Origin of the sequence: Pararhizobium mangrovi, from assembly GCF_006516965.1 — a bacterium.
Lineage (GTDB): Bacteria > Pseudomonadota > Alphaproteobacteria > Rhizobiales > Rhizobiaceae > Pararhizobium_B > Pararhizobium_B mangrovi.
Window position 1 is genome coordinate 113,059 of sequence record NZ_VHLH01000004.1, and the last position, 112,669, is coordinate 225,727.

Annotated in this window: 106 protein-coding genes, 1 tRNA gene and 1 pseudogene (1 of these 108 cut by a window edge); 48 read left to right on the top strand and 60 right to left on the bottom strand. The window is 64.9% G+C overall.

What is annotated here, in order from left to right:
- The first annotated feature begins 51 nt into the window (after positions 1-51).
- A complete protein-coding gene (locus tag FJU11_RS03475) occupies positions 52-684 on the top strand; it encodes a TetR family transcriptional regulator C-terminal domain-containing protein (RefSeq protein ID WP_141165634.1) in 633 nt (210 codons plus the stop codon).
- Between the two features lie 10 nt (positions 685-694).
- Here FJU11_RS03475 and FJU11_RS03480 read toward each other — a convergent pair whose 3' ends face one another.
- Entirely contained in the window at positions 695-1,408 is a 714-nt protein-coding gene (locus tag FJU11_RS03480; RefSeq protein WP_141165635.1) for a glutathione S-transferase, read from the bottom strand.
- A gap of 155 nt (positions 1,409-1,563) precedes the next feature.
- Here FJU11_RS03480 and FJU11_RS03485 point away from each other — a divergent pair, with 155 nt between their 5' ends.
- The 3 genes from FJU11_RS03485 (at position 1,564) to rirA (ending at position 3,692) form a co-directional block, all read left to right on the top strand.
- Positions 1,564-2,673 (top strand): histidine kinase dimerization/phosphoacceptor domain -containing protein, encoded by a 1,110-nt coding sequence (locus FJU11_RS03485; protein WP_235890796.1) that lies wholly within the window; start codon positions 1,564-1,566, stop codon positions 2,671-2,673.
- A 14-nt stretch (positions 2,674-2,687) separates the two neighbouring features.
- Positions 2,688-3,110 carry a response regulator gene (locus tag FJU11_RS03490; RefSeq protein WP_181408025.1) on the top strand — a complete coding sequence of 141 codons (423 nt, stop codon included), beginning with the start codon at positions 2,688-2,690 and terminating at the stop codon, positions 3,108-3,110.
- 114 nt (positions 3,111-3,224) lie between these two features.
- A complete protein-coding gene (gene rirA, locus FJU11_RS03495; protein ID WP_141165637.1) occupies positions 3,225-3,692 on the top strand; it encodes an iron-responsive transcriptional regulator RirA in 468 nt (155 codons plus the stop codon).
- Between the two features lie 128 nt (positions 3,693-3,820).
- On the opposite strand, the gene FJU11_RS03500 is transcribed toward rirA, so the two are convergent.
- The 5 genes from FJU11_RS03500 to FJU11_RS03520 all read right to left on the bottom strand — a co-directional run bounded on the left by FJU11_RS03500 (position 3,821) and on the right by FJU11_RS03520 (position 8,036).
- Positions 3,821-4,141 carry an ArsR/SmtB family transcription factor gene (locus FJU11_RS03500; RefSeq protein WP_141165742.1) on the bottom strand — a complete coding sequence of 107 codons (321 nt, stop codon included), beginning with the start codon at positions 4,139-4,141 and terminating at the stop codon, positions 3,821-3,823.
- Positions 4,142-4,298: 157 nt separating this feature from the next.
- A complete protein-coding gene (locus FJU11_RS03505; RefSeq protein ID WP_141165638.1) occupies positions 4,299-5,048 on the bottom strand; it encodes a HugZ family pyridoxamine 5'-phosphate oxidase in 750 nt (249 codons plus the stop codon).
- Between the two features lie 11 nt (positions 5,049-5,059).
- On the bottom strand, positions 5,060-6,118 hold the full coding sequence (gene choV, locus FJU11_RS03510; RefSeq protein ID WP_141165639.1) for a choline ABC transporter ATP-binding protein: 1,059 nt from the start codon (positions 6,116-6,118) through the stop codon (positions 5,060-5,062).
- Positions 6,115-6,957 carry a choline ABC transporter permease subunit gene (gene choW, locus FJU11_RS03515; protein ID WP_141165640.1) on the bottom strand — a complete coding sequence of 281 codons (843 nt, stop codon included), beginning with the start codon at positions 6,955-6,957 and terminating at the stop codon, positions 6,115-6,117. Before choW ends, choV begins: the two co-directional genes overlap by 4 nt.
- 137 nt (positions 6,958-7,094) lie before the next feature.
- Positions 7,095-8,036 carry a choline ABC transporter substrate-binding protein gene (locus tag FJU11_RS03520; protein WP_141165641.1) on the bottom strand — a complete coding sequence of 314 codons (942 nt, stop codon included), beginning with the start codon at positions 8,034-8,036 and terminating at the stop codon, positions 7,095-7,097.
- Between the two features lie 121 nt (positions 8,037-8,157).
- Here FJU11_RS03520 and betI point away from each other — a divergent pair, with 121 nt between their 5' ends.
- The 5 genes from betI to FJU11_RS03545 all read left to right on the top strand — a co-directional run bounded on the left by betI (position 8,158) and on the right by FJU11_RS03545 (position 15,242).
- Positions 8,158-8,760: a choline-binding transcriptional repressor BetI gene (gene betI / locus FJU11_RS03525; protein ID WP_141165642.1), complete on the top strand. Its 603-nt coding sequence runs from the start codon at positions 8,158-8,160 to the stop codon at positions 8,758-8,760.
- A gap of 108 nt (positions 8,761-8,868) precedes the next feature.
- Positions 8,869-9,270 carry a c-type cytochrome gene (locus FJU11_RS03530; protein WP_141165643.1) on the top strand — a complete coding sequence of 134 codons (402 nt, stop codon included), beginning with the start codon at positions 8,869-8,871 and terminating at the stop codon, positions 9,268-9,270.
- 78 nt (positions 9,271-9,348) lie between these two features.
- Positions 9,349-10,353, top strand: a complete 1,005-nt coding sequence (locus tag FJU11_RS03535; protein WP_141165644.1) for a hypothetical protein — start codon at positions 9,349-9,351, stop codon at positions 10,351-10,353.
- Positions 10,354-10,463: 110 nt separating this feature from the next.
- On the top strand, positions 10,464-13,583 hold the full coding sequence (gene putA / locus FJU11_RS03540) for a bifunctional proline dehydrogenase/L-glutamate gamma-semialdehyde dehydrogenase PutA (RefSeq protein ID WP_141165645.1): 3,120 nt from the start codon (positions 10,464-10,466) through the stop codon (positions 13,581-13,583).
- Positions 13,584-13,784: 201 nt separating this feature from the next.
- The gene (locus tag FJU11_RS03545) at positions 13,785-15,242 is read left to right on the top strand and encodes an alkaline phosphatase D family protein (protein WP_141165646.1); all 1,458 of its coding nucleotides are present in this window, start codon (positions 13,785-13,787) and stop codon (positions 15,240-15,242) included.
- 21 nt (positions 15,243-15,263) lie between these two features.
- Here the strand turns inward: FJU11_RS03545 and FJU11_RS03550 are convergent, their stop codons facing one another.
- Positions 15,264-16,256, bottom strand: a complete 993-nt coding sequence (locus FJU11_RS03550) for an extensin-like domain-containing protein (RefSeq protein ID WP_181408026.1) — start codon at positions 16,254-16,256, stop codon at positions 15,264-15,266.
- A gap of 263 nt (positions 16,257-16,519) precedes the next feature.
- Between FJU11_RS03550 and FJU11_RS03555 the strand changes: the two genes are divergently transcribed.
- Together FJU11_RS03555 and FJU11_RS03560 are read left to right on the top strand one after the other, a co-directional pair.
- On the top strand, positions 16,520-18,688 hold the full coding sequence (locus FJU11_RS03555; protein WP_235890797.1) for an anthranilate synthase: 2,169 nt from the start codon (positions 16,520-16,522) through the stop codon (positions 18,686-18,688).
- A 34-nt stretch (positions 18,689-18,722) separates the two neighbouring features.
- Positions 18,723-19,652, top strand: coding sequence for a cation diffusion facilitator family transporter (locus FJU11_RS03560; protein ID WP_235890798.1), 930 nt, complete (start codon positions 18,723-18,725; stop codon positions 19,650-19,652).
- Positions 19,653-19,715: 63 nt separating this feature from the next.
- On the opposite strand, the gene FJU11_RS03565 is transcribed toward FJU11_RS03560, so the two are convergent.
- The 3 genes from FJU11_RS03565 to FJU11_RS03575 are packed head-to-tail and all read right to left on the bottom strand — an operon-like array spanning position 19,716 to position 21,444.
- Positions 19,716-20,423: a retropepsin-like aspartic protease family protein gene (locus FJU11_RS03565; RefSeq protein WP_141165649.1), complete on the bottom strand. Its 708-nt coding sequence runs from the start codon at positions 20,421-20,423 to the stop codon at positions 19,716-19,718.
- 6 nt (positions 20,424-20,429) lie between these two features.
- Positions 20,430-20,672: a DUF1289 domain-containing protein gene (locus FJU11_RS03570; protein WP_141165650.1), complete on the bottom strand. Its 243-nt coding sequence runs from the start codon at positions 20,670-20,672 to the stop codon at positions 20,430-20,432.
- A 7-nt stretch (positions 20,673-20,679) separates the two neighbouring features.
- A complete protein-coding gene (locus FJU11_RS03575; protein WP_141165651.1) occupies positions 20,680-21,444 on the bottom strand; it encodes an adenosylcobinamide-GDP ribazoletransferase in 765 nt (254 codons plus the stop codon).
- 148 nt (positions 21,445-21,592) lie between these two features.
- On the opposite strand from FJU11_RS03575, the gene cobT reads away from it, so the two are divergent.
- The gene (gene cobT, locus FJU11_RS03580; protein WP_141165652.1) at positions 21,593-22,609 is read left to right on the top strand and encodes a nicotinate-nucleotide--dimethylbenzimidazole phosphoribosyltransferase; all 1,017 of its coding nucleotides are present in this window, start codon (positions 21,593-21,595) and stop codon (positions 22,607-22,609) included.
- A gap of 48 nt (positions 22,610-22,657) precedes the next feature.
- Here cobT and FJU11_RS03585 read toward each other — a convergent pair whose 3' ends face one another.
- Positions 22,658-23,686 carry an aldo/keto reductase gene (locus FJU11_RS03585; protein ID WP_210242832.1) on the bottom strand — a complete coding sequence of 343 codons (1,029 nt, stop codon included), beginning with the start codon at positions 23,684-23,686 and terminating at the stop codon, positions 22,658-22,660.
- Positions 23,687-24,034: 348 nt separating this feature from the next.
- On the opposite strand from FJU11_RS03585, the gene FJU11_RS03590 reads away from it, so the two are divergent.
- The 6 genes from FJU11_RS03590 to cobM all read left to right on the top strand — a co-directional run bounded on the left by FJU11_RS03590 (position 24,035) and on the right by cobM (position 30,612).
- On the top strand, positions 24,035-25,165 hold the full coding sequence (locus FJU11_RS03590) for a sirohydrochlorin chelatase (protein ID WP_141165745.1): 1,131 nt from the start codon (positions 24,035-24,037) through the stop codon (positions 25,163-25,165).
- The gene (locus tag FJU11_RS03595; RefSeq protein ID WP_141165653.1) at positions 25,162-25,794 is read left to right on the top strand and encodes a precorrin-8X methylmutase; all 633 of its coding nucleotides are present in this window, start codon (positions 25,162-25,164) and stop codon (positions 25,792-25,794) included. Before FJU11_RS03590 ends, FJU11_RS03595 begins: the two co-directional genes overlap by 4 nt.
- A complete protein-coding gene (cbiE, locus tag FJU11_RS03600) occupies positions 25,791-26,996 on the top strand; it encodes a precorrin-6y C5,15-methyltransferase (decarboxylating) subunit CbiE (RefSeq protein ID WP_141165654.1) in 1,206 nt (401 codons plus the stop codon). Before FJU11_RS03595 ends, cbiE begins: the two co-directional genes overlap by 4 nt.
- Positions 26,997-27,114: 118 nt before the next feature.
- A complete protein-coding gene (gene cobI, locus FJU11_RS03605) occupies positions 27,115-27,861 on the top strand; it encodes a precorrin-2 C(20)-methyltransferase (RefSeq protein ID WP_141165655.1) in 747 nt (248 codons plus the stop codon).
- Positions 27,858-29,711 carry a precorrin-3B C(17)-methyltransferase gene (gene cobJ, locus FJU11_RS03610; protein ID WP_141165656.1) on the top strand — a complete coding sequence of 618 codons (1,854 nt, stop codon included), beginning with the start codon at positions 27,858-27,860 and terminating at the stop codon, positions 29,709-29,711. The genes cobI and cobJ overlap by 4 nt, the downstream gene beginning before the upstream one ends.
- A 121-nt stretch (positions 29,712-29,832) precedes the next feature.
- Entirely contained in the window at positions 29,833-30,612 is a 780-nt protein-coding gene (gene cobM, locus FJU11_RS03615) for a precorrin-4 C(11)-methyltransferase (RefSeq protein WP_141165657.1), read from the top strand.
- A 7-nt stretch (positions 30,613-30,619) separates the two neighbouring features.
- Here the strand turns inward: cobM and FJU11_RS03620 are convergent, their stop codons facing one another.
- Positions 30,620-31,354 carry a cobalt-precorrin-6A reductase gene (locus FJU11_RS03620; RefSeq protein ID WP_141165658.1) on the bottom strand — a complete coding sequence of 245 codons (735 nt, stop codon included), beginning with the start codon at positions 31,352-31,354 and terminating at the stop codon, positions 30,620-30,622.
- 1 nt (position 31,355) lies between these two features.
- Entirely contained in the window at positions 31,356-32,471 is a 1,116-nt protein-coding gene (locus tag FJU11_RS03625; protein WP_141165659.1) for a cobalt-precorrin-5B (C(1))-methyltransferase, read from the bottom strand.
- Between the two features lie 80 nt (positions 32,472-32,551).
- Between FJU11_RS03625 and cobA the strand changes: the two genes are divergently transcribed.
- The 4 genes from cobA to cbiB are packed head-to-tail and all read left to right on the top strand — an operon-like array spanning position 32,552 to position 36,705.
- Complete coding sequence (gene cobA, locus FJU11_RS03630; protein ID WP_141165660.1) at positions 32,552-33,397, top strand: uroporphyrinogen-III C-methyltransferase; 846 nt, start codon at positions 32,552-32,554, stop codon at positions 33,395-33,397.
- The gene (locus tag FJU11_RS03635) at positions 33,394-34,707 is read left to right on the top strand and encodes a cobyrinate a,c-diamide synthase (RefSeq protein ID WP_141165661.1); all 1,314 of its coding nucleotides are present in this window, start codon (positions 33,394-33,396) and stop codon (positions 34,705-34,707) included. Before cobA ends, FJU11_RS03635 begins: the two co-directional genes overlap by 4 nt.
- Entirely contained in the window at positions 34,700-35,719 is a 1,020-nt protein-coding gene (gene cobD / locus FJU11_RS03640; protein ID WP_141165662.1) for a threonine-phosphate decarboxylase CobD, read from the top strand. The genes FJU11_RS03635 and cobD overlap by 8 nt, the downstream gene beginning before the upstream one ends.
- On the top strand, positions 35,719-36,705 hold the full coding sequence (gene cbiB, locus FJU11_RS03645) for an adenosylcobinamide-phosphate synthase CbiB (RefSeq protein WP_141165746.1): 987 nt from the start codon (positions 35,719-35,721) through the stop codon (positions 36,703-36,705). The genes cobD and cbiB overlap by 1 nt, the downstream gene beginning before the upstream one ends.
- Positions 36,706-36,727: 22 nt before the next feature.
- Here cbiB and FJU11_RS03650 read toward each other — a convergent pair whose 3' ends face one another.
- The 7 genes from FJU11_RS03650 to FJU11_RS03680 form a co-directional block, all read right to left on the bottom strand.
- Positions 36,728-37,522 carry an SDR family NAD(P)-dependent oxidoreductase gene (locus FJU11_RS03650; protein ID WP_141165663.1) on the bottom strand — a complete coding sequence of 265 codons (795 nt, stop codon included), beginning with the start codon at positions 37,520-37,522 and terminating at the stop codon, positions 36,728-36,730.
- Positions 37,523-37,578: 56 nt separating this feature from the next.
- On the bottom strand, positions 37,579-38,559 hold the full coding sequence (locus FJU11_RS03655) for a lipid A biosynthesis lauroyl acyltransferase (RefSeq protein ID WP_141165664.1): 981 nt from the start codon (positions 38,557-38,559) through the stop codon (positions 37,579-37,581).
- Between the two features lie 9 nt (positions 38,560-38,568).
- Positions 38,569-39,597, bottom strand: a complete 1,029-nt coding sequence (locus tag FJU11_RS03660; protein WP_141165665.1) for a zinc-binding dehydrogenase — start codon at positions 39,595-39,597, stop codon at positions 38,569-38,571.
- 152 nt (positions 39,598-39,749) lie between these two features.
- A complete protein-coding gene (locus tag FJU11_RS03665) occupies positions 39,750-41,036 on the bottom strand; it encodes a beta-ketoacyl-ACP synthase (RefSeq protein WP_141165666.1) in 1,287 nt (428 codons plus the stop codon).
- Entirely contained in the window at positions 41,033-42,244 is a 1,212-nt protein-coding gene (locus FJU11_RS03670; RefSeq protein WP_141165667.1) for a beta-ketoacyl-ACP synthase, read from the bottom strand. The genes FJU11_RS03665 and FJU11_RS03670 overlap by 4 nt, the downstream gene beginning before the upstream one ends.
- Positions 42,241-42,735 (bottom strand): 3-hydroxyacyl-ACP dehydratase FabZ family protein, encoded by a 495-nt coding sequence (locus FJU11_RS03675; protein ID WP_141165668.1) that lies wholly within the window; start codon positions 42,733-42,735, stop codon positions 42,241-42,243. The genes FJU11_RS03670 and FJU11_RS03675 overlap by 4 nt, the downstream gene beginning before the upstream one ends.
- Positions 42,736-42,769: 34 nt before the next feature.
- Positions 42,770-43,054, bottom strand: a complete 285-nt coding sequence (locus FJU11_RS03680; RefSeq protein WP_141165669.1) for an acyl carrier protein — start codon at positions 43,052-43,054, stop codon at positions 42,770-42,772.
- A 153-nt stretch (positions 43,055-43,207) separates the two neighbouring features.
- Between FJU11_RS03680 and FJU11_RS03685 the strand changes: the two genes are divergently transcribed.
- Together FJU11_RS03685 and gndA are read left to right on the top strand one after the other, a co-directional pair.
- Entirely contained in the window at positions 43,208-43,834 is a 627-nt protein-coding gene (locus FJU11_RS03685) for a GNAT family N-acetyltransferase (protein ID WP_181408027.1), read from the top strand.
- Between the two features lie 203 nt (positions 43,835-44,037).
- Complete coding sequence (gene gndA, locus FJU11_RS03690) at positions 44,038-45,465, top strand: NADP-dependent phosphogluconate dehydrogenase (RefSeq protein WP_141165671.1); 1,428 nt, start codon at positions 44,038-44,040, stop codon at positions 45,463-45,465.
- Between the two features lie 16 nt (positions 45,466-45,481).
- On the opposite strand, the gene FJU11_RS03695 is transcribed toward gndA, so the two are convergent.
- Entirely contained in the window at positions 45,482-46,306 is an 825-nt protein-coding gene (locus tag FJU11_RS03695; protein WP_141165672.1) for an HpcH/HpaI aldolase/citrate lyase family protein, read from the bottom strand.
- A gap of 172 nt (positions 46,307-46,478) precedes the next feature.
- On the opposite strand from FJU11_RS03695, the gene FJU11_RS03700 reads away from it, so the two are divergent.
- A complete protein-coding gene (locus FJU11_RS03700; RefSeq protein ID WP_181408028.1) occupies positions 46,479-47,612 on the top strand; it encodes a DUF2336 domain-containing protein in 1,134 nt (377 codons plus the stop codon).
- Between the two features lie 31 nt (positions 47,613-47,643).
- Here FJU11_RS03700 and parE read toward each other — a convergent pair whose 3' ends face one another.
- From parE to FJU11_RS03720, 4 genes are all read right to left on the bottom strand, one after another.
- Positions 47,644-49,689: a DNA topoisomerase IV subunit B gene (gene parE, locus FJU11_RS03705; RefSeq protein ID WP_141165674.1), complete on the bottom strand. Its 2,046-nt coding sequence runs from the start codon at positions 49,687-49,689 to the stop codon at positions 47,644-47,646.
- Between the two features lie 148 nt (positions 49,690-49,837).
- Complete coding sequence (locus FJU11_RS03710) at positions 49,838-50,215, bottom strand: PH domain-containing protein (RefSeq protein ID WP_141165675.1); 378 nt, start codon at positions 50,213-50,215, stop codon at positions 49,838-49,840.
- 75 nt (positions 50,216-50,290) lie between these two features.
- The gene (glnA, locus tag FJU11_RS03715; protein WP_141165676.1) at positions 50,291-51,700 is read right to left on the bottom strand and encodes a type I glutamate--ammonia ligase; all 1,410 of its coding nucleotides are present in this window, start codon (positions 51,698-51,700) and stop codon (positions 50,291-50,293) included.
- A gap of 57 nt (positions 51,701-51,757) precedes the next feature.
- A complete protein-coding gene (locus tag FJU11_RS03720) occupies positions 51,758-52,096 on the bottom strand; it encodes a P-II family nitrogen regulator (protein ID WP_141165747.1) in 339 nt (112 codons plus the stop codon).
- Positions 52,097-52,410: 314 nt separating this feature from the next.
- On the opposite strand from FJU11_RS03720, the gene FJU11_RS03725 reads away from it, so the two are divergent.
- Positions 52,411-53,937 carry an NAD(P)H-hydrate dehydratase gene (locus FJU11_RS03725; protein ID WP_141165677.1) on the top strand — a complete coding sequence of 509 codons (1,527 nt, stop codon included), beginning with the start codon at positions 52,411-52,413 and terminating at the stop codon, positions 53,935-53,937.
- On the opposite strand, the gene FJU11_RS03730 is transcribed toward FJU11_RS03725, so the two are convergent.
- Positions 53,934-54,740: a DUF72 domain-containing protein gene (locus FJU11_RS03730; protein WP_141165678.1), complete on the bottom strand. Its 807-nt coding sequence runs from the start codon at positions 54,738-54,740 to the stop codon at positions 53,934-53,936. The genes FJU11_RS03725 and FJU11_RS03730 overlap by 4 nt on opposite strands.
- 140 nt (positions 54,741-54,880) lie before the next feature.
- On the opposite strand from FJU11_RS03730, the gene FJU11_RS03735 reads away from it, so the two are divergent.
- Complete coding sequence (locus FJU11_RS03735; RefSeq protein ID WP_210242834.1) at positions 54,881-56,011, top strand: transporter substrate-binding domain-containing protein; 1,131 nt, start codon at positions 54,881-54,883, stop codon at positions 56,009-56,011.
- 301 nt (positions 56,012-56,312) lie between these two features.
- On the opposite strand, the gene uvrA is transcribed toward FJU11_RS03735, so the two are convergent.
- Positions 56,313-59,234: an excinuclease ABC subunit UvrA gene (uvrA, locus tag FJU11_RS03740; protein WP_141165679.1), complete on the bottom strand. Its 2,922-nt coding sequence runs from the start codon at positions 59,232-59,234 to the stop codon at positions 56,313-56,315.
- Positions 59,235-59,532: 298 nt separating this feature from the next.
- Between uvrA and FJU11_RS03745 the strand changes: the two genes are divergently transcribed.
- The gene (locus tag FJU11_RS03745; protein WP_141165680.1) at positions 59,533-60,018 is read left to right on the top strand and encodes a single-stranded DNA-binding protein; all 486 of its coding nucleotides are present in this window, start codon (positions 59,533-59,535) and stop codon (positions 60,016-60,018) included.
- 141 nt (positions 60,019-60,159) lie between these two features.
- Entirely contained in the window at positions 60,160-60,606 is a 447-nt protein-coding gene (locus FJU11_RS03750; protein WP_141165681.1) for a DUF4168 domain-containing protein, read from the top strand.
- A gap of 148 nt (positions 60,607-60,754) precedes the next feature.
- Here the strand turns inward: FJU11_RS03750 and FJU11_RS03755 are convergent, their stop codons facing one another.
- Positions 60,755-61,384, bottom strand: coding sequence for a MarC family protein (locus FJU11_RS03755; RefSeq protein ID WP_141165682.1), 630 nt, complete (start codon positions 61,382-61,384; stop codon positions 60,755-60,757).
- A gap of 322 nt (positions 61,385-61,706) precedes the next feature.
- Between FJU11_RS03755 and gyrA the strand changes: the two genes are divergently transcribed.
- Complete coding sequence (gene gyrA / locus FJU11_RS03760) at positions 61,707-64,529, top strand: DNA gyrase subunit A (RefSeq protein WP_141165683.1); 2,823 nt, start codon at positions 61,707-61,709, stop codon at positions 64,527-64,529.
- 76 nt (positions 64,530-64,605) lie between these two features.
- Here gyrA and FJU11_RS18235 read toward each other — a convergent pair whose 3' ends face one another.
- A complete protein-coding gene (locus tag FJU11_RS18235) occupies positions 64,606-64,758 on the bottom strand; it encodes a hypothetical protein (protein WP_181408029.1) in 153 nt (50 codons plus the stop codon).
- A 60-nt stretch (positions 64,759-64,818) separates the two neighbouring features.
- A complete protein-coding gene (locus tag FJU11_RS18240; protein ID WP_181408030.1) occupies positions 64,819-64,962 on the bottom strand; it encodes a hypothetical protein in 144 nt (47 codons plus the stop codon).
- Between the two features lie 126 nt (positions 64,963-65,088).
- Here FJU11_RS18240 and coaD point away from each other — a divergent pair, with 126 nt between their 5' ends.
- The 5 genes from coaD (at position 65,089) to tgt (ending at position 69,052) form a co-directional block, all read left to right on the top strand.
- A complete protein-coding gene (gene coaD, locus FJU11_RS03765; RefSeq protein ID WP_141165684.1) occupies positions 65,089-65,592 on the top strand; it encodes a pantetheine-phosphate adenylyltransferase in 504 nt (167 codons plus the stop codon).
- 44 nt (positions 65,593-65,636) lie between these two features.
- Positions 65,637-66,236, top strand: coding sequence for a peptidylprolyl isomerase (locus tag FJU11_RS03770; protein WP_407946654.1), 600 nt, complete (start codon positions 65,637-65,639; stop codon positions 66,234-66,236).
- A gap of 21 nt (positions 66,237-66,257) precedes the next feature.
- A complete protein-coding gene (locus FJU11_RS03775; RefSeq protein WP_141165685.1) occupies positions 66,258-66,734 on the top strand; it encodes a peptidylprolyl isomerase in 477 nt (158 codons plus the stop codon).
- 105 nt (positions 66,735-66,839) lie between these two features.
- Positions 66,840-67,916 (top strand): tRNA preQ1(34) S-adenosylmethionine ribosyltransferase-isomerase QueA, encoded by a 1,077-nt coding sequence (gene queA, locus FJU11_RS03780; protein ID WP_141165686.1) that lies wholly within the window; start codon positions 66,840-66,842, stop codon positions 67,914-67,916.
- Positions 67,913-69,052, top strand: coding sequence for a tRNA guanosine(34) transglycosylase Tgt (gene tgt, locus FJU11_RS03785; RefSeq protein ID WP_141165687.1), 1,140 nt, complete (start codon positions 67,913-67,915; stop codon positions 69,050-69,052). The genes queA and tgt overlap by 4 nt, the downstream gene beginning before the upstream one ends.
- 9 nt (positions 69,053-69,061) lie before the next feature.
- On the opposite strand, the gene FJU11_RS03790 is transcribed toward tgt, so the two are convergent.
- The gene (locus FJU11_RS03790) at positions 69,062-69,472 is read right to left on the bottom strand and encodes a DUF4864 domain-containing protein (RefSeq protein WP_407946658.1); all 411 of its coding nucleotides are present in this window, start codon (positions 69,470-69,472) and stop codon (positions 69,062-69,064) included.
- Between the two features lie 167 nt (positions 69,473-69,639).
- On the opposite strand from FJU11_RS03790, the gene FJU11_RS03795 reads away from it, so the two are divergent.
- The gene (locus FJU11_RS03795) at positions 69,640-70,977 is read left to right on the top strand and encodes a mechanosensitive ion channel family protein (protein WP_141165689.1); all 1,338 of its coding nucleotides are present in this window, start codon (positions 69,640-69,642) and stop codon (positions 70,975-70,977) included.
- A gap of 79 nt (positions 70,978-71,056) precedes the next feature.
- Here the strand turns inward: FJU11_RS03795 and FJU11_RS03800 are convergent, their stop codons facing one another.
- The 4 genes from FJU11_RS03800 to FJU11_RS03815 all read right to left on the bottom strand — a co-directional run bounded on the left by FJU11_RS03800 (position 71,057) and on the right by FJU11_RS03815 (position 72,813).
- Complete coding sequence (locus FJU11_RS03800) at positions 71,057-71,389, bottom strand: VanZ family protein (RefSeq protein ID WP_141165690.1); 333 nt, start codon at positions 71,387-71,389, stop codon at positions 71,057-71,059.
- Between the two features lie 256 nt (positions 71,390-71,645).
- Positions 71,646-71,996 (bottom strand): DUF2513 domain-containing protein, encoded by a 351-nt coding sequence (locus tag FJU11_RS03805; RefSeq protein WP_141165691.1) that lies wholly within the window; start codon positions 71,994-71,996, stop codon positions 71,646-71,648.
- 239 nt (positions 71,997-72,235) lie between these two features.
- Positions 72,236-72,325 (bottom strand) — tRNA-Ser (locus FJU11_RS03810).
- A 179-nt stretch (positions 72,326-72,504) separates the two neighbouring features.
- Positions 72,505-72,813 carry a hypothetical protein gene (locus tag FJU11_RS03815; protein WP_141165692.1) on the bottom strand — a complete coding sequence of 103 codons (309 nt, stop codon included), beginning with the start codon at positions 72,811-72,813 and terminating at the stop codon, positions 72,505-72,507.
- 179 nt (positions 72,814-72,992) lie between these two features.
- Here FJU11_RS03815 and FJU11_RS18725 point away from each other — a divergent pair, with 179 nt between their 5' ends.
- The 7 genes from FJU11_RS18725 (at position 72,993) to FJU11_RS03850 (ending at position 80,504) form a co-directional block, all read left to right on the top strand.
- Positions 72,993-74,000 (top strand): septal ring lytic transglycosylase RlpA family protein, encoded by a 1,008-nt coding sequence (locus FJU11_RS18725; RefSeq protein WP_181408031.1) that lies wholly within the window; start codon positions 72,993-72,995, stop codon positions 73,998-74,000.
- Positions 74,001-74,097: 97 nt separating this feature from the next.
- Complete coding sequence (locus FJU11_RS03825; protein ID WP_407946655.1) at positions 74,098-75,264, top strand: D-alanyl-D-alanine carboxypeptidase family protein; 1,167 nt, start codon at positions 74,098-74,100, stop codon at positions 75,262-75,264.
- Positions 75,265-75,428: 164 nt separating this feature from the next.
- Positions 75,429-76,172, top strand: coding sequence for a dTMP kinase (gene tmk, locus FJU11_RS03830; RefSeq protein WP_141165695.1), 744 nt, complete (start codon positions 75,429-75,431; stop codon positions 76,170-76,172).
- The gene (locus FJU11_RS03835) at positions 76,169-77,221 is read left to right on the top strand and encodes a DNA polymerase III subunit delta' (protein ID WP_141165696.1); all 1,053 of its coding nucleotides are present in this window, start codon (positions 76,169-76,171) and stop codon (positions 77,219-77,221) included. The genes tmk and FJU11_RS03835 overlap by 4 nt, the downstream gene beginning before the upstream one ends.
- Positions 77,222-77,335: 114 nt before the next feature.
- Positions 77,336-78,895 carry a methionine--tRNA ligase gene (gene metG / locus FJU11_RS03840; RefSeq protein WP_141165697.1) on the top strand — a complete coding sequence of 520 codons (1,560 nt, stop codon included), beginning with the start codon at positions 77,336-77,338 and terminating at the stop codon, positions 78,893-78,895.
- 8 nt (positions 78,896-78,903) lie between these two features.
- Positions 78,904-79,689, top strand: a complete 786-nt coding sequence (locus tag FJU11_RS03845) for a TatD family hydrolase (RefSeq protein WP_141165698.1) — start codon at positions 78,904-78,906, stop codon at positions 79,687-79,689.
- Entirely contained in the window at positions 79,686-80,504 is an 819-nt protein-coding gene (locus FJU11_RS03850) for an MBL fold metallo-hydrolase (protein WP_141165699.1), read from the top strand. Before FJU11_RS03845 ends, FJU11_RS03850 begins: the two co-directional genes overlap by 4 nt.
- Before the next feature lie 338 nt (positions 80,505-80,842).
- On the opposite strand, the gene FJU11_RS03855 is transcribed toward FJU11_RS03850, so the two are convergent.
- Genes FJU11_RS03855 through cysG form a run of 4 tightly spaced genes read right to left on the bottom strand, consistent with a single transcriptional unit; the run spans position 80,843 to position 84,835 of the window.
- The gene (locus FJU11_RS03855; RefSeq protein WP_141165700.1) at positions 80,843-81,343 is read right to left on the bottom strand and encodes a DUF934 domain-containing protein; all 501 of its coding nucleotides are present in this window, start codon (positions 81,341-81,343) and stop codon (positions 80,843-80,845) included.
- Positions 81,344-81,361: 18 nt separating this feature from the next.
- Positions 81,362-83,032, bottom strand: coding sequence for a nitrite/sulfite reductase (locus tag FJU11_RS03860; protein ID WP_141165701.1), 1,671 nt, complete (start codon positions 83,030-83,032; stop codon positions 81,362-81,364).
- A 35-nt stretch (positions 83,033-83,067) separates the two neighbouring features.
- Positions 83,068-83,376 carry a DUF2849 domain-containing protein gene (locus FJU11_RS03865; RefSeq protein ID WP_141165702.1) on the bottom strand — a complete coding sequence of 103 codons (309 nt, stop codon included), beginning with the start codon at positions 83,374-83,376 and terminating at the stop codon, positions 83,068-83,070.
- A gap of 13 nt (positions 83,377-83,389) precedes the next feature.
- Positions 83,390-84,835 carry a siroheme synthase CysG gene (gene cysG / locus FJU11_RS03870; protein WP_141165703.1) on the bottom strand — a complete coding sequence of 482 codons (1,446 nt, stop codon included), beginning with the start codon at positions 84,833-84,835 and terminating at the stop codon, positions 83,390-83,392.
- Between the two features lie 193 nt (positions 84,836-85,028).
- Here cysG and FJU11_RS03875 point away from each other — a divergent pair, with 193 nt between their 5' ends.
- Together FJU11_RS03875 and mazG are read left to right on the top strand one after the other, a co-directional pair.
- The gene (locus FJU11_RS03875; protein WP_141165704.1) at positions 85,029-85,631 is read left to right on the top strand and encodes a nucleoside deaminase; all 603 of its coding nucleotides are present in this window, start codon (positions 85,029-85,031) and stop codon (positions 85,629-85,631) included.
- A gap of 44 nt (positions 85,632-85,675) precedes the next feature.
- The gene (mazG, locus tag FJU11_RS03880; RefSeq protein WP_141165705.1) at positions 85,676-86,509 is read left to right on the top strand and encodes a nucleoside triphosphate pyrophosphohydrolase; all 834 of its coding nucleotides are present in this window, start codon (positions 85,676-85,678) and stop codon (positions 86,507-86,509) included.
- Positions 86,510-86,528: 19 nt separating this feature from the next.
- Here mazG and hflX read toward each other — a convergent pair whose 3' ends face one another.
- From hflX to FJU11_RS03905, 5 genes are all read right to left on the bottom strand, one after another.
- On the bottom strand, positions 86,529-87,782 hold the full coding sequence (gene hflX, locus FJU11_RS03885) for a GTPase HflX (RefSeq protein ID WP_141165706.1): 1,254 nt from the start codon (positions 87,780-87,782) through the stop codon (positions 86,529-86,531).
- 108 nt (positions 87,783-87,890) lie between these two features.
- A complete protein-coding gene (hfq, locus tag FJU11_RS03890; protein ID WP_141165707.1) occupies positions 87,891-88,145 on the bottom strand; it encodes an RNA chaperone Hfq in 255 nt (84 codons plus the stop codon).
- A gap of 329 nt (positions 88,146-88,474) precedes the next feature.
- Positions 88,475-89,851, bottom strand: coding sequence for a Trk system potassium transporter TrkA (trkA, locus tag FJU11_RS03895; protein ID WP_141165708.1), 1,377 nt, complete (start codon positions 89,849-89,851; stop codon positions 88,475-88,477).
- 54 nt (positions 89,852-89,905) lie between these two features.
- Positions 89,906-91,276, bottom strand: a complete 1,371-nt coding sequence (gene ntrX / locus FJU11_RS03900; protein ID WP_141165709.1) for a nitrogen assimilation response regulator NtrX — start codon at positions 91,274-91,276, stop codon at positions 89,906-89,908.
- A complete protein-coding gene (locus tag FJU11_RS03905) occupies positions 91,266-93,524 on the bottom strand; it encodes a sensor histidine kinase NtrY-like (RefSeq protein WP_141165710.1) in 2,259 nt (752 codons plus the stop codon). Before FJU11_RS03905 ends, ntrX begins: the two co-directional genes overlap by 11 nt.
- 214 nt (positions 93,525-93,738) lie before the next feature.
- On the opposite strand from FJU11_RS03905, the gene FJU11_RS03910 reads away from it, so the two are divergent.
- On the top strand, positions 93,739-94,815 hold the full coding sequence (locus FJU11_RS03910) for a catalase family protein (RefSeq protein WP_141165711.1): 1,077 nt from the start codon (positions 93,739-93,741) through the stop codon (positions 94,813-94,815).
- A gap of 37 nt (positions 94,816-94,852) precedes the next feature.
- Here FJU11_RS03910 and ntrC read toward each other — a convergent pair whose 3' ends face one another.
- The 3 genes from ntrC to dusB are packed head-to-tail and all read right to left on the bottom strand — an operon-like array spanning position 94,853 to position 98,426.
- Positions 94,853-96,307, bottom strand: coding sequence for a nitrogen regulation protein NR(I) (gene ntrC / locus FJU11_RS03915; protein WP_141165712.1), 1,455 nt, complete (start codon positions 96,305-96,307; stop codon positions 94,853-94,855).
- Positions 96,304-97,458 (bottom strand): two-component system sensor histidine kinase NtrB, encoded by a 1,155-nt coding sequence (locus FJU11_RS03920; RefSeq protein ID WP_141165713.1) that lies wholly within the window; start codon positions 97,456-97,458, stop codon positions 96,304-96,306. Before FJU11_RS03920 ends, ntrC begins: the two co-directional genes overlap by 4 nt.
- Positions 97,455-98,426, bottom strand: a complete 972-nt coding sequence (gene dusB / locus FJU11_RS03925) for a tRNA dihydrouridine synthase DusB (protein ID WP_141165714.1) — start codon at positions 98,424-98,426, stop codon at positions 97,455-97,457. Before dusB ends, FJU11_RS03920 begins: the two co-directional genes overlap by 4 nt.
- Positions 98,427-98,634: 208 nt before the next feature.
- Between dusB and FJU11_RS03930 the strand changes: the two genes are divergently transcribed.
- Positions 98,635-99,831 (top strand): bifunctional 2-C-methyl-D-erythritol 4-phosphate cytidylyltransferase/2-C-methyl-D-erythritol 2,4-cyclodiphosphate synthase, encoded by a 1,197-nt coding sequence (locus tag FJU11_RS03930; RefSeq protein WP_141165715.1) that lies wholly within the window; start codon positions 98,635-98,637, stop codon positions 99,829-99,831.
- The gene (locus tag FJU11_RS03935) at positions 99,828-100,334 is read left to right on the top strand and encodes a CinA family protein (protein WP_141165716.1); all 507 of its coding nucleotides are present in this window, start codon (positions 99,828-99,830) and stop codon (positions 100,332-100,334) included. Before FJU11_RS03930 ends, FJU11_RS03935 begins: the two co-directional genes overlap by 4 nt.
- Here FJU11_RS03935 and FJU11_RS03940 read toward each other — a convergent pair.
- The 13 genes and pseudogenes from FJU11_RS03940 to FJU11_RS04000 all read right to left on the bottom strand — a co-directional run.
- The gene (locus FJU11_RS03940) at positions 100,313-100,774 is read right to left on the bottom strand and encodes a type II toxin-antitoxin system RatA family toxin (RefSeq protein ID WP_141165717.1); all 462 of its coding nucleotides are present in this window, start codon (positions 100,772-100,774) and stop codon (positions 100,313-100,315) included. The genes FJU11_RS03935 and FJU11_RS03940 overlap by 22 nt on opposite strands.
- A 7-nt stretch (positions 100,775-100,781) precedes the next feature.
- Positions 100,782-101,750, bottom strand: coding sequence for a lipoyl synthase (gene lipA / locus FJU11_RS03945; RefSeq protein WP_141165718.1), 969 nt, complete (start codon positions 101,748-101,750; stop codon positions 100,782-100,784).
- 115 nt (positions 101,751-101,865) lie between these two features.
- On the bottom strand, positions 101,866-102,117 hold the full coding sequence (locus FJU11_RS03950; protein ID WP_141165719.1) for a GlsB/YeaQ/YmgE family stress response membrane protein: 252 nt from the start codon (positions 102,115-102,117) through the stop codon (positions 101,866-101,868).
- Between the two features lie 103 nt (positions 102,118-102,220).
- Positions 102,221-103,666, bottom strand: a complete 1,446-nt coding sequence (lpdA, locus tag FJU11_RS03955; RefSeq protein WP_141165720.1) for a dihydrolipoyl dehydrogenase — start codon at positions 103,664-103,666, stop codon at positions 102,221-102,223.
- A 146-nt stretch (positions 103,667-103,812) separates the two neighbouring features.
- Positions 103,813-104,451: an SGNH/GDSL hydrolase family protein gene (locus FJU11_RS03960; protein WP_141165721.1), complete on the bottom strand. Its 639-nt coding sequence runs from the start codon at positions 104,449-104,451 to the stop codon at positions 103,813-103,815.
- 10 nt (positions 104,452-104,461) lie between these two features.
- Positions 104,462-105,874 carry a pyruvate dehydrogenase complex dihydrolipoamide acetyltransferase gene (locus FJU11_RS03965; RefSeq protein WP_141165722.1) on the bottom strand — a complete coding sequence of 471 codons (1,413 nt, stop codon included), beginning with the start codon at positions 105,872-105,874 and terminating at the stop codon, positions 104,462-104,464.
- Between the two features lie 13 nt (positions 105,875-105,887).
- On the bottom strand, positions 105,888-107,303 hold the full coding sequence (locus tag FJU11_RS03970) for a pyruvate dehydrogenase complex E1 component subunit beta (RefSeq protein ID WP_141165723.1): 1,416 nt from the start codon (positions 107,301-107,303) through the stop codon (positions 105,888-105,890).
- 21 nt (positions 107,304-107,324) lie between these two features.
- A complete protein-coding gene (gene pdhA, locus FJU11_RS03975; RefSeq protein WP_141165724.1) occupies positions 107,325-108,374 on the bottom strand; it encodes a pyruvate dehydrogenase (acetyl-transferring) E1 component subunit alpha in 1,050 nt (349 codons plus the stop codon).
- A gap of 136 nt (positions 108,375-108,510) precedes the next feature.
- Positions 108,511-108,834 (bottom strand): FtsB family cell division protein, encoded by a 324-nt coding sequence (locus tag FJU11_RS03980; protein WP_141165725.1) that lies wholly within the window; start codon positions 108,832-108,834, stop codon positions 108,511-108,513.
- A 106-nt stretch (positions 108,835-108,940) separates the two neighbouring features.
- Complete coding sequence (gene eno / locus FJU11_RS03985) at positions 108,941-110,215, bottom strand: phosphopyruvate hydratase (RefSeq protein ID WP_141165726.1); 1,275 nt, start codon at positions 110,213-110,215, stop codon at positions 108,941-108,943.
- 93 nt (positions 110,216-110,308) lie between these two features.
- Positions 110,309-111,154 carry a 3-deoxy-8-phosphooctulonate synthase gene (kdsA, locus tag FJU11_RS03990; RefSeq protein ID WP_141165727.1) on the bottom strand — a complete coding sequence of 282 codons (846 nt, stop codon included), beginning with the start codon at positions 111,152-111,154 and terminating at the stop codon, positions 110,309-110,311.
- Positions 111,151-112,048: pseudogene (locus tag FJU11_RS03995) on the bottom strand (VOC family protein). Before FJU11_RS03995 ends, kdsA begins: the two are co-directional and overlap by 4 nt.
- Positions 112,049-112,129: 81 nt before the next feature.
- A protein-coding gene (locus FJU11_RS04000; RefSeq protein WP_141165728.1) for a CTP synthase crosses the window boundary here: on the bottom strand, positions 112,130-112,669 show its 3' end. 1,089 nt of this gene lie beyond the right edge of the window; only the last 540 of its 1,629 coding nucleotides appear in the window; its start codon lies off the right edge, out of view; it ends in the stop codon at positions 112,130-112,132.

Consider the following 112,669-nt stretch of genomic DNA (forward strand, 5'->3'; position numbering starts at 1 on the left):
GTCGATCAAAGCGCGGCGTCGCGATTCATCGTTCGGGGCGAGGGGAACAGGATGAACGAGACGACCGGCCGTCGGGCGTGCGGGACCCGCATCCAGCGCGCCAACCGCGAACGTATCCTGGACGCCGGCCTCGAGATCTTCTCCCGTTACGGCTTCAAGGGCTCGACGATCGACCAGATCGCCGCGAAGGCCGGCATGTCGAAGCCGAACCTCCTCTATTACTTCCGGCGCAAGGGCGAGGTCTACGATGCCGTGCTCGGCGACCTGCTCAGTCTCTGGCTCGATCCGCTGCGCGAAATGCGCGCCGAAGGCGAGCCGCTGGACGAAATCCGGCGATACGTCTTCCGCAAGCTCGAGATTTCACGCGACCGTCCCCGGGAAAGCCGGCTTTTCGCCAACGAGATGCTGACGGGCGCGCCGCGCATACACGGGTTGCTCGCGGGCGAACTCAAGACGCTCGTCGACGAGAAGGCCAGCGTGATGCGTGGATGGATCGAAAACGGCACGCTTGCGCCGGTGGACCCGTACCACCTCATCTTTTCGGTCTGGGCGACGACCCAGCACTATGCCGATTTCGACGTTCAGGTTCGCGCCGTGCTCGGCGGCGGAAAGGAAGAGGAGCGCTTCCACGACGCAGCGGCCTTCCTTGCGAGGCTCTATACGTACGGCCTCGCGCCCGGGTGAAGACGACGGCTCAGCGGGAACCGTCGAGTTCGGGGTAATGCCGGAAGATGCCCATCGTGTTGAATGCGATCCGGCGCTCGCTTTTCAGGTAGGCTGCGATGTTTTCGCGTTCGCTGACGCGCTGCGCCAGCGCAAGCACATTCGGATATGCGCCTTCGAGCGCGGTCATGCGTTCGGGAAAGGCGTAGCGCAAGCCGGCGACGATCTGGAAGAGGGAAAGGTCGGCATAGGTCGTCGTCGTGCCGACGAGGTATTCCGGCCCGGAAGGATTGCGCTCGAGCACGCTCTCCATCCAGCCGAGGAACTTCGGCAGTCGCTCGGAGCGGAACTCTTCGGCACGCCGTGCCGATTCGTCCTTCTGGTCCTCGTAATAACGACCGATACCGAGCGGATGATGGACGTCGTGGGCTTCGTCCACGAGATCGGCGATGGTCAGTTGGACCTGATGCGTCCACAAGCGAGGGCGTTCGTCGTCCGGGGCCAGACCAAGCCTCGGCCCGAGATAAAAGAGCGCTGCTGCCGTCTGGCCGACGATCACGTCTTCGTCGCGTATGAATGGCGGAGCGAAAGGCGGGGTGCTGCTCTCCTCCATGAGTGCGCTGACCGCTCCGTCGCCGTCGATCCGTGCGACGTCGCGATAGTCGGCGCCGGCATCTTCGAGGGCGAGCCGAACGAATTCGCCGCGTCCCTGGATGGGCGACCAGTAGAAGAGTTCGTATGCCATGGCCGGTCAATGTCCGGGTGCCGTCTTCGTTCCCCTTCGGCACGCTTGTCGCACGCTTGTGTGACCGGCTTTCTTGAACATGGAGAACATGCAACAATATTAGCAACGGTGGGGTCGCCGACGTGGGGTCGGCATCGACAATCAGGAGCAGTTATTTGGACGAGTCGGATCCAGTACGGCTGACGGATCGCCTGAATGCGGAACAGGGGGCAGGGGATCCTTTCGCAGCGGCGGTGCGCGCAACCCGCATGCCGATGATCATTACCGATCCCCGGCAGGACGACAACCCGATCGTCTTCGTCAACGACGCGTTTTGTCGTCTGACGGGATATACGCGGGAAGAAAGTCTCGGGAACAACTGTCGTTTCCTTCAGGGCGAGAAAACCGATCGCGAGGCAGTCTCGGCGATTCGACAGGCAGTCGAATCGCTCGAGGACATCTCCATCGAACTCCTGAACTATACAAAGGACGGCACCGCCTTCTGGAACGCGCTCTACCTCAGCCCCGTGGCCACGGAAGGCGGCGAGGTGCAGTTCTTCTTTTCCTCCCAGCTCGACGTGACGGCCGACCGCGAACGCGAACGCCAGGCGCTCGAAGACCGGGATGCGCTCGAGGACGCGGTGCGCGAACGCACGGCCGAACTCGAAGCGGCACTCGAACAGAAGACGCTGCTTCTCCACGAGGTCGATCATCGCGTGAAGAACAATCTGCAGATGATCTCGGCGATGATCCGTAGCCAGGCGCGTTTTTCCAAGGACGCAGCCGCCAAGGAGGCGCTGCGCACGACGCTTTCGCGCGTCGAGACGCTCGGCATCGTCCATCGCCGCCTTTACGAAAGCAGTGATGTCGCGAGCTTCGACCTGTCCGAGTTCATCCGGGAGACGGCAAAGGAACTCGTCGATTCGCGCGACAGCGGCATCGAGCTCGTGCTCGAGCTCGTTCCCGTCGAGGTACCGGCGCGCGCGGCGTCGCCCCTTTCGCTCCTTCTGAACGAGATCATCACCAACGCCATGCAGCACGCCTTCGCCGAAGATGCCGGCGGCACCATCGCGGTGCGCACGAGCCAGGACGGCGAAAACTGCATTCTCGCGATCGAGGACAACGGCAAGGGCTTCGAGAGCGGCACGGTGTGGGAACATTCTTTCGGCCGACGGCTTATCGACTCGTTGGTAAGGCAGATCGGTGGGTATCTCGAATGGAGCGATGCAAAACCGGGAACGCGAGCGACCATTACCTTTCCGTCGCAAGATCCGATGGCCCGGTAAGCGCGTTGCGCCCCATGCGTATCCTCATCGTCGAAGACGAGGGGCTGATCGCGATGGAAATCGAGGACACCGTCGTCGAGCTCGGCCACGATGTCGTCGGCTGGGAGGCGAGCGCGGACAGCGCGATCGCTTCCTTCGACGCGCACCTCCCAGATCTCATCCTCCTCGATATCGAACTGCTTCAGTCCTCCGGTCTCGAGGTCGCGCGCCATGTCCAACGCGCGACGAAGTCGCGTTTCGTCTTCCTGACGGCCAATCCCGCCAAGCTCGAAGGCGAATTCTTCGGCGCCATCGGCGTCATGTCCAAGCCGTTCACCTCCGAATCGCTGAAGGCGAGCCTGCACTACCTGCACGAGGGCGTGTGCGACCCACCGCCCAAGCGCGGACTGCCGCACGGCCTTCGTCTCGGGCCGGACTACAATGCCATATGGGCCTGAGGATACGCCGCGGCTCCCGTCGACGATAATCGGCGAGACGTTCCAGAAAGCGTTTTAATTCTCTTTGGAATTGTTCTAAGTTCGAGCCGACCGAACGCGCAAAGGCTTCAACCCATGCGGCTTACCAAGCAGACGAACTACGCCATCCGGATGATGATGTATTGCGGCGCCAACTGCGAAGGGCGGCTTGCTCGCGTTCAGGATATCGCCGGGGCATATGGCGTTTCGGAGCTCTTTCTCTTCAAGGTGTTGCAGCCGCTCGTCGAAGCCAAGCTGATGGTAAGCGTGCGCGGGCGGAAGGGTGGTGTGCGCCTTGCCAAACCGGCTGGCGAAATCACGCTCTACGAGGTCGTTCGCGTGACCGAGGAAAGCTTCGCCATGGCGGAATGCTTCGAGGCCGGCGAGGTCGATTGTCCGCTCGTCGACAGCTGCGCGTTGAACGGCGCGTTCTACGAGGCGCTGAACGCTTTCTTTTCTGTGCTGCAGCGGTACACGATAGAGGACCTGGTGGCGTCCCGTCCGCAGATGCGTCGCCTTCTCGGCATGATGGACCTCGACAACCAGGCGGCCGGTACGGCTTGATCTCGCCGGTCGTCCAACCGTTCATGCTTGTTCTTTAGCGAACATCAATGCGCGCGGCGGCGGGAATTTCTTCCGCACCGTCGGCCCATGCGTTTTGGGTAAACTCCAGACCTGGCGCGTGCGACGCATCAGGCGGCGGCGTGCTGGCCGCGGCGTTCGTGCGTGAAGATCGTGTCGAGCGTCTTGAGGAGCGTTACCACGTCGTCCGACGCGATCGAATAGTAGATGGTCTGCGCATCACGCCGCGTCTTGACGAGGTCGCGCGCGCGAAGCTTCGCCAGATGTTGAGACAGGGCGGACTGGCTAAGACCGACCGCTTCTGCCAGCGCCCCAACGGCCATTTCTTCGCTTTGAAGATGGCACAAAATCATCAATCGCTTGGCGTTTGAGACAGCCGATAAAAAGGCCGAGGCTTCCTCCGACCGGTCCACTAGTTTCGTTTTGTCCATGGCCACATTTGCTTCTTTTTTTCCGACGGCGGCGACACTTTCACCTAAAAGGGAACGGAGCCGACCGTCCATGTACCTGCGGTAGTGAATGGCGTTCTCCGCAGTATTTTGCGCACGGCACCGATGGATTCGTGCGAGACGGTACTTACTGCGACATTCAGTCGCTCCCTTCGAGCATTGTTACCAGTTTCACACGTAGTTCATCTGATCTTAGAAGAACTTCGTCGAATTCGACCCTTGCAAGCCGGTCTCTGGCTTGGAGGTCAAATCCGGCAGCATCAAGGCCGCAGAAGCGCCAGTTTGCGGGCTTTTCACCGGCGTAGCGCGCGGCATAAACACGTGCCGCGTCTGCATGGTCGGCATTCATATGCTCGACGGCCGCAGCCTCCATCGCCGCAATGGCATCGATCGCAGGTGAACGAATACTTAGGGCGTCGCCGCCGATCTGGTAGGCCCGCCCGAATCCGCCGTTGAGACGGGCGTCGATCGGCACGAATCGGACAAACGTAAAGTCGGGCAAATCGATGTAGAGAGCGGACTTTTCATGTCGGCGAAGGAAGCGCGCGCGCAGGAGCACATGCGCCGGACTTTCCGTCGGCACGCTTTCGGCCTGGCAACGCACGGAAAGACGGGGATGGGCGAGCGGATCGCCCTTCTTCGGTTCGCCGGCAAGGATGCTTGCCCGGCCGTCTGCGCTCAGGGCCCGGGTGTGCGGGGCGAGCGCGGAAACCAGCGTGACCGGCACGCCGTCGACATCGGTGCCGAGAAGGACGCGGCTTGCCAGAGGAAAGCCCGTCTGCGGGTCGGCGACCGCGAGCGCGCCGAAGCGGGCCCCACGCAAGAGGACGCGTGCCTGATGGACTGCCTGCGCATCCGTCTCGCGAAGACCGTCCCCCGGAGGCACCATGGCCGTTTTCCTTAGTCCTTTCGGGAACGCCGGTGCCGCGTCAGGCCCGCAACGACCTCCGATGCGCCGATCGTGCCGACGATGGAGCCGTTGTCGACGACGCCGATCCGGCCGGGCCGATCGGTCAATGCATCGAGGATCTCGACGAGCGGGGTCTGCGGCTTGACGGTCGCGGAAAGGTTTCCGTCGGCGTCCTCCCGGCTCGGCGAGCCCTTTCGCATGACATCGGATGCCGAGAGCACGCGCATCGGGTTCATGTCGGCCACGAAGTCGCGCACGTAGTCGTCGGCCGGGTTCTGGACGATGTCATGCGGCGTGCCGCACTGGACGATGCGCCCGCCCTCCATGATGGCAATGCGATTGCCGATCCTGAACGCCTCGTCGAGGTCGTGGCTGACGAAGATGATCGTCTTCTTCAAACGCTCCTGGAATTCCAGGAGATCGCCCTGAAGACGCGTGCGGATCAGCGGATCGAGGGCGGAGAAGGGCTCGTCCATGAGCAGGATCGGCGCGCCCGTGGCAAAGGCGCGGGCGAGGCCGACACGCTGCTGCATGCCGCCCGACAGTTCACCGACGCGCCGGTTCCCCCATTGCGTCAGCCCGACGAGGTCGAGTTGCTCGTCGATGCGCTTGCGCCGCTCGGCCTCGCGCATGCCGGCAAGCTCCAGCCCGAAACCGACATTGGAGGATACGGTTCGCCACGGCAGCAGGGCGAACTGCTGGAAGACCATGGAAACGTGATCCGAACGAAGGTCGCGCAGCTTGCGCTTTGGACAGTCGTAGGGGTTGATCGTTTCCTCGCCGCACTTCACAGACACCCAGCCGCGGCGCACCGGCGCCAGCCCGTTGACGGCGCGAAGCAGCGTCGACTTTCCCGACCCCGAAAGCCCCATGAGAACGAGGGTCTCGCCCTCATGAACTTCGAGCGAAGCGCCGGCGACGCCCAGAACCTGGTTCGTCTCCTTGCTGATCTCGTCGCGTGTGGCACCGCGGTCGATGAGTGGCAGGGCCTTCTTCGGCTGTTCGCCGAAGACGATGTCGACCGCGTCGAAGGTGACGGCAGTGGTCATGAGCGATCTCCACCAGGAACACGCAGGAAGCGGTCGAGCACGATGGCGAGGATGACGATGCAAAGGCCCGATTCGAAACCCTTTGCGACGTTCATCGAGGAAAGCGCGCGCAGCACCGGCACGCCGAGCCCATCGGCCCCGACCAGCGCCGCGATGACGACCATCGACAGCGACAGCATGATCGCCTGCGTCAGCCCGGCCATGATCTGCGGGAGCGCGTAGGGCAGTTCGATCTTGGTGAGGATCTGCCACGAGGTGGCTCCGAAGGCGGAGGCCGCCTCGGTCAACGCCGGCGGCGTCGATGCGATGCCGAGCCGCGTCAGGCGCACCGGCGCGGGAATGGCGAAGACGACCGTCGCGACGAGTCCCGGCACCATGCCGAGCCCGAAGAGGATGAGGGCCGGAATCAGGTAGACGAAGGGCGGAATGGTCTGCATCAGGTCGAGGATGGGGCGAACGATCGCATAGACCACCGAACTGTGCGCGGCGGCGATACCGAGCGGCACCCCGACGATCATGCAGACGAGCGTGGCCGCCAGCACGAGCGAAAGCGTCTGCGTCGTTTCTTCCCAATAGCCGAGATTGACGATGAGCAGCAGACCGAGCGCGGAGAAGAACGCGATGAGGATCGACCGGCGCACGGCAAACGACAGTGCGGTGATCGCTGCGATGACGATGAAGGGGTGGGGGGTGTCCAGCACCCAGAGAATGCCGCTGATGATGCTCGAAAGCACGCTCGACAGCCAGTTGAAGAACCAGTTGAGATTGGACGTCAGCCAATCGACGGCGGCGTTGGCGCCTTCGCCGATGGGCAGCGGATGTTGCGTAAGCCAGTTCAAGTCGATGGTCCTGCGTTGTTGGCGTTGTCGCGGCCTTTAGAGCCTTTCGGCGTCCAGCGTCGCGAATCGGCCCGGAAAGCGAAAACGGGCGGGCCGCGTACGGTCCGCCCGTCGAATTCGAAAGCGATAGGCGGACCCTAGACGCCGAGCGCCTTCTTGACGGCGGGCAGGGCAGGCTTGCCGTCGACCGTCGTCACGCCCTTCAGCCATTCGTCGAGAACGCTCGGGTTCTTCTTCAACCACGCCTGGGCAGCCTTCTGGCCGTCCATGTTGTCGTCGAGGATGGAGCCCATAATCTGGTTTTCCATCTTCAGCGAGAATTGCAGGTTCTTGAGCAGCGTGCCGACATTCGCGCACTTGCTCACGTAGCCTGCGCGCGTGTTCGTGTAGACCGTGGCGCCGCCGTAGTTCGGGCCGAAGACGTCGTCACCGCCGGAAAGGTAGGTAAGGTCGTAATTGGTGTTCATCGGATGGGGTTCCCAACCGAGGAAGACGATCGGCTTGTCGGCGTTGCTCGCCCGCTTGACCTGCGAAAGCATGCCCTGCTCGGACGATTCGACGAGATGGAACTTGCCCAGGTCGAACTTGTCGTCGTTGATCATCTTGATGATCAGCGCGTTGCCGTCGTTGCCGGGCTCGATGCCGTAGACCTTGTCGTCGAGCGCGTCGGCGTGCTTGGCGACGTCGGAGAAGCTCTTGATGCCGAGCTTGGCGCCGGCCGCGTTCGTCGCGAGCGTGTACTTCGCACCCGTCAGGTTGGCGCGCACCACGTCGACGTCGCCCGCCTTCTTCAGCGGCTCGATGTTCGACTTCATCGTCGGCATCCAGTTGCCCAGGAAGACGTCGATGTCGTTGTTCTTCATGGACTGGTAGGTCACGGGCACCGAAAGGATCTTCGTGTCCGTCTTGTAGCCGATGTCCTGGAGAATCAAGGTCGTCACGGCGGTCGTTGCCGTGATATCGGTCCAGCCGACATCGGAAAAGCGCACCGTCTTGCAGCTGTCCGGAACATCGGCGAAAGCGGAGGCGCTGCCAAGCGCAATAAGGGCCGTCAACGCGGCGGCGATCGTCTTTCTCATGGCAAACTCCCTGTCGGTTTTGTCCGTCGGCCCCAATGGCGCCACATCCTGACGGATATTGCAAGGGTATATTGAATGGGTGTTCAATAAACGCATATTGGTCCGGTTCTGGAGATCACGCATGCCGAAGCTGGGAATGGAATCGGTCCGCCGGCGTTCGCTGGTCGAGGCGACGATCTCCGCGATTCACACGCGCGGCTCGATGGACGTCACCATGCGCGAGATCGCCACGCGGGCAGGCGTCTCGCTCGGTCTCGCCCACCACTATTTCGCCAACAAGGACGACCTCCTGACCTCGGCCATGCGGGCGATCATGACCGATTACCGGACGCAGGTCGGCGAAGCTCTGGCCGGCGCCGACGGTCCGCACGAGCGTGTGCGTGCCATCATCCGTGCGAGCCTCGCGCAGGATCAGTTCAACCCGGAAGTCGTCTCGGCATGGCTCGTCTTCTATGCCCATGCCCATCGTTCGCCGCGGGCCCGGCGTATCCTTTCGATCTACACGCGCCGCCTTCACAGCAACCTGTGCCACGAGCTTCGCCAGCTCGTCGGCGAGCGGGCCGACGGCGTCGCAGCGGGCCTCGCCGCGCTGATCGACGGTCTTTACGTACGGGAAGGCCTCGGCACGGCGCGCATGGCCGATTCGGACGCTTATCGGCTCCTCGATAGCTATGTGTCGCTACAGATCGCCGCCGGCCCGGCGAAGACGGCTTCGGCGGCGTAAGGAAAGCCCGGTATTTCGGGAGTTCGCGAGTTGACGCTCGCCGCTGCCGACGGAACAATCGCGCGAGAGCGATTCTCGCCGGTTCGCCTCTGAACGAAGGTTTCGCAAATGTCGTACGTCTCGCGTTCAGCCGTCCTTCTTGCCGCCGGTATCGCCGTCATCGTCGGCGGCGCGCCGAGTTTCGGTGCGGACCGCGCGGAAATGGGCGCGAAGGTCTTCGCGAACGAGTGCAGCCTGTGTCATTCGCTCCAAAAGGGCGAGATGCGGGTCGGGCCGCCGCTCGACGGCGTCGTCGGTCGACCGATCGCGAGCGTTCAGGGCTACGGCTATTCGCAGGCCCTCGAGGACTACGGCAAGGGCAAGGTCTGGACCGAGGACCGTCTCGATACCTTTCTCGCGAACCCGGTGAAGACGGTGCCCGGCACACGCATGGCCTATCGAGGCCTCGGCGACCAGAAGGCGCGAACCGACCTCATCACCTATCTGAAGGAAGGATCCGATGGCGGGTGAGGTCGATACACCGCCGTCGACGACGGCCCTGTGGGAGATGCCCTCGTGATCGGTTCGCTTTCGCGAAGCAAGCCAGGCATGCCACGGCTCGACGAGCCTCTGCTGGCGCTTGCGAGCCGGCTCGGGGCGATGGATGCGCTGCTCGCCGATGTCCACGCGGTTCACCTCCACGATGCGGGGGGCGGGAACCCGGAAGCAACGGGCGCTTCGATCGGCGACGTGCCTTCGGGCTGGGTGATCGCACGCATTGATTCGCTGCTCGAAGGCTTCGTCGTTCTACTCGTGCAGCTTGCCGACGAAATCGATGCGGTTCGCGAGGAGTGGGATGCGTTTCGCACCGAAGAGGAGGAATCGGGCCGTGGGCGGTTCTTCCCACGAGGCTGGTGGTCCGGCGGTTCGGTGACGCGGCGCAACGCGCTCGGCATGCGCTTTTCGCATCTTCTCGGCGTCTGCGATGGCGTGGACGTGCTGCATGCCGGCGCGACCCGGCTCCTCGAAATTGCGTGCCTGCGCGCCGAACGCGCCTCGAAGGCGACGACGCGGCGCACGCTCGCCATCCTCGAGGAGATCCGGGAGACGCAGGAGGAACTGCGCGCACTCGACGCCACGCTCGACCACGCGGAGGCGAGCTTTCCCGTTGCCGCCGATGCCGATTCGGCCGCGAAGCTCGGTCTCGACCATGCCGAACACCGCCAGCACCGCGAGGCGCTGACCGTCGGGCAGGCGGGGCGACGCAACCACCTCGAGGACTGGCGCAAGCAGGGAAGCCGCATCCGCCACGATCTCGACGGACTTCTGGCGGCGCGCGGCACCCTTCGTCTCGTCGGAGAGAAGGCGAAGGTGGAAACGGAGCGCCTCGTCATGTTCGCTTCCGCGCTTGCAGACGACCGCACGGCCGATGGCTCCGATACGGTTCCCGTCGAGATGGACGAGCGACGCGAGGGCACGGTTCGCGACCTCATGCGCGCACGCAGCGACGGCCTTCTCTCCATGCCCGAATGCATGGAACGCAAGGCCTGGGTTGACGCTGCGCTCGACACGCATTTTTCGGGAATCGTCTCTGCCAGGCCGGAAAACGACTAGACGCCGGCAGATCAGGGTCGGGCGTCTGCACGTTGCATGCTGCGGCAGTACCGCTAGGTTTTCACGGTGACGGACCGTCTCATGCGCCACCCCATCGAAGGAACCGCCCCGTGACCGAGACCGCCGATCGCCGCGCACCCACCTTCGACGCGCCCTATGCTGGCGACGACGCCACGCTGCTTTCCCGCTTCGCCCGGGACGTGACTTTCACGAGGGCGCAGGACGAGGCGATCGACCGGCGCACGCGTGCTTCCGTCGAGGCGATCCGCGAGGGCGTCGGCACCATCGGCGGCGTCGACGACTTCCTGCGCGAATACGGGCTTTCCACGCGCGAAGGCCTCGCCCTGATGGTGCTCGCCGAAGCGCTGCTGCGCGTGCCGGACGCGGGCACGCAGGACAAGCTCATCGAGGACAAGCTCAAGGAAGGCGGCTGGAGCGAACACGAGGCGCACGGCGATACGTGGTTCGTCAACGCTTCGGCCTGGGCCGTCGGCATGTCCGCTCGCGCCATCGGCCGCAGTGACACGCCCGAAGGCGTGGTGCGCTCCCTCGTGCGCCGCATGGGAATGCCGACCGTGCGCTCCGCGACGCGCCAGGCCATGCGCTTCCTCGGTTCGCACTTCGTGCTCGGCGAGACCATCAAGGATGCGCTCGGCAAGGCTTTGAAGAACGAAGCGCGCGGTTATCGACACTCCTTCGACATGCTGGGCGAGGGCGCACGCACGCACGAGGACGCCCGCCAGTACCGGCAAGCCTATGCCGACGCGATCGAGGCGATCGGCAAGGCTGCCGACAGGGCCGAGGGCAATGCGGGGCTGCCGGACCGCATGGGCATTTCCGTCAAGCTCTCCGCGCTGCACCCGCGCTACCTCGCGACCCATCGCGAGGAGGTGCTGAGGGAACTCGTGCCCGACCTGCTCGCGCTCGCGCAGAAGGCGAGGGCGCATGACCTGAACTTCACCGTCGATGCCGAGGAGGCCGACCGGCTCGAACTCTCGCTCGAGGTGATCGAGCGTGTCTTCGCCGATCCTTCGCTCGCAGGCTGGGAAGGCTTCGGACTGGCGATCCAGGCCTACCAGAAGCGCGCGCCGGCCGTCGTCGACCACGTCGCGGCGCTCTGTCGTGCCCACGATCGCCGCATGATGGTGCGCCTCGTGAAGGGCGCCTACTGGGATACGGAGATCAAGCGGGCGCAGGAGCGCGGCCTCGACGATTACCCGGTCTTTACGCGCAAGGCGGCCACCGATCTCTGCTACCTCGCATGCGCGAAGAAGATGCTCGAACAGCGCGAATGCCTCTTCCCGCAGTTCGCCACGCACAACGCGCTGACGGTCGCGACGATCTTCGAGATGGCCGGCGACGATCGGTCCGGCTTCGAGTTCCAGCGCCTGCACGGCATGGGCGAGGCGCTCTACGAAGACCTGATGAAGAGCAACGACCGCGTGCCCTGCCGCATCTACGCGCCGGTCGGCGGCTATCGCGACCTGCTCGCCTATCTCGTCCGCCGCCTTCTCGAAAACGGCGCCAATTCCTCCTTCGTCGCGGTTGCGGGAGACCGGGACGTGCCGGTCGAGACGCTGCTCGAACGGCCGGCGGACAAGCTCGATCTTTCGGCGGCCGACGGCGGACGCCATCCGCGCATTCCGTTTCCGCGCGATATCTACGGTGCGCGCAGGAACAGCGCGGGCCTCGAGTTCGGTGACCGCCGGCAGCTGTCCGCACTGGTCGAAGGAATGGGAAAGGCACCGGTCTCCGTCGATGCCGTGCCGCTTCATCCGGGCGCAACAACGCGCGGGAACGAACGGAAGGCCGTCTCGCCCGCCGACCACGACCGTGTCCTCGGCAGCGTGCGCTTTTCCGATGTCGACGACGTCGATGCCGTCGTGCGCAGCGCGCAGGACGGCTTCACGCGCTGGTCGCGTCGGCCGGTCGAGGAACGCGCGGCCGTTCTCGAACGGATCGGCGACCTGTTCGAGGAAAACCGCGACCGGCTGATGGCGCTGCTTTCCCACGAGGCGGGCAAGACGCTCGACGACGGGTTGGCGGAACTGCGCGAGGCGACGGACTTTTGCCGCTACTACGCGCATCAGGCGCGCGCCACTTTCGGTGAGGTTCGGCGCATGCCGGGACCGACGGGCGAGGACAATCGTTACGGCTGGCGCGGTCGCGGCGTGTTCGTGTGCATCTCGCCCTGGAACTTCCCAATGGCGATCTTCACCGGCCAGATCGCCGCCGCGCTCGTCTCGGGCAATGCGGTGATCGCCAAGCCTGCCGAACAGACGCCCCTGATCGCCTACGAGATCGTCCGACTGATGCATCGGGCGGGCGTGCCGGAGGATGCGCTCGCCTATATGCCGGGCGAGGGCGATGTCGGTGCGGCACTGACGGCCCACCCCGCGATCGCCGGCGTCGCCTTTACCGGATCCATCGAGACCGCGCACGCGATCAATCGCGCGCTTGCGGCCAAGGATGGGCCGATCGCGCCGCTGATCGCCGAAACCGGCGGGCTGAACGCGATGGTCGTCGACGCGACGGCGTTACCCGAGCAGGTTGCCGACGACGTGGTCATGTCCGCCTTTCGCTCCGTCGGTCAGCGCTGCTCCGCACTTCGGCTGCTCTTCCTGCAGGAAGACGTCGCCGATCGTATGCTCGCGATGATCGAAGGTGCGGCAAGGGCACTGAAGAACGGAGATCCGGCCGATCCCGCGACCGACATCGGCCCGGTGATCGACGCCGGCCAGCAGGCGATGCTCGGCGAACACATCGCCGCCATGCGGAGGCGCCAGCACGTGCGCTACGCCGGCGAAGCACCGAAGACGGGTACGTTCTTCGCACCGCACATCGTCGAACTCGACAGCGCCGCCGCGCTCGACAAGGAGGTCTTCGGTCCGATCCTCCACGTCGTGCGATGGAAGGCGAACGATCTGCCGGCCGTTCTCGATGCCATCGACGCCAAGGGCTACGGCCTGACGCTCGGTATCCACAGCCGCATCGAGGCGACCGCGAAGGCGATCGCCGAGCGCCTCGACGTCGGCAACGTCTACGTCAACCGCAACATGATCGGCGCCGTCGTCGGCACGCAGCCCTTCGGCGGAACCGGTTTGTCGGGCACCGGCTTCAAGGCGGGCGGACCGCACTACCTCACGCGATTCGCGCAGGAACAGGTCGTCTCGATCAACACGGCCGCCGCCGGCGGAAATGCGAGTCTGATCGCCATGGGCGAGGGGTGAAACGATGCCATGGGCGAAGGGTAGAACGACGCTGCGGGCGAGGAGTGAGATCACGGCCGGCCATGCGGCGTTGCCGAACGTGGACAAAACGCCATATGGTTTCGATGGATAACGAAGGGCCGCATCACGTGCGGCCCATGTCGATCGGACTGGCTTTCGGTTCGGGAAGGGACAAGCGGGGGTCCGTCGACGTCGAACATCATGCAAGCATTTGGTCCGGTCCTATATTTTCGCGGCGTCGAAGGCGATGCCTGGCGCCTTTCGGCGCTGGTTGGAATTCCCGAAGGGGAAGAACCCGCCTTACTTTCCGCTGACGATGCCGAACCGGTTTCGCCAACGTTCCTGGCGCGCCGACGCGGCCTGAAGCTCTGGCGCTACGACTTCACCTTCGTCGTCACGGACGAGCCGGCTGTCCATCGCTACGCGATCGGCGAGCGCAGCTTTACGGTGCATCTTCCGGCGGCTTCGGCGGCCGATCTGCGGCTCGCCTTCACCGCGTGCAACGGGCAGGAGGCCGGCAATGTCTGGCCGACCTCGCGCGAGCGTAACGCCAACTGGCTCGATCTTGCGGAAGTCCATCGCGAACGGCCGTTCCATCTTCTTCTCCAGGGTGGCGATCAGCTCTATGCGGACGCGATCTGGGAGGAGGTGCCGGTTCTCAAGCGCTGGCAGGGCGAACGCTGGCCGCGCCGGCGCGACGAACCCTTCACCGACGAGATGGCACGCGCGACTGCGGACGCCTATTTCGATTCCTATTGCTGGCTCTGGGCGCAGCCGGAACTCGCGCCGTTGCTCGCCGAGATCCCGTCCTTGATGATGTGGGACGATCACGACATCTTCGACGGCTGGGGAAGCTACGGGCCGGAATGGCAGGAAAGTGCCGTATTCCAGGGCGTGTGGTCGGCCGCGCGCGAAGCCTTCTGCCTCTTCCAGCTCGCCATCGAACCGTCCTGCGGCACGAACGAAAGCGGGCACGGTGCGCAGCATTTCGGCTGGTCGCATATCGTCGGCGACGTCGGCATCCTGGCGCCGGACCTGCGCTCGCAGCGCTCGCGCACGCGCATCCTCAGCGACGAGCAACGCCGTGACCTGACCGCCGCACTCGAACGCATGGGCGGCTGCCGCCAGATCTTCCTCATCAGTACAGTGCCGCTCGTCAATGTCCGGCTCGGCCTGCTGGAACGCTTCTTCGACTGGTTCCCGGGACATCAGACGTGGCAGGACGACCTGATCGACCAATGGCCGAGCGTGCACCACCGGCGCGAATGGGCCGACCTGCTGCGCGAGCTCACCGATTTCTCGGCCCGCACGGGTGCGCGGATCGTCACGCTTTCGGGCGAAATCCACCTCGGAGCCTTCGGCCGCATCAGCCGTGGCGATACGCGCATCGTCCAGCTGACGGCATCCGGCATCGTCCATCCGCCGCCCGACGCATTCGGCGTACGCGGCCTCGAATGGGCAAGCCGCGGCGTCCAGCGGTTGAAGCCGGATATCTCGGTGACGTTCCTGCCTATGCCCGGAACCGACCGCCTCTATCTGCGCGAACGCAACTGGCTGGAGATCGATCGTTCACGGGACGCGGTTCAGGCGACCTGGCACAGCGAGGCGCCGAACGGCGGACGCCATACCTTCGAGACGGACGTGTGGAGCGATACGTGATAGGCGGTCCGGCGCGGCGCCTTACTGGCAGAGGCGGAAACCGCCGTGCCGTTCGATAACGTCCATATGCAGATTGTCCTGATGCGCGGCGTCCGCCTGCGGGCCGAGTACCGTCGTGAAATAGAGGCAGGCGCCGGCGATCACGGCGCGCTGGAACCCCTCTTCGATCTTGCCGGTGCGATGGCGCGGTTCGATCGAAAGCGGCGGATGATTCGTGAAGTTGAAGGTGACGATGTCGACGGCATCGCCGAACGCGTGCTGGCTGATCTTGGCATCGGGAATATGGTTGCGGTGTCGGCAGACATAGGCCGACCCGTGTGAGAGCCCGTTCAGCTCCACGCCGTCTCCGAGTTCTTCGGCTGCCGGCTCGACGACGCGCTTCGTCCATCGCGCCAGCGCCAGCGCCGTCTGGCAGCGCATCTCGTTTTCCGGCTTGAGCGATATGCCCGGCTGGATTTCGCTGACGGAGATCGGCGCCTCCATGCCGCAGCGTCCCTCGTCGTTGACCGCCGGCTGCTTCTGGTAGGCGACGCCGAGTTCGTTCAGCTGATGATAGCAGGCTGCAAGCAGCTTCGGATCTTCGTGGACCCCTGCGGAGCGCGGCTCGGGCAGGGCGTCCTCGTCCGTTCCGCTGTTTTCCGTATCGGCGTCGTCCTTCTCGGGTTCGTCCGATGCTCCACGATCGCCGGGCAGCGGCTTGCCTTCGGACGGAGCGGTGCTTTTCCCCGGCGGGAGCGGCGGCGGCGTAGGACGCTTCTCCGGTGTCGGAACGGCCTCGTCGCCGTCCGGTACGGGTGGGCCTGCGTCTTCTTTGCCGGTCTTGCTGTCCCCTGCGCTGGAGTCCGGCGGCTCGTCCTTCTCCTTTTTTGCCGACGTCTCGGCATTCCCGGCCGTTGCGGACGGTTCGGGCTTGGCTTTCGGCACGGGAGTGCCGGAGGTTTCGGCCGCGTGTGCCGGTAGAGCGAGGAGGAGGGCGATCAGGCCTGCACTGATCCGTTCGCGCGCACAACGCATCGCATGTTCCTTTCGCAAGCGGCACGACGTTATCGCCATGCGGCTTGCATCTTGCACTCGCCCCCATGTCGAGCTAACAACGAAAATATGAACGGAATGCGCATCAATGCAATCTGGTGGTGGGCTCGCTAACGGCGGCCGCAACCAGTCACGTTCAAGAGAACCGACGAGCCGCCCTGGAGTTCCCCGGCGGCTTTTTTGTTCCTGCTGCCGGCATGTTCGTCCGGGTGGACCGATCGAGGGCCGAGATGATGGAGCAGGCTATGGCAGGCGAAACTTTCCAGACGCGCGGCGGCGTGCAAATCCGGCGGGAACGCCAGACGGTCGACTACGCCTCGGCGATCGAAGGCGCGATCGGGGCGCTCGATACGCGTCGCGGTGCCGTCTTTTCCTCGAACTACGAATATCCCGGCCGATACACCCGCTGGGACGTCGCCGTCGTCGGCCCGCCGCTCGGCATCGTCGCGAAGGGGCGCACGATGCGCGTCGAGGCCTATAACGGGCGCGGAGAGGCATTGCTCCTGATGATCGCCGGCAGGCTGGAAGGCGAGCCGGACGTTACCTGCGGCGAATGGACGGCACGCACCCTCGATCTCGTGGTCGGCGAGCCGGAGCGCATCGTCAGCGAGGAGGAGCGCTCGCGTGCGCCGAGCGCATTCAGCGTCCTGCGGGCGATCCGCGACCTCTTCTACAGCGACGCCGACACCAATCTCGGCCTCTACGGTGCCTTCGGCTACGATCTCGCCTTCCAGTTCGACGCCGTCGAGAAGGTGCTCGAACGGCCCGAAAGCCAGCGCGACCTCGTGCTCTACCTGCCGGACGCGATCACCGTCGTCGATCACTACACCGCCTCCGCCTGGAACGATCGCTACACGTTCACCATGGGAGAGGCGACCACCGAAGGTCGCGATGACGGCGTCGCGGAGGATCCCTTCGTTCGAAGCGACCGCGTGCCGCCGCGTTCGGATCACCGTCCCGGCGAATATGCGGGGCTCGTGGAGCGCGCGAAGGAGCGCTTTCGCCGCGGCGATCTCTTCGAGGTCGTGCCGGGACAGATGTTCATGGAACGCTGCGAAAGCGCGCCCTCTGCGATCGCCCGGCGTCTGAAGGCGATCAACCCGTCGCCCTATTCCTTCTTCATCAATCTCGGCGAACAGGAATACCTGATCGGCGCCTCGCCGGAGATGTTCGTCCGCGTCAACGGGCGGCGCGTGGAGACCTGCCCGATCTCCGGCACCATCAAGCGCGGACACGACGCCATCTCCGACTCCGAGCAGATCCTGAAGCTCTTGAATTCGAGCAAGGACGAGTCGGAACTGACCATGTGCTCCGATGTCGACCGCAACGACAAGAGCCGCGTCTGCGAGCCGGGTTCGGTGAAGCTGATCGGCCGGCGGCAGATCGAGATGTATTCGCGGCTGATCCACACCGTCGACCACATCGAAGGCCGGTTGCGCGAGGGCATGGACGCCTTCGACGCTTTCCTGAGCCACGCCTGGGCGGTCACCGTCACCGGCGCGCCGAAGCTGTGGGCGATGCGCTTCATCGAGAAGAACGAAAAGAGCCCGCGTGCCTGGTACGGCGGTGCCGTCGGCATGGTCAACTTCAACGGCGACATGAACACCGGCCTGACGCTTCGCACCATCCGCATCAAGGACGGCATCGCCGAAGTCCGCGCCGGCGCGACGTTGCTCCACGATTCCGTTCCCGAGGACGAGGAAGCCGAGACGGAACTGAAGGCCTCGGCCATGCTCGCCGCCATCCGCGACGCCGCCAGGGGCAATGCGCCCGATACAGTGCGCGAGACGGCACGCGTCGGCGAGGGATGCTCGATCCTCCTCGTCGACCATGAAGATTCCTTCGTCCACACGCTCGCCAACTATTTCCGTCAGACGGGGGCTTCCGTTTCCACCGTACGCACGCCGGTCGACGAAGCGGTCTTCGACCGGCTCGCGCCCGATCTCGTCGTCCTTTCACCCGGACCCGGCACGCCGGGAGACTTCGACTGCGCGGCGACGATCGCCAAGGCACGGGCGCGCGATCTGCCGGTCTTCGGCGTGTGTCTCGGCCTGCAGGCGATCGCCGAAGCCTATGGCGGACGTCTCGGCCAGCTCGACGAGCCGATGCACGGCAAGCCCTCGCGCGTACGCGTCGAGCATGCCGGCACGGTGTTTTCCGGTCTTCCGGAGGAGATCACGGTGGGGCGTTACCACTCGATCTTCGCCGATCCGGACCGATTGCCCGCAGAACTTCGCGTAACGGCGAGAAGCGAGGACGGTGTCGTCATGGCGATCGAGCATGCGAGCGAACCGGTCGCCGCCGTCCAGTTCCACCCCGAATCGATCATGTCGCTCGGCGGTGGTGCCGGCATGCGCATGATCGAGAACGTCGTCGCCCACCTTCGCCGGCGTGCCCGCGAGCGCGCGGCATGACGGCGTCTTTTCGGTCCAGCGAGATCCTCTACGCATGAACGGGAATTCGGGCGGTGGCACACGGCCCCCGCGGCATTCGCGCATGGTGGAGCGCCTCGCGCTCTACTCCATCCCGATCGCACTCGTCGTACTTGCGCTCAAGGTGCTTGCGTGGCGGCTGACGGGCTCGGTCGCGCTTTTTTCCGACGCGCTCGAGACGATTGTCAACGTCGTCGCCGCGACGGCCGCCTACGCCGCGGTGCGCTACAGCCGCAAGCCGGCCGATGCCGGCCACCATTTCGGGCATTACAAGGCGGAGTACGTCTCGGCCGTCCTCGAAGGCGTGCTGATCGTCGTCGCGGCACTCCTTATCGCGCGCGAGGCGCTGGCCGACATCACGTCGCCGGCGATGCCCGGCACGCCGTGGCTCGGCCTTGCGATCAACGCTTTCGGCGGGATCATCAACGCCGTTTGGGCGATGACGCTGATCCGGCTCGGTACCAAACACAATTCACCGGCCGTCGTCGCCGACGGACGCCACCTCTACACGGACGTTCTGACCTCCATCGGCGTCATCGTCGGGTTGGCGCTCGCGGTGACGACGGGATGGGCGGTGCTCGATCCGCTGCTTGCGTTGATCGTGGCGGTCAACATCGTCTGGGAAGGCTGGCGCGTCATCTCGTCTTCGCTGAACGGCCTGATGGACCAGGCGATGGATCCCGGCGATATCGACGAACTCAAGACGATCATCGCCGACCATGCGGAGGGTTCGCTCGGCGTGCACGACCTGAAGACCCGGGTTGCGGGTCCTGCGACCTTCATCGATTTTCACATGGTCGCGCCGAGGCACATGAGCGTCGCCGAAGCGCACGCCATCTGCGACCGGCTCGAGAACGCCATCAAGGCCTTCGTGCCGGGGGCTTCGATTGCCATCCACATCGAACCGCGCGGCGAAGCGGAGCACGGCATCCGGGTACGGCTTTGAGCCTTGCGCGGCAGGGAACGAACGCGGCCGCGGATCACCATCGCCGAGCGAAACCGTTGCACCTTAATCTCTTAGAACCAGAACGTCCCGGTTCATGCGGATCGAAGTCAGCGTGCCGAGAAAGTTCATGCCGAGCAGGCTCTGTGTGAGCGTGCCGGGTGCAGAAACGCTTGCATCGATGTCGTGGCGGCGGATCGGACCGAGCGAGATGGTGCCGATCGTGATCGGTGCTGCCTTCGCCTTGCCGTTTGCGGTCTGGATCGCCTGCGAAAAGTCGAGCGAACGGGTATCGATCCCGATGCGGCGTGCATCGCTGTAGGACAGCATGATTCGGCTCGCACCGGTGTCGATCAGGAAGTGCAGCCAATGCCCATCGACATCGGCCGTGGTTTCGAAATGTCCGTTCTCCGTCGTGTGGAGAACGACTTCGGCAGCGCCGTTGAGGCTCGTGCGGGTGATGGGCATGCCGGGAATGAGACCGGCCGTCAGCCGCGCACCGACGCTCTGCAGATCGTAACGGTAGAGATAGGCGGTCGAGAGTGCGAGCAGTGCCACCGCCCAGATGGCGAGATGGCGCACGATCTCGCCGAACCGGCCGGAACTGACGATACCGGCGGCAAGCACCGCCGCCCATGCCGATAGCGCCACCACGGCCGCGAAGGCATCGTCGCGGATTCCGAACACCGTGCCGCTTTCGTGGTTGGCGAGAAGGAGCACGAGTGCCGCGCCGATAAGCGCCATGAGAACCGGGAAGAGAATGCCGCGATGCATGGTCGCTCAACACTCCTTTCCGGCCGCGTTGAACGGGACCTCGGTCGCCCTGCGGTCCGGCAACTCCAGCATGATGCGGTGGCGTTCGCCGGCGGTCATGGTCGACCAGCCGGCGATCTCGTCGATCGTTCGACGGCAGCCGCTGCACAGGCCGTCCTCGGCCGCGATGCGGCAGACGCCGGTGCAGGGACTTTCGACCGCCGTCGTTCCCTTTACGGCAGGTTCGGGTGAAACGGACTTCGCGCTCATCGCCGCCTCATGCGAAGATCGCGAGGGTTACGAGGCCGGCGATCTCGGCGACCTGCTGGGTCGCACCGATGGTGTCGCCGGTGTGGCCGCCGAGAAACCGGTCCAGCCGGCGCGTGAGGACGCCCGTCGCGATCGCGATCGAGGCGAGCGCGGCAGTGCAGGCCGTGGCGCCCGTACCGGGCAGGACGACGAGAACGAAGATCGCGACGCCGATGCCGATCGCCCAGTTGGTCTGGCGTTCGTCGGGCTGGCCGGAGGCCGCCGCCACGCCGTCGCCACGCGCGGGCGCCAGCGCCTGCCAGTGCCAGACCATGGCGGCCCGGCTCGCAGCCGCAATGCCGATCATGACGAAGCCGGCCGAGACCGCCCCGGTTGAAGCGGCGAGCGCGCCGAGTGCGGCACCGCGCAGCGCCAGCGAGAACATCAGCGCGAGCGTGCCGAAGGTCCCGTTGCGGCTGTCGTGCATGATTTCGAGCGCACGCTCGCGCTTCGAAGCGCCGAGCCCGTCCGCGGTGTCGGCAAGCCCGTCCTCGTGCAGTGCGCCGGTTACCGCAGTCTGGAGCGCAAGCGCGACGAAGGCGGCGAGAAGGGCCGGGGCGCCGGCGGCGGCGAGGATGGCAAGAAGCACGGCCGGAGCGAACGCGACGACGACGCCGGCGAGCGGAAACCCGCGCACCATCGCAGCGAGTGGAGCGTCGCCGGTGCCGAAAAAACGGGAAGGAACCGGGATCCGGCTCAAAAAGCCGACGGCACGAACCGTTTCGTGCGCCATCGTCACCGGAACAGCCAGTCGTTCTTTGAACTCTGATCGCATGGTCGGGAATCTACACGTCCCGCGCCGCCTTGTGGGTGCGCAGAAGTCACTCTAGACAGGGAAAAATACGGACCGTTCCAGAAACCATGGCGACAAGGACGAGAATATGGCGACATCGGGTCTGCCGTTCGACGATTTCCGCGAGCTCCTGAGGACGCTTCCCGGCCCGCACGAGCAGGCGGAAGCTGCCGTTCGCGCCCGGGAATCCACGCTCATCAAGCCGCCGGGCGCTCTTGGACGTCTCGAGGAAATTTCGGCCTGGCTTGCGGCATGGAGTGGCCATGCGCCGGCGGTCACGCGACCCTTGGTCGCGGTTTTTGCCGGCAATCACGGCGTGGCACGCAAGGGCGTTTCGCCGTTTCCCGCCGACGTGACGCAGCAGATGGTCGCGAACTTCGCGGCCGGCGGCGCGGCGATCAACCAGATCTGTGTCGCCAACGATCTCGGCCTCAAGGTCTTCGACCTGGCTCTCGAACTGCCGACCGGCGACATTACCGAGGAAGCGGCGCTCGGCGAGCGCGACTGCGCGGCGACGATGGCCTTCGGCATGGAATCGATCGCCGGCGGCACGGACCTCCTGTGCATCGGCGAGATGGGCATTGCCAACACGACGGTCGCCGCCGCCATCTGCCACGGCCTGTTCGGCGGTTCGGCGCGCGACTGGGTCGGCCCCGGTACCGGCGCCACGGGCGAGGGGCTCGAACGAAAGATCGCCGCGGTCGAAGCGGCCGTCGCCTGCCACAGGGCGCATCTGAACGATCCGCTCGAGGTGCTGCGCCGGCTCGGTGGGCGCGAAATCGCAGCCATGGCCGGCGCCATCCTCGCCGCGCGCACGCAGCGTATTCCCGTCGTCCTCGATGGCTACGTGACGACGGCAGCCGCCGCCGTGCTCTTCGCTGCGAACGAGCACGCGCTCGACCATTGCCTCGTCGGCCACGTTTCGGCGGAGCCCGGCCATCGGAGGCTTCTGGAAAAGCTCGGCAAGACGCCGCTGCTCGAACTCGGCATGCGGCTTGGTGAGGGCACGGGCGCGGCGCTCGCCGCCGGCATCGTCAAGGCCGCCGCCGCCTGCCATACCGGCATGGCGACGTTCGAGCAGGCGGGCGTCAGCGACAAGGGCTGAGTTCGTCGCGCGCTCGCCGCACGCGAGAGAAGGTAAGAGCGCCGCCGTTCAGATCGGCGACACGGGTCCCGAGCCGGCGCCGCTCGCTTCGATCGCAGCCGCGATCTGGCGCAGGTCGCCGCCGGTAAGGTCGAGACGTCCGGCATCGATCCAGCCGTCGACCTGATCCGGCCGGCGGGCACCGACGATCGCGCCCGTCACGCCCGGCCAGGTCAGCGTCCATGCAACGGCGACGGCCGGCACCGTCGTGCCGTGTCGCTCCGCGATCGGCCGCATCGCTTCGGCGATCGAAAGGTTCGCCGTAAGCGCTTCCCCACGAAAAGCGTCGGCGCGGGAGCGCCAGTCGTTGCCGGGCAGCGATTGCGCACGCTCCTGCGAGAACGTGCCGGTGAGCAGGCCCGACTGCATGGGGCTGTAGACGATCACGCCGGTCTCGTGCGCCTTCGACCAGGCGATCTCCTTTTCCGCCGCGCCTCTTCGGATCGCCGAAAAGGGCGGCTGGACCGAATCGACATGGCCGAACCGTTCGGCGGCATCGAGCTGGTCCGGCGTGTGGTTGGAAAGGCCGGCCGCGCGGATCTTTCCGTGCTGCTTGAGGTCCTGAAGCGCCTGCCAGTATTCCTCGACCGGCGTGCCGTCCTCGGCCGGCCAGTGCATCTGGTAGAGATCGATGCGTTCGACGCCGAGCCGCTTCAGCGATGCCTCGACTTCCGTGCGGATGCTTTCGGGCCTGCCGATCCGCTTGGGAAGTGCGTTTCGCTCCGCCTCGTCCCAGACGAGCCCGCATTTGGTGAAGACGAAGGGTCTTTCGGCTTCGGGCATCTCGCGCAGGGCACGGCCCACGACCTCTTCGGAATGGCCGAGGCCGTACGCTGCGGCCGTATCGATCCAGTTCACGCCACGTTCGACCGCGTGGCGGATGGCGGCGATGGAGTCCGCGTCTTCCTGATCGCCCCAACCGACCGCCCAGTCGCCGCCGCCGATCGCCCACGCGCCGAAGCCGACGCGCGTGATGTCCATGCCGGTTCTGCCGAGCGCGCGTTTATGGGGTGGATTGACGGCGGAGAACGGTGGCATGCTGGTTTCCTTCGGGATCGTGACGCGAATGCGATTTATCTTTCGGAACTACGCGGTCCGAAGCGCAAGGTTCCGCCGTCGCTTCGTTGACCGGGGTCGCGCAATCCCTTAAGAGCACGGTCGCTGTACGACGGCGCCTGCGGGCAGCAGGCTGAGAGAAATTCCGGTGCGCTCGACCCATTCGAGGGAGCAATTCCGGAGCTGTCGGTCCCGAACCGGACTATTCCGTGGCCTGAAACCGGCATTGCGGAACCGGCGTTTCGTGCAGAAACCGCGACTCTCGCACGAGCGACGAAGGGGACCGACGTGAACGCAAGCCCGAACGGCAATGGCGAGAAGCTTGGCATCATGGTGTGCGGCCATGGCAGCCGAAACCAGAACGCCGCGCGCGAATTCTCCAAGGTCGCCGAAGGGCTGCGCGCGCGCAGCACCGACATGCCGGTCGAATACGGCTACCTCGAATTCTGCAATCCGGTCATCGCCAACGGCCTCGACAGCCTGCGCAAACGTGGCGTCACGCGCGTTCTCGCCGTTCCCGGCATGCTTTTCGCCGCAGGCCACGCGAAGAACGACATCCCGTCCGTGCTGAACACCTACCAAGCGCAGAATCCGGGGATGGTGATCCATTACGGCCGCGAGCTCGGCATCGACGTGAAGATGATCCGCGCGGCCGGCGCACGCATCGCGGAAGCGATCGCCGAGGCCGACGCGACGGACGGTCCCGTCGACCGGCACGAGACGCTGCTCATGGTGGTCGGCCGAGGCGCTTCGGACCCGGACGCGAACTCCAACGTCGCCAAGGTCATGCGCATGCTCTGGGAAGGCATGGGCTTCGGCTGGGCCGAGACGTCCTATTCCGGCGTGACCTTTCCGCTCGTCGAGCCCGGCCTCGAACATGCGACGAAGCTCGGCTACAAGCGCATCGTCGTCTTTCCCTATTTCCTGTTCACCGGCGTTCTCGTGAAGCGCATCTACGCACAGACCGATGCGGTCGCCGCGCGTCATCGCGACATCGCCTTCGTCAAGGCCGGATACCTGAACGACCATCCGCTCGTTCTCGACACCTTCGAGGATCGCGTCCAGGAGATCATCGACGGGCAGGCACTGATGAACTGCCAGATGTGCAAGTATCGCGAACAGGTGCTTGGCTTCGAGGCGGAAGTCGGTCTGGCGCAGGAAAGCCATCACCATCACGTCGAAGGCATCGGTGGCGGGCTCGAAAACTGCCCCTGCGGCGGCGACTGCGACGCCTCCTGCCGCGACGAGGAGTTCTGCCGCAAGCACGGCCTGCCGTTCACCCCGGTGCATTCCCATGCCGAGCCGAACGCGCTCGACGGAGAAGGCGGCCACGGCCATGGCCACCATCACCACGGCGACGGTCACCATCACGACCACGCGCATGATCACCACCACCATCCCTATCCGCAGGCCGACCATCCGCTCGGGCCGCGCTCGATGGAGAAGAAGGGGGAACGGTGATCGAGCCGGCGTATCTGACCGATCCGGCGGAGATCTACCGGCGCTCGTTCGCGACGATACGGGCGGAGGCCGATCTCGCACGCTTTTCCGGCGCGATGGAAGCGGTCGCGATCCGCATGATCCATGCCTGCGGCATGGTCGATCTGGCGCCGGCGATCGCGTTCTCGCCCGATGCGGCGGAGGTAGGTATCGCCGCCCTTCGCGCCGGCGCACCCGTCATCTGCGATGCGGAAATGGTTCGGCACGGCATTATAAGGCGGTTGCTACCGGCGGCGAACGCGACCCTTTGCCGGATCGGCGATCCGCGCGTCGACACGGTCGCGCAAGCACGCGGAACGACACGCAGTGCGGCTCAGGTGGATCTCTGGCGTGAAGACCTCGCCGGTTCCCTCGTCGTCGTCGGCAATGCGCCGACGGCACTCTTTCGCCTTCTCGAAATTCTCGAAGACGGAGCGCCGCCTCCCGCACTCGTCGTCGGCGTGCCAGTCGGCTTCGTCGGAGCGGTGGAAGCGAAGCAGGCTCTTTTCGCACGGGCGGGCGATGTGCCGTTCATCACCGTCCACGACAGGCGCGGGGGCAGCGCCATCGCCGCGGCCGCGCTGAACGCGCTTGCGGGGGAATGCCGATGAGCGCGCCTTGGCTCAATATCGTCGGCATCGGCGAGGACGGCATGGAAGGTCTTTCGCCGGCTGCCCGTGCACTCGTCGAATCAGCCGAAGTGATCGTCGGTGGCGACCGGCACCATCGCCTTTCGGCGAACGTCACGGCGCAGCGCGTGGCATGGCCTTCGCCTTTCGACGCGATGATCGAGACGATCTGCAGCTTTCGCGGTCGAAGGATCGTCGTACTCGTGACGGGGGATCCGCTCTGGTACTCCGTCGGCGCGCGCATCGCCCGGGCGATCCCGCCGGCCGAGATCCGCTTTCATCCGCAGCTTTCAGCCTTCCAGTTCGCCGCCTGCCGCATGGGCTGGTCGCTCGCCGACTGCGAGACGTTGACGATCCATGGCCGGCCGGCGGAGCAGATCGTGCCGTTCTTCGAGCCGGATGCCCGTCTTCTCGTGTTGACGCGCGACGGCAGATCGCCGACAAGCGTCGCGCGGCTTCTCGTCGAACGCGGCTATGGTAAGTCTAAGCTGACCGTTCTTGCATCGCTGGGTGGCGCGCAGGAGCGGCGGATCGAGGGCACGGCGGAGGGGTGGGACCAGTCGGTGCCCGATTTTCACACGCTCGCCGTCGAGTGCGTGGCAGGCGCACACGCGACGATCCTGCCGCGCACGGGACTGCCGGACGCGGGTTTTCGACACGACGGCAAGATGACGAAGCAGGGCGTGCGTGCGCTGGTGCTGGCCAAACTCGCGCCGGTGCGCGGCGGCGTGCTGTGGGACATCGGGGCCGGGTGCGGATCGGTCGGCATCGAGTGGATGCGGGCCGCGCGCGAGGCCCGTGCCATCGGCATCGAGCCGAAGCCCGAACGTCGCGCGCTTGCAGCGGAAAACGCGCTTGCGCTCGGTACGCCGGCGCTCGAACTCGTCGACGGAACCGCGCCGGAGGCGCTTGGCGAGCTCAGGCAGCCCGACGCCGTCTTCATCGGCGGGGGCCTCGATGCATCCGTCGTCGATGCGGCAATCGATGCACTAAAGTCGCATGGGCGCTTGGTCGCCAACGCGGTGACGCTCGAAAGCGAGACGATCCTTCTCGCTATGGCCGGGCAGCACGGCGGCGAACTGACACGGCTCAACATTGCCCATGCCGAGGCGATCGGCTCGCTGCATGGCTGGCGTCCGGCCATGCCGGTGACGATGTGGTCTTGGCGCAAGGGGGTGGCATGAACGCGCTTGCGATCGCCATCCGCATCGACGCGCCGAAGCACTGCACGGAATGGTTCGCTGTCCGATCTACGGAGAGGGCACGGGCGATGCGCGACCCGAGCCTCTTGGAGCGTGGTCGATGACCGGAACGCTCTACGGCCTCGGCCTCGGTCCCGGTGACCCCGAACTCGTTACCATGAAAGCGCATCGCCTGCTGAAAGCCGTTTCGGTCATCGCCTATCCGGCCCCCGACCACGGCACCAGTTTCGCGCGCAGCATCGCGGCCGAATACCTGCCCGGAACGCAGAAGGAAATTCCGATCGTCGTGCCGATGCGCGTCGAGCGGTTTCCGGCACGTGCCGTCTACGACACGGCTGCAGCCGAGATTGCCGGGCATCTCGATGCCAGTGAGGATGTCGCGGTGCTGTGCGAGGGGGATCCGTTCTTCTACGGCTCCTTCATGTATCTCTTCGAACGGCTCGCCCGGCGATTCCCGTGCGAGATCGTGCCCGGCGTCTCGTCGATCATGGCGGGCGCGGCTTCCATGAGGCGACCGATCGCGGCGCGCAACGACGTCTTCTCCGTGATCCCGGCACCGCTCGAAACCCCGGCGATCGAGCGCCGGCTCGATGCGTGCGATGCGGCTGCGATCATCAAGATCGGCCGGCATTTCGCCCGCATCCGAGACATTCTCGAAAGAAGGGGATTGATGGCGTCGGCCGGCTATATCGAACGGATCGGGCTCGCGAACGAACGCATTCTGCCGCTGGCACAGATCGATCCGGAGCAGGTTCCGTATTTCTCGCTGGCTCTGGTCTATCGCGGTGCCGAAAAATGGATTGCGGATCGTGCAGCGGACGCAAACGCGGAAGGCGCACGCACATGACGACGCTGAAGAAGCCTGCCGTCATCGTGCTTTCGCCGGCGGCACTTTCCATCGCGCACGACGTCGCACGCTCGGTCGGCGGCGAGATCCACGGCGCGGCAAAGCGGATCGCCGCCGATGAGGTCGGCACGACGTTCGACGATCTCGAAGTCTGCCTCGGCAACCTTTTTGCCGAAGGCCGGCCGATCGTCGCCTTGATGGCAAGCGCCGCCGTGATCCGGCTTCTCGCGCCGCACCTTTCCGACAAGCGTGCCGAACCGCCGGTGATCGCGATTGCCGAAGACGGGTCGAGTGTCGTGCCGCTCCTCGGGGGGCATCGCGGCGCGAACACGCTGGCGCGCCGCCTGGCCGAAGCGCTGGGCGGGCACGCGGCCATCACGACGGCGGGTGACCTGCGCTTCTCGGTGGCGCTCGACGAACCGCCGGCCGGCTATACGCTCGCCAATCCGCACGGCGCGAAGGCCGTCATGGCCGAACTCGTCGCCGGTGCGAGCGCGCGCATCGAGAGCACCGCGCCGTGGCTCGATAAGAGCAATCTTCCGGTTTCCCGGAATGGTTCCGTGCGGTTGACGGTAAGCGACGAACGCGTTCCGATGGAAGGGCTCCACCTCGTCTATCACCCGAAGACGCTTGCCCTCGGAATCGGCGCCGAGCGAGGGGCGGACTCCGACGAAGCCGTGGCGTTGGCGGAATCGATCCTGAACGAGGCCGGGCTTGCGCGCGAAAGCGTGGCCGTCGTCGTGTCGCTCGACGTGAAGGCGGACGAAGCGGCCGTTCATGCCGTTGCCGACCATTTCGACGTTCCCGCCCGCTTCTTCGATGCCAGAGCGCTCGAAGCAGAAACGCCGCGGCTCGCCAATCCCTCGCAAATCGTCTTCGCCGAAGTCGGCTGCCATGGCGTGAGCGAGGCGGCGGCGCTTGCGGCAGTGGGGCCGGAAGGCGCGCTCGCCGTCGAAAAGCGCAAGGGCGCACGGGTCACGGCAGCAGTCGCCCGCGCTCCGCAGCCGATCGAACCGGAAGCCTTCGGCCGCGCGCGCGGCAAGCTCTTCGTCGTGGGCATCGGCCCCGGCAGTGCCGAATGGCGCTCGCCGGAAGCAAGCCGGATGATCGATGCGGCGAGCGATCTCGTCGGCTATTCGCTCTATCTCGATCTTCTCGGACCGCTCACACGCGGCAAGCGGCGCCACGACTTCGACCTCGGCAAGGAAGAGGTGCGGGTGCGTCACGCCATGGAACTGGCAGGCGAGGGGCGTTCGGTCGCGCTGGTCTGCTCGGGCGATGCCGGGATCTACGCAATGGCGACGCTCGTCTTCGAGCTTCTCGACCGCAGATCGGATGCGGGCGGCGTCAGTGCCGCGGCACGGCGTATCGCGATCGAGATCGCGCCCGGCATCTCCGCCTTGCAGGGCGCGGCCGCGCGTGCGGGCGCACCGATCGGCCACGATTTCTGCACCATCTCCCTTTCCGACCTGCTGACCCCCTGGGATACGATCGTGCGCCGGATCGAAGCGGCGGCACACGGCGATTTCGTCGTTGCCTTCTACAATCCGGTTTCACGGCGCCGCCGCACGCAGCTCGCCTTCGCGCGCGATCGCCTGCTCGAAGCGCGGCCGGCCGAAACGCCCGTGGTGCTCGCCACCAATCTCGGACGAAAAGGCGAGGCCGTGCGTATCGTCCCGCTCGGCTCGCTCGATGTCGACGACGTCGACATGCTGACGGTGGTCATCGTCGGCTCGTCGCAAAGCCGGATGGTTACGACCGGCGACGGAAAGCGCTGGGTCTATACGCCACGCGGCTACGCCGCCAAGGAAGGCAGTGCGCTCGCCGCTGCGGAAGCGCAAACAGGATGAGGCCGTTTCGAACCTTCGGCCATGTTCGCCGAACGGCAGGCGTTCGGCAGGCGGGCCGTACGCTCGGCCCGTTGTCGCGGCGACCGAAATCATCTGCGCAGATCTACTCGGAGGCATGTCCATGACCGTCCATTTCATCGGCGCCGGCCCGGGGGCCGCCGATCTCATCACCGTGCGGGGGCTGAGGCTCGTCGAACGGTGCCCGGTCTGCCTTTATGCCGGTTCGCTGGTACCCGTCGAGATCGTCGAGGCGGCGCCGGAGGGTGCGCTGGTGCGCGACACGGCACCGATGGACCTCGACGAGATCGTCGCCGAGATGGAAACGGCGCATCGCAAGGGACAGGACGTCGCACGCGTGCATTCGGGCGACCCGTCGATCTACGGCGCCGTCGCCGAACAGATGCGCCGGCTCGATGCGCTCGACATCGATTACGATGTGGTGCCGGGCGTACCGGCCTTTGCCGGTGCCGCCGCCAGGCTGAAGCTCGAACTCACGCTGCCGGAGATCGCCCAGACCGTCATCCTGACGCGCACGGGCATGAAGGCATCCTCGATGCCGGAAGGCGAGCGGCTGGAAGTGCTCGGCCGTTCCGGCGCGACGCTCGCGATCCACCTTTCGGTGCGCAATCTCGTTTATGTTCGCGAAGCGCTGGAACCCCATTACGGTGCCGATTGCCCGGTCATCGTCGCCTATCGCGCGACATGGCCGGACGAACGCTACATCCACACCACGCTCGCCGGGATGAAGGATGCCGTACGCGCGGAGAAGATCACGCGCACGGCGCTCATCTTCGTCGGTCCGGTTCTCGGCGAACACGATTTCCGCGACTCCGCACTCTACGACGCGGACTATGCGCACGTGTTGCGCAACCGCGGCAAGAAGAAGCGAGAGACGGCTTAAGGTCGGATCAGGCGATGGCGGCGACGAGCGCATCCACATCGGTGAAGGTTTCACCGTCCGGGCAGGGTGGCCGGTCGATCATCAAGACCGGCAGGCGCAGATGGCGTGCCGCCTCCAGCTTGGCGTGTGCGCCTTTGCCACCGGAATTGCGGCAGACGAGATGGCTGACCGTATGCTCGGTAAAAAGGCGCATCTCGTCGTTCGGGTCCCGGCCGGGTCGCGCGAGCACGAGCGTGTGGTTTTCAGGCGGCAGCGCTTCGCTCGGCGGATCGATCATGCGGACGACGAAGAAGCAGTCTTTTCTCGCCGCAAAGGGCACCAGATGCTGGCTGCCGAGCGCAAGGAAGGCACGCGCGCCGTTCGGCAACGCTTGGGCCGCCGCTTCGACACGTGCGCAGGGACGCCAGTCGTCTTCATCATGGGGGTGCCATGGGGGCCGAACGAGGACCACCCGGCGCGTTCCGGTGGTCGCGGCGGCTTTCTGCGCGTTTTCGGATATTCGTGCGGCAAAGGGATGCGTTGCATCGACGAGCATGTCGACCGCTTCGGCTCGCAGATACGTCGCCAGGCCGGTGCTTCCGCCGAATCCGCCGATCCGGATCTCGCCGGCCGGCCGCATGGGACTGCGCGTACGCCCGGCGAGCGCCGTGACGACCCGCATTCCAGCGTGCGGCGCAAGCCGTTCGGCAAGCTCGAAAGCCTCGCGGGTTCCGCCGAGGATGAGGACCGTGCGTGGTCGCATTTCAGCTAGCGTGTACCAGGATCGCTCCGGCGCGATCGATCACCAGCACGTCGACCTCGATCGGCGCGCCTCGCAGCGTATCGAGCGCCGTCTGACGGGCGCGGGCGGCGATCGCCGCAGGCAGATCGACCCCTTCCGCACGGACGATTTCCAGCACCTCCATCGCCGTATTGGCGGCAAGGATCGCCTCCCTTCCGGCGGGCGAGAACCCCGCTTCTTCCGCGCGATCGGCGAGAAAGGCATTGTCGACCTGACTACGCGAAGAGTGCAGGTCGAGTGCGCCCTGGGCGAGCTTGGCGAGCTTGGCGAAGCCGCCGGCGATGGTCAGCCTTTCGACCGGATGGGCACGCAGATATTTCAGCAGACCGCCGGCGAAATCGCCCATGTCGAGGAGCGCGCCGTCGGGCAAGTCGTGGAACGCCTTGCCTGCCGCTTCGGACGTCGAACCGGTGGCGCCGAGCAGATGGGTCAGCCCCTCGGCGCGCGCGACGTCGATACCGCGGTGGATCGAGTGGATCCACGAGGCGCAGGAGAACGGCTTGACGATTCCCGTCGTGCCGAGGATCGACAACCCGCCGAGGATGCCGAGCCTCGGGTTCCATGTCTTTTCGGCAATTGCTTCGCCGCCCGGAATGGCAATGCGGATCTCGACATCGGTGGTCACCGCATGCTCGGCGCAGAGCGCCTCGACGACCTCGCACATCATCTCGCGGGGGATCGGATTGATCGCCGGTTCTCCGACGGCGATCGGCAGACCGGCCTTCGTCACCGTGCCGACGCCTTGACCGGCTGCAAAGCGGATGCCTTCGTTCTCGCCGAGCGGCCGCACCGTGGCGATGACGGTGACGCCGTGCGTCACGTCCGGGTCGTCGCCGGCATCCTTGACGATACCGGCCGACGCGTAGACCTCCCCGAGCGTCTGGAATGCGAGCGCAAAGGCGGGTTCCTCGCCGTTCGGCAGGCGAATGGCGACGGGGTCGGGAAATTCGCCGGTGAGAAGCGCCGTCAACGCCGCCTTGGTCGCCGCCGTGGCGCAGGCGCCCGTCGTCCAGCCGCGGCGCAGTTCGCCTTCGGTCTCCGGCCCTTCCTCGGGCGCCGCGTTGAAATCCTCGTCCATGCCGTGCTTATAGGCGCGGGCACGAACGCACGAAAGTGGGTGGAGCACAGGCGTACACCATCCGATCCAAAGGGCAGTCGATGACCGATCCGTTCGAGGGGCTGGCAGAGATGGCACCGGGCAGCGTCTGGCTCGTCGGCGCGGGGCCGGGCGATCCGGGCCTTCTCACGCTGCACGCCGTCAACGCCATCCGCCAGGCCGACGTCATCGTCTACGATGCGCTGGTCGATGCCGCATGCCTGAAGCTCGCCCGGCGCGGCGCCGTTCTCGAATATGCCGGCAAGCGCGGCGGAAAACCATCGGCGAAACAGCGCGACATCTCCCTTCGCCTCGTGGAGCTGGCGCGCGCCGGCAACCGCGTGCTCCGCCTGAAGGGTGGCGACCCCTTCGTCTTCGGGCGCGGCGCGGAAGAGGCGCTGGCGCTCGTCGCCAACGAGATCGCGTTTCGCATCGTGCCGGGGATCACGGCCGGGATCGGCGGGCTCGCCTATGCCGGCATCCCGGCCACGCACCGCGACACGAACCATACGGTCACGTTCCTCACCGGCCACGATTCCGGTGGTGTGGTGCCGGACCGGATCGATTGGGAAGGCGTCGCGAAGGGTTCGCCGGTCATCGTCATGTATATGGCGATGAAGCATGTCGGGCCGATCACCGAGCGTCTGATGGCAGCGGGACGTCCGGGCGACGAACCGATCGCCTTCGTCTGCGCGGCGGCGACGGAACGGCAGGTCGTCCTCGAAACGACGCTGGCTCGGGCGGAGGACGAGGTCTCCACGCATGGTTTGGCGCCGCCGGCCGTCGTCGTGCTCGGCGAGGTGGTACGGCTTCGCGCGGGGCTCGACTGGCTCGGCGCACTCGTTGGGCGCACGCTCGTCGCCGATCCGCTCGGGACGGGTGCCGCGGTCGGGAAGGATCACGCTTGAACGGCATCATGATCGCAGCGCCCGCTTCCGGCTCGGGCAAGACGACCGTAACGCTCGGGCTCCTACGCGCGCTCGTTCGGCGCGGAGTTGCGGCGGCGCCGGGAAAGGCCGGGCCCGACTATATCGATCCGGCGTTTCATACGGCGGCCAGCGACGAGGTCTGCCTGAACTTCGATCCGTGGGCGAGCGAACCGGCAAGCCTTGTCGCCAATGCGGCACTGTCGCGGCGCGGTGGCCGCATGCTGGTCGTCGAAGCGATGATGGGTCTCTACGACGGGGCGGCCGACGGAACGGCGACGCCGGCGGATCTCGCCGTGACGCTTTCGCTGCCCGTCATCCTCGTGGTCGACTGCGCGAAGCTTTCCCATTCCGTGGCAGCCCTCGTCGAGGGCCATCGCAATTTCCGAGAGATGCCGCTCGTCGCCGGGGTCATCCTGAACCGGGTCGGCAGCGACCGGCACGAGGCCATGTTGCGCTCGGCCCTCGATGCGCGTGGCATCCGCGTCTTCGGCGCGCTTCGCCGCGACGATGCGCTTTCCGTGCCGGAGCGCCATCTCGGTCTTGTCCAGGCGAGCGAGCACGGCGGGCTCGAGGCCTTCATTGAACGCGCCGGCGATGCCGTAGAAGCCGGAGTCGACTGCGATGCGCTGGTGCATGCGGCAGGTATCTTCGCGCCGCCCGTACCCGAAGCGAACATCGAACGCCTGCCGCCGCCCGGAAGCCGGATCGCGATCGCGCGCGATACCGCTTTCGCCTTCGTCTACGAACATTTGCTTCTCGGCTGGCGACGGCGCGGCGCGGAGATCCGCTTCTTCTCGCCACTCGCCGACGAAGCGCCGCCGACCGACTGCGATGCCGTCTACTTGCCGGGCGGCTATCCGGAGCTTCATGCCGGGCGGATCGCCGCTGCATCGACGTTCCACGCGGGCACGGCGGCGGCGATCGAACGCGGCGCCTGGGTCTACGGCGAATGCGGCGGCTACATGGTGCTCGGCGAGGGGCTGACGGACGAGCACGGCGTTCGCCACGCCATGCTCGGCGCCTTGCCGCTCGAAACGCAATTCACGGCAGGGCGCCCGCGGACCCTCGGCTACCGCAAGCTGCAGCCGAGGCCCGGTTTCATCTGGTCCGGGCCGCTGCGCGGCCATGCGTTCCATTACGCGACCACGCAGTACGAAGGGCAGGCCGAGCGGCTGTTCGACATCGCCGACGCGTGCGGCAACCCGCTCGGTGCTGCCGGGCTGCGTCGCGGCAAGGTCGCCGGTTCCTTCATGCACGTCGTCGACCGTGCGGGTTCGACCGATGGGTGAGGCCGGACCGCGCCACGGCGGTGATCTCGATGGCGCGATCGCACGCTACGGCGGCAGGCCGGAGGACTGGCTGGACCTTTCGACCGGCATCAACCCGCTCCCACCGATCCTGCCGGCGATTCCGCAATCGGCATGGGCGCGGCTACCCGACCGCCATCTCGAACGCACCGCCCGTACCGCCGCCGCCCGGTTTTACGGCGCGGCCGAAGGAACCCTTCCGCTTGCCGTGCCCGGCGTACAGGCGATCATCCGCGAGCTCCCGTTTCTGATGAAAGGCGGTGAGCGAGCCGCGATCCTCTCGCCGACCTATGGCGAATATTCAGCCGTACTTGAGCGGCACGGGTTTGCCGTCGACGCCATTACCACCCTCGATGCGGTCGACGAACGCCACGGGCTCGTCGTGGTCGTCAATCCGAACAACCCGGACGGGCGCGTGACGCCGCGTGGCGAACTTCTATCCTTGAACGAGCGCCTTTCGGCTCGTAACGCGACGCTCGTCGTGGACGAAGCCTTCGCCGACGCCGATCCGGCCGAATCCCTGGCGAATGACGCTGGCCAGCGTGCGGGTCTTGTCGTCCTTCGTTCGTTCGGCAAGATGTTCGGGTTGGCCGGCATCCGCCTCGGCTTCGTTCTCGCGCGCGACGACACGCTCGACAGGCTGCGCGAACGAATCGGGCCGTGGGCCGTATCAGGGCCGGCGCTGGCACTCGCGTCGGCTATCCTCGGCGACGACACGACGCTTGCCGAACTCCGCGAGACGATACGCGCACGCCATATCGCGACGGCAGATATCCTCGCCGAGGCCGGCCTCGCCGTCGAAGGAAAGACGGCGCTCTTCTTTCTCGTCGACCACCTTCATGCCGGCGCACTCCACGACCATCTGGCGCGACGCCACATCCTGACGCGACCGTTCGACTACGCGCCGCGCTGGCTTCGCTTCGGACTTCTGGCGGACCGTGCGGACGAAGCGCGGCTTGCCGACGCCCTTCGTGCGTTCGGCAAGCCGCGATGATGGGCCTCGACACCGTCAAAATGCATCTGGCGATCCTTGCGGTGGCATTGCTTCTAGACCGGATCGTCGGCGACCCGGACTGGCTCTGGCAACGGTTCCGGCATCCGGTCGTGCTCTTCGGAGCCGTCATTGGTTGGTTGGAAGGGACGATGAACGGGCAGGGCCTTTCCGCATGGGCCGGGCGCCTGCGCGGTGGGTTCGCCGTCGCCGCCATACTTGCGATCGCCGTCGTTTCGGGCGAACTCATCGGGCGCTTCTTCGCCTTCATCGGCGGCATCGGCATTCTTCTGGAAATCGCCGTCGTCGCGGTCTTCCTGGCCCAGAAAAGCCTGGCCGAGCATGTCGCGCGTGTTGCGCGCGCGCTCCAACGCGAGGGCCTTTCGAGCGGACGCAAGGCGGTGTCGATGATCGTCGGGCGGGATCCGGCGACGCTCGACGAGGCCGGCGTCGCGCGCGCGGCGATCGAAAGCCTTGCCGAGAACTTCGCCGACGGGGTCGTCGCGCCAGCCTTCTGGTACCTCGTGTTCGGGCTTCCGGGGCTCTTCGCCTACAAGATGGTGAACACCGCCGATTCGATGATCGGCCATCGCAGCGCGCGCTATCGCGACTTCGGCTTTGCTGCAGCGCGCCTCGACGACGCAGTGAACTGGCTGCCCGCCCGCATTTCGGCAGGGCTTATTGCGCTCGCCGTCGTCTGGCGTTCGGGAAAGGAAGCCGGCCGGAGAGCCGTCCGCGCCGCGTGGCGCGATGCACCTTTCCACCGCTCGCCGAATGCCGGCTGGCCCGAAGCTGCCATGGCCGGCAGCCTCGGCCTCTCGCTCGGCGGACCGCGAAGCTATGGCGGCATCGCGCTCGACGAACCCGCGATCCACGCCGAAGGCCGACGCGAGGCCACGCCCGCCGATATCGAGCGTGCCATCGCGCTTTACCGGCGAACGTGCACGGTGCTGCTCGGGCTCGTGGCGCTGTCCGCGATCGTCGCCTGAAGCGTCGACGAAGCGCAGCCGGTCAGGCGATCGTATCGACCACGCCGCCGTCGACGCGAAGGGCGGCGCCGGTCGTCGCCGACGAAAGCGGCGATGCGACGTAGACGGCGAGGTTCGCGACTTCCTCGACGCTTGCCGGCCGCTGGATGATCGAGGAGGGGCGTTCGCTCTTGACGAATTCGATACCGGCTTCCTCGATCGTCTGACCCTTCTCTTCAGCCTGCTCGCGCAGCATCTCGCTGACGCCTTCGGAAAAGGTCGGGCCCGGTAGGATCGAGTTCACCGTCACGCCGGTTCCGGCCATGCGCTTGGCAAGCCCGCGGGCAAGCGAGGAATCGGCCGTCTTCGTAACACCGTAGTGGATCATCGCGGCCGGGACGTTGAAGGCGGATTCGGAGGAGAGGAAGAGAACCCGGCCCCAGCCACGCTTTTCCATGCCCTTCAGATAGGCGCGCGACAGGCGAACGCCGGACATGACGTTGACGGCGAAATACTGCTCCCAAAGATCGTCCGGCGTATCGAAAAAGTCCTTCGGACCGAAAAGCCCGACATTGTTGACGAGAATGTCCGTCTCCGGCACCGCATCGATGAGCGCCTTGCAGCCTTCCGCGCTGCCGAGGTCGGCAGCGACGCCTTCGATGCCGGCGCCTTCGACTTCTTTCTTCAATTTGGAGATGGCCGCATCGACGCGATCCTGCTTCCGGCCGTTCACGACCACGCTGGCACCGGCGCCGGCAAGACCCTTGGCGATGGCGTATCCGATACCGCCCGTGGAACCGGTGACGACGGCACGCTTGCCCGAAAGATCGATCCTCATCCAGAAACTCCTGTTCGCTGACGATGGTGCGGCGCGAAAGCCGCTTTTCACCGCAGCTAGTCGGATCCGGTCGTGGGGCAAGGCCGTTTGACGACGGTTTCGCCCCGTTCGAGCTTCTTTCGGATGCGCCAGCGGTCGTGGAACCATTGCCATTGGCCGGGATGTTCGCGAACCCAGCGTTCCACCGTGTCGTTGAGAAGCTGTGCGGTCGCCTCGACGTCGACCTCGCCTCGCGGTCCGCGCGGGACGGTGATCGCCGGCTCGATCTCAAGGCGGAACCGGTTGCCCGGCAGGCGGATGCAGCGGGCAGGAAAGACGTCGCACTCGAACTGGCGCACGAGCTTTGCTAGCAGGGGGTTGGTGCGCACCGGCCGGTCGAAGAACGCGGTTTTGTGCCCGCGATTGAACTTCTGGTCGACCAGCATGCCGACACCCTGGCCCCGGTCGAGAGCGGCTGCGAGGTGCCATGCGGCACCGGCATGGGAGGGGATCAGTGCGCCCGAACGCGTCCGCCGGGCGGAAAAGAGCTTCTCCGCGACATACGGGTTGTTCGGCGGGCGGAACAGCACAGTCACGTCGAGACCGAAGGTCGCCGCGGCGATCGGCAGAAGCTCGAAGCTTCCGGTATGGGCCGTAAAGACGATGAAGGGGCGCGGCCGTTCGAGGAGATCGCGAAAGATCTCCACCCCTTCGACCTCGACCCGATCCTTGCCGTTACGCTCCGGGTCGAAATCGAAGATCTTATCCAGGAAGACGTATTCCGCGACGAGCCGGGCCATGTTCGCCCACATGTCGCCCGCAATCGCCTCGCGCTCGTCCTCGGTCTTGTCCGGAAAGGCGTTGGCGAGGTTCGCTTGGACGAGTGCGTGCCGTTTCGTGTGCTGGCCGATACGCCGGGCAAGCCGATCGGTGACATCGAGCGCGGTATCGACCGGAAGCAGGCCGAGTACCTTCAGGATCGCGAAGACGACCTGCGCGGCGAGCCAGTCGGAAAACCGCTTCGCCTTCAAAACGATACGCGTGAGGAAAAGCTTCATCGTCGGCAATCAGTCGAGCGTAAGCAGTATCTTACCGAAAATCTGGCGGCTTTCCATGCGGTGCAGCGCCTCGTCGATGCCGTCGAATCCGATGGTCGCGTCGACGACCGGATGGACGATGCCGCGTGCCATCTTCTCCATCGCATTCGCCATGTTCTCCATGCGGCAGCCGAACGAGCCGAAGAGCTTGAGCTGTTGCTGGAAGAGCTGCATGAGGTTCATCTGCGTGGATACACCCGATGTCGAGCCGCAGGTGACGAGCCGTCCGCCGCGCTTGAGGCACAGCATCGAGCCCGCCCACGTGTCCGCCCCGACATGCTCGAAGACGACGTCGACGCCCTTCTTCTTCGTCAGCTTGCGGGTGACGCCCTCGAAGCGATCCTCGCGATAGTTGATGACGTGATCCGCCCCGAGCGCCTTGGCCTTTTCCATCTTGTCGTCGGATCCGACCGTGGTGATGACCGTGCAGCCCGTCTTCTTCGCCAGCTGGATTGCCGCCGAGCCGATGCCGGAACCACCGGCATGGACGAGGATGGTCTCGCCCGGTTCGAGCCTGGCGTTGTCGAAGAGCATGTGCTCGACGGTACCGAACGTGACCGGCGCAAGGGCTGCACCGATCGCATCGACGCCGGGCGGGGCGGGCACCAGAAGGCGCGCCGGCAGGTTCACCGCCTCGCAGGCGAAGCCGTCGAGGTGGAAGCCGTGCACGCCGGAGACGTGCTCGCAGAGATTGTCGCGCCCCTCGCGGCACGCCTTGCAGAGCCCGCACGTGCGCGCGCCGTAGATCGCGACGAGCTGGCCCGGCTGTAGGTTCGCCACACCGGGACCGACGGCATCGACGACGCCGGCTGCCTCCGCGCCGACGACGAGCGGCATCTTGCGCTTGGCGAAGGCCATGCCGCGCCAGCCCCATACGTCGATATGGTTGAGCGCGACCGCCTTGATCCGCACCGTGACCTCGCCAAGGCCAGGCGCTTCCGGCGGGGGCAGATCCACGGTTTCGAGCTTGCGGTCCTCGACGAGCTGCAATGCGCGCATGGATGTCGTTCCTTCGTCGTGGGTGCGGGGTCTGTCGACCGTCCGATCGTCGATCGACCGTGCGGCGACGCGCGACACCATCGATCCGCGGGCTGTAAGCACGGGCCCTTCGAGAACCGCGCCAGCCCGGCCATTACGTTCGGGCCGAGGGATTAAGCGGGTTCGCCGGCAATGACAAGGCAGGCGTTCTGCCCGCCGAAGCCGAAGGAGTTCGACAGCACGCGCGAGACGGACGCTTCGCGCTTGACGTTCGGCACCACGTCGAGCGGGATCGCAGGGTCCGGAGTCTCGTGATTGATCGTCGGCGGCACGGTGCCGGTGCGGATCGTCATCAGCGAGAACACCGCCTCGATCGCACCGGCGGCCGTCAGCGTATGGCCGATCATCGACTTGTTCGAGGAGACCGGAATGGTATCGAGCGCCGTGCCGAAGACGGAAGACAAGGTCAGATATTCCATCTTGTCGTTTTCCGGCGTCGAGGTGCCATGGGCGTTGATGTAGCCGATGCCCGTTTCGTCGAGCCCCGCATCCTCGAGCGCGGCACGCACTGCAGCGATCGCCGGTCCGCCGTCGGGTGAAGACCGCGTGCGGTGGAAATGGTCGGCCTTTTCACCGCATCCCGTCACGAGCCCGAGGATTTCCGCACCACGCGCTTCGGCGGCTTCCAGCGACTCCAGCACGAGCGCGGCCGACCCTTCGGCGATGACGAAACCGTCGCGGTTCTTCGTGAACGGCTTGGAAGCCTTTTCCGGCGGGTCGTTCTGGGTGGAGAGCGCGGAAAGCAGCGAGAACCGGATCAGCGATTCCGCATTCACCGAACCGTCGGTCGCCAGCGTCAGCGCCCGGTCGGCCCGCCCCTGGCGGATCGCCTCGACGCCGAGCTGAATGGCGGTCGTGCCGGACGCGCAGGCCGTCGACAGCGTAACGGGAAGGCCGCGTGTGCCGAACCGGTCGGCCAGCCGTTCGGAGATCGCGCCGAAGAGGATCGACTCGCGGAAGGCGAGATCCGGCGCATCCTTCAGGACGTCGAGGAAGCGGCGATACGCATCGGCTTCGCCGGCGGCCGGGTGTGCCTTGTCGCCGAGCGCGAAACGCTGCGACCATTCCGGCTCGACCGGCGGCGCGGCAAGGAAGAGGGGCCCGCCGAACGCGCTAGAGATCCCGGAACCGGAAAGCGCCTCTTCGGCTGCGAAAGCCGCCATGGCGTGCGAGCGTTCGGTGGCGTTTTCGGCGGGAAGATCGAGGAAATCGACCGTGCCGGCGATGCGGGTGGAAAGCCCCTCCGTCGGAAACCGCGTGATCGAATGGATGCCGGAAACGCCGTCCGTCAGCGCGCGCCAATTGTCGGCGACGCCGCTGCCGAGCGAGGACACGACGCCGATACCGGTGACGGCGACGAGCGGACGGCCGAGATGGTCGGTGTAGCGCGACGTGCTCATCCGTTCGCATCCTCGGCTTGAAGCACGGCCATACCTTCGCCCCGGACATGGCCGAGCGTCGTGACGATCGCCGTCTTTGCCGGCACGCGCATCGGCGCCTCGTTCTCGGCATCGAACGGTGCGACGGCGGCATTGGCCTTGAGCGCGAGCGCGGCAAGCGCGATGCCGAGCGGGAAGGTGGGTTCGATCAGATGACCGGTCAGGCTCCCGTAGCCGCGTACCGGAGCGTGCGGAAAGAGATCGCCGAGGATCGCGCGTTCATCGCGCGTGATGTCCTTCAGACCGCTCGCGCCCGAAAGAACGAGTGGCGCATCTGCCTCGAGCGCACCGGTTTCCTCGGCGAGGCGACGCATGCGCTCGGCAAGGCGGTCCGGCGTACGCGCACCGCGATCGCCGGCCACACCGGAAAGGTGCGCGTGGATCGTCGCGCCACGTGCGTTCGCGCTCTTGCGCGACTCCAGGATGACGAACGCACCGCCGGATCCGAGCACGATGCCGCCGCCAGCCGCGTTTTCGCGCGCCCATACGGGCGACCATTCTCCGCGCGCCGCACCCGACGCGGCTTCGACGAGCAGAAGCATGTCCGCACGTTCCGCGTTGAGCGAACCGCCGACCAGCGCCTGCGTCGACTGCCCGGCGCGAATGCGGGCGGCGGCCGTTTCCACCGCGGAGATGCCAGCCGCCTCTTCGCCCATGAACGTGCGCGAGGAACCGGTGACCTTGTGGACGATCGAAATGTTGCCTGCGAGCAGGTTGGAAAGCTGCGCAAGAAAAAGCGTCGGGCGAAGTTCGCTCGTCAGCTTCTCGTTGACGAGCGCATCGTGGTCGTCGCGCTCGGCGGCTGCGTCGACGATCATGGAATCGACCGACTGGTCGCGCTCGCCGCCGCCGGCTGCGATCACCATGTCCATGGCTGCGCACGCTTCCGCATCGTCCTTCAAGCCGGCATCGTCGAGTGCGAGGCCTGAAGCGTAGACACCGAGACGCTGCCAGTCGCCCATCTGCCGCTGGTCGCCACGGCGCGGGATCTGCTGCGACCAGTCGATCTCGGGCTTTGGATGAACGGGGTAGGGGGCGAGCGTCCGCGCATCGACATGCGGGTCGCGCTCGCTGCCCGTCAAAAGGGCGACGTGCGCATCGTTGCCGACCCCTTGCGCGGTGACGAGACCGACGCCGGTGATCACCACATCGTTCGCCGCTTCGCTCATGAGGATGCCGCCGTTTCACGGTCGTCGGACGTCATCGCGTCCAGAAGACCGATTTCGCCCGCTCGTTTCCGGACGACGTCACCCATCGGCACTTCGGAAAACGGCGTCGTCTTCAGCTTCAGGGTGGCATCGCAAATCCGGCGGCCGTCGCGCAGGATCCGCGCCTTCGTCACCGCATATCCGGAGCCGGCATGTTCCAGATCGGCTTCCACAACGAGATCGGTCCCCGGTTCGACGAAGGTGCGCATCTTCGCCCCGTCGACGGACACGAGGAAGGGCATCGCTGCGAAATCGTCGAGCGCGAGCAGCAGGTAACCCGAAGCCTGCGCCATCGTTTCGATCAGGAGCACGCCCGGCACGAGCGGCATGCCGGGGAAATGACCTTCGAAGACCGGGCTTTCGTCCGGCGTGCGGGCGCGGGCGACGAGCCGGCCCGCCTTTCGGTCGAGCGATTCGACGCGATCGACCATCTGGAAATACTCGAGAAGCATGCGGCTCCTGCCGGCTTGAGCGGACGCTTGCCCCTCAAGCCTTGGCGGCTTTCAACTCGTCGATCTTCGCACAGAGGTTCTTCAGCACGAAGTATTCTTCCGTCGACACCTTGCCGTCGTTGACTTCCTGCGTCCACTGTTCGAGCGGTATCTTGATGCCGAATTCCTTGTCGATGGCGAAAACAATGTCCAGAAAATCGAGGCTGTCGATACCGAGGTCGTCGATCGTATGGCTTTCGGGCGTGATCGTGTCGCGGTCGATCTCGCTCGTTTCGGCGATGATGTCCGCTACTCGTTCGAAGGTTGCACTCACACTCATATCCCCGTTGATAAAGACCCTTCGGGCGGCAGCTATAGGAAACTCCGCCTCAAAAGCCAATGGCGTCGAAGCCCGGTCGCCCGAACGCCGAACTTCAACGCCACGAAACGGCGCGCCGTCGGTTTCATGGCGAGACGATATGGAGCCTTTTTGTTGCAGAAAGAAGACGATTTCAACTGGCGGCTCGAGGAGGCCTTTGCCGCTGCATGGCCTGCGGCGGTCTGCCTTCGATGCGACAACTGGTTGCTGCGCTTTTCCGGAGACGCCGTCCGACGCGTGAATTCAGTCAATCCGCTGCGTGGTCCGCGTGGCATGGACGGGGACTTTTTCGCGTTCGTCGAAGCCTTCTACGCCGAACGCGGGCGCAAGGCCGTCTTCCGGGTGCCGGAATTCGCGTCCGAGGTCACGCCGCTGCTTCGCGCGCGCGGCTACCGCGCCGTCCGGCCCTCGCCGACATTGACGCTGTGGCAGGACATGCCTTCGAGCGACGACGCCACGGACGATCGCGTCGAACTATCCACGAGCGCCGACGCCGCATGGATCGATGCATGGCAGCGGGTGAACGGCGCGCCGGACGAAAGCCGCACGATCTACGATGCGATGACCCGGGCTATTCTCGTTCCGGTCCGCTTCGCCGCCATCCGTCGGGACGATCGCGTGATCGCGCAAGCGTACGCGGCGATCCATCGCGGGGTGCTCGTCTTCGATTCGGTCGCCGTCGATCCGGACCACCGTCGCGAGGGGCTCGGCCGACGGGTGGTTTCGGCGCTCCTTGCCTGAGGAGGCCGGTCCGGCGCACGGTTTGCGGCGCTGCAGGTGCTGGAGGAAAACACGCCCGCACATACGCTCTATGCTGCCCTCGGCTTTGACCGGATGACCTACGCCTATACCTATTACGAAGCGCCGTAGCGGCCGGCGACCGCTTGCCGCAGGCGATCTCCGGTGCCAGAACATCGGGTGGGAAACAACCAAGGAACGCTCGAATGCCAGAAGCGGAAATCGGCCTGATCGGCCTCGGCGTCATGGGCGCCAATCTCGCGCTCAACATCGCCGAAAAGGGCAACACCATCGCCGTCTTCAACCGGACGACGGAAAAGACGCGCGATTTCTACGACAATGCCGGAGACCTCGCCGAGCGCATCGTGCCGTGCGAGACGATCGAGGATTTCATCCAGGCGATCCGCCCGCCGCGGCCGGTCATCGTGATGGTCAAGGCGGGCGATCCGGTCGACGAGCAGATCGAGCACCTGAAGCCGCTGCTCGGCGACAACGACATCCTGATCGATGCCGGCAACGCCAATTTCCGCGACACGATGCGCCGTTTCGAGACCCTGAAGGACACGAGCCTCACCTTCATCGGCATGGGGGTTTCCGGCGGCGAAGAGGGCGCGCGCCACGGTCCGTCGATCATGGTCGGCGGAACGCAAGACGCCTATGCGCGCGTCGAGGAGGTCCTGACCTCCATCTCCGCCAAGTTCGACGGAGAACCGTGCTGTGCGCGCCTCGGCACGGACGGCGCGGGGCACTTCGTCAAGACGATCCACAACGGCATCGAATATGCCGACATGCAGATGATCGCCGAGGTCTACGGCATCCTGCGCGACGGGTTCGCCATGGCGCCGAAGGAGATCGGCAAGGTCTTCGAGAAGTGGAATACCGGGCGGCTCGATTCGTACCTGATCGAGATCACCGCGAAGGTGCTCGCAGCCGACGATGCGAAGAGCGGCGAGCCGATGGTCGACATGATTCTCGACCGTGCCGGGCAGAAGGGCACCGGCCGCTGGGCCGTCATCGAGAGCCAGATGATGGGCATTCCCGCGACGGGCATCGAGGCGGCCGTCGCGGCCCGCAGCCTTTCGGCCATGAAGGAAGAGCGCGAACGTGCGGAAGAGCTTTTCGGGCTTCCGGACAATCGTGCCATGGCCGACGAGGACCGCGAGAAGGTCATCGACGCGCTCGAGCAGGCGCTGCTCGCCGGCAAGATCGGTGCCTACGCGCAAGGGTTCGCCGTCATGGCGGGTGCCTCGCGCGAGTTCGGATGGAACCTGCACATGCCGACCATCGCCAAGATCTGGCGCGCTGGCTGCATCATCCGTTCGGTCTTCCTCGACGAGATCGCGTCCGCCTTCGACGAGACGCCGGATGCGGCAAACCTCATCGTCACGCCGAAATTCGCCGAGATGGTGAAGGAGACGGACGGGGCCTTGCGGCACGTCGTTGCGACGGCGACGAGTGCCGGCCTTCCTGTGCCGGCGCTTGCGAGCGCACTGGGCTATTTCGACAGCTATCGGCGCGCGCGCGGCACGGCGAACCTGATCCAGGCACAGCGGGATTTCTTCGGTGCGCACGGCTTCCAGCGCGTCGACGACCCGACGGACGGGCAGCACGGTCCGTGGGGCGGAACGGCATAAGGACTAAAGAGGCGGCTTACTCGCGCCGTACGGACGCGCAGGCCGAAGCTCGCAGGATCGTTTCCGCGCGGCTTCGGTGAAGCGCGCCGATGCGCTGCCCGTTCAGGTGAGCGGTCGACCGATCATGGAGGAGTGCGATCACGCGCTCGGCCCATGCGACGTCGGCCAGCCCCGGCGTAAAGCGACGATTGATCGCTTCGATCTGGATTGGATCGGACGCCATCTTGGCGGAGAACCCGGCATCGATCGCTTTCTGACATGCCGATGCGAGCGCGTCGTTTGATGAAGGCGCATCGATCGCCGGAACGCTGGCGACGGCAGCGCCCAGGACGATCCGTTCCGCGGCGAACGGCATCGCTGCACTGCCGCCGATCGCCGCACGGAGCGTCTCGCGGTCGAAGAGAAACGCGGCCAGCCGTTCGGTCTTGCCGGCAAAATCTTCGATGCGGACAAGCGCCGCCGGGTTGTCGATCGCGACCACGATGCGCGTGCTCGATTGGCGAAGCCCGTGTTCGGCTTCCTGCACGCCGAGGAGGACGGCCAGATGCTGGACGTCGCGGCCATCCGTCGCGCCGGTCAGGACGACCGAGTCCGGCCGGCCGGCCATGATGGTGCAGAGGTCCGCAATGCAGTCGGCCTCGCCTACCGGTGCGATGCGCACGGCACGGTAAGGCGGGGATCGATCGCATTCTTTCAGGAACGTAGCCACGCGTTCACGCCCAACCGCGCGGTCGCGCCCTTCGCGCATTTCGAGGTCCGCCAGGAGCCAGTCCGCACCGCTCGAGTGCGCCGCTTCGAACTGGGAGGGTTCGCCGAGCGATATGTAGAGGACGGAACGCATTACGCGTTCTCGGGCGGCATGTCGGCCGCATGGGCACGCCGCGGTATCCGACGAAATCGCGCCGTCATGCGCTTCTTATCCGAACCGGTCTGCTCGACATCGATCATGGTAAACGTTTCGTCAACGGAATCAGGGCACCATCATGCGTACGAGACGGCGGTGTGGGGGCCGAATGATGATCGTGTACCGTTTTCTGCAATGGGCGAGAAGCGCTTCGGCCGCCGATCGCGCCAAGGCCGCGCATCTTCTCGCGCGGGCCTATCTCGAAAGCCGGCTTGCGCCGCTCGAACGCGAGGCGGCCGAGACGGCGATGATCTACCTGCTCGACGACCCTTCGCCGAACGTGCGGCTTTCGCTGGCGGAGACGCTCGCCGACGATCGCGGCGCGCCGCGTGCGCTCGTCCTGTCGCTCGCGCGTGACCAACGCACCATCGCTTCGGTGATCGTCGAACGCTCGCCCGTTCTTCTCGACCGCGATCTCGTGGATCTCGTCGGCGAAGCGGGCGAGGCGATGCGCATGACGATCGCCAGGCGACAGAACCTGTCGATCGGCGTCGTTGCGGCCTTGGTCGAGATCGGCAGTGTCGACCTCGTATGCCGGCTTCTCGACCGTGACGACATTGCGATCGCCAATGTCTCGCTGGCGCGGATCGCAGAGCGTTTCGGCGTGGATGCGGCCATCCGCATGCGCCTGCTAGACCGGGACGCGCTGCCGGGCGCCATCCGCCACGATCTCATCCTCCGGGTCGGAGATGCGCTGGCGACGCATGCGCTGCTGCGTGCGACCATGGGACACGAGCGCGTACGCCGCGTGACCGACGAGGCGTGCACGCAGGCAACGCTGGCGCTCGCCGGCGAGGTGCCCACCACCGAAATGCCGGCCCTCGTCGAACATCTGCGGATTTCCGGCCGCCTGACGAGCGCGTTCCTGCTGCACGCGCTGTGCGCAAAACGGCCGGACTTCTTCGTGACCGCCGTCGCGAGGCTGAGCGGCTATCGCGAACAGCGCGTCCAGAGCCTGCTGGATGGCGGCCGGACACAGGCGCTCAACGCCTTGTTCCGTTCGGCCGGGCTCTTCGACGAAGTGCTCGACGTCATGGTCGAAGCGACGACGATGCGCCGCCTATGCCGCAGCGATCTTGCGGCGTTCCCCGCGAAGCTCGCCACGCAATATGCGGACCGGCGTCGGAAGAGCCCGGTGGTCGACGATCTGCTTCTTCGTCTCGAGCGAATGGACCGCAATGCCCGGCGCGAGCGGGCGCGGCTCTTCGCAAGCGAAGCGGAGAACGCCGTTCACGCCGCCTGAGAGATAGCGGGCGGGGACGTCCAGCCGGACCTTAGATGTCCAGCTCGCCGACGAAGGCCGCGCGCTCCTGAATGAACCGGAAACGCGCATCCGCCTTGCTGCCCATCAGGTCGTCGACGGCAAGCCGCGTGCCCTCGATGTCCAGCTCGTCGACCTCGACGCGCAACAGGGTACGCGTTGCCGGGTTCATGGTCGTTTCCTTGAGCTGGGCCGGCAGCATCTCGCCGAGGCCCTTGAAGCGTCCGATCTCGACCTTGCCCCGACCGGTGAACTCGGTCTCCATCAGCACGGCGCGATGGGCGTCGTCGCGTGCGTAGAGCGTCTTCGCCCCTTGCGTCATGCGGTAGAGCGGCGGCACCGCGAGGTAGAGATGCCCCTGCCGGATGAGCTCCGGCATCTCCTGATAGAAGAACGTGATCAGCAGCGAGGCGATGTGTGCGCCGTCGACGTCGGCATCCGTCATGATGATGATGCGGTCGTAGCGCAGGTCGTTCTCGCGATATTTCGTGCGCGTGCCGCAGCCGAGCGCCTGGACGAGATCGGCGATCTGCTGATTGGCCATCAGCTTGTCACGCCCGGCGCTGACGACGTTCAGGATCTTGCCGCGGAGCGGAAGGATCGCCTGGTTCGCGCGGTTTCGGCCCTGTTTGGCGGAGCCGCCGGCCGAATCGCCCTCGACGATGAAGAGCTCCGCCCCTTGCGCCGCGGTCTGCGAGCAGTCGGCGAGCTTGCCGGGCAGGCGCAGCTTACGCACGGCCGACTTGCGCGAGACGTCGCGCTCCTTGCGCCGGCGCATGCGTTCGTCGGCGCGTTCGATGACCCATTCGAGCAGCCGGTCGGCATCGCCGGGCGAACCCGCGAGAAAATGGTCGAAGGGGTCGCGCACGGCATTCTCGACGATGCGCTGCGCCTCCGCCGTCGCCAGGCGGTCCTTGGTCTGGCCGACGAATTCCGGCTCGCGGATGAAGATCGACAGCATGCCGGCGGCCGACGTCATGACGTCGTCGGTCGTGATCTGCGCCGCGCGCTTGTTGCCGGAAAGCTCGCCATATGCCTTGAGCCCGCGCGTCAGCGCGATGCGCATGCCTGCTTCGTGCGTGCCGCCTTCGCCGGTCGGGATCGTGTTGCAGTAGGAGCGCATGAAGGCGTCGCCCGCATGCCATGTGACCGCCCATTCGAGCGAGCCGTGTCCGCCGGTCTTCCTGGAATGGCCGGCGAAGACCTCGCGCGTGACCTGATGCTCCTTCGGCAGGGTCGCCTGCAAATAGTCCTTGAGGCCGCCAGGAAAGTGAAACGTGTCGGTCTCGGGCGTCTCGAGCGCACCGGCGAGCAGGGCGGGCGCGCAACGCCAGCGGATCTTGACGCCGCCGAAGAGATAGGCCTTCGACCGAGCCATGGTGAAGAGCCGGTGCGGATCGAAGGCGGCCTTCTCGCCGAAGATCTCGGCGTCGGGGTGGAAGCGCACCTTCGTGCCGCGCCGGTTCTGCGTGTCGCCGATCGTCTCGATCGGCCCCTGCGCCTTGCCGCGCGAAAAGACCTGCCGGTAGAGCTTGCGGTTGCGCGCGACCTCGACCTCGAGATGGTCGGAAAGCGCATTGACGACGGAGACGCCGACGCCGTGAAGACCGCCGGAGGTCTCGTAGACCTTCGAATCGAACTTTCCGCCGGCGTGCAGCGTCGTCATGATGACTTCCAGCGCCGAACGGTCGGTGAACTTCGGATGCGCGTCGACCGGAATGCCTCGGCCGTTGTCGGAAACGGAAAGGAAGCCGTCAGCCTCGAGCTCGACGTCGATGTGGTCGGCGTGACCGGCGACCGCTTCGTCCATCGCGTTGTCGATGACCTCGGCGAAGAGGTGGTGAAGCGCGCGCTCGTCGGTACCGCCGATATACATGCCGGGTCGCCGGCGCACCGGTTCCAGACCCTCGAGCACCTCGATATCGGCGGCCGAATAGTCGCCGTTGGCTTGCGGTTCGGCGGGCTTCGCCTTTGCGGCACTCTTTCGCCGGCCGTTCGCGCTACCGGCGGATGCGGGTGTCGCGCCTGCCGAAAAGAGATCGTCCTTCTTGTCGTCCATCAGGGGCCGTCGGTTCCCATCATGCGTATCGCGGTCGAATCAGTGAAATGATTGTGCCTTAAAAGCACGATAACGGCGAACCGCCGTAGCGCGCGGTCGTACGAGCGATGCTTCCACGACGAACGGCGCATGCCTGAAGGCGTGAGTGTCAGCGAAGCGTGCCGGCGGCGAGCGCCTGCTGGATACCCTTCGTGTCGACGCCCTTGCCGAGCGTGCGCTCGATCGGCTGGTCCTCGCCGGAAAGCCAGATGCGCAGTTCGGCTTCGAGGTCGAAGCTGCCCGCTGTCTCCAGCGAGAACCGGCTGATCGATCCGTAGGGGATCGTCAGGTAGTTCGTCTTCTTGCCGGTCATGCCCTGCACGTCGACGATCATGAAGCGAAGGTCGGTGAAGACGAAGAAGTCGCGCAGCACGTTGAAAGCGAGGCGTACCTCTTCTTCGGGCAAGAGGATGCCTTCGAGCTTCTCGCCGATCTTCTTCGTATCGGCGTCGCTGGCATGGCCCATCAGGCCGTCGAGAAGACCCATGATTTTCAACTCCCTGAATGCAAGATCCCGGCGAGCAACTCGCCGGGACCGAAATCGTTCGACCGAATGCGACGATCAGACGGAATAGTACATGTCGTATTCGACCGGATGCGGCGTCATCTCGTAGCGCAGCACCTCTTCCATCTTCAGATCGATGTAGGCATCGATCTGGTCGTCGTCGAACACGCCGCCGGCGGTCAGGAACTTGCGGTCCTTGTCGAGCGACGTCAGCGCCTCGCGCAGGCTGGTCGCGACCGTCGGGATCCGCCGCAGTTCGCGCGGCGGCAGGTCGTAGAGGTCCTTGTCCATCGCCTTGCCGGGGTCGATCTTGTTGTTGATGCCGTCGAGGCCGGCCATCAGCATCGCGGCGAAGGCGAGGTAGGGGTTGGCCGTCGGATCGGGGAAGCGAACCTCGACGCGCTTCGACTTCGGCGACGAGCCGAAAGGAATGCGGCAGGAGGCCGACCGGTTGCGTGCGGAGTAGGCGAGCAGAACCGGCGCCTCGAAACCCGGGACCAGGCGCTTGTAGGAGTTGGTGGATGGGTTGGTGAAGGCGTTCAGCGCACGGGCGTGCTTGATGATGCCGCCGATGTAATGGAGGCAGCTTTCCGAAAGACCGGCGTATTCGTCACCGGCGAAGGCCGGCTTGCCACCCTTCCAGATCGACTGGTGCACGTGCATGCCCGAGCCGTTGTCGCCATAGACCGGCTTCGGCATGAAGGTCGCGGTCTTGCCGTAGGCGTGCGCGACCTGATGGATGACGTACTTGTAGGTCTGGAGCTGGTCGGCGTTGCGCGTCAGGGTATCGAACTTGATGCCGAGTTCGTGCTGCGCAGCGGCCACTTCGTGGTGGTGCTTTTCGACCTTCACGCCCATCTCGGCCATGACGGAAAGCATTTCCGAGCGCATGTCCTGGGCGCTATCGATCGGCGGAACCGGGAAATAGCCGCCCTTCATGCGCGGCCGATGGCCGAGGTTACCGACCTCGTAGTCGGCATCGCTGTTGGACGGGAGTTCGGTCGAATCCACCTTGAAACCCGTGTTGTAGGGCTCGGCGGCGAACTTGACGTCGTCGAAGACGAAGAACTCGGCCTCGGGACCGACGAACACCTGGTCGCCGACGCCGGAAGCCTGCAGGTAGGCTTCGGCCTTGCGGGCGGTCGAGCGCGGATCGCGATTGTAGGCCTCGCCGGAGATCGGATCGAGGATGTCGCAGACGATTGCCATGGTGGACTGGGCGAAGAACGGGTCGACATGTGCGCTCTCGACGTCGGGCATGAGCACCATGTCGGACTCGTTGATGGCCTTCCAGCCCTGGATCGAGGAGCCGTCGAACATCACGCCGTCGGTGAACATGTCGTCGTCGACGCAGCTCACGTCCATCGTCACGTGCTGCATCTTGCCCTTGGGATCCGTAAAGCGCAGATCGACGAACTTTACGTCGTTGTCCTTGATCTGCTTCAGAATGTCATTGGCAGTCGTCATAGAATATTTCCCTGTTTGTGATGACGAATTGGAAACGGCGGCGCGAGAATGCGCTGCCTAAATCGCGTTCGCGCCGGTTTCGCCGGTTCTGATGCGGATCACCTCATCGACCGTCGAGATGAAGATCTTGCCGTCGCCGATGCGTCCCGTCTGGGCGGCATTGCGGATGGCCTCGACGGCCGCCTCGGCGGTCTCGTCGGAAAGCACGATCTCGACTTTGACCTTGGGCAGGAAGTCCACGACATACTCGGCGCCGCGGTAGAGCTCGGTGTGCCCCTTCTGGCGACCGAAACCCTTGGCTTCCGTGACGGTGATGCCCTGCAGACCGACCTCCTGCAGCGCCTCCTTCACCTCGTCCAGCTTGAACGGCTTGATGATGGCTTCGATCTTTTTCATGGGGTGGTGTTTCTCCGCTCGTACCCGGAAAGCGGACGGCTGCCCGCTCGTCTCCCGCAGATGCATGCGCCATGCCAGTTTTCACCGTTCCACGCGCCGAAGAAAGCCGCCTGGCACTCGTTGGGTAGCCGATCCTCATGGATGGTGTCCAGCCCGTGACGCGGCGGGACAAATGTCCGATAAGAATGCGGCGCGGTTTTCCACGCGCAAACCACGACGGCCCGTTCCGAACCCGACGCGCGAGCATAAAAATTGAGCAAAATGGGCATTTTCGATGCACTCTCCGGCGCGGCGTTCGAGCGAGGATGCGCGGCATGAGCGGTCCACTCGAAATGCTGGTAACGCCCCAGGAAATGGGTCGGATCGATCACGCCGCCGCCGCATCCGGAATCGACAGCTACGCTCTCATGCGGGCAGCCGGCACGGCGGTCGCCGCGCGACTTCTGGCGCGTTTCCCGCATGTCGAGCGGGTCGCGGTGCTCTGCGGTCCGGGCAACAATGGCGGGGACGGCTACGTGGCGGCGCGCGCATGCGCGCAAGCGGGCGTACCGGTCGTCGTCCATTCGCTCGGCGATCCCGCCAAGCTGGAGGGAGATGCACGCCATGCGTTCGACGATGCCGGCATGCAGCCGCAAGCCCTTGCCGACTACCACCCGCAAGGCGGCGACGTCGTCGTCGACGCGCTCTTCGGTGCCGGTCTTTCGCGCGCGATCGAAGGGGAGGCCGCCGATTGCATCGACCGTATCGGCGAAGCCGCAACGCCGGTCGTGGCAATCGATCTGCCATCGGGCGTCGGTGGCGACAGTGGCGCGGTGCTCGGCACGGCCCTGCAGGCCGTCGAGACCGTCACCTTCTTCGCGCGCAAGCCCGGCCATCTGCTGATGCCCGGCCGCGATCTGTGCGGAACGCTGAGCGTCGTCGATATTGGCATTCCGGCCCGCTACGCCTCTCTGGCGGATAGCCGCGTCGTCGAAAATACGCCGGCGCTTTGGCAGCACGTCTTCCCGCATGCGCAAGCCGCCGGGCACAAATTCGCCCGCGGCCATCTCGGCGTCTTTTCGGGTCCGATGAGCGCGACGGGTGCGGCGCGTCTTTCCGCGGAAGCTGGGCTGACGGCAGGTGCGGGGCTCGTCACGGTCGCAAGCAGCGGCCAGGCGCTCGCCGTCAATGCCGCGCATCTGACGGCCGTGATGGTCAAGCGCGTCGATACGCTCGAGGATGTGCGCGACTTCGCCAGCGACAACCGCATGAAGGCGTTCGTGCTGGGACCGGGCTTCGGCGTCGGTGCGAAGGTGCGGGACTATGCGCTTGCCCTTCGCGAAAACGCCCTCGTGCTCGATGCCGATGGCATCACCGCCTTCGCGGAAGAACGCCCGGCGCTCGCCGAGGCGTTCTCGGCGGGTGACACCCGGCTGGTCGTAACCCCGCATGCGGGCGAGTTCGCGCGGCTCTTCCCGGATTTCGTGCCGGAGGAGGGACGCTCCAAGCTTGATGCGGCCCGCCTCGCCGCCGCTGCCATCAATGCCATCGTCGTCTTCAAGGGGAGCGATACCGTGATCGCCGCACCCGACGGGCGTGCCGCCATCAACACGAACGCGCCACCATGGTTGGCGACGGCCGGGGCCGGTGACGTGCTTTCCGGCATCACCGGCGGTTTGCTTTCGCAGAGCATGCCCGCTTTCGAGGCTGCGGCAGCGGCCGTCTGGTTGCATGGGGAAGCGGCAAGACACGCCGGCCCCGGCATGACGGCAGACGATCTTCCTCAAGCACTGGCCCGGGTGCAGCGCGATGGGCTCTTTGCGGATAGGCGTTTCGACGGTTCGGCTGGACGAACGTCCTAAGCGCGCGTGCGCTCGGCCAGTGCCATGGCGCCGTGCGGTGCCTGCGCCTTGCCCTCGTGGATGAAGTAGACGAAGACGTCGCGCGGTTTCGCCTCCGGCTTCGTGTCGGCATCGGCATAGGCGAGATCGTCCGGCGCGCCGCCTTCGGCCCATTCCTTCGCGCGCCGCGCCCAACCATCGAGGTCGTCTTCCGGGTAGCAGGTTTCGACATCGTCCGAACCGCGCTGAAGGCGCGCATAAACGAAGTCTCCCGTGACGTCGGCAATAGCCGGATAGGTCGCGTGGTCGGCGAAGACGACCGCTACGCCGTGCCGGCGCAGGAGTGCCGCGAATTCCGACGCGCGAAAGCTCTCGTGGCGCACCTCGACGGCGTGGGAAAGGTCCACGCCGTCGTGCTTTGCCGGAAGCATCTTGAGGAAGTCCTCGAAATCGGCCTCCTCGAACTTCTTCGTCGGGGCGAACTGCCAGAGGATCGGCCCGAGCTTCTCGCCGAGTTCCGTAACGCCGGAGGCGAAGAAGCGGTCCAGCGACTCGTCCCCCTCGGCAAGCTTTTTGCGGTTGGTGACGAAACGGTTGCCCTTGACCGCGAAGACGAACCCTTCAGGCACGGACGCCGCCCATTTGGCGAAGGTCTCGGGCTTCTGGCCACGGTAGTAGGTGGCGTTGATCTCGATGGTCGAAAGCTTTCCGGCGGCATAAGCGAGGTGTTTCGTCTTTGCGAGCTTTTCCGGATAGAACGTCTTTTCCCACGGCTCGAACGTCCAGCCGCCGATGCCGCTTCGAATGGTTCCGTGCTCGCCCATGCCGTACCTCCCTGGCCGCCCGAAAGCTCGATGCATCCGGTTTTCAGCCCTATAACGATGACGAGGGCGAACGGCCAGCGTCAAACGCCTTGCCGGATCGAACGACATAAAGGGGAACGGGAAGACCGATGCATCGAACGATGGGTACTCTAACGAGCGCGCTGATCGCCGCGACGATGGCGATCGCCGTCTTCATCCAGCCGGCCGGCGCGCAGGAGGCCGGCGCCAACGGTGCGAGCGGCACGGCAGATGCGGGTGCCGGCAGTGGCACGATGATCGTCGCCACGCGCGATGCGCCGCCCTTCGCCTTTCAGGATGCGAACGGCAACTGGGAGGGCATCTCCGTCGAGCTGTGGAAGCGCATCGCCGAACGGATGAACCTCACCTACCGCTTCCAGAAGACCACGAAGCTTTCCGACATGATCGACGGCGTCGCCGACGGGCGTTTCGGCGCGAGCGTCGCGGCCATGACGATCACGCCGGAGCGCGAGGCGAAGATCGACTTCACCCATCCCTTCTACACGACCGGTTTCGGTATCGCCGTCCATCGCGAGGGAGCCGGCTGGTTCCGCATCATGCTCAGCATCTTTTCCTGGCAGTTCCTTCAGGCGATCGCCGCGCTCGCCGCCGTACTTCTGCTCGTCGGCCTGCTTACCTGGCTTTTCGAGCGTGGCCGTAACCGCGACGAATTCGGCGGCCCATGGTGGCGAGGCCTTGCTTCCGGTTTCTGGTTTTCCGCCGTCACGATGACGACCGTCGGCTACGGCGACAAGGCACCGCGTTCGATCGGCGGGCGCTTCGTCGCGCTCGTCTGGATGTTCGCGGCGATCATCATCATCTCGACCTTCACCGGCATGATCGCTTCGGCCATCACGACTACCCGCCTTTCCGGGCTCGTACAGGGCCCCGACGACCTCGCTCGCGCGAAGACGGGAACGGTCGGCGATTCGGCAAGTGCCGGATGGCTCGCGAACCAGCATATCGGCTTTACGCGCTTCGATTCGGTGCAGGCCGGCCTCGACGCGCTCTCCAACCGCGATATCGATGCTTTCGTCTACGACAAACCGCTTTTGCGCTACCGCGTGAACACGGACACCAAAGGCGCGATCACCGTTCTTCCCGGCACCTTCGGCCGACAGGATTACGGCATCGTCCTGCCGCAGGGCAGCCGGCTACGCGAGCGGATCAATGAAAACCTGCTCGAGATCATCCAGTCCGGTGTCTGGCGCGATATCCAGTACCGTTATCTCGGCAATCCGGTAGAGCAGTAGAGACCGCCTTCGAAAGGCGGGGACGGCACCCCTCTACCGACCACCGTCCTTGGGCAAGAGCTCGAAATCCAGCCATGTTGTAACAGGAGCGAAATCGCTGGGTCGTATGGCCTTGTGCATTCCTGTTCGCAGCGACGAGCAAGAGGCCGACGCCATAGCGGGCGGTCGGGTCGTCGGCCCGCGTTCGATGGTGGCGACCACGTGCGAGGAGGCAAACCACGAGCGACCGGACATAGGTGCACGCTGCTTCTCGGGCGATCCCGTGCCATGGCTCGTTCGCTTCCGAGCTACCGTCGATCGCCTATTCCGCTGCCTCGGCCTTGTGCCCCGGGCGGCGTTCCAGCATCTCGCGCAGGAACTGGCCGGTATAGGAACGCTCGACCTTCACGACATCTTCCGGCGTGCCGGTCGCGACGATCTCGCCGCCGCCGTCGCCACCTTCGGGGCCGAGGTCGATGATCCAGTCGGCGGTCTTGATGACCTCGAGATTGTGCTCGATCACGGCGACGGAATTGCCGGTGTCGACGAGTTCGTGAAGGACGTCGAGGAGCTGCGACACGTCGTGGAAATGCAGGCCGGTCGTCGGCTCGTCGAGGATATAGAGCGTCTTGCCGGTCGAGCGCTTCGAAAGCTCCTTGGCGAGCTTCACGCGCTGCGCCTCGCCGCCCGATAGCGTCGTCGCCTGCTGGCCGATGCGCACATAGCCGAGCCCGACGCGCTTCAACGTCTCGAGCTTGTCGCGGATGGCCGGCACGGCGGCGAAGAAATCGGCGCCTTCCTCGGTCGTCATCTCGAGCACGTCGGCGATCGACTTGCCCTTGAACTGCACCTCCAGCGTCTCGCGATTGTAGCGCTTGCCGCCACACGCTTCGCAGGTCACGTGCACGTCCGGCAGGAAGTGCATCTCGATCTTGATGAGGCCGTCGCCCTGGCAGGCTTCGCACCGTCCGCCCTTCACGTTGAAGGAGAAGCGGCCCGGCAAATAGCCACGTGCCTTCGATTCCGGCAGGGAGGCGAACCAGTCGCGGATCGGCGTGAAGGCGCCGGTGTAGGTCGCGGGGTTGGAGCGCGGCGTACGGCCGATCGGCGACTGGTCGATGTCGATGACCTTGTCGACATATTCCAGTCCGTCGATGCGTTCGTGCACGGCTGGATGGTCGCGCGCGCCCATGATACGGCGAGCGGCGGCCTTGTAGAGCGTCTCGTTCAGGAAAGTGGACTTGCCGCCGCCCGAAACGCCGGTGACCGCCGTGAAGACCCCGAGCGGCAGGTCGACCGTCACGTTCTTCAGATTGTTGGCGCTGGCACCGACGACCGTCAGCTTGCGGCCCTTCTTCGGCTTGCGTCGCTCGGCCGGTACCGGCACGGCCATCTCGCCCGTCAGATACTGGCCCGTCAGGGATTCGCGACAGGCCATGACGTCGGACGGCGTGCCGGCGGCGATGACCTTGCCGCCATGGATGCCAGCAGCCGGACCGATGTCGACGACGTAGTCCGCCGTCAGGATGGCGTCCTCGTCGTGCTCGACGACGATCACCGTGTTGCCGATGTCGCGCAGGTTCTTCAGCGTTTCGAGAAGGCGGGCATTGTCGCGCTGGTGGAGGCCGATCGAAGGTTCGTCGAGCACGTAGAGCACGCCCGTCAGGCCCGAGCCGATCTGCGAGGCGAGGCGGATGCGCTGGCTCTCGCCGCCCGACAACGTGCCGGAATTGCGCGACAATGTCAGGTATTCCAGCCCGACATCGTTGAGGAAGGTCAGCCGCTCGCGGATCTCCTTGAGAATCCGAGGCGCGATCGCGTTCTGCTGCTCGGTGAGCTTTTCCGGCAGCGAATCGAACCAGTCGAGCGCCTTCGAGATCGAAAGCTGTGCCGCCTCGCCGATATGCCGCTCGTCGATCTTGACGGCGAGCGCTTCCGGCTTGAGGCGGAAGCCGCTGCAGGCCGGGCAGGGGGTATAGGCCATGTAGCGCTCGATCTCCTCGCGCGCCCATGCCGAATCCGTCTCGTGCCAGCGCCGTTCGAGATTCGGGACGATGCCCTCGAACGTCTTTGCCGTCTTGTAGGAGCGCAGGCCGTCGTCGTACTTGAAGGGAATCTTCTCCTTCGTCCCGTGCAGGATCGCCTTCTTCGCCTTGTCCGGTAGCGCGCTCCAGCGATCGGAGAGCTTGAAGCCGAAATGGGCGCCGAGGCCTTCCAGCGTCTGCGTATAGTAGGGCGAGGAGGAGCGCGACCATGGCACGATCGCCCCTTCGCGCAGCGTGCGGCCGGCTTCCGGCACGATCAGCGCCGGGTCGATCGACTGCTGCGAGCCGAGGCCGCCGCAGGTCGGGCAGGCGCCCGTCGGGTTGTTGAACGAGAAGAGCCGGGGCTCGATCTCGGGGATCGTGAAGCCCGAGACCGGACACGCGAACTTTTCCGAGAAGACCATGCGCTCGTGCGTCTCGTTGAGCGACTTGTTGGCGCTGCCGCCGCTTGCCGTCTCGGCCTCCGGCAGCGGCTTGTCGGCGAATTCGGCAAGCGCGATGCCGTCGGCGAGCCTCAGCGCCGTCTCCATCGAGTCCGCCAGCCGCGAAGCGAGGTCCTCACGCACCACCACGCGGTCCACCACCACGTCGATGTCGTGCTTGTACTTCTTGTCGAGAGCGGGCACCTCGGCGATCTCGTAGAAGGTGCCGTCCACCTTTACGCGCTGGAAGCCCTTCTTCATCAGTTCGGCGAGTTCCTTGCGGTACTCGCCCTTGCGCCCGCGCACGAGCGGCGCCAGCAGGTAGAGCCGCGTGCCTTCCTCGAGCGCCATCACGCGGTCGACCATCTGGGTGACCGTCTGGCTTTCGATCGGCAGGCCCGTCGCCGGCGAATAGGGCACGCCCACGCGCGCGAAGAGCAGGCGCATGTAGTCGTAGATCTCGGTAACCGTGCCGACCGTCGAGCGCGGGTTCTTCGAGGTCGTCTTCTGCTCGATCGAGATTGCCGGTGACAGCCCGTCGATGCGGTCGACATCCGGCTTCTGCATCATTTCCAGGAACTGGCGCGCATAGGCCGAAAGACTCTCGACGTAGCGTCGCTGGCCCTCGGCGTAGATCGTGTCGAAGGCGAGCGAGGACTTGCCGGAACCAGAAAGCCCGGTCATCACGATCAGCGAATTGCGCGGCAGGTCGACGTCGACGCCCTGGAGGTTGTGTTCGCGCGCACCGCGGATGGAGATCGTCTTGAGTTCGCTCATGTCGATGCTGCCCGGGTCCCTTCGGACGTTGGTTTATGCGAAACGCTCGCGTGACCGCCCTGATCTAAGTCGCCCGAGCGAACTGTCGAGCACAAAGGCGGCGAGCCACAGTGAAACGCTTGACGCCATGGTAGCGCGAAGACTAGAACAGAAAAAGAACAAAACGACGTTCGCACCGGACGTTTTCTCTTGTGGACCCAGATGTCGGGCTGGCGCAAACCCGTTCGCCATGGGGTAGGGTGCTTTTCAACAGTTCATCTGCGGGCGCCCCCCGCGAACCTGATCGAAAGGAAGAAAGATGGCGGGAAGCGTCAACAAGGTCATTCTGGTGGGCAATCTCGGCGCCGATCCGGAAATCCGTCGCACGCAGGACGGTCGCCCGATCGCCAATCTGCGGATCGCCACCTCGGAAAGCTGGCGCGACCGCAATTCGGGCGAGCGACGGGAGCGTACGGAATGGCATCGCGTCGTCATCTTCAGCGAAGGGCTCTGCAAAGTCGCGGAAAATTATCTGAAGAAGGGCGCGAAGGTCTATATCGAGGGCCAGCTGCAGACGCGCAAATGGCAGGACCAGAGCGGCCAGGACAAATATTCGACCGAAATCGTGCTGCAGGGCTTCAACGCAACGCTGACCATGCTCGACGGACGCGGCGAAGGTGGCGGCGGGGGCGGCGGCTCGAACTACTCGGGCGGCGACTACGGCAGCGGATCCGGCGGCGCTTCGTCGGGCGGCGGCCAATCCGGCGGCTTCTCGCAGGAAATGGACGACGACATCCCCTTTTGAGCGCGGACGGCCTTTCGCGCATCGGTCGCATGTCAAATTCCAGTCACGGTTGGCGAACAGGGTTCGACGATATGTCGAACACCGGACGGCGGCTTCGATGCCGGCTGCGGCCGTTCGCCCGATAACACTCGAGAAGGAACGATGATGTCCTTTCAGTACAAATCGGTCGCGCTCGCGACCGTGCCCGCACTCGCCACGATCGCCGGGTCGGCTTCAGCAGCGCTCGCACAGACCACCTCGAAGACCTCGGACGAGGCAGCGACCAACCAGAAAAGCGCTTCCGCTTTACAGACCACCGACATCAGCAACGCAAAACTTGATTCTTTCGCCAAAGCCTATCTCGGCGTCAGCAAGATCAAGCAGGAATATACGCCGAAGCTGAAGCAGGCGAAGGACGACGAGACGCGTCAGAAGGTCAAGCTCGAAGCGAGCAGGAAGATGGTGGAGACCGTCAACGGCGTCGACGGGATGAACGTCAAGGAATACAGCGCGATTCTCGCCTCGGCCCAGTCGAACCCGAAGCTTGCCCGCAAGCTTACGGAAGCGATCAATCATTCGTCCGACAAGAATGGCGAAGCCGGTAAATAGCCGTGGCTATCGGCGTGAAGATCTGGTCGTGGCCGGTCTTCGCGCCGCGCAACAAAGGTCTGAGGCGACAACTTTTGGCGGGCCACCTGCGTTTCGGCGCGGTGGCCCGTTTTTCGTTGAGAGCGCTGCCGTATGAATCTCAAAGGCACTAGATGCCGAAGGCGGCGCGGATGCCGTCGATGACGAACTGCACCGACAGCGCCGCGAGGATAACGCCGAGCAGGCGGGTCAGGATGATGCGCCCGGTCTCGCCGAGGAACCGGTCGATGCGCTCGGCGATGACGAGGGCGGCTAGCAGAATGGCGAGTGCCAGTACGACCATCGCAATGAGCTGAAGTGTCTGCACCGCACCGTCGCTGCGTCCGGCAAGCAGGATGACGGCGGAAATCGCTCCCGGCCCGGCTATGAGCGGGATGCCGAGCGGAAAGACGGCGGTATCGCGGATGCGATCCTGCGTAACCGCCCGTTCGGCACTCTTCTCGTGCCGTTCCTGTCGCTTTTCGAAGATCATCTCGAAGGCGATCCAGAACAGGAGAACGCCGCCGGCGATGCGAAAGGCCGGCATGGTGATGCCGAGCAGTTCCAGAAAACCCGATCCGGCGAGCGAGAAGAAGACGAGTACGCCGCCGCCGAGCAGACATGCCCGGATGGCGACCTGAAAGCGCTGCGCCCGGTTCATGCCGGCCGTCAGGCCGAGGAAGATCGGCGCCATTCCGACCGGATCGACCGTTACGAGAATGGTGATGAGCACGTTGACGAGAAAATCGATGCCGGACATCGTGGCCTTGCGATGAAGAATGGAAGGCAGAGCGTGCCGTGCCTGCCCGTCGGGATCAAGAACGGTCGGAGCGATCGGCCGCGAATGAGCCGCTTCGCCAGTGGATGAACGGCGCTTACCGGACCACCGTCTGCCATGCCACAGGAAAGACGACGACCGGTGGCCCGCGAACGGGCGGGGGCACCGATTCGCACGACACGATACGGCACGACGGACCGAGGCTGTGAACAACCTTTGCGCTATGCCGCGAAAGTTGGCGCAACCGGGCGGTTTTCGCTAAACAGTGAAGATCAATGATTCAGACCAGCGATCGTGACCTGACTTGACCGACCAGCCCACATCAGGCGGCCCCGACGGACCGCCCGGCTCCGAACCGATTTCGATCATCGACGAGATGCAGCGTTCCTATCTCGATTACGCCATGAGCGTGATCGTGAGCCGAGCGTTGCCGGATGCGCGCGACGGGCTGAAGCCCGTTCACCGGCGCATCCTCTACGCGATGAACGAGAGCGGTTACGTCTGGAACCGGCGATACGTGAAGTCGTCGCGCATCGTCGGTGACGTCATGGGTAAGTATCACCCGCACGGCGACAGCGCGATCTACGATGCCATGGTGCGCATGGCGCAGAACTGGTCGATGCGCGTGCCGCTCGTCGACGGGCAGGGCAATTTCGGCTCGATCGACGGCGATCCACCGGCGGCCATGCGCTATACCGAGGCGCGCCTTTCCAAGGTCGCGCACGAGCTTCTGGAGGACATCGACAAGGAAACGGTCGATTTTCAGGAGACCTACGATTCGTCGTCGAACGAGCCGAAGGTCCTGCCGGCGCGCTTTCCGAACCTTCTCGTCAACGGCGCGGGCGGCATCGCCGTCGGCATGGCGACGAACATTCCGCCGCACAACCTCACCGAGGTGATCGACGCCTGTATCGCCATCATCGACAAGCCGGGCATGGAGCTTTCCGAGCTCCTAGAGTTCATTCCGGGACCGGACTTTCCGACGGGCGCGCTGATCCTCGGTCGAAGCGGCATCCGCAGTGCCTACGAGACGGGTCGCGGCTCCGTCATCATGCGCGGGCGCACGCATATCGAGACGATCCGCGGCGACCGGGAGGCGATCATCGTCACCGAAGTTCCCTATCAGGTGAACAAGGCGACGATGATCGAGAAGATGGCCGAACTCGTGCGCGACAAGCGCATCGAGGGCATCTCCGATCTGCGCGACGAATCCGACCGGCAGGGCTACCGCGTCGTCATCGAGCTTCGCCGCGACGCCGTCGCCGACGTCGTGCTGAACCAGCTCTATCGCTTTACGCCGCTGCAGACGTCGTTCGGCTGCAACATGGTGGCGCTCAACGGCGGCAAGCCCGAACAGCTGACCCTCGCCGATCTGCTGACGGCCTTCGTCGGCTTTCGCGAGGAAGTCGTCAGCCGGCGCACGAAGTATCTGCTGCGCAAGGCCCGGGAGCGCGCGCATACGCTGGTCGGTCTGGCGATCGCCGTCGCCAATATCGACGAGGTGATCCGCCTTATCCGTCACGCGCCCGATCCGTCGACGGCACGTTCGCAGCTCATGGAGCGTCGCTGGCCGGCCGCGGACGTCGCGCCGCTGATCCGGCTGATCGACGATCCGCGCCACCGGATCAACGAGGACGGGACCTACTATCTCTCCGAGGAGCAGGCGCGCGCCATCCTCGATCTACGCCTCCAGCGCCTGACGGCGCTCGGGCGCGACGAGATCGCCGACGAGTTGAACACGATCGGCGAGCAGATCCGCGACTATCTCGACATCCTCGGTTCCCGCGAGCGCATCCAGGACATCGTCAAGCAGGAACTGCGCGACGTGAAGGAGGAGTTCGGCACGCCGCGGCGCACCGAGCTCGCCGAGGGCGGTCCGGACATGGACGACGAGGACCTGATCGCCCGCGAGGACATGGTCGTCACCGTCTCCCATCACGGCTACATCAAGCGCGTGCCGCTTGCGACCTATCGGGCGCAGCGGCGCGGTGGCAAGGGCCGCTCGGGCATGGCGACGCGCGACGAGGATTTCGTCACGCGCCTTTTCGTGGCGAACACGCACACGCCGGTGCTGTTCTTTTCTTCGCGCGGCATCGTCTACAAGGAAAAGGTGTGGCGGCTGCCGATCGGAAGCCCCCAGTCGCGCGGCAAGGCACTGGTCAACATGCTGCCGATCCAGTCGGGCGAGCGCATCACGTCGATCATGCCGCTGCCCGAGGACGAGGAGGGCTGGGCAAACCTCGACGTCATGTTCGCGACGACGCGCGGCACGGTTCGCCGCAACAAGCTTTCGGATTTCACGCAGGTCAATCGCAACGGCAAGATCGCCATGAAGCTCGAGGACGAGACGGACTCGATCCTCGACGTCGAAACGTGTTCGGAGACCGACGACGTCGTGCTGACGACCGCGCTCGGCCAGTCGATCCGCTTTCCCGTCGACGACGTCCGCGTCTTCGCGGGGCGCAATTCCGTCGGCGTGCGCGGCATAAACCTGGCCGATGGCGACGCCCTGATTTCGATGGCGATCCTCGGACACGTCGACGCGACGCCGCAGGAACGCACGAGCTACCTGAAGCGAGCGACGGCCGAACGCCGCCGCGCGGGCGTCGAAGCGGACGAAGTGACGCTTTCCGGCGCGGATGCCGCCGAGGAGGTCGAGCTTTCGGAAGAACGCTACGAAGCGTTGAGGCAGAACGAGGAATTCTTCCTGACGGTCAGCGAGAAGGGCTACGGCAAGCGCTCGTCGTCGTACGATTTCCGCGTGTCGGGCCGGGGCGGCAAGGGTATCAAGGCGACGGACGTCACGAAGATCGACGATATCGGCAAGATGGTCGCCGCCTTCCCGATCAGTGAGGGCGACCAGCTCATGCTCGTATCGAACCGCGGCAAACTGATCCGCGTTCCGGTCGAGGGCATTCGCATCGCGAGCCGCGCCACGAAGGGCGTTACGATCTTCTCGACCGCTGCGGAAGAGCGCGTCGTCTCCGTCGAGCGCATCAACGAACCGGACGTAGAAGCCGAGGCCGCTGCAGCGGATGACGAGGAGACGGAAGGCGTTGCGGACGAAGCATCGCACAGCAGGACGGACGAGGTACCCGGATCTGGGGACGACTCGACTACTGACTAGCGGTGCCCGGAACGAGAACAACCGCTGGACCAAGCGTATGGCTTAGCCCGGCGGCGGAATTCTCATCCGACGAAGCTCAATCGCGGGTGTTTTGGAAAAACGTGCCGTTTCCACCGAGTGCACGCCGTGCCTCGGCATGGACGAGCCGAAGCTGATATACCACGCCGGCGAGACTGAGCGTCAGTACGCTGGCAAGCAGGACGGCAATGAGTGCGAGGGTCGATGTCATCGATTCTCCGTTGGCGAATATCCGAACGGCCCTGTCTTCGTAATCTGCGAAGTGCGTGCGTCAGTGACGCGGCGCGTGACGATGCCGTTTCTGGTCGTCGATCCTGACGGGCACGCGTGCGCCGCCCATTTCGTTTCGCATGGCTGCGAGGCTCGCCGTGAGCATGGCGAAGAACATGACGGTGGCCAGTAGCGCGATGAGCATGATGATCTCCCGTTTGCAATCCAACGCGGCGGATTCCGAAAAGTTTCAGACGATCGACACACGGGGTCTCTCTTGCTTGCGCCGGGGCCGTGCGCGTGACAGAACGGCCACACGAAAAGGAAGGTCATGACCACCGCGTTCTATCCCGGTTCCTTCGATCCGCTGACAAACGGCCATCTCGACGTGCTCGCTCAGGCGTTGCGCGTGGCCGATCGCGTGGTCGTCGGCGTCGGCATCCAGGCGAGCCGCAAACCGTTGTTCTCGTTCGATGAGCGGGCCGATCTGATCCACCGTTCGCTGGCCGATGCCCGGCCGGAGCGTAGTGGCGACATCGAGGTCGTCTCCTTCGACGATCTGGCGGTGGCGGCAGCAAGGCGTGTCGGTGCCACGCTTCTGGTGCGCGGTTTGCGCGACGGCACCGATCTCGACTACGAAATGCAGATGGCCGGCATGAACCGTCAACTTTCGCCCGAGATCCAGACGGTCTTCCTGCCGGCCGGTGCCTCCTTCCGGCCGATTACCGCCACATTGGTTCGCCAGATCGCGGCGATGGGCGGGGACGTAGGGGCCTTCGTACCGAAACCGGTTCTCGACGCTCTCGTCGCGAAGAACCGGCAAGCGGCGTCCTGACGTCCCGGGTAATCCCCTCCAGCCGAACGATACGAGGAGACACGATGAAACGCACGATCCTGACTGCCGCCGCCGCGCTGATGCTCGTCACTGCGCCCGGCATGGCGGCAAATGCGAAGGCGGCCGGCGACCGCATGACCATCCACCTCAAGCAGGGCAACGTGGTCGTCCAGCTGATGCCGAAGCTCGCGCCGAAGGCGGTCGAGCGTCTGGAGACGCTTGCCGAAAAGGGTGCCTACGACAACGTCGCTTTCCACCGCGTCATCGACGGCTTCATGGCGCAGACAGGTGACGTGAAGTACGGCGACATGAAGGACGGCTACGACCCGCAGCGTGTCGGCACCGGCGGTTCGAGCATGTCCGACCTGCCGGCCGAGTTCACCGACACGCCCTTCGTGCGCGGAACGGTCGGCATGGCACGTGCGCAGGATCCGGATTCGGCGAACTCGCAGTTCTTCATCATGTTCGCGCCCGCGCCATCGCTCGATGGAAAATACACGGTCGTCGGCAAGGTCGTCGACGGCATGGACGTGGTCGATCACATCAAGCGCGGCGCTATGTCCGACAACGGCAAGGTCGACGATCCCGACCGCATGCTGAGTGTGACGATCGACGACGGCTCGAGCGATTCGAGCGGAAAATAAGCAAGGGAAGGGTTTATCGCGATGACCGAGATCAACGATCCGGAAAATACCGTCACCATGGAAACGACGAAGGGCAGGGTGGTCATCAAGCTGATGCCCGAAACCGCACCGAAACACGTCGACCGGATCAAGGAACTCACGCGCACGGGCTTTTATGACGGCGTGGTGTTTCACCGCGTCATCGACGGCTTCATGGCGCAGACGGGCGATCCGACCGGAACGGGCATGGGCGGTTCGGACAAGCCGAACCTCGCGCCGGAATTTTCCGAAACGCAGCACGTTCGCGGCACCTGTTCCATGGCGCGCAGCCAGCAGCCGGATTCGGCGAACTCGCAGTTCTTCATCTGCTTCGAGGACGCGCCCTGGCTGAACAGCCAGTATACCGTCTGGGGCCAGGTCATCGAGGGAATGGACAATGTCGACAAGCTGAAGCGAGGCGAGCCGGTGCAGGGCCCCGACTCCATTCTCACGATGCGCGTCGCGGCCGACCTCGACTGAACCCGACCATGCCGGTGCGCCGTTACGCGGCGTGCCGGTCACCTTCGGCGAATGCCTGGCGCCTGGTGCCAAGCGCTACGCCACCTTCTTCGACTGACCCTCGCCATGCGTGTCGATCTCTTCGATTTCGAGCTGCCGGACGAGCGGATCGCGCTCAGGCCCGCGAGCCCGCGCGACACGGCGCGCCAACTCGTCGTTCGCCCGGGTGAACCGCTCGAGGATCGCGTCGTTGCCGATCTCGATACGCTTCTCGAACCGGGCGACGCCCTCGTGCTGAACGACACGCGGGTGATCCCGGCGCGTCTCGACGGCATCCGCCGGCGGGGTGAAGATGCGCGCACGCACGTGCAGGCCACACTGCACATGCGGACCGACGGGAACACGTGGAAGGCGTTTGCGCGGCCCGGCAAACGTATTCGTGCCGGCGACCGCATCGCGTTCAGCGGCCAAGAGGATGGCGAAGGCAAGCTCGATGCCGAAGTGGTCGAGAAGGGCGAGGCCGGCGAGGTCACCCTGCGCTTCGGTCTTGCCGGCGGCGAACTGGACCGCGCGATCGCGGCCGCCGGCCACGTGCCCCTGCCGCCCTACATCGCTTCGAAGCGCGCGGAAGATGCAAGCGACATCGAAGACTACCAGACGGTCTACGCCCGTGAAAACGGCGCCGTCGCGGCGCCGACGGCCGGGCTTCACTTTACCGAAGACCTCTTCGAAAGACTGCGCGTTCGGGGCGTCTCGCTTCATTTCGTGACGCTCCATGTCGGCGCCGGCACCTTTCTGCCCGTCAAGGCGGACGACACCGGCGACCATCGCATGCACTCCGAGATCGGCCAGGTGAGCGAAGAGACGGCGGCCGCGCTCAACGCGGTGCGGGCCTCCGGCGGGCGCGTCGTCTCGGTCGGCACGACGTCCCTCCGGCTTCTGGAAAGTGCGGCGCGCGAGGACGGCACGCTTGAGCCCTGGTCGGGAGCGACGGACATCTTCATTACGCCCGGCTATCGCTTTCGCTTCGTCGACGTCCTGATGACGAATTTCCACCTGCCGCGATCGACGCTCTTCATGCTCGTTTCCGCCTTTTCCGGTCTCGAAACGATGCAGGCGGCCTATGCCCATGCGATCGCGAACGGCTACCGCTTCTATTCCTACGGGGATTCGAACCTCCTCTTTCGGTCGGAGCCATCATGAGCGAGGCTTTCGGCTTTCGGCTTCTCGCGCGTGACGGCGTTGCGCGACGAGGCGAGGTCACGATGCCGCGCGGCACGATCCGGACACCCGCTTTCATGCCGGTCGGTACGGCGGGCACCGTGAAGGCGATGTATCTGGATCAGGTGCGCGCGCTCGGCGCCGACGTCATTCTCGGCAATACCTATCACCTGATGCTGCGCCCCGGGGCCGAGCGTGTCGCCCGCCTCGGCGGACTTCATACGTTCGCCGGCTGGCCGCATCCGATCCTCACGGATTCAGGCGGCTTTCAGGTCATGTCTCTGGCGGCGCTGCGCAAGCTCGACGAGACCGGCGTCACGTTCCGTTCGCACGTCGACGGTACGCCGCACGTACTGACGCCCGAACGTTCGATCGAAATTCAGGGCCTGCTCGATTCCGATATCCAGATGCAGCTCGACGAATGCGTCCGGCTGCCAGGCGAGAGGGGCGACATCGAGCGCGCAATGGAGCTTTCCGTGCGCTGGGCCGAGCGGTGCAAGCACGCTTTCGGCGATCAGCCGGGTAAGGCAATGTTCGCGATCGTCCAGGGCGGCGACCACGCCGATCTTCGGGAACGGTCCGCACGTGCACTCGTCGACCTCGACCTGAAGGGCTACGCGGTCGGCGGCCTTGCCGTCGGCGAGCCGCAGGCGGTCATGCTCGACATGCTCGACGCTACCTGCGCCCACCTTCCGGCGGACAAGCCGCGTTACCTGATGGGGGTCGGCACGCCCGAGGACATCCTGCTTTCGGTCGGCCGCGGTATCGATATGTTCGATTGCGTGATGCCGACGCGCGCCGGACGGCACGGCGTCGCCTATACGAGGCGCGGCCGGATCAATCTTCGGAACGCGCGGCACGCCGAGGATACCCGGCCGCTCGATGCCGAATCCGATTGTCCTGCCGCACGCGACTATTCGCGCGCCTACCTGCACCATCTGGTGCGCTCGAAGGAAGCGCTCGGCGGCATGGTGCTGACCTGGAACAATCTTGCCTATTACCAGAACCTGATGGCGGGCATCCGCGCCGCCATCGAGGCCGGCCGCTACGCCGACCATGTGGAGGCGGTGCGGGCAGAATGGGCGCGCGGCGATCTGCCACCGGTCGACGGCCGGTAAGTCCGCCGATCAGGCCGAGGCCGCCGCCTTGATCATCTGCACGGCCGAAATCTTGAGCGAACCGTCCGGTTGCCGCTCGAGCCGGTAGATCGCCGTCCAGTCCTGTCCGTCCGGGGCATGGATCAGCACGGACTGGATGATCGTATCGCCACCTGCCTCGACCTTCGATCCGCCGAAGGTAAAATTGTTCGGACGGTAGACGGGTGCATAGCCGCGCTTGACCATCTCGAAGAAGGCGTCGGGCGTCGGATACATCTGCTTGATGCCCGGCGCGGCGAACGAATACGCCTTTTCCTCGTCGTCGTTCAGGAACGCCTGGATCTGGTCGGCGATGATTGTCTGCGCTTCCTTGGAACCGTCGCCCGCAAGGCCCGGCACGCATGTTGCCGCAAGCAGCAGGATGGCCATCAGACCGCGGATGGAATGGTTCATGCCGTCGATCTCCCTTCGTCCTCTCATGAAGACGGACGAAGGGCACAGAAAGTTTCGCTGGCGGCACGAGTGTGCATACGCTGCGACTAAAACGGCGTTGCAAGACGCGCCTGCGCGCGCCAAGATTTCCTCCGTCATCGAGGAGAAGCGAAGGAATGAACATCAGCGAGGCTGCCATCGTCGCCTGGCTGTCGGACGTGAAGAACGCGTTCGTAGTTGCCGTTTCCAGCCCCGCCGCCCTCATTCAGATCGGCGTGATCCTCGCGGCGTTCATTGTCGCGCGGCCGGTCGGCGGCCTGTTCGAGCGTCGATTGGAGCGCCGGGCGCGCGGGCTCCGAACGAGCGCCGGCGTGCTCAGGCTCGTCGTCGCGACGCTACGGCGCATGCGTCTCGTCGTTTTCGTCGCCATTCTGTGGATCGTACGCCTCGCCCTTTTATCGGCGAACAGGCCGGCTCAAAGCGGGCTGATCATCGCCGTGCTCTATCTGGCGACGGCGTGGCTCGTGATCGGCGTCCTCACGCGCATCATCCGCAATCGGACCCTGTCGCGCCTCGTGGCACTGGCGATCTGGTGCTACGTCGCGGTCAAGGTCGTCGGCATCGAACATCCCGTCGTCACCGCGCTCGACCGCATGGCGATCGATATCGGCACGTTTCATCTCTCCGCACTCTTCGTCATCAAGATCGTTGCGGTGACGATGGCGCTGTTCTGGTTCGCCGTCTTTTCCGGCAATTTCATCGAAAACCGCATCTCACGCACCGAAGATCTTTCGCCGTCGCTGAAGGTGCTGCTCGCGAAACTCGCGAAGATCGCGCTGATCGCCTTTGCGGGAGCGATCGCGCTCAGGGCGACCGGCATCGACCTCACGGCGCTGACGGTCTTTTCGGGCGCGGTCGGCGTCGGCGTCGGCCTCGGCCTCCAAAAGGTGGTTTCGAACTTTCTTTCCGGCATCATCATCCTGCTCGACAAGTCCATCAAGCCCGGCGACACGATCGAACTCGGCGATACGTTCGGCTGGATCCGGGAACTGCGCGCGCGCTTCGTGTCGGTCATCACGCGGGACGGCCGCGAATACCTGATCCCGAACGAGGATCTGATCGCCCAGCGCGTCATCAACTGGTCGTTTTCGAGCGATCTGGTGCGCATCAACGTCGAGTTCGGTGTCGCCTATGACAGCAACCCCCACGAAGTCTCGCGCATCGCGATCGAGGCGGCGAGGGGGGTGCCCCGGGTCATTGCCGACCAGGCGCCCGTGTGCTGGCTGACGGCCTTCGGCGATTCCTCCCTCGACTTCACGCTGCGCTTCTGGATCCACGATCCGCAGGCCGGCCTGACCAACATTCGTGGCCAGGTGCTTCTCGCGCTATGGGACGCGTTCCAGGAGGCCGGCATCCGCATACCGTTCCCGCATCGCGAGATCCTCATGCACACGCCGGTCGAGGTCACGCGGCCCGAACGCCGGCCGCCGAACCATGCATCCGACGAGCATTGAACGCCTATGCTCCGGTCGGCATGGGTCCGACGTCGGCGCTACCGTGCCATCCCACCCGATCGAGCGGACGCCTGCGAAACTACTGCCGAGGACGAACGAGCGTGGCGATGCCGACGCCGAGCACGCCGGCGCACGCCTTTATGGCCGCGTCATGCAGGCGCGGATGACGGCCGATCGCGACGAATTGCAACAGTTCGAGCCCGACGGCCCCCGCGACGAACGCAGCCGCCACGAGCGACCAGGATCGCCGAGGCGTGACCAGCGCCGTTACCAGACCGGCCACGAAGAACCCGAAAGCCCGATCGACATCCGCCCCGAACCCCAGCGAAGGCCGCAACGAGATCGGCGAGACCGTAGCGGCCACGAGGACCAGGACGCTGACGACAGCGAGAAGACGCACGAACTTCTTCACGGACTTTCCTCTCGACCAACCAGGCTGGCCAGCATTTCGAAGCATCGATCCGTGAGACGACCCCGGCGAATACCGCTACGGTCGGTTCGGGCGGCAGATCGTAGGCACACGATCTGCGAGATGGCGGGGGAGGTGGGATGATGGAGTTGTTTTTATTACACCAATAAAATCAATAATTTACAGCTTCTTTCGCGTTTGCCGAGTGGGTAAATTGGGACACTTTTCCGGGTGTCCCGATAGTGTCATTTGACCGAGCCTATATCTGGATGCCGAGCTTTTCGATCGCTTCCTTTTTGACGTATGCGATGGCTATATCCTTCATCATGCCAAGCGTCGCACCGCCAAGCGATGAAGCTCCCTTCTTCGTCTTCGCCCATACCGTTTGATCTCGAATGACGTTCAGGTAGTCGTGCCCCTGATTGGTCATTCGATAAACGCCTTTGTTGACGGCTTCGAAAAAGCCGGCGTCGCACAAAAGCTCGGCGTGTTGATGCTTTTTCTGTTCTTCCGGTCTCATGCTTAGTTTGAGCGAAGCGACAAGATACAAGTCGTCGGACGCCTCCATGTCGAGAAGCAACTGCCGAATATAATCGTCGTCTCGTTTCATGCCGGTCCCCTAATTGAGTAGCCGAACTTATCACTCGTCTTCCCATATCGGAATGCGCTTCGTCTTAACGCCGACGAGCTTCAGGACGTGCACGTTCATGCGTTCGCCGCTTGAGGTATGAGCAGCCCGCCATGTGTTCCAATCTCCCCTGCAACTTGGGACAGTCGATTGGGACAGTTTATGCGGCGCAAAGCCCTGGTATGCAAGGTTTCGAGAAAAATCAGGGGCTTGCAGGGCGATGGCGGAGGAGGTGGGATTCGAACCCACGGTGGCATCGCTGCCACGCCGGTTTTCAAGACCGGTGCCTTCGACCGCTCGGCCACTCCTCCGAAGGCTTTGTTCTGTCCGCTTATGCGCGTTCGTACGTTCGAGCGGCGAGGCGGTCGCAACGGTCGCGCTACCGAATGCCTTCGAGGCTTCGCCTTACCGCGTCGGACTTCGTATCGTCAACGCGATCGTGCTTGTGGCATCGACGCGATCATAAGCGTTTCGCGATGGCGACGACGGGTTATTGGTTGGTGTTTTCGTGGGCGTTGCCGTTCGTCGTCTTGGCTGGTCCACCGGGTTGCCAGAGCACGGCGATCGCCGCAAAGGCAAGGATGGCGACGATGACGATCGCGCTCTGGAACGGGCGCAGACGCGTAGCGATCTTTTTCTTGAGCTGGTCGCGACGGCGGGATTGGCGTTCTTTTCGAAGCGAGACGATCTTTCCCATCTTTGCCTTGTCGCTCCTGGAATGCGTTGCGCCGGTCGCCTGCTTCGGTGGCCGGATGTCCTCGAAAGTCGGTGATGTAGACGAATCGGTCGGCTTGTCCATCACACTCGCGGCCGCCGTTGCCGGCGCCCGGGTTCCGCTGTAAAGCAGGTTTGCCGCCCTTTATGCGTAGGTGTCACCTTTCTGCCACTTTCGGGCATCCATAAGGAGCGGCGGCAGCGAACTTCGGCGGGGGTCCGGTTCGTTGCACGAACACGATGAACGTGAACGGGTCGGGGAACGTGTCGAACGCATCGCATAGCCATGCCGTGCCGCTTATGCGCGCGGGCAAGATCGCATCCGCGTCGTTTCTGGTCGCCGGGCTCGCAGCCTGCACGACCACGGGCAACGAAACGGCATCCGTCGAAACGAGCACGGCGACGCAGTTCGCCGCGAGCCACAAGCCCGCCGAGCCGGCTGCTGCCAAGCGCAAGAAGGCGACTGGGGTCGTCGGCAAGCCCTACAAGGTCGCAGGCAGATGGTATCGACCCAAGCGCAATCCGGAATACGACAAGATCGGGCTCGCTTCCTGGTACGGGCCGAATTTCCACGGCCAACGCACTGCCAGCGGCGAGGTCTACAACCAGCACGGCCTTTCGGCCGCCCACAAGACGCTTCCGCTTCCCTGCTACGTGCGCGTTACCAACGAAATGACCGGCGACGCGGTGACCGTGCGCGTCAACGACCGCGGGCCGTTCGCCGACAACCGCATCATCGACCTTTCCAACGAAGCGGCGAAGCTTCTCCACATGCGCAGCAAGGGCGTCGCCAAGGTCCGCGTGACCTATGTCGGCAAGGCTTCGTCGAAGAGCGACGACACGTCTTTGCTCATGGCTTCGTATCGCTCCGGCAGCGGTGATGCCGCGCCGACGCCATCTTCGAGCGGTGCCGGTACGATGGTCGCAAGCAACGATTCGGATTTGGGCTGGCTTCCGGGCGTCTCTTCCGCCGACGCTTCGAACCGTTCGCTGCCGGTGAGCGCGGCCGCCATGGTCTCCACGAAGATCCGGACGGGCCCGGCGCAGCGCGAGATCCAGGATGTGCTCGTACCGCAACACGCGCCGATGCCGGCGGCACGCCCGTCCATGGCGCCCGCGCGGCCGGAACCCGCGAGAGACCCCGCCGTCAACGCGTTCGCTCCGGCGATGGGCGAAGGGCAGGCTGCTGGTGCATTCCGGTCCATTCTGGCCAACGGGCAGCACGGCAACGTAGGTCCGACCGTTCGAAACGGCTCCGGCGATCAGGACTGACGAAGCTTTTACCGTGCTTTTGCCTTCCACGCACTTTCCCAAGCCGGTCAGGATGGGCTAGCGTCGAGCCTTGTTCTGACGGGCTTCGGGAAATGACGTGATGCAAAAATGGGTTTCGCGCGCGGCGGGTCTGGCTGTGGCCGTGGCAATGGCGTGTGCCGCGATGGCGCCCGCTCGCGCACAGCTGTTCGAGACGCGCGCCAAGCAGGCCTATCTGATGGACGGCGAAACCGGCACCGTCCTTTTCTCCAAGAACGCCGATCGGCTCGTGCCGCCTGCCTCTCTCGCGAAGCTGATGACGGTCGACGTCGTCTTCCACGCGCTGAAGAGCGGCCGGCTCAAGATGGACGATACATTCCAGGTTTCCGAAAACGCCTGGCGCCAGGGCGGGGCATCCTCCGGCGGCTCGACGATGTTCGCGAAGGTGCACTCCACCATCCCGCTCAAGGACCTGATCCAGGGCATCATCGTTCAGTCCGCGAACGATGCCTGTATCGTCGTCGCCGAGGGCATGGCGGGCTCGGAGGCGAACTTCGCCAGGGTGATGACGAACCGTGCGCGCAAGATCGGGCTGAAGAAGTCGACCTTCGACAACGCGACAGGCCTTCCGGACCCGAAAACGCGCGTGACGATGCACGAACTGGCGCTGCTCGCGCGCCACATCCACGATACGTACCCCGAATATTACCATATCTTCGGCGAGGAATCGTTCACCTGGAACGACATCCGCCAGCGCAACCGCAATCCTCTTGTCCACGAGAATATTGGCGTGGACGGCCTGAAGACCGGGCATACGGAAAATGCCGGCTACGGCATCGTCGCCTCCATGCAGCGAAACGACCGGCGTCTCTACCTCGCGATGACGGGCATGGACAGCGAACGGGAACGCGCGGAGGAATCGCGCAAGTTGCTCGAATGGGGCATGCGTTCCTTCGAAAAGCATTCGCTCTTCGCCAAGAACGACGTGGTCGGCAAGGTCAGCGTCTATGGTGGCACGCAATCCTCGCTGCCGGTGACGGCAAACAAGCCCGTGTCGATCTTTCTTCCGATCACGGACCCCGACCGCCTGCGCGCACAGATCGACTATGACTGGCCGCTCAAGGCACCCGTCGAAAAGGGTGCGAAAGTCGGCACGCTGAAGATCTTTCTCGGCGATACGCTCAGCCAGCAGACGCCGGTCTATGCAGCGGCGGCCATGGACAAGGGCCCGCTCTACAAGCGCGCCTTCGATGCCTTCGAGGAACTGACGCTTTCGCAGTTCTAGGGCATCGGCAATGCCAGCGTGACCTCCCGTTGGCGCATGGCAGGTTGCGATCGCCCGCCGCGCATTGTTGGTTGGGCTCGTCGAAACGCTCGAAGCGCAATGATTCGCCGCTTCGGCCGGCGGTAGGATCGCGGAATTCGCGCGGCGAGGAAGGATCGGGTTCGATGCCGTACAATTCGCCAGGGCGGTTCATCACCTTCGAAGGTGGTGAAGGGGTCGGAAAGTCGACCCAGATCCGCCTGCTCGCGCAAAAGCTTCGCCAGAAGGGGTTCGACGTGACCACCACGCGCGAGCCCGGTGGTTCGCCGGGTGCGGAAGCGGTGCGGCACGTGCTTCTGACCGGCGCGGCCGAAGAGTTCGGAACGCGCTTCGAGGCGACGCTCTTCGCCGCCGCGCGCGCCGATCACGTTGCACAGGTCATTCGTCCCGCGATCGAGGACGGGCGGGTCGTACTGTGCGACCGGTTCATGGATTCCACGCGCGTCTACCAGGGCGCGACCGGCAATCTCGAAGCAAACTTCGTGCACGCGCTGGAGCGGCTCGCGCTGAATGGGCTGACGCCCGATCTCACGATCCTGCTCGACATGCCGGCCGAGACCGGGCTCGCGCGGGCAAGGGCGCGAGACGAGCCGAAATCGCCCGATACCAGGGACGGAGCTACGGTTTCGGGGCAGGAGGGAGCGCCTGTCGTCCCCGTCTCCGATCGGTTCGAGCGCGAGGATCTTGCGATCCATGAAACGCGTCGGCAGGCATTCCTCGATCTTGCCGAGAGCGAGCCCGACCGGTTTCGCACCATCGACGCGGATCAGAGCGTCGAAGCGATTGCGAGCGCGGTCCTGATCGCCGTTCATTCGGTGCTTCCCAAGGGTGCGCAAGCCTCTCGCAAAGCCGGCGGGCAGGGGACATGAGCGAGACTGCCGGCCTGCTCGAAGGTGCATTGCCGCCGAACGAAAACACCGCCCTGTTCGGGCACGAGGATGCCGGCGCATTCCTGGCGCAGGCCTATCGCAACGGCCGGATCCACCATGCGGTTCTTCTCGAAGGTGCGGAGGGCATCGGCAAGGCGACGCTCGCCTTCCGCTTCGCCAACCAGATCTTGCGTTTCCCCAGGCATACGGATGCGCCGGGCGAACTCGCAGCACCCGATCCGGCTTCGCCCGCCTATCGGCAGATCGTCTCCGGTGCCTCGCACGATCTCCTGCACCTGACCCGCCCGAGCGATGCCGCATCCGGACGGCTCAAATCGGCGATCACGGTGGAGGAGGTGCGTCGCGCCAGCCGCTTTCTGGCTCAAACGTCGGGAAGCGGGAACTGGCGCATCGTCATCGTCGATCCGGCCGACGATCTGAACCGGGCGGCGGCGAACGCGATCCTGAAGATCCTCGAAGAACCGCCGCGCAACGCGCTGTTCCTCGTCGTTTCGCATGCCCCAGGCCGGCTCCTGCCGACCATCCGGTCGCGGTGCCTGCCGCTCAGGCTCGAGCCGCTCGGCGAGGAAGCATTGCGAGCGGCTCTCGCCCATCTCGGTTTTGCCGCTGGCGGGAATGACGACATCGAAGCGGTGATCGCACGCGCCGGCGGCAGCGTTGCGCGCGCCTTGATGATGCTGCGCTATGGCGGCCTCGACATCGCGGCAGGCTTCGAGGCCATCGTCGAAAAAAGGGGGGCAGGACGGGGAAAGGGCGCGTCGCGTGAAGACATGCACCGGCTTGCCGATACGCTTTCGGCAAGGGATCGCGAAACCGCCTACGCCTTCTTTCGCAGCGAGGTCGTCGAATGGATCGAGAAGCGGGCGCGCGAGGCGGCCGGCCGGGGTAGGATCCGCGAGGCCGCCGGTCTTGCCGCGCTCGTCTCGCAGCTGGGCGAACGCTGGCGCGAGGCCGACGCCTACAACCTTGATCGCAAGCAGACGATCCTTTCGACATTCACATCGCTCTTCGCTGCCCTGCCGGAGTGAGCCGGGTCTGCCGGTGGAGTTCGAACACAGCGCTTTCGTGCGGACGGGAAACGATCTAAGACGACGCGAGTAGGCGCCGGCAGGCGCACGCGTTTTGCATCCAGGGCAGGCCGAATGACGGACGACAATCGCTTTTACATCACCACCGCCATTTCCTATCCCAACGGCAATCCGCATATCGGCCATGCCTATGAACTGATCGCGACGGATGCGATGGCACGCTTCCAGCGTTGCGACGGCAAGACCGTGCATTTCATCACCGGCACGGACGAGCACGGGCAGAAGATGCTCCAGACGGCACGGCGGGAAGGCATCGAGGTCCAGGCACTGGCCGACCGGAACTCCGTCAAATTCAAAGAGATGGCAGAAACGCTTAACGCTTCGAACGACGACTTCGTGCGCACCAGCGAGGCGCGCCACCATGCCGCCTGTCGTGAGATATGGCAACGCCTCGAAGCCGCCGGCGACATCTACAAGGACAGTTACGCCGGCTGGTACTCCGTGCGCGAGGAAGCGTATTACCAGGAAAGCGAGACCGAGGTTCGCGGCGACGGCGTGCGCTACGGTCCGCAGAACACGCCCGTCGAATGGGTGGAGGAGGAAAGCTACTTCTTCCGTCTTTCCGCTTATCAGGACCGCCTGCTCGAGCATTACGAGGAACACCCGGAGTTCATCGGCCCGCCGGAGCGGCGCAACGAGATCGTATCCTTCGTGAAGTCCGGCCTGCGCGACCTTTCCATGTCGCGCACGACGTTCGATTGGGGCATCAAGGTGCCGAACGACGAACGGCACGTCATGTATGTGTGGGTCGATGCGCTGACGAACTACCTGACCGGCGTCGGCTATCCCGACGAAGGCGACGCGCGCTGGCCGTTCTGGCCGGCGGACCTGCACGTGATCGGCAAGGACATCACGCGCTTTCACTGCGTCTACTGGCCGGCTTTCCTCATGTCGGCCGGTCTGCCTCTGCCCAAACGGATCTTCTCCCACGGGTTCCTGTTCAACCGCGGCGAGAAGATGTCGAAATCGGTCGGGAACGTGGTCGATCCCTTCGCGCTGGTCGAAACCTACGGTCTGGACCCGGTACGCTACTTCTTTTTGCGGGAGGTCCCGTTCGGGCAGGACGGCAGTTATTCGCACGACGCGATCGTCGGGCGCATCAACGCCGATCTGGCGAACGATCTCGGCAATCTCGCCCAGCGCTCGCTGTCGATGATCGCCAAGAACTGTGGCGGCATCGTCCCGGCGTTCGGCGAGCCCGACGAGGCCGACCGGGCCATACTTTCCGCCGTCGACGCGTTGCTTCCGCAGTTGCGCGAAGCGATGGCGGCCCAGGCGACCCACGCCGCGCTTGCCTCGATCTTCGCGCTCGTGGCGGACGCCAACCGGTATTTCGCTGCGCAGGAACCCTGGGCCCTGAAGAAGTCCGATCCCGAGCGGATGGGCAGCGTGCTCTACGTGACGGCCGAAATCGTTCGCCAGATCGCCATCGCTTGTCAGCCCTTCATGCCGTCGTCCTCGGCCGCGTTGCTCGACCTTCTCGGCGTCGCCGAGGATGCACGAGGCTTCGACCGGCTGGGCGAGGGGGGTCGTCTCGCTTCGGGCAGCGAACTTCCTGCACCGAAGCCCGTCTTTCCGCGCTACGTCGAACCCGAATCCATCAAGGACAGCTGACTTCCTCCATGCTGATCGACAGCCATTGCCATCTGGATTTTCCGGATTTCGAAGACGAACGCGATGCGATCGTCGAACGCGCGCGAGAAGCCGGCGTGAGGCGTTTCGTGACGATCTCGACACGCGTCAAGCAGTTCGAGCAAGTCCATGCACTGACCGAAGCCTATGACGACGTCTATTGCTCCGTCGGCACCCATCCGCACAACGCCGACGAGGAACTGGACATCGAAACGGCCGACTTGGTGCGTCTTGCCGAAGGACCGAAGGTCGTGGCGATCGGCGAGGCGGGGCTGGACTATTTCTATGACAACGCCCCGCGCGAAGCGCAGGCGACCGGTTTTCGCCGCCATGTTGCCGCTGCCCGGCAAACCGGCCTGCCGCTCGTGATTCATTCGCGCGCCGCCGACGACGATATGATCGCCATTCTCGAAGACGAATCAAAAAAGGGCGCCTTCCCCTTCATTTTGCACTGTTTTTCTGCCGGTCGCGCGCTCGCGGAAACCGGCGTGAAGCTCGGCGGCTACGTTTCGTTCTCTGGAATTCTTACCTTCAAGAACTCTCAGGACATCCGTGAAATCGCAGCGGATATTCCGGCCGAACGCATCCTCGTCGAAACCGATGCGCCGTATCTCGCACCGGTCCCGCATCGCGGCGGTCGCAACGAACCGGCCTACGTCGCGGACACCGCACGGGTTCTGGCCGAGACGCGGGCTGTGAGTTACGAAGAAATCCTCCGTCAGACGAGCGAAAACGCGTTTCGTGTCTTCGCGAAGATGCCGCGACCGGCCTCATGAAGGTCCGGCGGCGTTTCACGATCCTCGGCTGCTCGTCTTCACCGGGCGTGCCACGCATCACCGGCGACTGGGGCGCGTGCGATCCGAACGAACCGAAGAACCGGCGCAGCCGCTCGTCGATGCTCGTCGAACAGATCGCCGCGGACGGCGCATCCACGTCAGTGATCATCGATACCGGTCCGGATTTCCACGGCCAGATGGTCGCCGCCGGCGTCACGCGCATCGACGGCGTGGTCTACACCCATCCGCATGCCGACCACATTCACGGCATCGACGACCTGCGCGGCTTCGCGATCGAGATGCGCACCCGCGTCCCGATCCATGCCGAACGCCACACGCTCGACCGGCTCTACGAAGCGTTTCGGTACTGCTTCGAAACGCCCGAGGGTAGCGCGTATCCGCCGATTCTCGACGCGCACGAGATACCGCCGTCCTGGCCCGACGTTACGATCGAAGGGCCGGGCGGTCCGATCGTGCTTCGCCCGCTCGAACAAATCCATGGCGATATCCGTTCGCTCGGCTATCGCATCGGCGATGTCGCGTATTGCTGTGACGTCAGCGATTTTCCGAACGAGACCATCGCCAAGCTTGGCGATCTCGACGTGCTGGTCATCGATGCATTGCAGAAGCGCGAGCATCCGAGCCATCTCTCACTCGACCAGGCGCTGGGCTGGATTGAGCGGCTCGGCGCCCGGCGCGCCTATCTGACCCACATGCATACGCCGCTCGATTACGCGGTCGCGATGGCCGAAACGCCGGAGCACGTCGAACCGGCTTACGACCAACTGGTCTTCGAGCGCGACGTGGAACTGTGAGCGCCGGTGGAAAGCGGCCTTGTACGCGTCGAGGATGCCGCAACGCTTATCGGGCTTGCGATTGAGATCCAGCTCGTGGACCGGTCCACGCGTACGGTAGAAGATGCTGCGAACGTATACGGCTCCGACGTCGCGCAGATCGTCAAGTCGCTGGTCGACGCACGGTAATCGCAATTCCTCAGCCGCACGCCACCGACCAGATCGGTTTTAGTTCCATAATCCATCTTATGCGATCTATGGACTGAGGGGCTCAGGGCGCGTTTCGGCTGGATCCACGGTCCGGCCACCGAGTTCCATCATGATGGCGGTGAACTGACCGCCACCACGGGTGACCTTCCTTACGCCGCGTTGCCTCGGCGCCAACTGAAACGTGCCACGGGTGCGTCGCCGGCGATTGCCGGCTGATAGTGGTTCGCGATGCCTGTCAGGCGTTTGTCGGCCAGCCGTTTCAAGGCGATCTCGTCGGTGACGACGAAGCTGTCGAAGCCGCAACGCAGCATCAGCGGTATCTGATCGATGAGCACGTCGCCGGTCGCACGCAGGGCTCCAGCATAACCGTGCCGGCTACGAAGCAAGGCCGCTTGCGAAAAGGCGCGTCCGTCATTGAAGGCCGGAAAGCGCAGTGCGACGAGCTCCAGCCCGGAAAGATACGGGACGAGCCGCTCGATCTCTTCGTTCGGTTCCACCATCACGCCGGCGGCCGGTTTCGCGCCGTCGGCAAACTCGGCAAGGAACGTCTCGAGCGTCGGAACGCGGGTTCCATCCGAAGCTCCGGCATCCGGCTCGATCGTCCACGGATCGTTTTCGACGAAACCGTCGACGGTCCAGATTCGGCTCATGCGGCTCTCCTTGCTGCCCTACGCGGCCTTGGCGTTTTCGGGATAGAGCGCGGCCTTGAACGGTTCCGCACCGACACGGCGATAGGTCTCGATGAAAGCTTCGTCCGCGCCGTCGCGAAGGGAAAGATAGGTGTCGACGATGGTTTCGACGGCATCCGGGACCTTTTCCGGTGCGAAACCCTTGCCGACGATCTCGCCGATCGAAGCCGTCTCGTCGGCCGAACCGCCGAGCGTGATCTGATAGGCCTCGACGCCTTTCTTCTCCAACCCCAGTAAGCCGATGTGGCCGACATGGTGGTGTCCGCAGGCGTTGATGCAGCCGGAGATCTTGATCTTGAGATCGCCGATCGTGCGTTGGCGCTCAGGATCGGCGAACCTTTGCGAAAGCGCCTGCGCGACCGGGATCGAGCGTGCCGTCGCGAGCCCGCAATAGTCGAGCCCGGGGCACGAGATGATGTCCGTCACGAGCCCCACATTGGCTTCGGCGAGGCCGAGCGGAACGAGCGCCCGGTAGAGCGGCTCGAGATCCGCCTTCGCGACGTGCGGCAGCACGAGGTTCTGCTCGTGCGTGACGCGCAACTCGTCGAAGCCGTATTCCTCTGCGAGATCGGCAAAGGCATCCATCTGATCGGCGTCCATATCGCCGGGAATGCCGCCGATCGGCTTCAGCGATACGGTCACGCTCGCATAGTCCGGATGGCGGTGGGCGGAGACGCTGCGCGCCGCCCACCGTGCGAAGCCTTCGTCGCCACGCTGCCATTCTGCGAGCTGGCGCCAGCCCTCCGGCCTAGCGAAAAGATCGGGCAGCGCGAAATAATCGCCGATGGCCGCGATATCGCGATCCGGCAGCGTCAGCTCGCCGTCTTTGAGTTCGGCCCATTCGCGCTCGACCTGGCTGCGAAGCTCTTCGAGCCCGGTCTCGTGGACTAGGATCTTGATGCGGGCCTTGAACTTGTTGTCGCGCCGTCCTTGCATGTTGTAGACGCGCAGGATTGCGGTGACGTAGGAAAGCAGGTGCTCTTCTGGCAGGAAGTCCTTGATCTTCTTGGCAAGCATGGGCGTGCGTCCCTGCCCGCCGCCGACATAGACGGTGAAACCGAGATTGCCGTTTTCGTCACGCTTGGCCTGCAGGCCGATGTCGTGCACCTGGATCGCCGCGCGGTCGTGCTGCGATCCCGTCACCGCGATCTTGAACTTGCGCGGCAGGAACGAAAATTCCGGATGGACCGACGACCATTGCCGCAGGATCTCGGCGTAGGGTCGGGGATCGACGACCTCATCGGCCGCGGCACCGGCGAAATGGTCGGCGGTGACGTTGCGGATACAGTTGCCGGAGGTCTGGATCGCGTGCATCTCCACACTCGCGAGATCGCGCAGGATCGCCGGAATATCTTCAAGCCGAGGCCAGTTGAACTGGATGTTCTGGCGCGTGGTAAAATGCCCGTAGCCGCGGTCGTAGGTCCGCGCCACATGGGCGAGCATGCGCAGCTGCCGGCTCGCAAGCGTCCCGTAGGGCACGGCGATGCGCAGCATGTAGGCGTGCAGCTGAAGATAGACGCCGTTCATCAACCGCAGGGGCTTGAACGCGTCCTCGGTGATCTCGCCGGAAAGCCGGCGTTCGACCTGATCGGCGAACTGGTCGATCCGCTCGGCGACGAAGGCGCGGTCGAACTCGTCATAGCGATACATGCGGGAAACTCCTGGTCTCGCTTCGTCGGTCGCGGTCAGCCGGCCACGCGGTGCGTGACGCGAGCGTCTCGGCCGTAGGGGATCGTTGGTCCGTCGGCGCGAATGCGCTCGCGCAGCCGGGCCGGGCGCAGGTGGATACCCTCCTCCACGACATCGACCACGTTCACCTCGACGACCTTGTTGTCGCCCAATGCCTGCTTCGCACAGGCTTCGAGCGAACGGACGGCATCGTCGTGGCGGGCGACGAAGGCTTCGTCGATGCGCTCGCTCCAGCGGCCCGATGCGCCGAGCCAAACGGCAAGCCCGTCGCTCAGGCGGTTCGCGGTCACGACCTTCGAAACCATGATGGCGTTCTCCTCAGGCGGCTTCGAGCGCGCGCGCCATTTCGGCGAGCGGCATCGAACGGGTGAAATCGGCACCGGCGACGGCTTCGCCGACGATGACCATGACAGGCCCTGCAAGTGCGCTGTTCGTCTCGAGCGCCGGAAGTTCCTCGAGCACCCCGTGAAAGAGCCGGCAGTCTTCGCGACTAGCGTTCTCGACGACGGCAACGGTCGTTGCGCGCGGGAGGCCGGCTTCGATCAGCCGGGAAGCGACACGTGCAGCGACGCTGCGTCCCATATAGACGGCGACCGTCGCGCCGGAGAGCGTGAGCTGACCCCATTCGGGAAGCACCGCGCCGGTCAGGTCGTGGCCGGTGGCAAAGACAAGTGACGACGCGACGCCACGCAGCGTCGGCGGCAGACCGAAATCGGCGGCCGCTGCGAGGGCGGAAGTGATACCGGGCACGATTTCGTGGCCGATGCCGGCATGGCGCAATGCGGCGAGTTCTTCGCCGGCACGGCCATAGACCAGTGGATCGCCGGATTTGAGCCGCACGACCCGTTTGCCTTGCCCGGCAAGCTCGACCAGCAGATCGTTGATCTCGGACTGCTTCTTCGAATGGCATCCCTTGCGCTTGCCGACGGCGATCCGTTCGGCATCACGCCGCGCCAGATCGACGATTTCCTGCGGCACGAGCGCATCGTGAACGATGACGTCGGCTTCCATCATCACCCGATGGGCACGCAACGTGATGAGGTCGGCGGCCCCCGGCCCCGCTCCGACCAGCCAGACATGTCCCGGAACGCAATCCGGTGCGCGGAGCAACGCCGTCGCCGCGCGCCGGGCGCCCGAAACATCGCCGCGCTCCATCGCCTCGGCCGGCGTGCCGGTGAAGAACCGCCGCCAGAAGAGGCGTCGTGGAGCGCCGCGCGGCAAAAGCTTCTCGACGGCCGTCCGATAGGTGCTCGCCAGCGAAGCCAGGTCGCCGAGCCGTGGCGAAAGCATGCGGTCGACCCTAGTGCGGACCATCTGCGCGAGGACCGGGCCCGCCCCTTCGGTGCCGATCGCCACGCAAAGCGGCGCACGGTTGACGAGTGCCGGCGTGAAGAAGTCGCAGGCGTCGGGCTGGTCGACGGCGTTCGCCGGAATGCGGCGCGCGCGCGCGTCCATGGCAATCTGCCGGTCGGCTTCACTCTCGCCCGTCGCGGCGAAGACGAGCCGCGCACCATCGAGGTAATCCGGCGTATATGTGTCGGCGATCCGCTCGATGCCGTGCTCTGCAAGGTAGGCGGCGAAGCGCTCTTCCGGCTCGTCCGCGACGACCCGTACGTGCGCGCTCGTGTTTGCGAGAAGGCGGGTCTTGGCGAACGCTTCCTCGCCGTTCCCGATCACGATCACGACTTCGCCGTCCACCCGGAAGAAGGCCGGAAAGGTCGTCAGGCGTGCCTTCGATATGTGTCGGGAGTCTGTCCTTGCCATGGTTCGTAGAATGATCGAATTCGCTTCTTCGGCGAAGAAACGGCTGTGCTCGTCGTCGACGCCCAGTGCATTGTTTTGCTGCAAACGGGCAGACGCGGAGAATAGGTGCCCAAAGTGCTTCTTGCGGGACCCCGCGCTTGACGCGCTCTCGCTGCATGAAGCAGGAAGGAACCCTGCTACGAAAGGCCCGGTGATGCAGCTCGACACGGAAGATCGCGTTCCCCTCGCCCGGCGGCTGCTCGACGTCGTCGAGAACGATATTCTCCCGCTCACGGAAGCGGGCGTTGCGAAGGGAAACAAGATCTTCGGCGCCGCCATCCTTCGCAAGGCGGACTGGTCGCTAGTCATCGCGGAGACGAACAACGAAACCGAAAACCCGCTCTGGCACGGCGAGATGCATGCGCTGAAACGTTTCTACGAGCAGGCTGGGCACCCGGAAACGAAGGACCTCGTCTTCCTCGCTACGCACGAGCCCTGCCCGCTTTGCCTGTCTGCCATCACCTGGGCCGGCTTCGATAATTTCTTCCACCTCTTCGGCCATGCCGATTCGCGCGACCGCTTTGCGATCCCGCACGACCTGAAGATCCTGAAAGAGGTCTTCGGGCTCGAACCGGACGGCTATCGTCGCGAAAACGCCTTCTGGTCCGCCGCTTCGATCGGTGAGCTTTCGTGCGATGCCGAGCCGGGCGAACGTGCGGCGATCGAGGCGCGGATCCAAAGCATTGCCGCGCGATATGCGGATCTTTCGGCCACCTATCAGGCCGGCAAGGCGGAAAACCGCATTCCGCTCAATTGATTTCGAGCGGCACGGGCGGCCGCGAACGTGAAAGGCCCCGATCCATGCAGCCATCCGGCGACATCACCCGTCTTATCGAAATCATGGCCGCGCTGCGCCAACCGGAAACCGGGTGCCCCTGGGACGTCGAGCAGACCTTCGAGACGATCAAGCCCTATACGCTCGAGGAGGCCTACGAGGTCGCCGACGCCATCGAACGCGGCGACCGGGCCGATCTGTGCGACGAACTCGGCGATCTGCTCTTGCAGGTCGTCTTTCACGCGCGAATGGCCGAAGAAGAAGGCGCGTTCGCGTTCGCCGACGTCGTTCATGCGATCACCGCAAAGATGATCCGCCGCCATCCGCATGTCTTCGCCCGTTCGAATGCCGATACGCCGAAGGCGGTGAAGGTCCAATGGGAGGCGATCAAGGCCGAGGAACGGGCAGAGCGCCAGCGCCGCCGCGCCGCTTCGGGGCAGCCCGAGAAGGAGGAAGCGGGTCTGCTGGACGGCGTATCGCGCGGTCAGCCGGCGCTTAGCGAAGCGCTCGATCTGCAGAAGAAGGCCAGCAAGGTCGGTTTCGACTGGGGTGATGCCGAGCGCGTTCTCGACAAGGTGGAAGAGGAAATCGCCGAACTGCGCGAAGCGATGTCGGCCGGTCGAACGGAAGCCGTCGCCGACGAACTCGGCGACCTCGTCTTCGCGCTCGTCAATCTCGGCCGCCACCGGAATGTGGAGCCGGAAATGGCGTTGCGCGACACGAACGCGAAGTTCCGCCGACGCTTCGCCTTCATCGAAAAGTCCCTCGCCGATGCGGGAAGTTCGGCCGAGGAAGCGAGCCTCGACGCCATGGAAGCGCTTTGGCAGAAAGCGAAGCTCACCGAACGCCAGCCGGAGTGAACCGTATCCCTGAAACGCTCTATCGCGCTTCGGCAAGCCGGCGTTCGAGTTCGCCGCTGTCATGTTCGCTCAGCGACAGATCGAGATGCACGCTTCCGTCTTCCATGTCGGTGCGTCCGTTGACGGTGGCGTGATCGTAGATCCAGCTCAGCACGGGCATCTGCGCGACGTCGAGGTCGATCCCGCGCTCGACCATTTCGCCGGAAAGCAGACGCTCGACGCGTTCGAGAAGGGTGTCGACCCCCTGCCCGGTCAACGCTGAAACACAGGTCGTATGCTGGCCGTTCTCGGCCTTCGCACGCAATGCGTCGGCCCGGTCGGGCGCCAACAGGTCGAGCTTGTTCCAGACCTCGACGATCGGCACCTTGGTCGTTTCCGGATCGAGCCCCATGCCTTTCAGGATGGAGACGACGTCGGTCGCCTGGGCTTCGGCTTCCGGATCGGCCATATCGCGCACGTGCAGCACGATATCGGCTTCGAGCACTTCTTCGAGCGTCGCGCGGAAGGCCGCGACCAGATGCGTCGGCAGGTCGGAAATGAAGCCGACGGTGTCCGACAGGATCGCGAACCGTCCGTGCGGCAGCTTCATGCGGCGCAGCGTCGGGTCGAGCGTGGCGAAGAGCATGTCTTCGCTCATCACCTGCGCACCGGTCATGCGGTTGAACAGCGTGGATTTGCCGGCATTGGTGTAGCCGACGAGCGCGATGACGGGGTGCGGCACCTTCTGCCGGTTTGCGCGATGGAGCGTACGGGTACGGCGAACCTGCTCGAGCTCCTTCTCGAGCTTGGCTATCTTTTCCTGAAGCTGGCGCCGATCGTTCTCGATCTGCGTTTCGCCCGGGCCGCCCATGAAGCCTGCGCCGCCACGCTGGCGCTCGAGATGGGTCCAGCTTCGAACAAGCCGGCCACGCTGGTAGTTCAGGTGTGCGAGATCGACCTGCAGCACGCCTTCCCGGGTCGATGCGCGCTGACCGAAGATCTCGAGGATGAGCCCCGTGCGGTCGAGAACCTTGACGTCCCAGGCACGCTCCAGATTGCGTTGCTGGACCGGCGTCAGCGGATGGTCGACGACGACGAGCGATACGTCCTCCACCTTCAGCCGCTCGGCGATCTCCTCAACCTTGCCGCCGCCGATCAGTGTTGCCGGCCGGGGCCGGCTCACCTGAACGATCTCGGCGTCGACGATCTGAAGATCGATCGCACGGGCAAGCCCGATCGCCTCGTCGCGGCGCGATTCGCCCGAACGCGGATTGGCCGGTCGGTCGTCGTCCATCGGCGCGCGACGAAGCACCGGCACGACGACGAGCGCGCGTACGGCTTCCGCGCCATCGCCGCGAGCCTGCTCGACCGCAGAGGCTTTGTCCTGATCGCTCGTAATGGCTTAGTTGCCTTTTTCGCCGGCGCCTTCCTCGGCCTCGAACATCTGTATCGGCTGACCCGGCATGATGGTCGAGATGGCATGCTTGTAGACGAGCTGCGAATGCCCGTCGCGCCGCAACAGCACGCAGAAATTGTCGAAGGAGGTGACGACCCCCGTCAGCTTGACCCCGTTGATCAGGAAGATCGTCAGAGAAATTTTCTGCTTGCGAACGGTGTTGAGAAATAAATCCTGCAAGTTTTGCGTCCGTTCAGCCATCGTTCCACGCAGTTTCCTTGGTCGCGAGCCGGATTTCCCGCCAAGCGCGACATCCTATCGTTGTTTTCAATTACAACCACATTACACGCGGCGGCGCTACCCTGACGCTTACCGCGTGTACCATCCGTAGCCCGGAACGTGCGAACCCCGACAAGTTTTCCATGTTCATCCAGAAAAAGATTCCGCGTCGCGCAAAGCATGATGCCAAGAGGCGATGCCGGCGCCGACGAGCGCGCTGCATACCGGTGAAACGCGGCCGATTTCCGGCCGCCAGGTCCGGTCGCCGAAGAAAGCGCGGTGTGCCCCAAACGCGGTGTTCGTTTGCACGATCAGAAGAATTCGAGGCTGACCCGGAACATCTGTTCGACGTGGCGCACGGCCTGCACGGTCGCGAACATCACGACGCGGTCCTTCGCCTTAATGCGCATTTCGCCTTCGGGCCGAAGAACGGCACTTCCGCGAAGCACCGCCCCGATACGCACTCCGTCCGGGATCTGGAGGTCACGAAGCGGCATGCCAACGAGCGGCGAGGTTTCCAGCGCCTCGGCCTCGATCACCTCGGCTTGGCCCTGCTGCACGCTGTAGACGCCGCGAATGCGCCCTCGCCGAACGTGCTGCAGCACCCGCGAGATCGTCACTGCCCGCGGGTTGATGTGCGCATCGATGCCGAGCGTTCGCGTGAAGTCCTGATAGGACGGATTGTTGATCAGCGTCAGGTTCGCCTTGCAGCCGAGCCGCTTGGCCATGACGCTCGACAGGATGTTGACCTGGTCGTCGTTCGTCAGCGCGACCATCAGGTCGGCATCGTGAATGTCGGCCTCCGTCAGGATCTGCTGGTCGAGCGAGGACCCGTGAAGGACGACGGTGCGCTGAAGCTCGTCGGCGATCTTCACCGCGCGTTCGCGGTTGTGCTCGATAATGCGGATGCGCGTGCGCGTCTGGCGAGCCTCGATCGAACGCGCGACGTGGAGGCCGATATTGCCGCCGCCTGCGATGACGATGCGGGCGGCTTCCTGTTCCTCGTGACCGAAGAGACCGAGCGTGCGGCGCACGTGTTCCTGGTCGGAGATGACGTAGGCGAGATCGCCGATCTCAAGCTGGTCGCCGGAGCGCGGCACGAAGAGTTGCTCGTTGCGCCAGATGCCGACGACCGTCGCCTTGAGGTCGGGGAAGAGCTCGGAAAGCTGTTCCAGCGGCGTATTCACCACCGGGCATTCCTCGTTGCACTCGATGGCGACCATCGTCACGCGTTCGTCGGCAAAGCGCACCGCGTCGGTCGCACCGGGCAGCGCGATGCGCCGCAGCACCATGCGTCCGACTTCCATCTCCGGCGAGATGATGACGTCGATCGGCAAGTGTTCGCGCGAGAAGAGATCGGAATAGTGCGGCGCGAGGTAGCTCTGGGCGCGGATACGGGCGATCTTCGTCGGCACGCTGAACAGCGAGTGCGCGACCTGGCAGGCCGTCATGTTGATCTCGTCGTAGAGCGTCACGGCGATGATCATGTCGGCTTCCGCAGCACCGGCACGCGCAAGCACGTCCGGATGCGCACCGTGGCCGACATAGCCGCGCACGTCGAGCGTATCGCGGATGACGTTGATCAGCGAGGGCGAGGTATCGATGACCGATACGTCGTTGGCTTCCTGCGAAAGCCGTTCGGCGATGCCGTAGCCGACGCGCCCCGCGCCGCAGATGATGACCTTCATGGGCCGCCTTTCGTGCTGCCGGGCGGCGTTGCCCGGCCTTTCGTGCGGTCCGCCTTATACGCCAAGAGATTTCAATTTTCGATGCAGGGCGGAACGCTCCATGCCGACGAACTCCGCCGTGCGTGAAATGTTGCCGCCGAAGCGGTTGATCTGGGCGACGAGGTAGTCCCGCTCGAACATCTCGCGCGCCTGGCGAAGCGGCACGGTCATGATGTGCCCGTCGCCTTGCGTCGGCGTCTTCGGCAGCATGTCCGAAACCTCCTTCGGCAGAAGATCGGCGGTGATCGTCGTGTCCGGCCCGTCCGAACGTACGAGGATCAGAAGCCGTTCGACATTGTTGCGGAGCTGGCGGACGTTGCCCGGCCAGTCGTGCGCCTGAAGCACGGCCATGGCATCGTCGGCGATGTTTCTGGGCTTGATACCCGCCTGCTCGCCGATGCGCCGCATGAAAAGGTCGACCAGAAACGGAATGTCCTCCCGCCGCTCGGCAAGAGCCGGCACGCGGACGGGCACAACGGCGAGGCGATGATAGAGATCCTCCCGGAAATCGCCGTCGGCGATCCGGTTTTCCAGATTGTAGGCGGTCGAGGATATGATGCGCACGTCCACCTTGACGCGCTGGTTGCCACCGACGCGCTCGAACTGCTGGTCGATCAGCACGCGCAGGATCTTGTTCTGAGTCTCACGCGGCATTTCGCCGATTTCGTCGAGATAGAGAATGCCGCCATGCGCCTGTTCGAGCGCACCGACCTTGCGCTCGCGCGTGCTGCTGCTGCCGGGCTCGGTGCCGAAAAGCTCGATCTCCATGCGCTCGGGCGTGATCGCCGCCGCGTTCAGGGCCACGAAGGGGCCGGATGCGCGCGAGGAACGCTGGTGGATCATGCGCGCCACCATCTCCTTGCCGGATCCCGACGGGCCGAGAATCATGATGCGGCTGTTGGTCGGCGCCACCTTCTCGATCGTCTGCTTGAGCTGCGAGATCGCAAGCGACGTGCCGATCAGTTCGAGCGAATCGCCCGACCGACGCCTCAGTTCGTTCACCTCGCGCTTGAGCTTGGACGTCTCGAGCGCCCGTTCGGCGATCAGGATCAGGCGGTCGGTCTTGAACGGCTTCTCGATGAAGTCGTAGGCGCCCTGCTTGATCGCGGCGACCGCGGTCTCGATGGTGCCGTGACCGGAGATCATGACGACGGGAAGTTCCGGATGGCGGTTCTTGATCTCGTCGAGCAGCGCCAGCCCGTCGAGCCGGCTACCCTGCAGCCAGATGTCCAATAGGACGAGGTTCGGCACACGTTCGGAGATCGCCTTCAACGCCGAATCGCTGTCGCCGGCGACGCGCGTCTCGTGGCCTTCGTCGGAAAGGATACCCGAAACGATATCGCGGATATCGGCCTCGTCGTCGACGACGAGAATGTCAGACGCCATTTCCAGCTTCCTCTCTCTCTACGGCAGGTTCGGCGGTGCCGGTGCCCTGCGGCAGCTTGACGGTGAACATGGCGCCCCTGCCCCGGTCGAAATCGGCCGGCGCGTCGTGCAGTTCAAGCACGCCGCCATGGTCCTCGATGATCTTCTTGACGATGGCGAGCCCGAGCCCGGTCCCCTTTTCGCGCATGGTCATATAAGGCTCGAGTATGCGGTGACGGTTTTCGGGCGGCAGGCCCTTGCCGTTGTCGATGACGTCGACGGTGGCGTACTCGCCTTCCGAATGCGCGTAGACGGCGATGCGCCTGCCGTCGCGCTCCTCGCCTTCCGGCACTGCCTCGATCGCCTCGCCGGCGTTCTTGATGAGATTGCCGAAGGCCTGACCGAGCATGCGCGAATCGTAGCGGCCGACGAGCGGCGTCTCGCCGAAATCGGATGTGAAGTCGACCTTGTGCGTGCCCATCTCGCGCAGGAAGACCGCATCCTTGAGAATGACACGTAGGTCCACTTCCTCCTTGGCGGGCTTCGGCATGCGCGCGAAGGAGGAGAACTCGTCGACCATGCGGCCGATATCCTCGACCTGGCGCACGATCGTCTGCGTGCACTGGTCGAAGACGGCACGGTCCTCCTCGGCGATCTGCTTGCCGTAGCGCCGGCGGATGCGTTCGGCCGAAAGCTGGATCGGCGTCAGCGGATTCTTGATTTCATGGGCGATGCGCCGCGCGACGTCCGCCCAGGCCGTCGAACGCTGGGCGATGACGAGGTCGGTGATGTCGTCGACGGTGATGACGAAGGAATCACGCGCGTCCGTCGCATCCTCGCCGGTGATCTGGACGTTGAGCGTGCGTTCCTTGCCGCCGCGCACCATGGTGATCTGCTTGCGGTGCTCCTTGCGCCGGCGCTGCCTGTGCTCTTCGACCACCTCGCGAAATTCCGGCGCGATCTCGAGAAGGTTCATGCCGACCATCGTGCCGGGCACGCAGGCGAACATCGTCTCCGCCGAGCGATTGGCGATCGAGACGCGCCCATCCTTGGCGACGCCGACCACCCCGGCCGAAACGCCTGAAAGGACCGCTTCGGAAAAGCGCCGGCGCTCGTCGATCTGGTCCTTCGCCTCGAGGATCTCGTTTCTCTGCGTGCGGATCTGCACGATCATGTTGTTGAAGGTCTTGGAAAGATTGCCGACGTCGCCGTCGGACGCGCGCACCGGGACGGCTGCCTGAAGGTTGCCCTTGGCGACGTCGTCCGAAGCGCCGATCAGCAGGCGAATCGGGCGCACCAGCCGATCGGCAACGGCGATCGCGGTCCAGATCGCGGCCAGAAGCACGATCAGCGCGAAGCCGAGATAGAGGATCGCGAAGGCGATCTGCAGGGGCGTGCGCCCCTCTTCCATCGAATGGTATTCCTGCGTCGTCTGCTCCATCTCGCGCATGGAGTGGATGACGGAAGGGTCCACCGCGCGCACGGTGTAGAGCAGCATGTCGGGAAAGCTTCGAAGCTTGATCACCGCACCGACGAGGTTCGTCACGCCCGGCGGAATCAGCGTCGGCTCGCCGGATACGGCCTTTTGCAGCGCATCCTTCGGAATGGCCGGCAACGGCCGTTCGGTCTGGATGTCGGCCTGCATCGTTGCGTTGCCGTCCTCGGTGACGACGAACGCGCCGAGGAAGCCGCGTCCGCGCGCCTGCCGGGTCAGCAGATTGTTGAAGCCGGTGCGGTCGAGATTGTAGAGCGAGCGCGCCTTGTCGAGCTCCGTCGCCATCGTCACGGTCTGGCCCTGGAGATAGCGCGCGTTCTCCATGACGTAGGCCTGCGCCACGTCCAGCGACTGGTTGACGATCGACTGGGTGCGCATGGAAAACCAGCGGTCCAACCCGACGTTCAGCGTGAAGCTGGCGACGATCGCGACGAGGATCGCCGGCGTGATGGCGACGATCGAGAAGAGCCCGACGATCCGCACGTGAAGGCGGGCGGCGGCCCTTCCCCGTTCGCGCGCTTTCAACAGCTTGCGAATTTCGACGCCGATGACAGCGATCAGGCACAGCACGAAGAAGAGGTTGATCAGTGCCAGCGCGATGACGACGTTGGTGACCGGCGCGATCGGCGTCAGGCCGAGCAGGATGGCGAACGAGGCGGACGAACTGATCAGCGCGCCGACGACAAGCGCGATACCGCGGCCGGTAAAGGAGCGCCGGCGTTCGCCGGTGCCCCTTGCGGTGCTATCACTGGGCAGGGTGTCCCCCACGGCCATGGCGCTTTCGTCCCCACGGTTCGCGCTCTGCGCTTAGCCGGAATGTTACGGCAGCTCGTGGCGGTAGAGCAACAGAATGTGGCGAAACTGCAACTAAGTCTCTTGGCGGTGCGGAAACCGCACGCCATCGATCACGTTCGTCGTGATCCGGAACCTCTTCGGCGATCGTCGCTTGTCCCGATACTCATTTTTCCCCGTCCATCAGGGAGGCACCATGCCGACGAACCCGCCGCTTCGCTATACGCCCGACCTCGAACACGTCGAGGAGGACGAGGAACAGACCATCGAAGGCCTCAACGAGGCGTTCGACACCATCCTCGAGACGACGTCGCAGAACTACGGCCATGCGGTGCGCGCCGTTCACGCCAAGGGCCACGGTCTTCTGAAAGGCACGCTGACGGTGCTCGACGACCTGCCGGAGGAGTTCGCGCAGGGCGTCTTCGCGACGCCGGGCGCCCATGAGGCATGGATGCGCATTTCGACCAATCCCGGCGATATCGTGGACGACGCCGTGTCCCTGCCCCGCGGCTTCGCCCTGAAGATAGCGGGCGTTGCGGGCGAGAGGCTGCCGGACGCGGAAGGCGACAGCCAGGATTTCGTCTTCGTCAACGGACCGATCTTCCAGGCGAAGACGTCGAGCGAGTTCCTCGGCAACCTGAAGATGCTCGCCGGCACGACCGATCGCATCGAAGGCGTCAAGAAGGTGCTTTCGACCTTCCTGCGCGGGGCGAACGCGGCCATGGCAAGCATCGGCAAGGAAAGCCCGAAGGTCCATTCCCTCGGCGGTGCGCCGAACGTCGACCCGCTGGGCGAGACCTATTACAGCGCCACCCCGTTCCGGTACGGCGATTACGTCGCCAAGTTCAGCCTTGCCCCGGTTTCGGACGATCTTACTGCGCGCACCGGCGAAAGCATGCCGATCGGCGATGATTCCGATGCCATCCGCAACACGGTCCGGGACGAGATGAAGGCGATCGAGGGCCGCTGGGAACTTCGGGTCCAGCTCTGCCGCGACTTGGAAAAGCAGCCTGTCGAAGACCCAACGGTTCAATGGGACGAGGAAAGTTCGCCCTTTCACACCGTCGCGATCCTCGAAGCGGGACCGCAGGACTCCTGGAGCGCGGAGAAGGTCGCCGAGATCGACGAGGGCATGCGCTTCAGCGTGTGGACCGGTATCACCGCGCACAAGCCGCTCGGCAGCATCAATCGCGCGCGCAAGGCGACATATCGCCATTCGGCCGGCTTCCGCGAGCGCTTCAACCGCTGCCCGATCCACGAACCACACGCTTGAGGCTCACTCGCACCGATCGGACGGGAACCGATCGCGCCTATGTGCTGCGCGGACCGCGATAGACGGAGACACCGAGTTCACGGATTTTCTTGCGTAGCGTGTTCCGGTTCAGGCCGAGCAGTTCGGCGGCCTTGATCTGGTTGCCGCGGGTGGCCGTCAAGGCCGCGAGGATCAGCGGATATTCGACCTCGTTCAGCACCCGCTGGTAGAGGCCGGGGGGAGGAAGATCGTCGCCGAAGCCGCGAAAATAGCGGTTCATGTTGTCTTCGACGGCCTGGCCGATGCTGGGATCGGCCGGTCCCCCGTCGGCGGTTCCGAGCGGGCTGTCGGACACCTCGGTGCGCAACTCGCTCTCGATGATTTCCCGGGTGATTACCTCCTGCGGATAGAGCGCGGTGAGCCGGCGAACGACGTTTTCCAGTTCGCGCACGTTGCCGGGCCACGGATAGCCCTTCATGCGCTCCAGCGCGTCGATGTCGACGCGCTTCGGCGCCAGTCCCTCGCGCTCGGCCTGTCGCAGGAAATGCGTGACCAGATCGGGGATGTCTTCCGCCCGGTCGCGCAGCGGCGGCAGGCGCAGCGGCACGACGTTCAGCCGGTAATAGAGATCCTCACGGAAAAGCCCCTGATTGATCAGGACCTTGAGGTCCTTGTTCGTCGCCGAGACGATGCGCACGTCGGTCTTGATCGGCGTTCGTCCGCCGACGGTCGTGTATTCGCCCTGCTGGAGCACGCGAAGGAGCCGGGTCTGCGCGTCCATCGGCATGTCGCCGATCTCGTCCAGGAACAGCGTGCCGCCATCGGCCTGCTCGAAGCGGCCGGTCGAGCGCGACTGCGCACCGGTGAACGCGCCTTTCTCGTGGCCGAAGAGTTCGGATTCGATCAGTTCGCGCGGGATCGCGGCCATGTTGATGGCGATGAATGGGCCGTGATGGCGCTTGCCGTAATCGTGCAGCGCCTTGGCGACGAGTTCCTTGCCGGTTCCCGACTCGCCCGAGATCATCAGCGTCAGGTCCGTCTGCATCAGCCGGGCGAGCACGCGGTAGATTTCCTGCATCGCCGTCGAGCGGCCGATCAACGGCATCTTGTCGCCGCCGTCGTCGCCGGGGCCAACGTGGCGCTGCTTCGGTTCGGCGAGCGCCCGGCCGATGATGCCGATCATTTCAGTCAGGTCGAACGGTTTCGGCAGGTAGTCGTAGGCGCCCTTTTCGGACGCCTTGATCGCCGTCATGAACGTGTTCTGCGCGCTGATGACGACGACCGGCAGTTCCTCGCGCGCCTTCTTGATGCGCGGCAGGAGATCGAAGGCATTCTCGTCCGGCATGACGACGTCGGCGACGACCAGATCGCCCTCGCCCGCCGAGATCCAGCGCCAGAGCGTCGCCGCGTTCGAGGTGACGCGCACCTGATAACCCGCCCGCGTCAGCGCCTGGTTCAGCACCGTGCGGATGGCGGCGTCATCGTCGGCGACGAGGATGGTTTCTCCACTCATGCAGTATCATCCCGCTTCAAATCGGAAAGCTGGTCGATTGGTGGGGCGTCCTGCGATGCCGGCATCAGCACGCGGAAGACGGTGCGCTGGCCGTGGCGGTCGCACTCGACGATGCCGCCATGGGCACCGATGATCTTGGCGACGAGGGCGAGCCCGAGGCCCGAGCCGTTCGTCTTCGTCGAGATGAACGGGTCGAAGAGATGCGGCTGCAGATCGGCCGGAACGCCGGGGCCGTTGTCGGTCACGCAGAATTCGAGCGGCAGCGAAACCTTGTGGCGGCTGCCGGCGACCGAAAGGCTCATGCCCGGCCTGAAGGCCGTCGATAGGCCGATCTCGGCGTGCGGCTCGCGGGCAACCGCCTCCGTCGCGTTCTTCACGAGGTTGAGGAACACCTGCACGAGCTGGTCGCGATTGGCGAAGACCGGCGGCAGCGAGGGATCGTAGTTTTCCGTAAACCGGATGCCGCTCGCAAACCCCGCACTCGCAAGCGCCTTCACGTGATCGAGCACGGAATGGATGTTGACGGGCTGGCGGTCGACGGGCCGCTCGTCGGAGAAGACCTCCATGCGATCCACGAGCGAGACGATCCGGTCCGTCTCTTCCCGGATCAGCCGCGTTAGCCCGCGATCCTCGCCTTCGACCGACCCTTCGAGAAGCTGCGCAGCGCCGCGAATGCCGGAGAGCGGGTTCTTGATCTCGTGCGCCAGCATGGAGGCAAGGCCCGTCACCGAACGGGCGGCGCCGCGATGGGTCAGTTGCCGGTCGATCTTGTCGGCCATGGTGCGTTCCTGCAGCATGACGACGATCGGCCCCTCGCCCGTGCTGAGCGGCGAGACGTAGACGTCGACCATCTTGTCTTCGCCGAGACGCGGCGAGGAAAGGTCGACGCGGTATCCGTTCACCGGCGCGCGCCGTTCCTGCACCTGTTCGATCAGCGACAGGAGCGGGCTTCCGAAGGGGATGTAGCTTTCGAGCGTCTGCCGCGCGAGATAGGTGGCACTGGCACCGAAGAACGCCTCCGCCTCCCAGTTCGCGAAGGCGATGCGCCCATCTTCGTCGACGAGGATGATCGGGTGCTGGATGGCATTGAGGATGCCGACCGGCGTTGTACCCGCGCCTGCCGCGCCCTTCGTGTTCTGCGGACCGCTCACGCCGCGCGATCCATCGGCTGGCAGCTGCTTCGAAGAGCCTGCTCCAGACGGGCGACCACGACATCGGGATCAGTCTCGGTCAGAAGCGCGCGACGCAACGCCGGCGGGCAGTCCGGCGCATGCGCGTCGATCGCCCAGCCGAGATGCTTGCGCGCATGCCGCACACCCTTCACCGCCCCGTAATGGTCGATCATGGCGCGGTAGTGCTCGCAGGCGGTTTCGGCGACGAGGACCGAAGACGGCGTCGCGATAGCGCCGGCGATCTCTCCCGGCAGCCAGGGCCGCCCTTGCGCGGCGCGTCCGACCATGACGGCATCGGCGCCGGTAACGGCCATCAGCCTTTCCGCGTCGGCCGTGCTCGCGACGTCGCCATTCGCGACGAAGGGAACGCGGACCGCCTTGCGCACGGCAGCGATCGCCGCCCAGTCCGCCCTGCCCTCGTAGAACTGGCAGCGCGTGCGCCCGTGGACGGTGATCATCCGGATGCCCGCATCTTCGGCCCGCCTGGCGAGTTCCGCCGCGTTCAGCGAATGTGCGTCCCAGCCGAGCCGCATCTTCAGCGTGACCGGCACGTCGACGGCCCTTACGGTCGCCTCGATCAGGGCCATCGCGAGGTCCGGCTCGCGCATGAGCGCGGAACCGGCATAGCCGCCCGTCACCTTCTTGGCGGGACAGCCCATGTTGATGTCGACGATATCGGCCCCTTCGGCAACGGCGATGCGCGCCGCCTCGCCCATCCAGTACGGTTCGCGACCGGCAAGCTGCACCATGTGCGGCGAGATACCGGCTCCCGCCAGGCGCACTCTGGATTCCGTCCGCCCATGAACGAGTTCGCGGGTCGCGATCATTTCCGTAACGACGAGCCCCGCACCGAAGCGCCATGCGATACGGCGAAACGGAACGTCGCTGACACCGGACATCGGCGCGAGGAAGACCCGGTTGCGCACCGGGACCGGGCCGATTTTCATGGGTTGGCCGAGTAGGGATCGGGTCAACTGCTTATCTTTCGAGCACGGGTGGCGCCTGCTTTCCATCTAGCCATCTGCCAGATTTCTGCCACCGGCGACAAGCGAAAATCCGCCGTGGCTGCCATGCCGTCTGGCCAAGCATTGGCGGCGAGGATAGAGCGGGTCCTGGATTTCGTCGAACTTCCGTCGAAGGAGCACCGATAAACCAATGCGCACAACGCGTCGATATGCGGCCGTGGTCGTCGCCGCGGGTCGCGGTGCGCGGGCGGGCTTCTCCCCCGACGGGCCGAAGCAGTATCGGCCGATCGGCGGACGGGCCGTTCTTGCGCGCTCGCTCGATGCGTTGCTCGCATGGGGCCGGATCGATCGGCTCGTCGTCGTCATTCACCCGGAAGACGAAGCGCTCTACGACAGCGCCCTCGGCACGCTCGCATCCGACGGCCGGTTGGTGCGCGTCACCGGCGCCGAGACGCGCCAGGCCTCGGTGCTCGCCGGCCTTCGCGCCCTCGACGGCAGCGGCGCCACGCACGTCCTGATCCACGACGCGGTGCGCCCCTTCATCGCCGAAACGCTTCTGGAGCGCATCGATGCGGCATTCGACGCGGGTGCGGACGGCGTGCTTCCCGCGCTGCCCGTCGTCGACACGCTCAAGCGCGCGACCGCCGCGGCGCGGATTGCCGAAACGGTCTCCCGGGACAATCTTCATGCGGCACAGACGCCCCAAGCCTTCGTCTACGGATCGATCCTTCGCGCACACGAGGCGGCGAAGAGCGCGGATCTCACGGACGACTGCGCCGTGGCGGAAGCGGCCGGGCTTTCGATCGCGATCGTGCAGGGCGAGCGGTCGAACATCAAACTCACGACGGCCGAGGATATCGCCATGGCGCACGCAACGTTCGGCAAAACGCAGATCCCCGACGTACGGACCGGCAACGGCTACGACGTGCATCAGCTCGTGGACGGTGAAGGTGTGTGGCTGTGCGGCGTATGGATCGCGCACTCGCAGATGCTTTCCGGCCACTCCGACGCAGATGTCGGCCTTCACGCGCTGACGGACGCACTGCTTGCGACCTGCGGCGCCGGCGATATCGGCGACCACTTTCCGCCGAGCGAGGCACGATGGCGGGGCGCGGCGTCGAACCTTTTCGTGCGCCATGCTCGCGACCTCGTCCGTGATGCCGGCGGGACGATCCTCAATGCCGATGTCAGCCTCGTCGCCGAAGCGCCGAAGATCGGCCCGCACCGCACGGCCATGCGCACGGCGATGGCCGAAATGCTGGAGATCGACGTGTCGCGCTGTTCGGTGAAGGCCACGACGAACGAGACGATCGGCTTCGTCGGGCGGCGGGAAGGCATCGCGGCGATCGCGACGGCGAGCGTCTTCTACCGGAACGGCCGGCCATGACCATCGACCACGAGCTTGCCCGAAACGTCGTCGCGTGCCTCGAATCGCGCGGTGTGACGCTCGCCACGGTGGAATCGTGCACGGGCGGCATGATCGCGGCGGCGATCACCGACGTCGCGGGCGCGTCACACGTGTTCGAGCGTGGTTTCGTGACCTATTCCAACGCGGCGAAGGTCGCGATGGTGGGTGTGCGCGAGGCGACGCTCGACCGATACGGCGCGGTCTCGCGAGAGGTCGCCATCGAGATGGCGGAAGGCGCACTCGCCGTTTCGCCGGCCGACGCTTCGGTTTCCGTCACCGGCGTCGCGGGTCCCGGCGGCGGAAGCGTGGAAAAGCCCGTCGGTCTCGTCCATGTGGCGCTCGCCATGCGCGGTAGGCCGACGCATCACGAGGAACTGCGCTTCGGCGATCTCGGCCGCGCCACGATCCGCGTGAGGACGGTTTCGGCAGCCCTTTTACTCATCGTCGCGCGGATCGGGGATCAGCCACCCTTCCGGCCGTAGATCTTGTCGGCGCGCTTCTCGAAGGCTTCGGCGAAGGTGCGGAACGCACGGTCGAACATCGAGCCCATCAGCATGCCGAGCATGCGGTTCTTGAACTCGTAGTCGATGTAGAAATCGACGTCGCACCGGTTCTCGCCGGCATCCAGGAACAGCCACCGGTTGTCGAGGTAGCGGAACGGCCCGTCGAGATACTTGACGTCGATCGCCAGTTCCTTCGGCTTGAGCAGCACCTGCGTGGTGAAGGTCTCGCGCACGGACTTGTAGCCGACGCTCATGTCGGCGACGAGCAGCGTCTTGCCGTCCTCCCCCTCGCGCCGTTCACGCACCTGAAGGCTTTCGCAAAGCGGCAGGAATTTCGGATAGCTTTCGACGTCGGCGACGAGGTCGAACATGTTCTGCGGGCTGTGCTCGACCCGTCTTGTCGTATGATGCTTGGGCATGATCGCGCTACTGCGCCGCTTCCGCCAGCTTCGCCTCGCGGGCGGCTCGCAACCGCGCGAAATCGTCGCCGGCATGATAGGAAGAACGCGTCAGCGGGCTCGCGGAAACCATCAGGAAACCCTTGGTATAGGCGCTGGTTTCGTACGACGCGAACTCCTCCGGCGTCACGAACCGCTCGACGCGGTGGTGCTTGCGCGTCGGCTGCAGGTACTGGCCGATCGTCAGGAAGTCGACGTCGCCGGTGCGCAGATCGTCCATGAGCTGGAGCACCGCGTTGCGCTCCTCGCCGAGACCGACCATGATGCCGGACTTCGTGAACATCGACGGATCCAGTTCCTTCACCTTCTGCAACAGGCGAATGGAGTGGAAATAGCGCGCACCGGGGCGCACCGTGAGATAGTTTCCGGCGACCGTTTCGAGATTGTGGTTGAAGACGTCTGGCTTTGCTTCCACGACGGTTTCCAGAGCGCTGGGCTTGCGCAGGAAATCGGGCGTCAGGATCTCGATCGTCGTACCGGGCGCAGACTGCCGGATGGCGCGAATCACGCGGGCGAAGTGCTCCGCTCCGCCATCGTCGAGATCGTCGCGGTCGACCGAGGTGATCACTACGTGATTGAGGCCCATCTGCGCAACGGCGTGGGCGACGCTTTCGGGCTCGTTCGTGTTGAGCGGCATGGGCCGGCCGGTGCTGACGTTGCAAAACGCGCACGCACGCGTGCAGATCTCGCCCATGATCATGAAGGTGGCGTGCTTCTTGTCCCAGCACTCGCCGATATTCGGGCAACCCGCCTCTTCGCACACGGTGATCAGACCGTGATCCTGAACGATCGAACGCGTCTCGTGGTAGCCCTTCGAGTTCGGCGCCCGGACCCGGATCCAGTCCGGCTTGCGGGGCATTTCGGTATCCGGCCGATGAGCCTTTTCCGGATGGCGAACGCGCGGCTTCGCGCTTGCAGTGTCGAGAACCGTAACCATTCTCAGTCCTTGGGCCGTGTTTTTCCGTTCACACCCATATAGACCGAAAGACGAAAAAAGTCAGGCCGCCCATTCGCATGGCGGCCCGACCTTCAGTGCATAAGCTTCGGATATGTCAGCGCTTGATGGCGCGAGCGATGGCGATGAGGATGCACGCTCCGATGAAGCCGATGATCAGATAGGCGATCCAGCCGCCGAAGGCGAATCCGAAGAGCGCCAGAATGAAGTTGAGGACGAGCGCGCCGACGATGCCGAGCACGATGTTCATGATGAGGCCCATGTTGGACTTCATGAACTGTTCTGCCAGCCAGCCTGCGATGCCGCCGATGATGATCGCCGCGATGAGCCCGACGCCGTTCAATGCCATGTCTCTCTCCTGTTGCCGTTGTTGCCTTTACGGTGTCCCGGTAACGCGTCGGTGACGGATACGTTCCGGCCGGCTTTCCGAGGAAGGAAATGATCGCGCCGCATCAGGCATTGATCACCTTGCCGTAGGCATCGAGCGCGCTTTCCTTCATCATTTCCGAGAGCGTCGGATGCGGGAAGATCGTATGCTGGATCTCCGCCTCGGTCGTCTCGAGGTTCATGGCGACGACGTAGCCCTCGATCAGTTCGGTGACTTCCGGGCCCACCATATGTGCGCCGAGAAGCTGGCCGGTCTTGGTGTCGAAGATCGTCTTGACCAACCCGTTGTCCTCGCCGAGCGCGATCGCCTTGCCGTTGGCCTTCGCGTCGAAGCGGCCGACCTTCACTTCGTGACCGGCTTCCTTCGCCTGCGCTTCCGTCATGCCGACGGATGCGATCTGCGGATGGCAGTAGGTGCAACCGGGAATGCGGTTCGGGTCGATCGCGTGGACGCCTTCGACGCCGGCGATCTTCTCGATGCAGATCACGCCCTCGTGCTCGGCCTTGTGGGCGAGCATCGGCGGACCGGCGACGTCGCCGATCGCGTAGACGCCCTTCACGTCCGTCGCGCCGAAGCCATCGGTGACGACGCAGCCCTTCTCCGTCTTGATGCCGAGCTCTTCGAGGCCGAGACCTTCGATGTTGCCCTGCACGCCGACGGCCGAGATCAGCTTGTCGGCCTCGATCGTCTGAGCCTTGCCGTCCTTCGGCTCGATGGTGACGGAAACGCCCTTCTTGCCCTTTTCGACCTTCGAGACTTTTGTCTCGGTATGAAAGGTGATGCCGCGCTTTTCGAGCGCCTTGCGGGCGATGCCGGAAACTTCCTTGTCCTCGACGGGCAGGATCGTCGGCATGATCTCGACGACGGTCACTTCCGCGCCCATCGAGCGGTAGAAGCTCGCGAACTCGACGCCGATCGCGCCGGAACCCATGACGACGACGGATTTCGGGATTTCCTTCGGAACCATTGCCTCGAAATAGGTCCAGATCAGGTCGCCGTCGGGCTCGATGCCCGGCAGCGCACGCGGACGCGCGCCGGTCGCGATGATGACGTGCTTGGCCGTATAGGTGCCGGGGCCGAGCGTCTTCTTCGGCTTCGGCGGCTGCGGCTCCATCGGGGTCTTCTGCGGCTCGGAGACCGTAACCTCGCCGGCCTTCGTGACCTTCGCCTCGCCCCAGATGATTTCGATCTTGTTCTTGCCCATGAGGTAGCCGACGCCGCCGTTCAGCCTGCCGGAGATCTTGCGCGAACGGCTGACGACGGCATCGACGTCCGGGCTCACCGTGCCGTCGAGCTTGAGGCCGAACTGCTCGAGATGGCGCGTATGGTCCATCACCTCGCCGGAGCGCAGCAGCGCCTTGGTCGGAATGCAGCCCCAGTTCAGGCAGATGCCGCCAAGGTGCTCGCGCTCGACGATCGCCGTCTTGAAGCCGAGCTGCGCGGCACGGATCGCGGTCGTGTACCCCCCCGGCCCGGAGCCGATGATGATGACGTCGTAGGCGTTCGCCATGGGCTTCCTCACTTCGTTCTTCGGCCCGTGGCGCGGTGCCACGGTACCCGTTCAGTTTGATGCTGCGTCGAGCGCCGATGGCGAACCGTCCACGCGGAAAGCAACCGCGACCACCCTTTGCATCGTGCGTCGCCTTATGCCCTCGCTCACAGTCCGAGCATGAGCCGCGCGACCGGTTCGAGCGCCTTGCCGACCGCGCGCGTGTTTCGTGCATCGAGATGGACGCCGTCGACCGGTGAGGCTTTCGCCACCGTTGCCGCGTCGTAGAAGCCGCAGCCGGTCTCGTCCGCAAGATCGGAATAGAGCTGCGCGAGCATCTTCGACTGCGCGATGCCGCCGGCGAACATCGCCGCGAAACCCGGATCGGCGGTTTCGCACAGCACCGGCGGCGCGACGATCAGGATCTCCGGCGTCTCGGCCCGGTTCGGCCAGGCATGGTTGCGCGTAAGCTCGATCAACCGCTCGATGCCGCGGCAGGCCGCCTGCGCGCTTCCGGCTGTGACGGGTTTCATGTCGTTCGTGCCGAGCATGAAGATCACCAGATCGAGCGGCGCGTGGGTATGCAGGATGGTCGGCAGGATACGCGCGCCGTTGCGATCGCAATCGGCCAGATGATCGTCGTATGCCGTGGTCCGTCCGCCCAATCCTTCCGGAATGACGGTAACATCGGTTCCGAGCGCTTTCTGGAGGACGCTCGGCCAGCGGTCGGCATGATCGTGCCGGCTTCCGGCTTGCGCATCCGTCCCCCACGTCAGCGAGTCCCCGTAGCAAAGGACCGACTTCATCCCCGGCTCCCTAGACGAGCATTCCCATCGGGTTCTCGATGTAGTTCTTGAACGCCGCCAGCACTTCCGCGCCGAGCGCGCCGTCGACGGCCCGGTGGTCGGTCGAAAGCGTCACCGACATGATCGTCGCGACGCCGACCGCATCGTCCTTGACGACCGCCCGCTTCTCGCCCGCGCCAACCGCGAGGATCGTCGCGTGCGGCGGGTTGATGACGGCGGCGAAGTCCTTGATGCCGAACATGCCGAGGTTGGAAACGGCCGTCGCCCCGCCCTGGTATTCCTGCGGCTGCAGCTTCCGGTCGCGCGCACGGCGCGCCAGATCCTTCATCTCGTTGGAGATCGCCGACAGGCTCTTCTCCTCGGCCCGCTTGACGATCGGCGTGATCAGCCCGCCCTCGATCGAGACGGCGACGCCGACATTGACGCTTTTGTGCTGAACCATCGCCTGCTCGGTCCAGGAAACGTTCGCTTCCGGAATGTCGCGCAGCGCCAGTGCCATCGCCTTGATGACCATGTCGTTGACGGAAAGCTTGAAGGCCGGCTTCTCGCCGTGCTCGTTCTTTCGCATCGGCGCCGAAGCATTGATCTGCCTGCGAAGGTCGAGCAACGCGTCCAGTTCGCAGTCCACCGTCAGGTAGAAATGCGGGATGGTCGTCTTCGCCTGCACGAGACGCCGCGCGATCGTCTTGCGCATGCCGTCGTGCGGCTTGAGTTCGTAGGAGCCTTCTTCGAAGAGCTTGAGCACCTGCTCGTCGGCCATCGGCTTCGGCGCATCGGGCGCGGCTTGAGCCGCCTTGCCCGCCTGCGAAGCCTCCGCCTGCGTAGCCGTACCCTTCTCTTTCGCCTCTTCGATATCGCGCTGGACGATACGTCCGTGCGGACCGGAACCCTTCACCGCCGAAAGGTCGAGGCCGGCCTCCCTGGCGAGCCGCCTTGCGAGCGGCGACGCGAAGATACGCTCACCTTTTTCGCTTTTCGGCGCCGGCGTACCCGTGGTGGCCGGCGCCTTGTCGGCCTGCGGCGTATCACCCTCCTTGGGCGTTTCGCTGCTCTTTGCCTGCGCCTCGTCGGCCGCGCCGCCGGCGGTCTCTTCGGCCTTGGCCTGCTCGGCCTTGCCCGAGCGGTCGGACGATCCGCCGCCACCGTCTTCGGCAGCCTTGGCTGCGTCGGCGGGATCCTCGCCCTCTTCGGCAAGCACGCCGATCAGCGCGTTGACCTTCACGCCTTCGGTACCGTCCGGCACGACGATCTTGGCAAGCGTGCCCTCGTCGACGGCCTCGACTTCCATCGTAGCCTTGTCCGTCTCGATCTCGGCGATGGCATCACCGGGCGAGACGCTGTCGCCTTCCTTGATCAGCCATTTGGCGAGATTGCCTTCCTCCATCGTGGGAGAAAGGGCCGGCATCGTGATGTTGATGGGCATGACGCGCTCCCCCTTACGCCGTGTAGGTGACCGCCTTCACGGCGTCGATGACTTCTTCGACGTTCGGAAGGGCGAGCTTTTCCAGATTGGCGGCGTAGGGCATGGGCACGTCCTTGCCGGCGATGGTCGCGATCGGCGCATCGAGATAGTCGAAGGCCTGCTGCATGACCCGCGTCGCGATCTCAGTGCCGATCGAGGACTGCGGGAAACCCTCTTCCACCGTCACGAGCCGCTTGGTCTTCTTCACCGACTCGATCGTCGAGGAGAGGTCCATCGGGCGGATGGTACGCAGATCGATGATCTCGCACTCGATGCCCATGCCGGACAACTCTTCGGCAGCCTTGATGGCGTAGGTCATGCCGATGCCGAAGGAGACAATCGTGCAATCCGCCCCCTCGCGATGCGTCCGCGCGCGGCCGATCGGCAGCACGAAGTCGTCGAGCTTCGGAACCTCGAAGGTCTGGCCGTAGAGGATCTCGTTTTCGAGGAACATGACGGGGTTCGGGTCGCGCACGGCCGCCTTGAGCAGGCCCTTCGCGTCGGCTGCCGTATAGGGCATGACGACCTTGAGGCCCGGAATGTGGCTGTACCACGCGCCGTAGCACTGCGAATGCTGCGCGCCGACGCGCGCGGCCGCACCGTTCGGGCCGCGGAAGACGATGGGCGCACCCATCTGGCCGCCGGACATGTAGAGCGTCTTCGCCGCCGAGTTGACGATCTGGTCGATCGCCTGCATGGCGAAGTTGAAGGTCATGAACTCGACGATCGGCTTCAGGCCCGCCATCGCCGCACCGACGCCGACGCCGGCGAAGCCGTGCTCGGTAATCGGCGTGTCGATGATGCGCTTGGCGCCGAACTCGGAGAGCAGCCCTTGCGTGATCTTGTAGGCGCCTTCGTATTCGGCGACTTCCTCGCCCATGACGAAGACGTCGCCATCGCGACGCAGCTCTTCGGCCATCGCGTCGCGCAACGCCTCGCGCACGGTGGTCTCGACCATTTCCGTGCCTTCGGGAATGTCGGGATCGGCCGGAACCTCTGCCTGCTTCGGCTGCGCCGGGGCCTTCTTCTTGCCCTCGTCGGAAGCAGCTTTCTCCTTCTGCGAACTTTCGTCCGCTTCGCCGCCATCCTTCGCAGCACCGTTGCCGCCGGTTGGCGGCGCGGCCTCGTCGACGTCGTCGGCGCTTTCGCCTTCTTCGAGCAGCACGGCGATCGGCGTGTTGACCTTGACGTTCTCCGTACCTTCGGAAACGAGGATCTTGCCGAGCGTTCCTTCCTCGACGGCCTCGAACTCCATCGTGGCCTTGTCGGTCTCGATCTCGGCGATCACGTCACCGATCTCGACCGTATCGCCTTCCTTCTTGTTCCATTTGGCGAGCGTGCCTTCCTCCATCGTCGGGGAAAGCGCGGGCATGAGGACTTGCGTTGACATGGGTTCGCTCTCTCCCGATCCCTAAAGCAGAATGTCCGTGTAAAGCTCGGACTCGTCCGGCTCCGGATCGGACTGGGCGAAGTCCGCCGCATCGGAGACCTGGTCGCGGATCTCCTTGTCGATGGCTTTCAGTTCGTCCTCGTCCGCCCATTCGTTGTCGAGGATGCGCTTGCGTACCTGCTCGATCGGATCGTGCTCGGAACGCATCTTCTGCACCTCGTCGCGCGTACGATACTTCGCCGGATCCGACATCGAGTGGCCGCGATAGCGGTAGGTCTCCATCTCGAGGATCACCGGACCCTTGCCGGAGCGCGCCCAGTCGGTCGCCTCCTCGCCGGCCGCCTTGACGGCGCGAATGTCCATGCCGTCGACATGGAAACCGGGGATCTTGAACGAGGCGCCGCGTTCGGAAAAGGCAGGTTGCGCGGAAGAACGCGCGACCGAGGTGCCCATGGCGTAGCGGTTGTTCTCGATGATGAAGACCACCGGCAGCTTCCATAGCGAGGCCATGTTGAAGCTTTCGTAGACCTGGCCCTGATTGGCCGCGCCGTCGCCGAAATAGGTGAGGCTGACGAAGCCGTTCTCGCGGTACTGGTTGGCGAGCGCCAGACCCGCCCCGAGGGGCGCCGGCACGCCGACGATGCCGTGGCCGCCGTAGAAGTTCTTTTCCTTGGAGAACATGTGCATCGAGCCGCCCTTCCCCTTGGAATAGCCGCCCTGACGCCCCGTCAGCTCCGCCATCACGCCGCGCGGCGACATACCGGTTGCCAGCATATGGCCGTGGTCCCGATAGCCGGTGATGACCTGATCGCCGTCCTGCAGCGTCAGCTGCATGCCGGTGACGACGGCCTCCTGACCGATATAGAGGTGGCAGAAGCCGCCGATGAAGCCCATGCCGTAGAGCTGGCCGGCCTTTTCCTCGAAGCGGCGGATCAGAAGCATCCGGCGCAGCGCGTCGAACTCCTCGTCCTTGGAGAAGTCCGCGATCTTGTCGCCGATCGAAGGTTTGGTGGATCGCGACGAAGAGCCGGTTTTCCGCCGGCTGGACGATGCGGACTTGCGCGCGGCCATGCATGCCTCCCTTCACGTCTTTGTTCGCATGAACATAGGCAAAAGAAGGTAGGCCGGCAATGCCAATATTGCATGCCTCTCTTGCACGCCAAACCGCTGAAAAAAGCCGATAAAGTAGCGCTTAACCAGATTGCGGTTAATTCGATCGCCTGAATATGACGATGTCGTCGGGGCTGGTGACGTCGAGCATCTCGCGCGACTGTATGTCGAGCATGTCGCGATCGAGCGTATCGCCCTTGAGCAGAGAGGCCCTCTGTTCGAGCCCCTCGCGCTGGTGGCGCAGCCCGTCGAGCGTCTTGCTCAGTTCCGCCCTCTTTGCTTCGAGCTGGACACGCGCATTGAGGCCGAGATCGCCGTTCACCGCGTGGTAGCCGAAATAGCTCAGGAACACGGCCGCCAGGCAGGGAACCGTAAGGCGGCCGAGCCGCGACTGGCGGCGGTGCTTGGTACGCATGACCATGGGCGACAGGCTCCGGAAGACGAGACGCAAAACGGGTTTCGTCGGAGCCTAGCGCCGAAGCGTTAACCGGGCGTTGACCACGCCGTGCGGCTTTGCCGCAGGCGCCTCATCGGCCGAAGACGCTGCGTCCGGCGAAGACGGCCTGGTCGCCGAGGTCCTCCTCGATGCGGATCAGCTGGTTGTATTTCGCCAGCCGGTCCGAACGCGAGAGCGAACCGGTCTTGATCTGTCCGCAATTGGTCGCGACGGCGAGGTCGGCGATCGTCGAATCCTCGGTCTCGCCCGAGCGGTGCGAGATCACCGCCGTATAACCGGCGCGGTGGGCCGTCGAAACCGCGTCGAGCGTCTCCGTCAGCGAGCCGATCTGGTTCACCTTGACGAGGATGGAGTTGGCGACGCCCATCTCGATGCCGCTCGTCAGCCGTTCGGTATTGGTGACGAACAGATCGTCGCCGACGAGCTGGCACTTGTGGCCGATCTTCTTCGTCAGCGTCTTCCATCCCTCCCAGTCGTCTTCCTGCATGCCGTCCTCGACGGTGACGAGCGGGTAGGTGTCGACGAGGTACTCGATGTAATCGGCCATCTCGTTCGAATCGAGCGTACGTCCCTCGCCCTTCATGACGTACTTGCCGTCCTCGAAGAACTCGTTCGCCGCGCAGTCGAGCCCGAGGCAGATATCGTCACCCGGCTTGTAGCCGGCGGTCTCGATCGCCCGCATGATGAATTTCAACGCATCCTCGGCGCTCTTGATGTCGGGCGCGAAACCGCCCTCGTCGCCGACATTGGTGTTGAAGCCGTCCTTGGAGAGCTGCTTCTTCAGCGTATGGAAGACTTCGGCACCCATGCGCACCGCCTCACGCAGCGAGTCCGCACCTACCGGGAGAATCATGAATTCCTGGAAGTCGATCGGGTTGTCCGCATGCTCGCCGCCATTGATGATGTTCATCATCGGCACCGGCAGGACATGCGCGCTGGTGCCGCCGACATAGCGGTAGAGCGGCAGGCCGGAAGCGTCCGCAGCCGCCTTGGCAACGGCGAGCGAGACGCCGAGGATTGCGTTCGCGCCGAGCCGCGACTTGTTCTCCGTACCGTCGAGATCGATCAGCGTGCGATCGATCAGCATCTGGTTTTCCGCTTCGAGGCCGACGACGGCCTCGAACAGTTCGGTATTCACCGAATCGACGGCGTTCTCGACGCCCTTGCCGAGATAGCGTTCGCCGCCATCGCGAAGCTCGACGGCCTCGTGCGCCCCGGTCGAGGCGCCGGAGGGAACGGCCGCGCGGCCCATGGACCCGTCCTCGAGAACGACGTCGACTTCCACGGTGGGGTTGCCGCGGCTGTCGAGGATTTCGCGGCCCACGACATCTGTAATGGCGGTCATAACGTCTCTCCTGACGATGGATTTCTGTTTTCGCGGGAAGCCTTAATCAATACGCCGAATTCGTGCAATCGGACGAAGACGCGCGGACGCCGCTCAGCTCTTGGCGACCGCATCGAGGGCAAGCAGCCTGTCGAGAAGCCGCGGCATGTCCTCGATCGGCACCATGTTCGGGCCGTCGGACGGCGCGTTGTCCGGGTCCTCGTGCGTTTCGACGAAGACACCCGCGACGCCGACGGCGACGGCAGCGCGCGCCAGCGTCTCGACGAATTCGCGCTGGCCGCCGGTCGCACCGCCCTGGCCGCCGGGCTGCTGCACCGAATGGGTGGCATCGAAGATCACCGGTGCTCCGAGGCCCGCCATGATCGGCAGCGCGCGCATGTCGGAAACGAGGGTGTTGTAACCGAAGGAGACGCCGCGCTCGGTCAGAAGCACGTTCGGGTTGCCGCTTCCCGTGATCTTGGCGAGCACGTTCTTCATGTCCCAGGGCGCAAGGAACTGGCCCTTCTTGACGTTGATCGCCCGCCCGGTCGCGGCGGCCGCGACAAGCAGATCCGTCTGGCGACAGAGAAAGGCCGGGATCTGGAGAATGTCGACGACCTTCGCGACGGTCGCGCACTGTTCGGGCGAATGCACGTCGGTGAGCACGGGAAGGCCGAACTCGGCACGCAGTTCCTCGAACACGGCGAGGCTTTTTTCCAGCCCCATGCCACGCTGGCCGGAAAGCGACGTACGGTTCGCCTTGTCGAAGGAGGACTTGTAGACGAGGCCTATATCCCGTTCGGCACAGATCTCCATGAGCATGCCGGCCATGTCGAAGGCGTGCTCGCGGCTTTCCATCTGGCAGGGACCGGCAATCAGGGTGAGCCGGCCGGTGTTGGAAAAGGCAACGGCCTTTTCGCCTTCGCCGACCGTGACGGTCGCATTCGGTCTCGTGATCATGGCGCTTCCTCGAAGGCGAATGTGCAGCCCTGGCCCGTCGCCGGCGGCACGACGAGGCGTGCACCCTTGCGGCGGACTGCGACGCCGGTTTCGCGCAGGCATGTCTCGACCGCGGCGAGCGAGCCGACCCGAAAGACGATACCGGCAAAGCGCAGACCACGCTCGCGACTTTCGACCGTTTCCCCGAAGAACGCCTCGAACCCTTCCGGCGTCAAGACCGAAAGGCGGGCGTTCGAGGTTTCCATGGAAAGGCCGAAGGAGCGCGAATCGACGTGGCGCTGCCGGGCAAGCGCCTGCAGGAAATACTGGAAATCGGAAGGGTTCGGCTCGCTCATGACGATTTCGGCGATGCCGGAAACGCCGTTTGCGTGCGTCGTCGCGTCCTCGGCAGCAAGCGCCACCTCGCCGACGCGCTCGCATGTAAAGAAGGTCGCGTCCGGCGCGCGCAGGTCCGCGGCGAAGGCCAGGCGGAAGCCGGCGTCGCGTTTTCCCCCCGTCCGGTGCGCGGACGGCTCGCGCGAACGAAAGCGGAGCGCCCGCCGACATCCCTTCGCGTGCGAATGTCGCATGGTCGGCAGAGGCGTCCTGGCTCACGAAGGCGACGGCGGAGAAGCCGTCGTCACCGTTTCGAAAGCGGTAGGCGTAGTCCCGCGCGACGAAGACGTTGCCGGCCCGCGCTTCCGCCTCGCAGGTCTCGCGCGAGGCGATCGCGAGCGGCTCGAGATAGGTGCCGTCGGCGAAAAAGACGCAGGCGTTCTTCGTGCCGAAGGGATGGTTCGCCTCCGGCGCGACCGCAAAGCCGAGGGATTCCAGCCTGCCACGCGCGACGGCGAGATCGGCTGTCGGCAGGACCGCGTGGTCGACGGCGCGGGGAAGCTCGCTTCTCGTGCTCATGCCGAGGATTTGCCCGCTTTCTCGCCGGATATCAAGCAAGCCGAGCGGCTTCGCGTTCGGCCTGCCGGATGCCGCACGCGCTCATACGAGCCGCGATTGCTCCAGCGCGGCAGCAACGAAGCTCGAAAACAGCGGATGGGGTTCCAGCGGCCGGCTCTTCAGTTCGGGGTGGAACTGCACGCCAACGAACCAGGGATGGTCGGCATATTCGATCGTCTCGGGCAGCACGCCGTCCGGCGACATGCCGGCGAAGACGAGCCCGCTCTCTTCGAGGCGTTCCTTGTAGCCGACATTCACCTCGTAGCGATGGCGGTGGCGCTCCGAAATCTCCAGCTTTTCGTAGATGCCGGCGATCCGCGAGCCTTCCTCGAGCCGCGCGGTATAGGCACCGAGCCGCATCGTGCCGCCGAGATCGCCGCTCGACGAGCGCTTTTCGAGCATGTTTCCGCGCAGCCATTCCGTCATCAGGCCGACGACCGGTTCCTCTGTCGGACCAAACTCCGTGCTCGAAGCCTTCTCGATCTTCGCCAGATTGCGCGCGGCCTCGACGACGGCCATCTGCATGCCGAAGCAGATTCCGAAATACGGCACCTTGCGTTCGCGTGCGAACTGCGCCGCATG

Excerpts from the sequence above, each read along its gene's own strand:
- trkA (WP_141165708.1), bottom strand. The coding sequence starts at position 89,851 with ATGAAGGTCATCATCTGCGGCGCGGGGCGCGTCGGCTACGGCATCGCC.
- hflX (WP_141165706.1), bottom strand. The coding sequence starts at position 87,782 with ATGGACGACGACCGACCGGCCAATCCGCGTTCGGGCGAATCGCGCCGC.
- FJU11_RS03950 (WP_141165719.1), bottom strand. The coding sequence starts at position 102,117 with ATGGCATTGAACGGCGTCGGGCTCATCGCGGCGATCATCATCGGCGGC.
- FJU11_RS18235 (WP_181408029.1), bottom strand. The coding sequence starts at position 64,758 with ATGACATCGACCCTCGCACTCATTGCCGTCCTGCTTGCCAGCGTACTG.
- FJU11_RS03575 (WP_141165651.1), bottom strand. The coding sequence starts at position 21,444 with ATGGCGCACGAAACGGTTCGTGCCGTCGGCTTTTTGAGCCGGATCCCG.
- FJU11_RS03930 (WP_141165715.1), top strand. The coding sequence starts at position 98,635 with ATGCGCACAACGCGTCGATATGCGGCCGTGGTCGTCGCCGCGGGTCGC.
- FJU11_RS03770 (WP_407946654.1), top strand. The coding sequence starts at position 65,637 with ATGAAACGCACGATCCTGACTGCCGCCGCCGCGCTGATGCTCGTCACT.
- FJU11_RS03720 (WP_141165747.1), bottom strand. The coding sequence starts at position 52,096 with ATGAAAAAGATCGAAGCCATCATCAAGCCGTTCAAGCTGGACGAGGTG.
- kdsA (WP_141165727.1), bottom strand. The coding sequence starts at position 111,154 with ATGATCACGAGACCGAATGCGACCGTCACGGTCGGCGAAGGCGAAAAG.
- FJU11_RS03935 (WP_141165716.1), top strand. The coding sequence starts at position 99,828 with ATGACCATCGACCACGAGCTTGCCCGAAACGTCGTCGCGTGCCTCGAA.
- hfq (WP_141165707.1), bottom strand. The coding sequence starts at position 88,145 with ATGGCTGAACGGACGCAAAACTTGCAGGATTTATTTCTCAACACCGTT.
- cobA (WP_141165660.1), top strand. The coding sequence starts at position 32,552 with ATGACCGATCCGTTCGAGGGGCTGGCAGAGATGGCACCGGGCAGCGTC.
- choV (WP_141165639.1), bottom strand. The coding sequence starts at position 6,118 with ATGACCACTGCCGTCACCTTCGACGCGGTCGACATCGTCTTCGGCGAA.
- gndA (WP_141165671.1), top strand. The coding sequence starts at position 44,038 with ATGCCAGAAGCGGAAATCGGCCTGATCGGCCTCGGCGTCATGGGCGCC.
- cbiE (WP_141165654.1), top strand. The coding sequence starts at position 25,791 with ATGAGCGCGCCTTGGCTCAATATCGTCGGCATCGGCGAGGACGGCATG.
- coaD (WP_141165684.1), top strand. The coding sequence starts at position 65,089 with ATGACCACCGCGTTCTATCCCGGTTCCTTCGATCCGCTGACAAACGGC.
- FJU11_RS03530 (WP_141165643.1), top strand. The coding sequence starts at position 8,869 with ATGTCGTACGTCTCGCGTTCAGCCGTCCTTCTTGCCGCCGGTATCGCC.
- FJU11_RS03675 (WP_141165668.1), bottom strand. The coding sequence starts at position 42,735 with ATGCTTCTCGAGTATTTCCAGATGGTCGATCGCGTCGAATCGCTCGAC.
- dusB (WP_141165714.1), bottom strand. The coding sequence starts at position 98,426 with ATGAAAATCGGCCCGGTCCCGGTGCGCAACCGGGTCTTCCTCGCGCCG.
- cobD (WP_141165662.1), top strand. The coding sequence starts at position 34,700 with ATGGGTGAGGCCGGACCGCGCCACGGCGGTGATCTCGATGGCGCGATC.
- cobM (WP_141165657.1), top strand. The coding sequence starts at position 29,833 with ATGACCGTCCATTTCATCGGCGCCGGCCCGGGGGCCGCCGATCTCATC.
- FJU11_RS03835 (WP_141165696.1), top strand. The coding sequence starts at position 76,169 with ATGAGCGAGACTGCCGGCCTGCTCGAAGGTGCATTGCCGCCGAACGAA.
- FJU11_RS03650 (WP_141165663.1), bottom strand. The coding sequence starts at position 37,522 with ATGAGGATCGATCTTTCGGGCAAGCGTGCCGTCGTCACCGGTTCCACG.
- cobI (WP_141165655.1), top strand. The coding sequence starts at position 27,115 with ATGACCGGAACGCTCTACGGCCTCGGCCTCGGTCCCGGTGACCCCGAA.
- FJU11_RS03505 (WP_141165638.1), bottom strand. The coding sequence starts at position 5,048 with ATGGTGCCTCCGGGGGACGGTCTTCGCGAGACGGATGCGCAGGCAGTC.
- cobT (WP_141165652.1), top strand. The coding sequence starts at position 21,593 with ATGGCGACATCGGGTCTGCCGTTCGACGATTTCCGCGAGCTCCTGAGG.
- FJU11_RS03980 (WP_141165725.1), bottom strand. The coding sequence starts at position 108,834 with ATGGTCATGCGTACCAAGCACCGCCGCCAGTCGCGGCTCGGCCGCCTT.
- FJU11_RS03775 (WP_141165685.1), top strand. The coding sequence starts at position 66,258 with ATGACCGAGATCAACGATCCGGAAAATACCGTCACCATGGAAACGACG.
- FJU11_RS03565 (WP_141165649.1), bottom strand. The coding sequence starts at position 20,423 with ATGCATCGCGGCATTCTCTTCCCGGTTCTCATGGCGCTTATCGGCGCG.
- FJU11_RS03815 (WP_141165692.1), bottom strand. The coding sequence starts at position 72,813 with ATGGACAAGCCGACCGATTCGTCTACATCACCGACTTTCGAGGACATC.
- FJU11_RS03550 (WP_181408026.1), bottom strand. The coding sequence starts at position 16,256 with ATGCGTTGTGCGCGCGAACGGATCAGTGCAGGCCTGATCGCCCTCCTC.
- betI (WP_141165642.1), top strand. The coding sequence starts at position 8,158 with ATGCCGAAGCTGGGAATGGAATCGGTCCGCCGGCGTTCGCTGGTCGAG.
- FJU11_RS03750 (WP_141165681.1), top strand. The coding sequence starts at position 60,160 with ATGATGTCCTTTCAGTACAAATCGGTCGCGCTCGCGACCGTGCCCGCA.
- FJU11_RS03480 (WP_141165635.1), bottom strand. The coding sequence starts at position 1,408 with ATGGCATACGAACTCTTCTACTGGTCGCCCATCCAGGGACGCGGCGAA.
- FJU11_RS03845 (WP_141165698.1), top strand. The coding sequence starts at position 78,904 with ATGCTGATCGACAGCCATTGCCATCTGGATTTTCCGGATTTCGAAGAC.
- tmk (WP_141165695.1), top strand. The coding sequence starts at position 75,429 with ATGCCGTACAATTCGCCAGGGCGGTTCATCACCTTCGAAGGTGGTGAA.
- FJU11_RS03910 (WP_141165711.1), top strand. The coding sequence starts at position 93,739 with ATGCCGACGAACCCGCCGCTTCGCTATACGCCCGACCTCGAACACGTC.
- metG (WP_141165697.1), top strand. The coding sequence starts at position 77,336 with ATGACGGACGACAATCGCTTTTACATCACCACCGCCATTTCCTATCCC.
- FJU11_RS03730 (WP_141165678.1), bottom strand. The coding sequence starts at position 54,740 with ATGGGCGAGCACGGAACCATTCGAAGCGGCATCGGCGGCTGGACGTTC.
- FJU11_RS03725 (WP_141165677.1), top strand. The coding sequence starts at position 52,411 with ATGAGCGGTCCACTCGAAATGCTGGTAACGCCCCAGGAAATGGGTCGG.
- FJU11_RS03500 (WP_141165742.1), bottom strand. The coding sequence starts at position 4,141 with ATGGACAAAACGAAACTAGTGGACCGGTCGGAGGAAGCCTCGGCCTTT.
- FJU11_RS03850 (WP_141165699.1), top strand. The coding sequence starts at position 79,686 with ATGAAGGTCCGGCGGCGTTTCACGATCCTCGGCTGCTCGTCTTCACCG.
- cobJ (WP_141165656.1), top strand. The coding sequence starts at position 27,858 with ATGACGACGCTGAAGAAGCCTGCCGTCATCGTGCTTTCGCCGGCGGCA.
- mazG (WP_141165705.1), top strand. The coding sequence starts at position 85,676 with ATGCAGCCATCCGGCGACATCACCCGTCTTATCGAAATCATGGCCGCG.
- FJU11_RS03970 (WP_141165723.1), bottom strand. The coding sequence starts at position 107,303 with ATGTCAACGCAAGTCCTCATGCCCGCGCTTTCCCCGACGATGGAGGAA.
- FJU11_RS03555 (WP_235890797.1), top strand. The coding sequence starts at position 16,520 with ATGGCAGGCGAAACTTTCCAGACGCGCGGCGGCGTGCAAATCCGGCGG.
- FJU11_RS03745 (WP_141165680.1), top strand. The coding sequence starts at position 59,533 with ATGGCGGGAAGCGTCAACAAGGTCATTCTGGTGGGCAATCTCGGCGCC.
- uvrA (WP_141165679.1), bottom strand. The coding sequence starts at position 59,234 with ATGAGCGAACTCAAGACGATCTCCATCCGCGGTGCGCGCGAACACAAC.
- FJU11_RS03620 (WP_141165658.1), bottom strand. The coding sequence starts at position 31,354 with ATGCGACCACGCACGGTCCTCATCCTCGGCGGAACCCGCGAGGCTTTC.
- FJU11_RS03805 (WP_141165691.1), bottom strand. The coding sequence starts at position 71,996 with ATGAAACGAGACGACGATTATATTCGGCAGTTGCTTCTCGACATGGAG.
- FJU11_RS03960 (WP_141165721.1), bottom strand. The coding sequence starts at position 104,451 with ATGAAGTCGGTCCTTTGCTACGGGGACTCGCTGACGTGGGGGACGGAT.
- FJU11_RS03545 (WP_141165646.1), top strand. The coding sequence starts at position 13,785 with ATGCAAGCATTTGGTCCGGTCCTATATTTTCGCGGCGTCGAAGGCGAT.
- rirA (WP_141165637.1), top strand. The coding sequence starts at position 3,225 with ATGCGGCTTACCAAGCAGACGAACTACGCCATCCGGATGATGATGTAT.
- FJU11_RS03670 (WP_141165667.1), bottom strand. The coding sequence starts at position 42,244 with ATGAGCGAAGCGGCGAACGATGTGGTGATCACCGGCGTCGGTCTCGTC.
- FJU11_RS03680 (WP_141165669.1), bottom strand. The coding sequence starts at position 43,054 with ATGAGTGTGAGTGCAACCTTCGAACGAGTAGCGGACATCATCGCCGAA.
- FJU11_RS03735 (WP_210242834.1), top strand. The coding sequence starts at position 54,881 with ATGGGTACTCTAACGAGCGCGCTGATCGCCGCGACGATGGCGATCGCC.
- FJU11_RS03875 (WP_141165704.1), top strand. The coding sequence starts at position 85,029 with ATGCAGCTCGACACGGAAGATCGCGTTCCCCTCGCCCGGCGGCTGCTC.
- FJU11_RS03585 (WP_210242832.1), bottom strand. The coding sequence starts at position 23,686 with ATGCCACCGTTCTCCGCCGTCAATCCACCCCATAAACGCGCGCTCGGC.
- FJU11_RS03710 (WP_141165675.1), bottom strand. The coding sequence starts at position 50,215 with ATGGGTCTTCTCGACGGCCTGATGGGCCATGCCAGCGACGCCGATACG.
- FJU11_RS03700 (WP_181408028.1), top strand. The coding sequence starts at position 46,479 with ATGATGATCGTGTACCGTTTTCTGCAATGGGCGAGAAGCGCTTCGGCC.
- FJU11_RS03535 (WP_141165644.1), top strand. The coding sequence starts at position 9,349 with ATGCCACGGCTCGACGAGCCTCTGCTGGCGCTTGCGAGCCGGCTCGGG.
- tgt (WP_141165687.1), top strand. The coding sequence starts at position 67,913 with ATGAGCGAGGCTTTCGGCTTTCGGCTTCTCGCGCGTGACGGCGTTGCG.
- FJU11_RS03625 (WP_141165659.1), bottom strand. The coding sequence starts at position 32,471 with ATGGACGAGGATTTCAACGCGGCGCCCGAGGAAGGGCCGGAGACCGAA.
- FJU11_RS03570 (WP_141165650.1), bottom strand. The coding sequence starts at position 20,672 with ATGAGCGCGAAGTCCGTTTCACCCGAACCTGCCGTAAAGGGAACGACG.
- lpdA (WP_141165720.1), bottom strand. The coding sequence starts at position 103,666 with ATGGCGAACGCCTACGACGTCATCATCATCGGCTCCGGGCCGGGGGGG.
- FJU11_RS03590 (WP_141165745.1), top strand. The coding sequence starts at position 24,035 with ATGGTGTGCGGCCATGGCAGCCGAAACCAGAACGCCGCGCGCGAATTC.
- FJU11_RS03755 (WP_141165682.1), bottom strand. The coding sequence starts at position 61,384 with ATGTCCGGCATCGATTTTCTCGTCAACGTGCTCATCACCATTCTCGTA.
- FJU11_RS03665 (WP_141165666.1), bottom strand. The coding sequence starts at position 41,036 with ATGAGCACGTCGCGCTACACCGACCATCTCGGCCGTCCGCTCGTCGCC.
- FJU11_RS03795 (WP_141165689.1), top strand. The coding sequence starts at position 69,640 with ATGAACATCAGCGAGGCTGCCATCGTCGCCTGGCTGTCGGACGTGAAG.
- glnA (WP_141165676.1), bottom strand. The coding sequence starts at position 51,700 with ATGACGACTGCCAATGACATTCTGAAGCAGATCAAGGACAACGACGTA.
- eno (WP_141165726.1), bottom strand. The coding sequence starts at position 110,215 with ATGACCGCCATTACAGATGTCGTGGGCCGCGAAATCCTCGACAGCCGC.
- FJU11_RS03475 (WP_141165634.1), top strand. The coding sequence starts at position 52 with ATGAACGAGACGACCGGCCGTCGGGCGTGCGGGACCCGCATCCAGCGC.
- queA (WP_141165686.1), top strand. The coding sequence starts at position 66,840 with ATGCGTGTCGATCTCTTCGATTTCGAGCTGCCGGACGAGCGGATCGCG.
- ntrX (WP_141165709.1), bottom strand. The coding sequence starts at position 91,276 with ATGGCGTCTGACATTCTCGTCGTCGACGACGAGGCCGATATCCGCGAT.
- parE (WP_141165674.1), bottom strand. The coding sequence starts at position 49,689 with ATGGACGACAAGAAGGACGATCTCTTTTCGGCAGGCGCGACACCCGCA.
- FJU11_RS03855 (WP_141165700.1), bottom strand. The coding sequence starts at position 81,343 with ATGAGCCGAATCTGGACCGTCGACGGTTTCGTCGAAAACGATCCGTGG.
- FJU11_RS03490 (WP_181408025.1), top strand. The coding sequence starts at position 2,688 with ATGCGTATCCTCATCGTCGAAGACGAGGGGCTGATCGCGATGGAAATC.
- FJU11_RS03695 (WP_141165672.1), bottom strand. The coding sequence starts at position 46,306 with ATGCGTTCCGTCCTCTACATATCGCTCGGCGAACCCTCCCAGTTCGAA.
- FJU11_RS03860 (WP_141165701.1), bottom strand. The coding sequence starts at position 83,032 with ATGTATCGCTATGACGAGTTCGACCGCGCCTTCGTCGCCGAGCGGATC.
- FJU11_RS03905 (WP_141165710.1), bottom strand. The coding sequence starts at position 93,524 with ATGGCCGTGGGGGACACCCTGCCCAGTGATAGCACCGCAAGGGGCACC.
- FJU11_RS03655 (WP_141165664.1), bottom strand. The coding sequence starts at position 38,559 with ATGAAGCTTTTCCTCACGCGTATCGTTTTGAAGGCGAAGCGGTTTTCC.
- FJU11_RS03940 (WP_141165717.1), bottom strand. The coding sequence starts at position 100,774 with ATGCCCAAGCATCATACGACAAGACGGGTCGAGCACAGCCCGCAGAAC.
- cysG (WP_141165703.1), bottom strand. The coding sequence starts at position 84,835 with ATGGCAAGGACAGACTCCCGACACATATCGAAGGCACGCCTGACGACC.
- FJU11_RS03520 (WP_141165641.1), bottom strand. The coding sequence starts at position 8,036 with ATGAGAAAGACGATCGCCGCCGCGTTGACGGCCCTTATTGCGCTTGGC.
- lipA (WP_141165718.1), bottom strand. The coding sequence starts at position 101,750 with ATGGTTACGGTTCTCGACACTGCAAGCGCGAAGCCGCGCGTTCGCCAT.
- FJU11_RS03865 (WP_141165702.1), bottom strand. The coding sequence starts at position 83,376 with ATGGTTTCGAAGGTCGTGACCGCGAACCGCCTGAGCGACGGGCTTGCC.
- FJU11_RS18240 (WP_181408030.1), bottom strand. The coding sequence starts at position 64,962 with ATGCTCATCGCGCTACTGGCCACCGTCATGTTCTTCGCCATGCTCACG.
- pdhA (WP_141165724.1), bottom strand. The coding sequence starts at position 108,374 with ATGGCCGCGCGCAAGTCCGCATCGTCCAGCCGGCGGAAAACCGGCTCT.
- FJU11_RS03660 (WP_141165665.1), bottom strand. The coding sequence starts at position 39,597 with ATGCGCGCATTGCAGCTCGTCGAGGACCGCAAGCTCGAAACCGTGGAT.
- cbiB (WP_141165746.1), top strand. The coding sequence starts at position 35,719 with ATGGGCCTCGACACCGTCAAAATGCATCTGGCGATCCTTGCGGTGGCA.
- FJU11_RS03560 (WP_235890798.1), top strand. The coding sequence starts at position 18,723 with ATGAACGGGAATTCGGGCGGTGGCACACGGCCCCCGCGGCATTCGCGC.
- FJU11_RS03965 (WP_141165722.1), bottom strand. The coding sequence starts at position 105,874 with ATGCCCATCAACATCACGATGCCGGCCCTTTCTCCCACGATGGAGGAA.
- ntrC (WP_141165712.1), bottom strand. The coding sequence starts at position 96,307 with ATGAGTGGAGAAACCATCCTCGTCGCCGACGATGACGCCGCCATCCGC.